At 65.0% G+C, this 110193-nt stretch carries 83 protein-coding genes, 2 other RNA genes and 3 pseudogenes; 46 read left to right on the top strand and 42 right to left on the bottom strand.

Annotated elements, in window-relative coordinates; all coding sequences use genetic code 11:
* The 4 genes from J7360_RS04380 to J7360_RS21290 all read right to left on the bottom strand — a co-directional run.
* Window positions 1-200, bottom strand: a 200-nt coding sequence (locus J7360_RS04380; protein ID WP_059001059.1) for a transposase, incomplete at its 3' end; no start/stop codon positions are given.
* Between the two features lie 70 nt (window positions 201-270).
* Window positions 271-678 carry a hypothetical protein gene (locus J7360_RS21295; RefSeq protein WP_228909203.1) on the bottom strand — a complete coding sequence of 136 codons (408 nt, stop codon included), beginning with the start codon at window positions 676-678 and terminating at the stop codon, window positions 271-273.
* 337 nt (window positions 679-1015) lie between these two features.
* The gene (locus tag J7360_RS04370) at window positions 1016-1432 is read right to left on the bottom strand and encodes a SymE family type I addiction module toxin (protein WP_057664384.1); all 417 of its coding nucleotides are present in this window, start codon (window positions 1430-1432) and stop codon (window positions 1016-1018) included.
* Entirely contained in the window at window positions 1429-1698 is a 270-nt protein-coding gene (locus tag J7360_RS21290; protein ID WP_081028048.1) for a hypothetical protein, read from the bottom strand. The genes J7360_RS04370 and J7360_RS21290 overlap by 4 nt, the downstream gene beginning before the upstream one ends.
* A gap of 299 nt (window positions 1699-1997) precedes the next feature.
* Here J7360_RS21290 and J7360_RS04360 point away from each other — a divergent pair, with 299 nt between their 5' ends.
* The 4 genes from J7360_RS04360 (at window position 1998) to J7360_RS04345 (ending at window position 7299) form a co-directional block, all read left to right on the top strand.
* Window positions 1998-2444, top strand: coding sequence for a hemagglutinin repeat-containing protein (locus J7360_RS04360; RefSeq protein ID WP_244667757.1), 447 nt, complete (start codon window positions 1998-2000; stop codon window positions 2442-2444).
* 159 nt (window positions 2445-2603) lie between these two features.
* A complete protein-coding gene (locus J7360_RS04355; protein WP_057660070.1) occupies window positions 2604-3104 on the top strand; it encodes a TspO/MBR family protein in 501 nt (166 codons plus the stop codon).
* Between the two features lie 671 nt (window positions 3105-3775).
* Complete coding sequence (gene thrA / locus J7360_RS04350; protein ID WP_057660068.1) at window positions 3776-6283, top strand: bifunctional aspartate kinase/homoserine dehydrogenase I; 2508 nt, start codon at window positions 3776-3778, stop codon at window positions 6281-6283.
* Window positions 6284-6324: 41 nt separating this feature from the next.
* Window positions 6325-7299 carry a homoserine kinase gene (locus tag J7360_RS04345; RefSeq protein WP_057660078.1) on the top strand — a complete coding sequence of 325 codons (975 nt, stop codon included), beginning with the start codon at window positions 6325-6327 and terminating at the stop codon, window positions 7297-7299.
* Window positions 7300-7373: 74 nt separating this feature from the next.
* Here J7360_RS04345 and J7360_RS04340 read toward each other — a convergent pair whose 3' ends face one another.
* The gene (locus J7360_RS04340; RefSeq protein ID WP_042675108.1) at window positions 7374-7688 is read right to left on the bottom strand and encodes an EthD family reductase; all 315 of its coding nucleotides are present in this window, start codon (window positions 7686-7688) and stop codon (window positions 7374-7376) included.
* A 155-nt stretch (window positions 7689-7843) separates the two neighbouring features.
* Here J7360_RS04340 and thrC point away from each other — a divergent pair, with 155 nt between their 5' ends.
* Complete coding sequence (thrC, locus tag J7360_RS04335) at window positions 7844-9154, top strand: threonine synthase (RefSeq protein ID WP_176214997.1); 1311 nt, start codon at window positions 7844-7846, stop codon at window positions 9152-9154.
* A 100-nt stretch (window positions 9155-9254) separates the two neighbouring features.
* A complete protein-coding gene (locus J7360_RS04330) occupies window positions 9255-9998 on the top strand; it encodes a murein L,D-transpeptidase catalytic domain family protein (protein ID WP_057660066.1) in 744 nt (247 codons plus the stop codon).
* 85 nt (window positions 9999-10083) lie between these two features.
* Here J7360_RS04330 and J7360_RS04325 read toward each other — a convergent pair whose 3' ends face one another.
* Window positions 10084-10749, bottom strand: a complete 666-nt coding sequence (locus tag J7360_RS04325) for a helix-turn-helix domain-containing protein (protein WP_209033327.1) — start codon at window positions 10747-10749, stop codon at window positions 10084-10086.
* A 203-nt stretch (window positions 10750-10952) separates the two neighbouring features.
* Between J7360_RS04325 and hisS the strand changes: the two genes are divergently transcribed.
* The 11 genes from hisS to J7360_RS04270 all read left to right on the top strand — a co-directional run bounded on the left by hisS (window position 10953) and on the right by J7360_RS04270 (window position 22145).
* Window positions 10953-12365 carry a histidine--tRNA ligase gene (gene hisS, locus J7360_RS04320; protein WP_057660064.1) on the top strand — a complete coding sequence of 471 codons (1413 nt, stop codon included), beginning with the start codon at window positions 10953-10955 and terminating at the stop codon, window positions 12363-12365.
* A gap of 624 nt (window positions 12366-12989) precedes the next feature.
* Window positions 12990-13313, top strand: coding sequence for a YerC/YecD family TrpR-related protein (locus tag J7360_RS04315; RefSeq protein WP_007963919.1), 324 nt, complete (start codon window positions 12990-12992; stop codon window positions 13311-13313).
* Window positions 13314-13322: 9 nt separating this feature from the next.
* Complete coding sequence (hisG, locus tag J7360_RS04310) at window positions 13323-14237, top strand: ATP phosphoribosyltransferase (RefSeq protein ID WP_057660062.1); 915 nt, start codon at window positions 13323-13325, stop codon at window positions 14235-14237.
* The gene (hisD, locus tag J7360_RS04305; protein WP_209033325.1) at window positions 14234-15529 is read left to right on the top strand and encodes a histidinol dehydrogenase; all 1296 of its coding nucleotides are present in this window, start codon (window positions 14234-14236) and stop codon (window positions 15527-15529) included. The genes hisG and hisD overlap by 4 nt, the downstream gene beginning before the upstream one ends.
* Window positions 15526-16617 carry a histidinol-phosphate transaminase gene (gene hisC, locus J7360_RS04300; protein ID WP_057660058.1) on the top strand — a complete coding sequence of 364 codons (1092 nt, stop codon included), beginning with the start codon at window positions 15526-15528 and terminating at the stop codon, window positions 16615-16617. Before hisD ends, hisC begins: the two co-directional genes overlap by 4 nt.
* Window positions 16614-17741, top strand: a complete 1128-nt coding sequence (gene hisB, locus J7360_RS04295) for a bifunctional histidinol-phosphatase/imidazoleglycerol-phosphate dehydratase HisB (RefSeq protein ID WP_007963926.1) — start codon at window positions 16614-16616, stop codon at window positions 17739-17741. The genes hisC and hisB overlap by 4 nt, the downstream gene beginning before the upstream one ends.
* Window positions 17738-18340, top strand: coding sequence for an imidazole glycerol phosphate synthase subunit HisH (hisH, locus tag J7360_RS04290; RefSeq protein WP_209033323.1), 603 nt, complete (start codon window positions 17738-17740; stop codon window positions 18338-18340). Before hisB ends, hisH begins: the two co-directional genes overlap by 4 nt.
* Window positions 18337-19071, top strand: coding sequence for a 1-(5-phosphoribosyl)-5-[(5-phosphoribosylamino)methylideneamino]imidazole-4-carboxamide isomerase (gene hisA, locus J7360_RS04285; protein WP_057660056.1), 735 nt, complete (start codon window positions 18337-18339; stop codon window positions 19069-19071). Before hisH ends, hisA begins: the two co-directional genes overlap by 4 nt.
* On the top strand, window positions 19065-19841 hold the full coding sequence (gene hisF, locus J7360_RS04280) for an imidazole glycerol phosphate synthase subunit HisF (protein WP_022559052.1): 777 nt from the start codon (window positions 19065-19067) through the stop codon (window positions 19839-19841). The genes hisA and hisF overlap by 7 nt, the downstream gene beginning before the upstream one ends.
* A complete protein-coding gene (gene hisIE / locus J7360_RS04275; RefSeq protein WP_007963934.1) occupies window positions 19831-20451 on the top strand; it encodes a bifunctional phosphoribosyl-AMP cyclohydrolase/phosphoribosyl-ATP diphosphatase HisIE in 621 nt (206 codons plus the stop codon). The genes hisF and hisIE overlap by 11 nt, the downstream gene beginning before the upstream one ends.
* 107 nt (window positions 20452-20558) lie before the next feature.
* Entirely contained in the window at window positions 20559-22145 is a 1587-nt protein-coding gene (locus J7360_RS04270) for a calcineurin-like phosphoesterase family protein (RefSeq protein WP_057660052.1), read from the top strand.
* Between the two features lie 437 nt (window positions 22146-22582).
* Here J7360_RS04270 and J7360_RS04265 read toward each other — a convergent pair whose 3' ends face one another.
* The 6 genes from J7360_RS04265 to J7360_RS04240 form a co-directional block, all read right to left on the bottom strand.
* Complete coding sequence (locus J7360_RS04265) at window positions 22583-23668, bottom strand: C13 family peptidase (RefSeq protein ID WP_057660050.1); 1086 nt, start codon at window positions 23666-23668, stop codon at window positions 22583-22585.
* 183 nt (window positions 23669-23851) lie between these two features.
* Window positions 23852-24550, bottom strand: coding sequence for an acireductone synthase (mtnC, locus tag J7360_RS04260; protein ID WP_007962134.1), 699 nt, complete (start codon window positions 24548-24550; stop codon window positions 23852-23854).
* 2 nt (window positions 24551-24552) lie between these two features.
* A complete protein-coding gene (locus J7360_RS04255) occupies window positions 24553-25119 on the bottom strand; it encodes an acireductone dioxygenase (protein WP_005915388.1) in 567 nt (188 codons plus the stop codon).
* A 35-nt stretch (window positions 25120-25154) separates the two neighbouring features.
* On the bottom strand, window positions 25155-25808 hold the full coding sequence (locus tag J7360_RS04250) for a methylthioribulose 1-phosphate dehydratase (RefSeq protein WP_007962123.1): 654 nt from the start codon (window positions 25806-25808) through the stop codon (window positions 25155-25157).
* An 89-nt stretch (window positions 25809-25897) separates the two neighbouring features.
* Window positions 25898-27328, bottom strand: coding sequence for an amino acid permease (locus J7360_RS04245; protein WP_007962121.1), 1431 nt, complete (start codon window positions 27326-27328; stop codon window positions 25898-25900).
* Window positions 27329-27404: 76 nt separating this feature from the next.
* Window positions 27405-28877, bottom strand: coding sequence for an amino acid permease (locus tag J7360_RS04240; protein WP_057660048.1), 1473 nt, complete (start codon window positions 28875-28877; stop codon window positions 27405-27407).
* Between the two features lie 141 nt (window positions 28878-29018).
* On the opposite strand from J7360_RS04240, the gene J7360_RS04235 reads away from it, so the two are divergent.
* Entirely contained in the window at window positions 29019-29684 is a 666-nt protein-coding gene (locus tag J7360_RS04235) for an NUDIX hydrolase (RefSeq protein ID WP_244667756.1), read from the top strand.
* Window positions 29685-30256: 572 nt separating this feature from the next.
* Here the strand turns inward: J7360_RS04235 and serA are convergent.
* Window positions 30257-31498 (bottom strand): phosphoglycerate dehydrogenase, encoded by a 1242-nt coding sequence (gene serA, locus J7360_RS04230; protein ID WP_057660046.1) that lies wholly within the window; start codon window positions 31496-31498, stop codon window positions 30257-30259.
* A 208-nt stretch (window positions 31499-31706) separates the two neighbouring features.
* Between serA and J7360_RS04225 the strand changes: the two genes are divergently transcribed.
* From J7360_RS04225 to J7360_RS04215, 3 genes are read left to right on the top strand one after another with little or no spacing between them, the layout of a single operon-like run.
* A complete protein-coding gene (locus J7360_RS04225) occupies window positions 31707-33125 on the top strand; it encodes an FAD-binding oxidoreductase (protein WP_022559059.1) in 1419 nt (472 codons plus the stop codon).
* Between the two features lie 34 nt (window positions 33126-33159).
* On the top strand, window positions 33160-33459 hold the full coding sequence (locus tag J7360_RS04220) for a DUF2388 domain-containing protein (protein WP_022559060.1): 300 nt from the start codon (window positions 33160-33162) through the stop codon (window positions 33457-33459).
* The gene (locus J7360_RS04215; protein WP_057660045.1) at window positions 33456-35312 is read left to right on the top strand and encodes a DUF4105 domain-containing protein; all 1857 of its coding nucleotides are present in this window, start codon (window positions 33456-33458) and stop codon (window positions 35310-35312) included. Before J7360_RS04220 ends, J7360_RS04215 begins: the two co-directional genes overlap by 4 nt.
* Before the next feature lie 228 nt (window positions 35313-35540).
* Here J7360_RS04215 and J7360_RS04210 read toward each other — a convergent pair whose 3' ends face one another.
* The 6 genes from J7360_RS04210 to J7360_RS04185 all read right to left on the bottom strand — a co-directional run bounded on the left by J7360_RS04210 (window position 35541) and on the right by J7360_RS04185 (window position 39707).
* Window positions 35541-35927 carry a hypothetical protein gene (locus tag J7360_RS04210; RefSeq protein WP_007962937.1) on the bottom strand — a complete coding sequence of 129 codons (387 nt, stop codon included), beginning with the start codon at window positions 35925-35927 and terminating at the stop codon, window positions 35541-35543.
* Window positions 35927-36493, bottom strand: a complete 567-nt coding sequence (gene yeiP, locus J7360_RS04205) for an elongation factor P-like protein YeiP (RefSeq protein ID WP_007962938.1) — start codon at window positions 36491-36493, stop codon at window positions 35927-35929. Before yeiP ends, J7360_RS04210 begins: the two co-directional genes overlap by 1 nt.
* Window positions 36494-36613: 120 nt before the next feature.
* A complete protein-coding gene (locus J7360_RS04200; protein WP_022559064.1) occupies window positions 36614-37384 on the bottom strand; it encodes an SDR family NAD(P)-dependent oxidoreductase in 771 nt (256 codons plus the stop codon).
* Window positions 37385-37520: 136 nt separating this feature from the next.
* Entirely contained in the window at window positions 37521-38417 is an 897-nt protein-coding gene (locus J7360_RS04195; protein ID WP_007962941.1) for a hydroxymethylglutaryl-CoA lyase, read from the bottom strand.
* 106 nt (window positions 38418-38523) lie between these two features.
* Window positions 38524-38913, bottom strand: coding sequence for a VOC family protein (locus J7360_RS04190; RefSeq protein ID WP_057660042.1), 390 nt, complete (start codon window positions 38911-38913; stop codon window positions 38524-38526).
* Window positions 38910-39707, bottom strand: coding sequence for an enoyl-CoA hydratase-related protein (locus tag J7360_RS04185; RefSeq protein WP_022559066.1), 798 nt, complete (start codon window positions 39705-39707; stop codon window positions 38910-38912). Before J7360_RS04185 ends, J7360_RS04190 begins: the two co-directional genes overlap by 4 nt.
* 114 nt (window positions 39708-39821) lie before the next feature.
* Between J7360_RS04185 and J7360_RS04180 the strand changes: the two genes are divergently transcribed.
* From J7360_RS04180 to recJ, 13 genes are all read left to right on the top strand, one after another.
* Window positions 39822-40070: a FeoA family protein gene (locus J7360_RS04180; protein ID WP_003486267.1), complete on the top strand. Its 249-nt coding sequence runs from the start codon at window positions 39822-39824 to the stop codon at window positions 40068-40070.
* Window positions 40067-41926, top strand: coding sequence for a ferrous iron transporter B (locus J7360_RS04175; protein ID WP_057660038.1), 1860 nt, complete (start codon window positions 40067-40069; stop codon window positions 41924-41926). Before J7360_RS04180 ends, J7360_RS04175 begins: the two co-directional genes overlap by 4 nt.
* 1 nt (window position 41927) lies before the next feature.
* Complete coding sequence (locus J7360_RS04170; protein WP_022559069.1) at window positions 41928-42182, top strand: DUF6587 family protein; 255 nt, start codon at window positions 41928-41930, stop codon at window positions 42180-42182.
* A 60-nt stretch (window positions 42183-42242) separates the two neighbouring features.
* On the top strand, window positions 42243-42743 hold the full coding sequence (locus J7360_RS04165) for a hypothetical protein (RefSeq protein WP_022559070.1): 501 nt from the start codon (window positions 42243-42245) through the stop codon (window positions 42741-42743).
* A gap of 227 nt (window positions 42744-42970) precedes the next feature.
* On the top strand, window positions 42971-44173 hold the full coding sequence (locus J7360_RS04160) for a PLP-dependent aminotransferase family protein (RefSeq protein WP_057660036.1): 1203 nt from the start codon (window positions 42971-42973) through the stop codon (window positions 44171-44173).
* On the top strand, window positions 44170-44889 hold the full coding sequence (locus J7360_RS04155) for an MOSC domain-containing protein (RefSeq protein ID WP_057660035.1): 720 nt from the start codon (window positions 44170-44172) through the stop codon (window positions 44887-44889). Before J7360_RS04160 ends, J7360_RS04155 begins: the two co-directional genes overlap by 4 nt.
* 408 nt (window positions 44890-45297) lie before the next feature.
* Window positions 45298-46014 (top strand): 4-hydroxy-tetrahydrodipicolinate reductase, encoded by a 717-nt coding sequence (gene dapB / locus J7360_RS04150; RefSeq protein ID WP_007962949.1) that lies wholly within the window; start codon window positions 45298-45300, stop codon window positions 46012-46014.
* 239 nt (window positions 46015-46253) lie between these two features.
* Complete coding sequence (gene carA / locus J7360_RS04145; RefSeq protein ID WP_042674829.1) at window positions 46254-47429, top strand: glutamine-hydrolyzing carbamoyl-phosphate synthase small subunit; 1176 nt, start codon at window positions 46254-46256, stop codon at window positions 47427-47429.
* On the top strand, window positions 47429-47872 hold the full coding sequence (locus tag J7360_RS04140; protein ID WP_007962953.1) for a hypothetical protein: 444 nt from the start codon (window positions 47429-47431) through the stop codon (window positions 47870-47872). The genes carA and J7360_RS04140 overlap by 1 nt, the downstream gene beginning before the upstream one ends.
* Window positions 47873-47880: 8 nt before the next feature.
* Complete coding sequence (gene carB, locus J7360_RS04135; protein WP_007973506.1) at window positions 47881-51123, top strand: carbamoyl-phosphate synthase large subunit; 3243 nt, start codon at window positions 47881-47883, stop codon at window positions 51121-51123.
* Between the two features lie 8 nt (window positions 51124-51131).
* Window positions 51132-51596: a transcription elongation factor GreA gene (gene greA, locus J7360_RS04130; protein WP_003486289.1), complete on the top strand. Its 465-nt coding sequence runs from the start codon at window positions 51132-51134 to the stop codon at window positions 51594-51596.
* Window positions 51597-51612: 16 nt separating this feature from the next.
* Complete coding sequence (locus J7360_RS04125) at window positions 51613-52533, top strand: hypothetical protein (RefSeq protein WP_007973508.1); 921 nt, start codon at window positions 51613-51615, stop codon at window positions 52531-52533.
* On the top strand, window positions 52530-54269 hold the full coding sequence (recJ, locus tag J7360_RS04120) for a single-stranded-DNA-specific exonuclease RecJ (RefSeq protein WP_057660030.1): 1740 nt from the start codon (window positions 52530-52532) through the stop codon (window positions 54267-54269). Before J7360_RS04125 ends, recJ begins: the two co-directional genes overlap by 4 nt.
* 326 nt (window positions 54270-54595) lie before the next feature.
* Here the strand turns inward: recJ and J7360_RS04115 are convergent, their stop codons facing one another.
* A complete protein-coding gene (locus J7360_RS04115) occupies window positions 54596-55810 on the bottom strand; it encodes an acyltransferase family protein (protein ID WP_057660029.1) in 1215 nt (404 codons plus the stop codon).
* Between the two features lie 158 nt (window positions 55811-55968).
* Between J7360_RS04115 and J7360_RS04110 the strand changes: the two genes are divergently transcribed.
* From J7360_RS04110 to J7360_RS04085, 6 genes are all read left to right on the top strand, one after another.
* Complete coding sequence (locus J7360_RS04110) at window positions 55969-56916, top strand: LytTR family DNA-binding domain-containing protein (RefSeq protein ID WP_057660026.1); 948 nt, start codon at window positions 55969-55971, stop codon at window positions 56914-56916.
* A gap of 248 nt (window positions 56917-57164) precedes the next feature.
* Window positions 57165-58290, top strand: a protein-coding gene (prfB, locus tag J7360_RS04105) for a peptide chain release factor 2 (RefSeq protein WP_099050317.1) whose coding sequence is annotated in 2 segments (ribosomal slippage) — window positions 57165-57239 and window positions 57241-58290 — 1125 coding nt in all. Because the reading frame shifts where the segments join, the coding sequence is not laid out codon by codon here.
* Between the two features lie 218 nt (window positions 58291-58508).
* Complete coding sequence (gene lysS, locus J7360_RS04100; RefSeq protein WP_057660024.1) at window positions 58509-60026, top strand: lysine--tRNA ligase; 1518 nt, start codon at window positions 58509-58511, stop codon at window positions 60024-60026.
* A gap of 141 nt (window positions 60027-60167) precedes the next feature.
* Window positions 60168-61304, top strand: coding sequence for a two-component system response regulator (locus tag J7360_RS04095; protein WP_209033321.1), 1137 nt, complete (start codon window positions 60168-60170; stop codon window positions 61302-61304).
* 1 nt (window position 61305) lies between these two features.
* The gene (locus J7360_RS04090) at window positions 61306-61935 is read left to right on the top strand and encodes an RpfH protein (RefSeq protein ID WP_209033319.1); all 630 of its coding nucleotides are present in this window, start codon (window positions 61306-61308) and stop codon (window positions 61933-61935) included.
* 7 nt (window positions 61936-61942) lie between these two features.
* Window positions 61943-64123 (top strand): ATP-binding protein, encoded by a 2181-nt coding sequence (locus J7360_RS04085; RefSeq protein ID WP_209033317.1) that lies wholly within the window; start codon window positions 61943-61945, stop codon window positions 64121-64123.
* A gap of 12 nt (window positions 64124-64135) precedes the next feature.
* Here the strand turns inward: J7360_RS04085 and J7360_RS04080 are convergent, their stop codons facing one another.
* Together J7360_RS04080 and J7360_RS04075 are read right to left on the bottom strand one after the other, a co-directional pair.
* The gene (locus J7360_RS04080) at window positions 64136-65005 is read right to left on the bottom strand and encodes a crotonase/enoyl-CoA hydratase family protein (RefSeq protein ID WP_003486308.1); all 870 of its coding nucleotides are present in this window, start codon (window positions 65003-65005) and stop codon (window positions 64136-64138) included.
* 175 nt (window positions 65006-65180) lie between these two features.
* Window positions 65181-66863 carry a long-chain fatty acid--CoA ligase gene (locus J7360_RS04075; protein ID WP_088409456.1) on the bottom strand — a complete coding sequence of 561 codons (1683 nt, stop codon included), beginning with the start codon at window positions 66861-66863 and terminating at the stop codon, window positions 65181-65183.
* Window positions 66864-66960: 97 nt separating this feature from the next.
* On the opposite strand from J7360_RS04075, the gene J7360_RS04070 reads away from it, so the two are divergent.
* Window positions 66961-67410: a hypothetical protein gene (locus tag J7360_RS04070; RefSeq protein ID WP_057660018.1), complete on the top strand. Its 450-nt coding sequence runs from the start codon at window positions 66961-66963 to the stop codon at window positions 67408-67410.
* A gap of 383 nt (window positions 67411-67793) precedes the next feature.
* Here J7360_RS04070 and acnA read toward each other — a convergent pair whose 3' ends face one another.
* Window positions 67794-70562, bottom strand: a complete 2769-nt coding sequence (acnA, locus tag J7360_RS04065; RefSeq protein WP_099804081.1) for an aconitate hydratase AcnA — start codon at window positions 70560-70562, stop codon at window positions 67794-67796.
* 147 nt (window positions 70563-70709) lie between these two features.
* Here acnA and J7360_RS04060 point away from each other — a divergent pair, with 147 nt between their 5' ends.
* The 4 genes from J7360_RS04060 (at window position 70710) to J7360_RS04045 (ending at window position 75048) form a co-directional block, all read left to right on the top strand.
* Window positions 70710-70958 carry an AbrB/MazE/SpoVT family DNA-binding domain-containing protein gene (locus J7360_RS04060; RefSeq protein WP_003486316.1) on the top strand — a complete coding sequence of 83 codons (249 nt, stop codon included), beginning with the start codon at window positions 70710-70712 and terminating at the stop codon, window positions 70956-70958.
* Window positions 70955-71365 carry a type II toxin-antitoxin system VapC family toxin gene (locus tag J7360_RS04055; protein ID WP_003486318.1) on the top strand — a complete coding sequence of 137 codons (411 nt, stop codon included), beginning with the start codon at window positions 70955-70957 and terminating at the stop codon, window positions 71363-71365. The genes J7360_RS04060 and J7360_RS04055 overlap by 4 nt, the downstream gene beginning before the upstream one ends.
* A gap of 51 nt (window positions 71366-71416) precedes the next feature.
* Window positions 71417-74008: a bifunctional aconitate hydratase 2/2-methylisocitrate dehydratase gene (locus J7360_RS04050; RefSeq protein WP_007963592.1), complete on the top strand. Its 2592-nt coding sequence runs from the start codon at window positions 71417-71419 to the stop codon at window positions 74006-74008.
* 194 nt (window positions 74009-74202) lie between these two features.
* Window positions 74203-75048 carry an alpha/beta fold hydrolase gene (locus J7360_RS04045; protein ID WP_057660014.1) on the top strand — a complete coding sequence of 282 codons (846 nt, stop codon included), beginning with the start codon at window positions 74203-74205 and terminating at the stop codon, window positions 75046-75048.
* A gap of 386 nt (window positions 75049-75434) precedes the next feature.
* Here J7360_RS04045 and J7360_RS04040 read toward each other — a convergent pair whose 3' ends face one another.
* The 10 genes from J7360_RS04040 to J7360_RS03995 form a co-directional block, all read right to left on the bottom strand.
* Complete coding sequence (locus J7360_RS04040; RefSeq protein ID WP_057660012.1) at window positions 75435-77720, bottom strand: EAL domain-containing protein; 2286 nt, start codon at window positions 77718-77720, stop codon at window positions 75435-75437.
* Window positions 77721-77798: 78 nt separating this feature from the next.
* Window positions 77799-78875: a chemotaxis response regulator protein-glutamate methylesterase gene (locus J7360_RS04035; RefSeq protein WP_003486327.1), complete on the bottom strand. Its 1077-nt coding sequence runs from the start codon at window positions 78873-78875 to the stop codon at window positions 77799-77801.
* Window positions 78872-79468, bottom strand: coding sequence for a chemoreceptor glutamine deamidase CheD (cheD, locus tag J7360_RS04030; protein WP_003486330.1), 597 nt, complete (start codon window positions 79466-79468; stop codon window positions 78872-78874). Before cheD ends, J7360_RS04035 begins: the two co-directional genes overlap by 4 nt.
* Before the next feature lie 2 nt (window positions 79469-79470).
* A complete protein-coding gene (locus tag J7360_RS04025) occupies window positions 79471-80331 on the bottom strand; it encodes a CheR family methyltransferase (RefSeq protein ID WP_005914920.1) in 861 nt (286 codons plus the stop codon).
* A 246-nt stretch (window positions 80332-80577) separates the two neighbouring features.
* Window positions 80578-82959, bottom strand: a complete 2382-nt coding sequence (locus J7360_RS04020) for a methyl-accepting chemotaxis protein (RefSeq protein ID WP_209033315.1) — start codon at window positions 82957-82959, stop codon at window positions 80578-80580.
* 83 nt (window positions 82960-83042) lie between these two features.
* Window positions 83043-83426: a hypothetical protein gene (locus J7360_RS04015; protein ID WP_209033313.1), complete on the bottom strand. Its 384-nt coding sequence runs from the start codon at window positions 83424-83426 to the stop codon at window positions 83043-83045.
* Between the two features lie 248 nt (window positions 83427-83674).
* Window positions 83675-83751: non-coding RNA, sX9 sRNA (locus tag J7360_RS04010), on the bottom strand.
* A 132-nt stretch (window positions 83752-83883) separates the two neighbouring features.
* Window positions 83884-84366, bottom strand: a complete 483-nt coding sequence (locus tag J7360_RS04005) for a chemotaxis protein CheW (RefSeq protein WP_003486339.1) — start codon at window positions 84364-84366, stop codon at window positions 83884-83886.
* A 135-nt stretch (window positions 84367-84501) separates the two neighbouring features.
* A complete protein-coding gene (locus J7360_RS04000; protein WP_007963584.1) occupies window positions 84502-85287 on the bottom strand; it encodes a flagellar brake protein in 786 nt (261 codons plus the stop codon).
* A gap of 713 nt (window positions 85288-86000) precedes the next feature.
* Window positions 86001-88670: a Cache 3/Cache 2 fusion domain-containing protein gene (locus tag J7360_RS03995; RefSeq protein WP_209033311.1), complete on the bottom strand. Its 2670-nt coding sequence runs from the start codon at window positions 88668-88670 to the stop codon at window positions 86001-86003.
* A gap of 645 nt (window positions 88671-89315) precedes the next feature.
* Here J7360_RS03995 and J7360_RS03990 point away from each other — a divergent pair.
* A non-coding RNA gene (locus J7360_RS03990) (sX9 sRNA) lies at window positions 89316-89390 on the top strand.
* A 74-nt stretch (window positions 89391-89464) separates the two neighbouring features.
* Here J7360_RS03990 and J7360_RS03985 read toward each other — a convergent pair.
* The 9 genes and pseudogenes from J7360_RS03985 to J7360_RS03945 all read right to left on the bottom strand — a co-directional run.
* On the bottom strand, window positions 89465-91726 hold the full coding sequence (locus J7360_RS03985) for a methyl-accepting chemotaxis protein (protein WP_057660005.1): 2262 nt from the start codon (window positions 91724-91726) through the stop codon (window positions 89465-89467).
* A gap of 207 nt (window positions 91727-91933) precedes the next feature.
* The gene (locus tag J7360_RS03980) at window positions 91934-94195 is read right to left on the bottom strand and encodes a methyl-accepting chemotaxis protein (RefSeq protein WP_057660003.1); all 2262 of its coding nucleotides are present in this window, start codon (window positions 94193-94195) and stop codon (window positions 91934-91936) included.
* A gap of 583 nt (window positions 94196-94778) precedes the next feature.
* Window positions 94779-97243: pseudogene (locus tag J7360_RS03975) on the bottom strand (methyl-accepting chemotaxis protein).
* 85 nt (window positions 97244-97328) lie between these two features.
* Window positions 97329-99590 (bottom strand): methyl-accepting chemotaxis protein, encoded by a 2262-nt coding sequence (locus J7360_RS03970; RefSeq protein WP_057660002.1) that lies wholly within the window; start codon window positions 99588-99590, stop codon window positions 97329-97331.
* Between the two features lie 193 nt (window positions 99591-99783).
* A pseudogene (locus tag J7360_RS03965) lies at window positions 99784-100051 on the bottom strand (hypothetical protein).
* A gap of 180 nt (window positions 100052-100231) precedes the next feature.
* Window positions 100232-102343: a methyl-accepting chemotaxis protein gene (locus J7360_RS03960; RefSeq protein WP_209033331.1), complete on the bottom strand. Its 2112-nt coding sequence runs from the start codon at window positions 102341-102343 to the stop codon at window positions 100232-100234.
* 587 nt (window positions 102344-102930) lie between these two features.
* Entirely contained in the window at window positions 102931-105189 is a 2259-nt protein-coding gene (locus J7360_RS03955; RefSeq protein ID WP_209033309.1) for a methyl-accepting chemotaxis protein, read from the bottom strand.
* Between the two features lie 498 nt (window positions 105190-105687).
* The gene (locus J7360_RS03950; protein WP_057659997.1) at window positions 105688-107946 is read right to left on the bottom strand and encodes a methyl-accepting chemotaxis protein; all 2259 of its coding nucleotides are present in this window, start codon (window positions 107944-107946) and stop codon (window positions 105688-105690) included.
* 220 nt (window positions 107947-108166) lie between these two features.
* A pseudogene (locus J7360_RS03945) lies at window positions 108167-110173 on the bottom strand (methyl-accepting chemotaxis protein); the annotation flags it as partial.
* Between the last annotated feature and the right edge of the window lie 20 nt (window positions 110174-110193).

Genomic DNA, 110193 nt, shown 5'->3' with positions numbered 1-110193 from the left:
TTGAGCCGGCGGTTCTCCTCCTCCAGCTCCTTCATGCGCGCGACCATGGACACGTCCATGCCGCCGAACTTGCTGCGCCACTTGTAGAACGTCGCCGAGCTGATGCCGTGCTCGCGGCACAGCTCCGGCACGGGCGCACCGGCCTGGGCCTGCTTGAGCACGGCGATGATCTGGCTGTCGGTAAAGCGGGACTTCTTCATGGAACCTCCTCGAGAAAGGGGACGAGAAAATTCCACTTCTGGCGTCTGCTAATGGGCGGGGGGATTACCCCTACTTCTTGCTGATTGTGACGTAGCTTAAGCTGGACTGATCTTCGCTCAGCCCAAAGATGACAGTTGCCGTTTCCGTCTGCATCGACCAATAGGCGCGGGAGCCGCTAGCATCTGGGCGCGGTGGATAGAGAGACGCATCTGGCGAAGGCATACCCTCGAACTTCGGGCCAGGCGACGAAAAGTCGAGTACAAGCGTCGCATGCGCGGGCGCATCCCGAGTGCTGCGAAGCTCAATGCGCTTTAACGCGGTACCGGCGAGCGCACCACCTTCACCCCGCCGCACCACCATCGCGTCTTGCTGCTCGCCGGGGCCGAACTGCGTTTGAAGCTGAGCGTTAAGTGCTGCGACATCCTGGAAGTCAGTGGCGATCAACCGATCGACGTCTTGCTTGAGGCGTTCCGTCACGTCTTTGCTCCTGGTTTCAACGGAGGGCTTTGCAGCCGCTACGGCTGACTGATCGCGTGGAGTGCTGGGGGCACATCCCGCATGAAAGGTGCAGAGTGCCAGCAACGCAATTGACAACAACGCTGCCCGAGGGAGCGCGATGCGTCCCTGGTTAACTTGCCGTCCATGGGATTTCCCAGGGTGAAGGGCCATCTCTGATCCTGCGCTAAGAGCGTCGCTGAAAAGTAACACGTACATGCCCACTGATCAGGCGGCGGCAGCAATCACCTCACGAGGCCCTGCCTGTGCAACATCGGCTAGCGGCGAACAGAATTCACCTGAATACGGCGGGTAGCGCTCACCGACGCGCCCTAAGTTGCTTTGCAGGCACCTCCACCGGCGGCAACACCTCCATCAGCAGCTGCCCCGCGCTGGCGGTGATGCGCAGCTTGGTGCCAATGGCAAAGCCCAGTTGTTCCAGCCATAGGCCGCTGAGGCGGACGTGTGGCACGTGCTGGTCGCCACCATGGTCGTAGGCGCCGGGGTAATGGGTGTAGCTGACGGTGCATTGGCGCGGGCGACGGGCGCGTCGGGGTGCCGGTAGCGTGCCGGGGCCTTGCGGGTTCGCGTCCGGGTCGGGCGGCAGCATGGGTGGCAGCTTGGTGCGGTCGGGCTCAACGTAGTTCCACTGCACTCGCTTGGTCGCCGCAGGGCCTGCACGCTTGCTACTGGACTGTGCGGTGGCAGATGCCGTGGGTGGGCGACGGCGTGTCATGACGCGTCCGCATGATGATGGGTGATGCGTGAGGCGGCGCAGCACTGCAAGATCACGTCAGCGCACGCGGACAGGCAGCGCAAGGTGTGCGGCAACACAGCGAGCTGGCGACTCAGCGAATGCGCGGGATCGTGGATCGCTCGCTCAACAGCCGCGCGTGCGACGAGCCGGTGCAGCACCTCACGCACATCCCACCGCAGGCGGTGAGCGGAAGCTGGCATCAGATCAATCGACGCAAATGCCGGCGCAGATGGTCCGGTAGACATGGCAACGCCCTCCTGGAACAACCCAAGAACCGCCGCCAACGGCGACGGGATGTCGGGAGGTTCGAAACCGCTAAGAGCCGGCGGGCGTATTTCCCTTGCGGGTGTTGTATTAGCCGCCCTCCCGACGCAGGCATCGCATCGGCTTGTACCTGCAGGATGCAGGCACAAAAAACCCACCGGTTTGACGGAGGTGGGTACCGCTATGAGAGGAGTTTCTACGCTCCTTGGAGCAAGAGATTGCTACCGCACAGGAGCCATGTCAATGGCTTCGTAACGTCGAGCTCAACGCCACCAACACCATGAGCAACCAGGGCGTCATTGCCGGCGCCGATGTCAGCGTCACGGCCAGCAACCTGCTCAACCAAGGCCGCATCAGCGGCTCTGGCGGCGTGTCGCTGGAAGCGCGTAACGACCTGCTCAATCAAGGCCAGATCCAGGGCCGCGATGTCGCATTGGTGGCCGGCAACAACCTGGTCAGCGAAGCATCCAAGGCCATCAACGGCGTCGGGATCCTGTCAGGCATTACGGCCAGCAACACGCTGCAACTGATGGCCGGCAACGACATGACATTGACCGGCACCCGCGTGCAGGCAGGCGGCAGCGCGGCGTTGATCGCCGGCAACAACCTCAGCCTGACGCCCAGCGCCTTACGCGACGACAACGGCCTGCTGCGTGGCGGCGACGCGGTGTCGGTGACCACTGGCAAGGATCTGGTGATGTTTCGACGTCCCCCCAAGTTTAAATAGCACATCGGTTTGGAGTGTAATTCCCTATCCCGAGAGATTGGACCTGACGGCACGAATCCCTACGGCCTCAGCTGACGGCGGACTCGCTTATTTGCGTAGTCACGGCTTGCACAGGCGCTCTGCGAAGATGACGAACGGTGATGAGAGGTCACAGCAGTCATGATCCGAGGACGTTCAAAAAAGCCGCAATGGTTGGGTCTTCTCGGCTGGCTGATGCTTTGCTATTCCATCGCCGGTTTAGGCGCAATGGCATCAATCCAGGCGGCCAGCTTTTATGCGCAGCTGCAACGGCCGGGGTGGGCGCCGCCGGGGTGGTTGTTCGGGCCGGTGTGGACGGTGTTGTACGGAATGATGGCGGTGTCGGTATGGTTGGTGTGGCGCCGTGGGGGATGGGCTGGTGCGCGCGTGGCGCTGACACTGTTCGTCGCGCAGCTGACGCTCAACGGGCTGTGGAGTTGGTTGTTCTTTGCGTGGCATCAGGGGGCGTGGGCGTTCGCGGACATCGTGGCGCTGTGGCTCGTGCTGGTGGCCACCATCGGGGCGTTTGCGAAGAGGCAGGCTTTGGCGGAGTGGCTGTTGGTGCCGTATCTGGCATGGGTGAGCTTTGCGGCGGCGCTCAATTTCTCGGTATGGCAACTCAATCCTCAAGTGCTCGGCTGATCCCGTGTTGTCACGCAGGGAGTTGGCTGGATCTGCTTTGTCTCGTGGCTCGCAACTCAGGACGACGATCACCTGTGCGGGGCGACGACAACCCGCAGTGGGAAGCGGCATGTCGGCAGCAGCAAGGGGACAGGGCGTTCAAAGGTTATGACGGCCTCTGAGCCGCATCGCACGTCCGCGCTCACCAGACAGGTGCACGCGCGTAGATGGCGCTAACGATGCAAGTTAAGTCTTTCCCGTCGTGCCACGGCGGTGAGAGGTCTTCCAAAGCTGCGCACAGCGGTCCGCCTAGGTCCCCAGAAAAGTTTCCATGGCAATCAATTGCTTGCACGCGCGGCGCTTAAATCCCTGAGCGGCAAGGTTTTCTGTTCCCTGCGCCCGGCGTATGCGCCTGCCCATTCACGCAATGCTTGACAGGCCTCGGCCCGGTGATGTCTTTTGCATGCATGGGTAATGCCTCCGCCATCGCTTCGCTTCTCTGCCAGCCGCTGCTGCGGGCCGGTGCGGGCGTGGCCGGCATTACCACCATCATTACTACCGCCACCATTCGCCCGGTGCGGTCCGTCGTCTTCGCGTAACTTCCGAAAACAACGGCCCCGCACCCGGATCAGGATGCGGGGGCTTCCCTCTCTCATCCGATGCGGACGGGGCCTCCCCAATGAGGTCTGTCGATGTCATCGCCCGCTGTTTCGTTCGAACCCGCTGCTGTTCTTGCGTCCTCTGCGCGCACCGTCGTGCACAAATTCGGCGGCACCTCGGTGGCCGATGCCGAGCGTTATCGGCATGTGGCCCAGCTGCTGCTTGCACGCGACGAGACGGTGCAGGTCACCGTGGTCTCGGCGATGAAGGGCGTCACCGATGCCTTGATCGAACTGGCCGAACTGGCGGCGAAGAATCGCCCCGAATGGCGCGAGCGGTGGCACGAAACACGCGCACGCCATCGCGGTGCGGCGGTGGCGTTGCTCGGCGAGCATTCCGGGCCAACCGTGGAGTGGCTGGACGAGCGCTTCGAGCATCTGTCGCAGATCCTCGGCGCGCTGGCGGTCATCGGGGAATTGCCGCGTGAAGTGCTCGACCGCGTGCAGGGTTTGGGCGAGGTGTATTCGGCGCAGTTGCTGGGCGATCACTTTCGCGCGATCGGCGAAGACTGCGCGGTGCTGGACGCGCGCGATGTGCTGGTGGTCAATCGCGGCGAACTCGGTGTGGACGTGGACTGGGAGGCCAGTGCGCAACGTCTTGCAACCTGGCGGCAAGCGCATCCGCAAACGCGCGTGGTAGTGACCGGATTCGTGGCGCGCGATCGCGCCGACCGCATCACCACACTGGGCCGCAACGGCAGCGATTACTCCGGTGCGATCTTCGCCGCATTGTTCGACGCTGATGAGTTGCATATCTGGACCGATGTGGATGGCGTGCTGTCGGCCGATCCGCGCGTGGTGCCCGAAGCGGTGCAACTGGAAACCCTGAGCTACGACGAGGCCTGCGAGCTGGCGTATTTCGGTGCGAAGGTGGTGCATCCGCAAACGATGTCGCCTGCAATCGAACGTGGTTTGCCGATCATCATCCGCAATACCTTCCAGCCCGAACACCCGGGCACGCGCATCACCGCCAGCAGCGCGGTGAGCGGGCCGATCAAGGGGCTGACGCTGAGCCCGGATCTGGCGGTACTGAATCTGGAAGGCACCGGTCTGATCGGTGTGCCGGGAACGGCCGAGCGCGTGTTCGCCGCTCTGCGCACCGCGCAGGTGTCGGTGGTGATGATCTCGCAGGGTTCGTCAGAACATTCGATCTGTTGCGTGGTCAAACAGCACGAGTCCGAGCGTGCACGCAATGCCTTGCTGCAGGCGTTCGCGCATGAACTCACGGTCGGGCAGGTGCAGCGCGTGCAGCTGACCACCGGCATCAGCGTGCTCGCAGCGGTGGGCGATGGCATGGCCGGCCAGCCAGGCGTGGCGGCGCGCTTGTTCGAATCATTGGGGCGAGCGCAGGTCAATATCCTGGCGATTGCGCAGGGCTCGTCGGAGCGCAACATCTCGGTAGCGATCGATGCGGCGCATGCCACCAAGGCGTTGCGCGCGGCGCATGCGGGTTTTTGGTTATCGCCGCAGACGTTCTCGGTGGGCGTGATCGGGCCGGGCAATGTCGGCGCGGCGTTGCTGGATCAGCTACGCGTCGCGCAACCGCAGTTGCTGGGCAAGGCCAATCTGGATCTGCGTCTGCGTGCGGTGGTGTCGCGTGGTCGCATGTTGCTGGACGAGCGCGGGTTGGTCGGCGACTGGCGCGATGCGTTTGCATTGGCCACCACCGCGACCGATCTGGAACGCTTCACCGCGCATCTGCTGTCGGCACATTTGCCGCATACGGTGATCATCGATTGCAGCGGTAGCGCCGAAGTCGCAGACCGTTATGCGGGCTGGCTGGCCGCCGGCATCCATGTGGTGACGCCGAACAAGCAGGCTGGTTCCGGGCCGCTGGCGCGCTATGAGGCGATTTGCGCAGCGGCCGACGCCAGTGGTGCGCGCTTCCGTTATGAAGCCACCGTGGGCGCCGGTTTGCCGGTGATCACCACGCTACGCGACCTGGTCGATACCGGCGATGCAGTCACATCCATCGAAGGCATCTTCTCCGGCACGTTGGCATGGTTGTTCAACAAGTACGACGGCAGCGTGCCGTTCGCCGAACTGGTGACGCAGGCGCGTGGCATGGGATACACCGAGCCGGATCCGCGCGACGATCTGTCCGGCGTGGATGTGGCGCGCAAGTTGGTGATTTTGGCGCGCGAAGCGGGGCGTTCCATCAGCCTGGAAGATGTGCAGGTTGAAAGCCTGGTGCCGGAAGCGCTGCGTCAGGCCAGCGTGGACGATTTTATGGCGCGCTTGCCGGAAGTGGATGCCGCCTTTGCGCAGCGTCTGGCCGACGCGCGCGTGCGCGGCAACGTGCTTCGCTATGTGGCGCAGCTGCCGCCGGACCGCGCGCCCAGCGTGGGCCTGGTCGAACTGCCGGCCGATCATGCATTCGCCAACTTGCGTCTGACCGATAACGTGGTGCAGTTCACCACGCGTCGCTACTGCGAGAACCCGCTGGTAGTACAGGGGCCGGGCGCGGGGCCGGAAGTGACCGCGGCAGGCGTGTTCGCCGATCTGCTGCGCGTGGCGGCAGGCGAGGGCGCGCGGCTGTGACGCAGACTGTTGTCAGCCAGGCCGGCGTGAGCCAGGCAGCGGTGGTGCAGGCGCAGGCGCAGGGCAGCGATCGCGCTTCCCCGGGCAAACATGGCCTGCACGAAGCGCGCGCCTTCGCACCGGCATCGGTTGCCAATGTTGCGGTGGGATTCGACCTGCTCGGCTATCCGATCGATGGCGTTGGCGACACTGTGACCGTGCGCCGGATCGAAGCGCCAGTGGTGCGCATCGCTGCGATTCGCGGCACGACGGTGGCGCTGCCACTGGATGCCGAGCGCAACACTGCAGGCGCTGCACTCATTTCGCTGCGGGCAGCCTTGCAGCTGCCGTATGGATTCGAAATCGAGATCGACAAAGGTATTGCGCTGAGCTCGGGCATGGGCGGGTCTGCCGCGTCATGCGTGGCAGCGTTGGTCGCGGCAAACGCGCTGCTGGCCTCGCCGCTGGATCACCACCAGCTCTACCAATACGCGCTCGATGGCGAAGCGGTGGCCAGCGGCAGCCGCCACGGCGACAACCTGGGGCCGCTGTTTGCCGGTGGCTTGGTGCTGTGCACGCTGGAGCGCCTGGTGCCGATCAACGTGCCGGCGGCGTGGCATAGCCTGCTGGTGCATCCGGATGCAGTGCTGGAAACGCGACGCGCGCGCGAAGCCTTGGCAGGAAACTATCAATTGCGCGAATTCGTCGCGCAGAGCACCAATCTGGCCTTGGTGTTGGCCGGTTGCCATGCCGGCGATGCAGACCTGGTACGCGCGGGCTTGCGTGATGTGCTGATCGAACCGCGTCGCGCCCCATTGATCGCCGGCTTCGCCGACGCCAAACAGGCAGCGCTGGACCACAACGCCCTCGGCGCCAGCATTTCCGGCGCCGGGCCGAGCGTGTTTGCCTGGTTCGAATCGCGCGCCGCGGCCGAAGCTGCGGCACCGGCAGTGCAGGCCGGGTTTGCGGCTGTAGGGTTCGATAGCCAGGCCTGGGTTTCGCCGATCGCAAGTCCTGCGGCGCGGTTGCTCGGATGAATCGGGACGCACGCAATGCCAACGCGCCGCAGGCAGCCGGTAGCAGGTCTGGCCTGCAGATTGGCACACGTCATTTAGTCGACGACGACTTCGCTGATCTGCATGACCGGGGTCAGGTCGGTGTAGTTGGCGATGTCGGCGAGGATTTCCTGTGCATGCGGCCCGAAGCCGGCGTTGAAGGTCTCCACCGACCCGCAAAAGATGTGGCACATGCCGATGAACGCCGGCGGGCTGCCGGCCTCCCCCCCGCTGATGCCCTTGTCCACGGTGTATTTCAAACAGGCCGCGCCCATGCGCGCGCTCACCAGCGGCATGTGCTGGTCGCGGTAGTAGGCGTGATCGAAGCGGGCGCCGTCGCGGTACGGGTACATCACACTGACCTTGATCATCTGCCGACTCCACGGAAGGGTGCGCGCAGCATAGCCCCGCGCCATCGACCGTACGCAACCCTTCGGCCGAACGCCGGTGCAACGCGACGCCCGGCTACCTCACACGCGGCACCCCTTGTCATGGGTGCCGCCCAGCCTTCGCTTTATCTGGAGTCATGCTGATGTTTATCTCCACCCGTGGCGGTGCCCCCGCTGCAAGCCTGAGCCAGGCCATTGCCGCCGGGCTGGCGCCCGATGGCGGCCTCTACGTGCCGCAGACCCTGCCACCTGCCCGTACGCTGGTTGCGGGCGCCGGCCTGGCCGACACCGCCACTGCGCTGTTGCAGCCATTTTTCGAGGGCGACGCACTGGCGGCCGAACTGCCTGCCATCTGTGCCGAAGCCTTCGATTTCCCGGCGCCGTTGGTGGCGCTGGGTACGCCGGGCGATTACGCGCTGGAGCTGTTTCATGGCCCCACGGCCGCGTTCAAGGATTTCGGTGCGCGCTTCCTGGCTGCCTGCCTGACCCGCTTGCGCCGTGCTGAAGACCGCCCGCTCACCATCCTGGTCGCCACCTCCGGCGACACCGGCGCCGCCGTGGCCGCCGCGTTCCATCGCCAGCCCGGCCTGCGCGTGGTGGTGCTGTATCCGGACGGCCGCGTGTCGCCGCGGCAGGCGCATCAGCTGGGGTGTTTCGGCGACAACATCCAGGCCCTGCGCGTGGCCGGCTCGTTCGACGACTGCCAGGCAATGGTCAAGCAGGCCTTGAACGATGCCGCGTTGCAGACGCAGGTGCCGCTGAGTTCGGCCAACAGCATCAGTCTGGGCCGGCTGCTGCCGCAGATGAGTTACTACGCGCATGCCGCGCTGGAGCACCATGCAGCGTCGGGTAGCGTGCTCAATCTGGTGGTGCCCACCGGTAACCTGGGCAACGCCCTGGCGGCGATCATCGCGCGCGCGCTCGGGGTGCCGTTGGGCCGCATCGCGCTGGCGTCCAACGCCAATCATGTGTTGCCGGACTATTTCGCGGGCGATGCCTACGTACCGCAGCCCAGCGTGGCCACGCTGGCCAATGCGATGGACGTGGGGGCGCCGAGCAATTTCGAACGGCTGCGCTGGCTCTACAACGGCGACGACGCCGCCTTGCGTGAGGAATTCCGGGCCTTGTCCGTGGACGATGCGGCGATTCGCCACACCGTGCAGCAGCGCTTCGCGCGCTACGGCGAGGTGCATTGCCCGCATACCGCCACCGCGGTGCATGTGCTCGAACAACTGCGTGCAGAAGGCGCGGAGGGCGGCACTGGCGACTGGGCGGTAGCGGCCACCGCGCATCCGGCCAAGTTCGAGGGTGTGGTGGAGCCGCTGATTGGCCGTGCCGTAGAGGTTCCGCCGGCACTGGCTGCACTGCTGCAGCGCCCAGCGCAGGCCGAAGCACTGGCGGCGGACTACGCCGCCCTTCGGCAGCGCTTGCTTGCCGATGCCACCTGACCCAACGCGTTCAGCCACCGGGGTTGGAAAGTGGCCCATATGCGGCTATTTCTAGGGGGTGCGGCCCCGCTGTGGCGCCGCGTCCGCTGTGGGTTGTTGCATGTCTGATCGAATGATCGCCGTTGCCGCCGTCTTGTGCGGGTGGGCAGCGGCCGGTGCGGCCAATGCGGCCGATGCATTGTCTGCGTCACCGGTGCCGCCGCTGGGCGCCCCGCGTGTGGGTCTGGTCGAGGCGCTGGCGCGCCAGGCGCCGTCGCTGGACCGCCAGGTGCTGGCCCTGGCCACCGAGGCACTGCAATGCGCGCGACAGCGCCAGCAGGTGGGTGCCGAACGGGTGCTCAGCGTCATCGACTACAGCCGCCCCTCGACCGAGCGCCGGCTCTGGGTATTCGATCTGGACAAGCAACGCCTGTTGTTTCGCGAATGGGTCGCGCACGGGCGCAATACCGGCGAGAACCAGGCGGCGAAGTTCTCCAATAACGACGGCAGCTTCCAGTCCAGCCTGGGCGCATTCACCGCGCAGGAGTCGTACACCGGGCACAACGGTTACTCGTTGCGGCTCAAGGGTCTGGAGCCCGGTTTCAACGACCACGCGCGCGACCGTGCCATCGTGATCCACGGCGCACCCTATGTCAGCGAAGCCATCATCCGCACCCAGGGCCGGCTCGGCCGCAGCCTGGGCTGCCCGGCGGTGCGGCCAGCGGTGGCCAAGCAGTTGATCGATACCTTGCGCGACGGTGCGTTCGTGTTCGCCTACTACCCGGATCGCGCCTGGCTGCGCCAATCGCGGCTGTTGAGCGGTGGCTGTAGCGGTGCGGCAGCGCGTGCAGTGGCCGGGCGCTGAGCGATTGCGCGTCACCGACCCGACCGACTGCTTCGACAAGCACGCACCGACGCATCAATGAAATCCATCAATCAGCCGCCAATCCTCACACCGTATCGCCGGCCAGACGGCGCAGTGCAGCGTAATCCAGGATCTGCACCAGATGCAGTTGCGGCAGCGCGATCAACTGCTGCTGCCGCAGTTTGGTGAAGGTGCGGCTCACCGTTTCCACGGTCAGCCCCAAGTGGTCGGCGATGTCGCTGCGGCTCATCGGCAGCGCCACCGTGTCGCCGCTGGCGCCGGGTTGGGTGGAGCGGGCGGCCAGCCGTAGCAGGAAATGCGCCAGCCGTTCGCTGGGGTGCAGGCGCGCCAGCAACAGGCCGGTGTCCTGCGCGGCGGCCAGCTCCATGCTGGCGCGTTGCAGCAGCTTGCGTTCCAGCTGTGGGTAGCGCTCGCGTAGCTGGCGCATTTGCGCCATCGGCGTGCGGCACACCCGGCTGTCGACGATGGCTTCGATATCGTGGCGGTGCTGCGCGGTTTCGGTGAGCCCGACGTAGTCGCCGGGCAGCACTAAGCCGGTGATCTGGCGGCGTCCGTCGGCCAGCGTGCGCACCATGCGCAACGCGCCGGAGGTCACGGTATAGACGTTGTGCCGGGTCTCGCCCGCACGCACCAGGGGGCTGCCGGGCGCGTAGGCCGCCGCGTGGGTGACCTGGTCCAGCGCGTCCATTTCCTGCGCCGAGAGCGCCGCACAAATGGCCCGGCCGCGCACGGTGCAAAGGGCGCAATCTGAGTTGGGCGTGCCGCTGGCGGATGCCGCGCTGGGCGCCGGGCAGGTCGCGCTGGGGTCGGAGAGCTGCCGGTACATGGGCCACGCACTGCTGGGACGCATTGAATGATACGCCATGCGGTCAGCGCGGCCGCCCAGCCGGTAGAATTGTGCGTTCGCCACATTGTCCTGCAGGAGTTTCGCTCGTGATCAAGCCCCGTACGCCGCCCGGCATCATGGAATTGCTGCCGCGCGAGCAGATCGCGTTCCAGCGCATGCTGGACGTCATCCGCCGCAACTACGAGCGGTTCGGGTTCCTGCCGGTCGAAACGCCGGTGTTCGAGCTTTCCGATGTGCTGCTGACCAAATCCGGCGGCGAGACCGAGCGCCAGGTGTATTTCGTGCAGTCCACCGGCGCGCTGGCCAATGCCGCCGCTGCGGCCGATGAGGGCGCCGAGAACGGCGGCTTGCCGGAGCTTGCGCTGCGCTTCGACCTGACCGTGCCGCTGGCACGCTACGTCGCCGAGCACGAGCATGACTTGAGCTTCCCGTTCCGGCGCTACCAGATGCAGCGCGTGTATCGCGGCGAGCGTGCGCAGCGTGGGCGTTTCCGCGAGTTCTACCAGTGCGACATCGACGTCATCGGCAAGGATGCGTTGAGCATCCGCTACGACGCCGAAGTGCTGGCAGTCATCCATGCGGTGTTTGCCGAGCTGGGCATCGGCGACTTCAAGGTGCAGTTGAACAATCGCAAGCTGCTGCGCGGCTTCTTCGAAAGCCTGGGCGTGGCCGAAGGCGAGTTGCAGCTGGCGGTGCTGCGCGAGGTCGACAAGATCGACAAGCGTGGCGCCGATTACGTGCGCAACACGCTGGTGGGCGAGGGCTTTGGCATTCCTGCCGAGCAGGTGGCCAGGATTCTCGCCTTCGTGGCGGTGCGCTCTGAAGGGCATGCCGATGCGCTGGCGCAATTGCAGGCGCTGGAAGGCTCGGTCGGGGCCAGCGCGACGCTGGGCGAGGGCATCGCCGAGTTGCGTGAAGTGCTGGAGCTGGTCAAGGCGCTGGGCGTGCCGGAGAGCGCGTACTGCCTGAATTTCTCCATCGCGCGCGGGCTGGATTACTACACCGGCACCGTCTACGAAACCACGCTGACCGACCACCCGCAGATCGGCTCGATCTGTTCGGGCGGCCGTTACGAGAGCCTGGCCAGCCACTACACCAAGTCCAAATTGCCCGGTGTGGGCATTTCGATCGGCCTGACCCGCCTGTTCTGGCAGCTGCGCGAGGCCGGCCTGATCCAGGGCATCGCCGAACGCAGCGTGCAGGCGATGGTGGCGCTCATGGACGAGACCCGCCTGGACGACGCGCTGGATATCGCGCGCCGGCTGCGCATCGGTGGCATCAACACCGAGGTGCAGATGGAGCCAAAGAAGGTCGGCAAGCAGTTCCAGTATGCCGCTCGTGCCGGCATCCGCTTCGTGGTGCTGGCCGGCGACGACGAACTGGCACGCGGCGTGGTGGCGGTGAAGGACCTGGTCCGCGAGCAGCAATTCGATGTCGCCCGCGACGAGCTGGCCAGCACTTTGCTGGTTGAGCTGGAACAGGCCAAGGCGATGCCGTGAGGCGGAGCTGGTCGTTTCTGATTGCCTGATTTGAAGGGCGCTACAGTTGCTTGCCGTGCGAGTCCGGCGGGCATGCTTTGTGTCATCTATGTAAGAGCGGCGGCGCATCGGATGTGTGCCGAAATGGTGAACATCGTGCCTCTGCGCCACGTTGCCGCTTGCGACAAACCGGAGCGGGCCTGCCTGGGCTGATCGCTCCCGGCTCTCTGGCGGCGACGGAAGAACCCAATGTGCGCAGACCAGCCCTTGGTCCTTCTCCCGTCAACGGGAGAAGGTGGCGCGTAGCGCCGGAGGAGGGGCTTCGGAGCTTCCCGGCAGCGCAGTTGAGAAGTGTGGCGCAGCGTTCGGCTAAGGCTTCGTTGCTGGCTTTGCGATGGAAGGGCGCGCAATCCGCACGTGAAGCGGTGTGTGTTGCTGTACGAGATCTCGCCCCCATCCGCCCTTCGGGCACCTTCCCCCGCAGGCGGAGGAAGGGAACCGCCTGCTTTTCTTCGTCCGCCTGCGGAGAAGATGGCGCGAAGCGCCGGATGAGGGCCAGCCGAACGAGCGCTCTCCACACCATCCGAACAGGTGACAAGTCCCGTCGTTTGCGTTAATGTACTAACACGCTATTACATTAACGCAATGAAACAACGATCTGCCCCCGAAACTACCGACGTCGCCGCCTCGCTGACGATGCTGGCCGACGCACTGGCATGCCTGCGCGAGCCTGGGGCCGTCGAAGCGTTTCTGCGTGACCTATGCACGCCCGCCGAGCTGGAAGCCATGGCCGACCGCTGGCGGGTGGTGCCGCTGCTGGTCAAGGGCGTGCCGTATCGCGAAATCCACGAGCTGACCCAGGTCAGCGTGACCACCATCGGGCGCGTTGCACGCACCCTGGACCACGGCGCCGGCGGCTATGCCGCGGCCCTGCGCGAGCAGTCGTCGCGCCCTGACGACTCCCACTGAGAGAACAAGATGAGTGCTTCCACGGCAGCGCCGGCACGTGACCGGTTGCGTATCGCCATCCAGAAGAGCGGCCGTCTGGCCGAGCCGGCGCGCAGCCTGTTGGCCGCCTGCGGGCTGAGCTGGCGGCAGAGCCGCGACAAGCTGTTCTGCTACGGCGAGTCGTTGCCGGTGGACCTGCTGCTGGTACGCGACGACGATATCCCCGGCCTGATCGCCGATGGCGTCTGCGACTTGGGCATCGTCGGCCAGAACGAGCTGGAAGAGCAGGCCGCCGAGCGCCGCCGCAATGGCTTGCCGGCCGCCTACCACGCGGTACGTGGGGTGGGCTTCGGCCAGTGCCGCCTGATGCTCGCCGTGCCGGAAGAATGGGATTGGCACGGCGTGGCGCAACTGGCGGGCAAGCGTATCGCCACCAGCTACCCGGCGATTTTGGCCGATTGGCTGGAGCGGCAGGGCATCGACGCGGCGGTGGTGGAGTTGTCCGGTTCGGTGGAAATCGCCCCGCGCCTGGGCACCGCCGATCTGATCTGCGATCTGGTCTCCAGCGGCGCCACCCTGGCCGCCAACCAGCTCAAGCCGGTCGAACTGGTGATGGAAAGCGAAGCGGTGCTGGCCGGCGCGGTGCGCGAACCTGCCGATGCGCGTGCCGGCCTTCTGGCAATGCTGCTGCGGCGCATGGACGGCGTACTCAAGCTGCGCGACAGCAAGCTGCTGATGTTCCGTGCCGAGCACGGCAACGTGGATGCGCTGCGCCGCCTGCTGCCCGATGCTGATCCGCTGGTGCAGTTGCCCGACGACGGCAACGGCGCGCTGCGCTTGCAGACTATGTGCCACGGCGCGGTGACCTGGCAGCGCCTGGAAGAACTCGAACGCGCAGGTGCGCAAGGCTTGATGGTGTTGACGGTGGAGCGCTCGCTGGCATGAAGATTCTCGATTGGTCCCAACTCGACGGTGCTGCACGCACCGACGCATTGACCCGCCCGGTGCAGACCGTGGCCGCACGAACGCGCGATGCGGTCGCCGCCTTGATTGCCGACGTACGCACGCGCGGCGATGCGGCGTTGCGCGAGATCACCGCGCGTTTCGATGGCGTGTCGCTGGACAGCTTCGCAGTGAGCGAAGCCGAATTCGTCACCGCCGAAGCGGCCGTCCCACCGGAGCTGCGCCAGGCCATGCAGGATGCGGTCGCACGCATCGACACCTTCCACCGCGCCGGGATGAGCCAGGGCTATGCGGTGGAAACCGCGCCCGGGGTAGTGTGCGAAAAGATCGTGCGGCCGATCGGCCGTGTGGGCCTGTATGTGCCGGCAGGCAGTGCGCCGCTGCCATCGACGGCCTTGATGCTGGGCGTGCCGGCGCGTCTGGCCGGATGCCGCGAGGTGGTGTTGTGCACGCCGCCGCGCAAGGACGGCAGCGTGGACCCGGCGGTGCTGGTGGCCGCGCAACTCACCGGCGTGCGCCGCGTGTTCAAGCTCGGCGGTGCGCAGGCGATCGCGGCGATGGCGTATGGCACCGAATCGCTGCCCAGCTGCGACAAGCTGTTCGGCCCGGGCAACAGCTATGTTACCGAAGCCAAGCAGCAGGTGGCCCAGTCCGGTGCGGCGGCGATCGACATGCCGGCCGGCCCCTCGGAAGTCTTGGTCATCGCCGATGCGGGTGCGCAGCCGGCGTTCGTGGCTGCCGATCTGTTGTCGCAGGCCGAACACGGCCCCGATTCGCAGGTGCTGTTGCTCTCCGACAGTGCCGCGTTGATCGATGCGGTGCAAGCGCAGCTGGAAGTTCAGCTGGCGCAACTGTCGCGCGCGGACATTGCGCGCCAGGCGCTGGCGCAATCGCGGCTGATCAAGGTGCAGACGCTGGTTGAGGCGTTTGCGATCAGTAATCGCTATGCGCCGGAGCATCTGATTCTTGCGCTGCGCGAACCGCGCGCGTGGTTGGAGCACGTCGAAGCGGCCGGTTCGGTGTTTCTCGGCGATTACACGCCCGAAGCGCTGGGCGACTACTGCAGCGGCACCAATCATGTATTGCCGACCAGCGGTGCGGCGCGCGCCTACAGCGGCGTGAGCGTGGCCAGCTTCCAGAACATGGTCAGCGTGCAGGCGGCCAGCAAGGCCGGCATCGACGGCATCGGCGAATGCGCGTTGCTCCTCGCGCGGGCCGAGGGGCTGGATGCCCATGCCAATGCGGTGGCGCTACGCATGGGAGCGGCAGCATGAGCACGTCGTCGATTCTGGATCTGGTGCGCGAAGACCTGCGTGCATTCGCGGGCTATTCGTCGGCGCGCACCAGTGCGTTGCAGGGCGATGTGTGGCTCAACGCCAACGAGTCTGCCTGGGCCAATCCCGCCGATCCCGCTGCCAGCACGCGGCGCTATCCCGACCCGCAACCCAAGGGCCTGCGCAGCGCGCTTGCGGCGCTGTACGGTTGCGCCCCGGAGCAGCTGTTGATCGGTCGCGGTAGCGACGAGGCGATCGATTTGCTGGTCCGTGGCCTGTGCGTGCCAGAGCGCGACGCGGTGCTGGTCACGCCGCCGGTGTTCGGCATGTACGCCGTGTGCGCACGGCTGCAGAACGCGCCGCTGGTGGACGTGCCGCTGGTCGACGGGCCCGACGGTTTCCATGCGGATATCCCGGCGATCGTGGCAGCGGCATTGTCTTCGAACGCCAAGTTGGTGTTCCTGTGTTCGCCGTCCAATCCTGCTGGTTCGGCCATTGCGCTGGACGAAATCGAACAAGCGCTGCAGGCTTTGCAAGGCAAGGCGCTGGTGGTGGTGGATGAGGCCTACGGCGAATTTTCCGATGTGCCTTCGGCGGTCGGCCTGCTCGGGCGTTACGACAATCTCGCCGTGTTGCGCACGCTTTCCAAAGCGCATGCATTGGCGGCGGCGCGTATCGGCACGCTGATCGCCAATGCCGAGCTGATCGCCTTGCTGCGCCGCTGCCAGGCGCCGTATCCGGTGCCCACACCATGTGCAGCCATGGCCGAGCAGGCCTTGTCTGCGCCAGCGCTGGAGGTTACACGCCGCCGCATCGCCGAGGTGCGTAGCGAACGCGAACGTGTGCACAAGGCGTTGGTGCAGCTGCCTGGGGTGCGTCAGGTCTATCCCTCGCAAGGCAACTTCCTGCTGGTGCGTTTCGACGACGCCGAAGGCGCATTCCAGGCGCTGCTGGAGGCCGGGGTGGTGGTGCGCGATCAACGCGCAGTGCCGCGCCTGGCCGACGCGTTGCGGATCACGCTGGGCACGCACGAACAGAACCAGCGCGTGCTGAGCGCGCTGCAACGCACGCAGGAGGCCGCCGCATGACCCCGATTCTTTTTGTCGACCGCGACGGCACGCTGATCACCGAGCCGGCCGATTACCAGATCGACGCCTACGAGAAATTGCGCTTTGTCGATCATGTGATTCCGGCGATGCTCAAGCTACGTGATGCAGGCTATCAGTTCGTCATCGTCAGCAACCAGGATGGGCTGGGCAGCGAGAGCTACCCACGCGCGTCCTTCGACGGCCCGAACAATCTGATGCTGCAGATCTTCGCCAGCCAGGGCATCGTATTTCGCGAAGTACTGATCGATTGCAGCTGGCCTGCCGACAATGCGCCCACGCGCAAGCCAGGTGTCGGCCTGATGGTGCCGTATCTGCAGGACCGCAGCATCGACTGGGCACGCTCGGCAATGGTGGGCGACCGCATCACCGACATCCAGTTCGCGCAAAACCTGAATATCCGCGGGTTTCAGCTGCGCACCGATGAGTTCGGCGGCGAGTGGGACTGGCCAGGCATCGCCCACGAGCTGGCCGATGCGCCGCGCCGCGCGGTGGTCCAGCGCAACACCAAGGAGACCAAGATCCGCGTGGAACTGGATCTGGACCGTGTGGCCGAGCCGAAAACCGCCACCGGTCTGCCGTTCTTCGACCACATGCTGGAACAGATCGGCAAGCACGGCGGTTTTGCGCTGGAGATCCGCGCCGAAGGCGATCTGCATATCGATGAGCATCACACCATCGAAGACACCGGCCTTGCACTGGGCCAGGCGCTGCGTGAAGCGCTGGGCGACAAGCGCGGCATCGGCCGTTACGGCTTCGATCCGGAAAGCAGCCCATGGCAAGTTGCCGGCGACACCGCGCAACATGGCTTCACGTTGCCGATGGACGAAACCATCGCCAGTGCGGCGCTGGATTTCAGCGGCCGCCCGTATTTCGTCTTCGACGGCGAGTTCAAGCGCGAGCGCGTCGGCGACATGCCCACCGAACTGGTGCCGCATTTCTTCCGCTCGATCTGCGATGCGTCCGGCTTGAATCTGCATCTGACCGTGCGCGGTGAGAACGATCACCACAAGGTGGAAGCCTGCTTCAAGGCCTTGGCGCGTGCATTGCGCCAGGCGATTCGCCGTGAGGGCACTGCGTTGCCGACCACCAAGGGCGCGCTATGACCGACGTTGCGCTGATCGACGCCGGTGGCGCCAACCTGGGCTCGGTGCGCTATGCGTTGGAGCGCTTGGGCGTCGACGCACGCGTGGTGCGCGATGCGGCTGGCCTGCAGGGCGCGCAGCGGGTGATCCTGCCTGGCGTCGGGGCGGCGCCAGAGGCGATGTCGCGTCTGCGCGCGCAGGGCTTGGTCGAGCCATTGCGGGAATTGCAGGTGCCGTTGATCGGCATCTGCTTAGGGATGCAGTTGCTGTTCGAACATTCCGAAGAAGGCGATGTCGAGTGCCTGGGCCTGCTGCCGGGCATCGTGCGGCAAATGACGCCGGCACTTGGCATTCGCGTGCCGCATATGGGCTGGAATCAGCTGGTGCCGATGCGCGACTCCGCGTTGCTGGCCGGTCTGCCCGAGCGTGCCAGTGCGTACTTCGTGCACGGCTATGCGGCGCCGGTGACCGCCGACACCGTTGCCGCCTGCGATCACGGCGGATTGTTCACTGCCGTCGTGCAGAACGGGCTGCGCTGTGGCGCGCAATTCCACCCTGAGCGTTCGGCCGATACCGGTGCACGCATCCTGCGCAATTTTCTTGAGATGAGCTTCCCATGAGTTTCACCGTTTACCCGGCGCTGGATATCCGCAACGGTCGTGTGGTGCGCCTGCTGCAAGGCGATTACGCGCGCGAAACGCAGTACGGCGACGACGTGCTGCCGCGTGCGCAGGCATTCGCCGCTGCCGGTGCGCAGTGGATGCATCTTGTCGATCTGGATGCGGCCAAAGCAGGCGGCTACACCTTGGCCAGCACACTCGGAGAGATTGCGCGAGCCACCGGCTTGCGCGTGCAGACCGGCGGCGGTGTGCGCTCGCGCGAGGATGTGGCGCGCATCCTCGACGCAGGCGCCGCACGCGTGGTAATCGGCTCGTTGGCGGTGCGCGATAGCGCGATGGTGATTGGCTGGCTGCAGGAATTCGGTGCCGATCGCCTGACGATTGCACTGGACACGCGCCAGGATGCCAATGGCGTCTGGCAGTTGCCGGTGCACGGCTGGACCGAGGCTGCAGACGCCACGCTGGATCAATTGGCCGTGCGCTACGCGCAAGCCGGGCTGCAGCATCTGCTGTGTACCGACATCGCCCGCGACGGCATGCTGTCGGGCCCCAACATGGCGCTGTACGCGCATCTGCGCGCGCTGACGCCGCAGTTGCAGGTGCAGGTCTCCGGAGGGGCGCGCAATCTGGCCGATGTCGCCGCTGCCAAGGCCGCAGGCTGCGCCGGCATCGTGCTGGGCAAGGCCTTGCTCGAAGGGCATCTGAATCTCGACGAGGCACTGGCATGCTGAGCCGTCGCATCATTCCGTGCCTGGACGTGCGCGATGGCCGCGTGGTCAAGGGCGTCAAGTTCCGCGACCACATCGACATGGGCGACATCGTCGAACTGGCATTGCGCTACCGTGCGCAGGGCGCCGACGAACTGGTGTTCTACGACATCGGTGCCAGCCCGGAAGGACGCTCGGTCGACTACACCTGGGTCGAGCGGGTGGCGCGGCTGATCGATATTCCGTTCTGCGTGGCCGGTGGTATCGGCGATGTGGAAACAGCGCGCGCGGTGCTACACGCCGGTGCCGACAAGATATCGATCAATTCGCCTGCACTGGGCCGCCCGCAATTGATCTCCGAGCTGGCCGACGCGTTTGGCGTGCAATGTGTCGTGGTCGGCATCGATTCGATTCGTGAGGAAGATGGTCAGTGGCGCGTGCGCCGCTACACCGGCGACCCGAGCAAGACCCAGGCGCTGCCGATGCGTACGCTGGATTGGGTGGCCGAAGCGCAGCGGTTGGGCGCAGGCGAAATCGTGCTCAATTGCATGGACAACGACGGCGTGCGCCGCGGTTACGATATCGCCCAACTGCGCCAGGTGCGTGCGTTGTGCCGGGTGCCGCTGATCGCTTCCGGCGGTGCAGGCGAGATGCAGCACTTTGCCGACGTCTTCGACCAGGCCGATGTGGATGGCGCACTGGCGGCCAGCGTGTTTCACAGCGGCGCTATTCCGATTCCGGAACTCAAGCAATTCTTGCGCGCGCAACAGATCGAGGTACGCGATGGGCAGTAACGACGTGGCGACGGGCGACGCGCTCGCGACGCTGGATTGGAGCAAGGGCGAGGGCCTGTTGCCGGTGATCGTGCAGGACGCCGACAACCTGCGCGTGCTGATGCTGGGCTACATGAATGCCCAAGCGTTGGCCGTGACCCAGCAGCGCGGTGAAGTCACCTTCTTCAGCCGCAGCAAGCAGCGCTTGTGGACCAAGGGCGAGAGTTCGGGGAACGTGTTGCGCGTGGTGTCGATCCAGACCGACTGCGATGCCGACACGTTGCTGGTGCAGGCGCGCCCGCATGGCCCGACCTGTCACCTGGGCCGCACCAGTTGCTTCCCGTCTGCGCCCGGGCAGTTCCTGGGCAGCCTGGATGCGCTGGTGGCCGAGCGCGAGCGCGAACGCCCGCATGCCAGCTACACCACCAAACTGTTCGAGCAAGGCATCCGTCGCATCGCGCAGAAGGTGGGCGAGGAGGGCGTTGAAACCGCGCTGGCCGGTGTGGTGCAGGACGATGACGCGTTGCTCGGCGAATCGGCCGATCTGCTGTATCACCTGATCGTGCTGCTGCGCGCACGTGGGCTGGGCCTTGGCGACGCGGTGGCGTTGCTGGAGTCGCGACATCAATAACGTGGTCGCTCCTACGGATAAGCGGGCATGTGTGCCGCCTGCGTACACGCACTGCGCGCCTTGCGATGGCATGTACAATTTCCGCTGATCTTCGCGCGGGAAAACGCATGCATCGTCGCTTCGCTTTGTTGGCACTGGGCTTGCTCGCGGCAAGCGCATACGCGCGCGGCACCACGGTCGATGGCATCGTCTACGAAGAACGCGACGGGCGCGCCGGCCGCAGCGCGGATGAGCCGGGCGTAGCCGATGTGGCGGTTTCCAATGGCGAGCAAATCGTACGTACCGACGCACAGGGGCGCTACCGCCTGCCGGTACGCGACGGGCAGACGGTATTCGTGATCAAGCCGGGCGACCGCCGCTTTTTACCCGCCGCCGACGGTCTGCCCGCATTCTGGCGCCACTACGCACCGCGTGGTTCTGCCAAGCATCGGTACAGCGGTGTCGCCGCGACCGGCCGCAACACACGCAACTGGGATTTCGCGCTGACGCCACGCGCAAACACCGCGGCCGATGGCTTCCAGATGCTGGTGTTCGCCGACAGCCAGACCGCCAGCCTTGCCGACGTTGGCTACTACCAGCGCGACATCGTGGAACCGATCATCGGCAAGACCACCGCCAGGCTGGGCACCACGCTGGGAGATATCGTCAGCGACGATCTAAGCTTGTATCCGGCGTTGAACAAGGTCACCACGCAGCTGAGCGTGCCGTGGTTCCACGTGCCGGGCAACCACGATCTCAACCTGGACGCGCACGACGATGCGCAGTCGCTCGACAGTTGGCATGCGGTCTACGGTCCGGACACCTATGCGGTGGAAGAGGCCAATGCCAGCTTCGTGTTCCTGGACGATGTGGTCTACACGCCGGGCGGCAAGCAGGCCTACATCGGTGGCCTGCGCGAAGATCAATTCGCGTTCCTGCAGAATTATCTGTCGCAGCTGCCACGTGACAGGCTATTGGTGCTGGGCATGCATATCCACCTGTTCGATGCAGTGCCGGGGCAGGAAACCTTCCGGCATGCCGATCGCCGCCGCCTGTTCGCATTGTTGAAAGAGTTTCCGCATGTATTGGTGCTCAGCGGCCATAGCCACACCCAGCGCCAGGTGGATCACGGTGCGGACGAAGGCTGGCAAGGTGCGCGCCCGCTGCACGAGTACAACGTCGGCGCTGCCTGCGGTGCGTTCTGGTCGGGCGCCAAGGATGCCGACGGCATTCCCGATGCGACGATGAGCGATGGAACTCCCAATGGCTATGCGGTGCTGCAAGTTGCCCCTAGCGGCAACTACACGCTGGCTTATCACGCCGCGCGCGCGGCCGACGATGCGCAATTGCTGCTGCACGCGCCCAAGGTACTGCGCAAGGGCGCGTATGCGGCATGGGGCATCTACGCCAATGTCTTCATGGGCCAGGACGACACCGTGGTCGAGATGCGCATCGATAACGGCGCATGGCAGCCGATGAAGCGCGTAGAGCGTGGCGATCCGCGTGTGCTGGCAGAGAATGTGCGCGACGATGCGGCAGACGCGTTGCGCGGTTACGACCGCTCGCCGGAGGCCACGCCATCTACGCATCTCTGGCGCGGCGCATTGCCGACCACGCTGGCGGTGGGCGAACACACCGTCCAGGTGCGCGCGACCCTGCCCACTGGGCAATACAGCGCGAGCACGGTGTACCGCCTGCAAGCCGCTGAGCCGTAAGGCGGCTAACAGTGACCGTCGCCTCATGTCCTTCTCCCACTGGGAGAGGATGCCCCCGAAGGGTGGATGAAGGAGCGCGCAGCGCCTGACAGCACCCAATCCTGGGACACCTCGCGCCAGGAATCCAGGTCGCATCAAACGATTGCCTGTTACCTTGCTCTTGATGCAGCGATAGGGCGCTGTGTCTGCGTGATATCCAGCATGGACAAGAACGCGGCTGCGACATCGCGACGTCGAAGCATGCGTCAGCTGCGACGCAGCCTCATCGCCACAAACACAAACGCCTCCACAAGGGAGGCGTGTTGGGATCCGGGCTGGCAGGCATTGGCGCGCTGGCGAAGATCGGTGCTGGCTGGCGGTTGCTGGCTGGCTGGGCGAGTGTAGCGATGCCCGGTCAGCGCTGCCGAAATGAGAATTAGTCTCAGCGCTCGCCGTGGTTATCGATTGGATGCTGCAGGTGCAGTTGGCGGCGTGGTTGTCGGGTTCGCGGGTGCCGGGGCCTTCGAACGCGGCACGGCGTCCACGGGCGCATCGTCCGTTGATCCGGTTGACTCGACGTCCTGGTCCGACTCGGCATCCATGTCCACTGCCGGATACGGATACGCGACCGCCGGCCCGAGATGCACGCCGGCACGCCAACGCGCCAGCACCGGCGCGATGCGCTTGCCCAGCGACTGCTGCGGCAACGAGGGCAGCTCGCCTTCCTGCTTTTCGCGTGCGGTGATGGCGGCTTTGGCGATGTCGAATGCGGCCAATGGGTCGTCGCTCTGGTTCATTGCATCGATCAACCAAGCCTGCCCAAAATAGGTGGCGTTGGAGGTATTGCCGCAGCCGAACGAGGGCCGGTCGGCGCGCGCAGCGGTGAGGATCAGCGTTTGCGGCGAACGCAGTGCGGGAATGAAACCTCCCGAATAACAGGCCGACAGCACGATGACGCGATTGTCGATGCCGGCATCGTCCAGCGCCTTGCGCAGATCCTGCGGGCTGATGAAATCCTCTTCCTTGTCGTCCACCTGCACGTACAGGCTGTGATCTTCGGTGCCGTGGGTGGTGACGAACAGCAGCAGCGCGTCTTCCTTGCGATCCATGCGCTTGCCGATTGCGGCAAGCGTGTCGTACAGATTGTCGTAGGTCGCCAACGGGGCGTAGGGATGTTCGCCCAGGTTGTCCGGATTGTTGACCAGCGTGACCACGCGCCCGCGCGCATCGAAGCGTTGCTCGAACAGCTGCTTGAGGTAGAGCGTCTCGTTGCGGAAGACATCGTCGCTGGCATCGCCGGCAAAACCGACCACGTACAGATCGGTGACGCCTGGCTGCTGCGGTTGCAACGCTTTCAGCGCTTGCGCCAAGGCGGCCTGATCGACCGGATCGACCGGATCGACCTCATCGCGGTTCTCGGCAGGCTGAGCCTGCAACGCCGCACCAGCGTCCGGATGGCAGCCGGCCATCAACGCCACCACGACGATCAGCGCGGAAAGTCGACGCCATGCTGCATGTGGTGCGAAAGGGGAATGCAGCGACATGGCGCGCCGAGGTCCAGAGAAGACAGGGGGGAGCGGCGGAGCACGGTGCCCGCAGTGCAGACCATCACCCCGCCAGAGAGATGCATGCGGCGCGTCGCAGCTGGAACATCTCAGCGGCTTGCGCAGCGCCAACGCCCGATTGCGCTCAAACGGCAATGAGCGCAACCGGCTTGCAGATCGTGCTTACAGCACCAGCTGGCTGAAACTCTCCACGCGCTGGTGGCTGCCGACCTCGTCGGCCGAACGCGGCGTGGGGTAGTCGTCCAGGCGATCCAGCAGCGCGGTGCGCATGCCGGCACGTTTGGCGGCGTCGAGCTCTTCAATCACATCCGACAGGAACAGGATCTCCGGCCCCGGCACGCCAATGCGCTCGGCGATGCGGCGGTAGCTGGCGCTTTCGCGCTTGGGGCCGACTTCGGTATCGAACCAGTCGGTGATCAGTCCGCTCAGGTCGCCCGCGTCGCTGTGCGCGAAGAACAGTTTTTGCGCCGGCACCGAGCCGGACGAATACACATACAGCGGAATGCCCGCTGCGTGCCAGGCTTTGAGCTGGATCGCGGCATCGGCGTAGATATGCGCAGTGAAGTCGGCCGTCTTGTAGCCCTCGCCCCAGATCAGGCCCTGCAAGGCCTTGAGCGCGGTGTGCTTGCGGTCCTCATCGATCCAGGTCTGCAGCGTGGTGATCAGCACCTCGTCCGGCACGTCCTCTCCGATTTCATCGGCCACCTGGTTGAGCCAGTGGCGCACCTGCGGATGATTGCCGTGCTCGCGCACGTAGGCCGGCATGGCACGGCGCGCGTACGGAAACAAGACGTCCTTGACGAACGAAATGCTGCTGGTCGTACCTTCGATATCGGTGAGGATCGCTTGCGGTCGTGTCATCGTCAGCTGGCCTTGTGAGGTTTCTCGGGGGCGTAGCGGGGGAATTGTTTGGCGATTTCGGTGCCGGTGAAGTGCCCGACCCAGCCGTCCGGCTCGGTGAAGAAGCGGATCGCCACGAAATGCGGTTCCGGTCCCATGTCGAACCAGTGCAGGGTGCCGTCGGGCACGGCAATCAGGTCGTCCTTGACGCATTCGATCTCATAAACCTTGGCATCGACGTGCAGCGTGAACAGGCCCGAGCCGGCGACGAAGAACCGCACTTCATCTTCCTTGTGGAAGTGTTCGTCCAGGAACTTGGCGCGCATTTCTTCGCGCTTGGGGTTGTCCGGCGCGATGCTGACCACGTCCACGGTCTTGAAGCCGCGCTCGGCGCTGATGCGGTCGATATCGGCGCGGTAGGCGTCCATCACCTGCTCGGGCGTTGCGCCCGGTTCGACCGGCGCGCTGGCATGCCAGCGTTCGAAGGTCACGCCGATCTTGACCAGCTCGGCGGCGATCGCATCGCCGTCGCGGCTATCGAACTCGGGTGTGGCGGGATTGGTGTCGGCAAAGATACGCAGTCGGCTCATGGCGGTCTGGCTCACGAATGGGGGACGGGCATTACTCAGCGCGTGCCGCGCAGTTTCAGCAGTTCGAGTTCGCAATGCAGCAGGAATTCGAACGCTTCCAGATGACGACGTGCCTCGGCCATGTTGCGGCCCCAGGCATACAGGCCGTGTCCTTCGATGAGATACCCCCACATGCTCTGTTTGTCCAGCAAGGCATCGACCTGCGTGGCCAGCACCTGCATGTCCTGGGTATTGGCGAACACCGGTACTTCCATCGCGGTTTCGTGGGTGGTGTTGCCATCGAAGGCCTTGAGCAGTTCGTAGCCTTCCAGCCGAATCACACCGCTACCTGCATACAGGCGGGAGGCAATCGTCTGCACCGGCGAGTGCGTATGCAGCACGCAACCGATCTCCGGAAACCGGCGATACAGCTGGGTGTGCAGCAGGGTTTCGGCAGACGGGCGCAACGGGCGGCCGACGGCCAGGCCATCGAAGTCCACCACCATGATGTCTTCTTCGACCAGGCGACCCTTGTCGCGGCCGGAGACGGTGATGGCCGCGTGCTGTTCGTCCAGGCGGTGGGAGAAATTGCTGCTGGTCGCGGGTGTCCAGCCGGCATGGGCCAGCTCGCGGATATTGGCGATCAGCAGATGCGCCAGCTCGTGCAGACGCGCGGCGCTATAGGGCAGGGGGGCAGTGGTCGCATTCATGGACCTATTCTACTGCGCCCCCGGTGCATGGGCAGGTGCAGCGCAGCAGGCGTCGTCTTGCCGCGCCCGACGCCGGCTCATGCGGGGGCTCAGCGGCCGTCGCGCAGACGGCTGTGGCGATACCCGTAGCCGAAGTAGATCACCAGCCCGACCAGCGTCCACAGGCCCATCAGCATCCAGTTGTGCAGCGTCATTGCCGACAGCAGCGCAAGGCAGCTCAACACGCCGGCGGTGCAGATCAGCCAGGCGGCCGGCATGCGGAACGGGCGCGGCAGTTCCGGATGGGTGCGACGCAGGATCAGCACGCCGGCGCACACCGCGGCGAAGGCGATCAGCGTGCCCATCGACGTCAGTTCGCCCAGCACATCCAGCGGGAACACCGCTGCCAGCAGCGCGATGCCGACACCGGTAATGACGGTATTGACATGCGGGGTGCGGTACTTGGGATGGATGCGGGTGAAGATCGAGGGCAGCAGGCCATCGCGCGCAATGATCATGAAGATGCGCGGCTGCCCGATGATCATCACCAGCACCACCGACGACAGCCCGATCAACGCGCCCACTTCCACGACCACACGCAACCAGGCCAGCTGCGGATGCGCCGCCACCGCGGTCACCACCGGCTCGTCGGTGCCGAGCAAGGTGTATGGCACCAGGCCGGTCATGACCGCCGCCATGGCGATGTAGAGCACGGTGCAGACCACCAGCGACAGGATCATGCCGATCGGCAGGTCGCGTTGCGGGCGATGCGATTCCTGTGCTGCCACCGACACCGCTTCGAAGCCGATATAGGCGAAGAACACCATCGCTGCGCCGCGCAGCACGCCTTCCATGCCGTATTTGCCCGGACCTTCGTTGGCCGGAATGAACGGGTGCCAGTTGGAGGTGTCCACGTATTTCCAGCCCACCGCGATCACCAGCAGGATCAGGCCGGTCTTGAGGATCACCATGGCCATGTTCATGGCCGACGACTTGCGGATGCCGACATAGCACAGCCAGGTCAGCAGCAGCACGATGCCGGCCGCCGGCAGGTTGGCGATCGCCCCGGTGGGTTGCAGTTTGCCGTCCAGCGGCGCGCTGACGAATGCGGCCGGCAGGTGGATGTCGAAATGCTCGAGCAGGCTCAAGAAGTAGCCCGTCCAGCTGACCGCCACTGCCGAGGCGGACACGCCGTATTCCAGCACCAGCATCCAGCCGATGAACCACGCGGCCAGCTCACCGAAGGTGGCGTAGGTGTAGGTATAGGCGCTGCCGGAGACCGGCACCATCGCGGCGAATTCGGCGTAGGCCATCGCACAGAACGCACAGCACACCGCTGCGAGCACGAACGAGAGCATGATCGCCGGGCCGGCATGGTCGGCCGCCGCCTGGCCGGTGATGACGAAGATACCTCCGCCGATCACCGCCCCAATCCCCAGGGCCGTCAGCCCCCAGGGGCCAAGCGCGCGTTGCAGGCCCAGCCCATCGGCCGCCTCATGGCTGGCATGCGGGTGTTTGGTGGCCCAAAGTTGTTTGAACATGAAGCGGTTCCGGCTTGGCGCTACGCGCGATCATTGAACAAGAAGACCGGCGTCGCGCGCCGGTCTTAAGAGAAGGTTAGGCCCGTTTCGCGAGGCGACTGTGGTGGATGCCGTAGCCGAAGTAGATCGCCAGGCCAATCACGGTCCAGCCCACGAACACCTTCCAGTGTTCCTGAAAGGCCTGGAAGAACAGGAACAGGCAGGCCAACGCGCCCAGTGGGCAGATCACCATCGCCAGCGGCACCCGGAACGGGCGCGCCAGGTCGGGCTTGGTGAAGCGCAGCACCAGCACGCCAGCGCAGACCGTGGCGAAGGCGAGCAGGGTACCCATCGAGACGAGTTCGCCCAGCACGTTCAACGGGATCACCCCGGCCAGCAGCGCGGCGACCACGCCCACGAAGAGCGTGCCGACGTAAGGCGTGCGGAATGTCGGATGCACCTTGCCGAACAGCTTGGGCATCAGCCCATCCTTGGCCATGGTGTAGAAGATGCGCGGCTGCGCCATCAGCATCACCAGCACCACCGACGACAGGCCGGCGATGGCACCGATTTCCACCGCGGTCTTGAGCCAGGTCAATTGCGGATGGGCTTCCAGCGCGGTGGCCACCGGCTTGGCGGTGCCGAGCTGGGTGTAGGGCAGCAGGCCGGTCAGCACTGCGCAGACGATGATGTAGATGATGGTGCAGATGGCCAGCGACACCAGGATGCCGATTGGCATGTTCTTCTGCGGATCCTTGGTCTCGCCGGCGGAGGTGGAAACCGCGTCGAAGCCGATGTAGGAGAAGAACACGATGGACGCGGCGCGAAACACCCCGTCCCAGCCGAACTGGCCAGGGCCGGTATTTTCCGGGATGAAGGGGTGCCAGTTCGCCGGGTCGATATAGGCAATGCCGAAGCCCACGAACAGGCAGATCACCACGACCTTGATCGCCACCACGATCGCGTTGGCGAACGCCGACTGGGTGACGCCGACGTAGCACAGGATGCTCACTGCGGCGACGATCAGCACGGCCGGCAGGTTGACCAGGTTGCCGGAGCTGACAAAGCCGTGGCCGTCCCAGGCCAGCGGCGCACCCGCGAGTTCTGCGGGGAACGGCAACCCCAGGGTGCCGGTGATGAAGCTGATCAGGTAGGCAGACCAGCCGACCGCAACGCTGGAGCCGGCGAACAGGTATTCCAGCACCAGACACCAGCCGATGAACCAGGCGATGCCTTCGCCGAGCGTGGCGTATGAATACGAATAGGCGCTGCCGGAGACCGGCATCATCGCGGCGAACTCGGCGTAGCACAGGCCGGCGAAGGCGCAGGCGATACCGGCGAACACGAACGACAGCATCACCGCCGGGCCGGCGTGATTGGCCGCGGCCTGGCCGGTCAGCACGAAGATGCCGGCGCCGATCACCGCGCCGATACCGAGCATGATCAGGTGCTTGGCTGTGAGGGTCCGTTGCAACGTGGCTTCGCCTTGCAGGCTACCTTCGACCGGTTCGCCCGCATCGACGTGGCCGGCGGGCTCGATCGGTTTGACCCTCAACAGAGACTTCAGCATTCGGTACATCCCTAAGTGGCAAAGCGCAGGCGCAGGCGCCCGGACGAATTGGTGCGCCGCATCCCGGTGGGACAGGCAAGCGGCCTACCTTGCCAAAGCTACACGCTCACGACAAGCGCGTACGCAGCATGAATGGCGATAATGGCCGCCTGGCCCGCACCGGGCGCCCGAGAACGAGCGATGGTGGATACAACCCTGCAGCAGCAATTGGCGGCGTACCGCCTGCGTTGGCCGGAGGAAGCCGCGCTGGCCGAGCAGTTCGCGCAACTGCTGGACGATGCCACCGATCCGTTCGTGCGCGAGCGTGTCGAAGGTCATTTCACCGGCTCGGCGTGGGTGGTGAGCGCCGACGGCACACGCACCTTGCTGACCCATCACCGCAAGCTGCAGCGCTGGCTGCAGCTGGGCGGGCACGCCGATGGCGACCGCGATCTGGCCCAGGTGGCGTTACGCGAAGCGGAGGAGGAATCCGGGCTCGTCGGCTTGCGGCTGGCCGACGGAGAGCTGTTCGATCTGGACCGTCACTGGATTCCGGCGCGCGGCGACGTGGCGGGGCACTGGCACTTTGATGCGCGATACGTGGTGGTGGCCGGTGCGGACGAGGCATTCGAGGTCAGCGAAGAATCGCTGGCACTGGCATGGCGCCCGATTGCCGAGCTGCTTGCGGAGCCCGAGCTCGATCCATCGCTGCGTCGAATGGCGGAGAAGTGGCTGGAGAGCCGGGATTCGGGATTCGGGATTGGTAGAGGCGGTGGTCCGGCGCCGATCTACCTAGCCGGCCCCATGTTTTTACCTCCTACAGCGTGATTGGACCGGTGAACCCGCCAGTTGCCGCGTAGCGCTATTGCGAATCCCGATTCCCCAATCCCGGTAACTGAAGAGCCGGGATTCGGGATTCAGGATTGGTAGAGGCGGTGGTCCGGCGCCGATCTACCTAGCCGGCCCCCATGTTTTTACCTCCTACAGCGTGATTGGACCGGTGAACCCGCCAGTTGCCGCGTAGCGCTGTTGCGAATCCCGAATCACGATTCCGGTAACTGAAGAGCCGGGATTAGCGATTCGGGATTTGGGATTGGTAGAAGCGGTGACCCGGCGGCTATCCACGTGGCCGGTTCCCATGTTCCCTGCCCGCAGCGTGATTGGACCGGTGAACCCGCCAGTTCCGCGCAGCGCTGTTGCGAATCCCGATTCCCCAATCCCGGTCACTGAAGAGCCGGGATTAGCGATTTGGGATTCGGGATTGGTAGAGGCGGTGGTCCGGCGCCGATCGACCTAGCCGACTCCCATGTTTTACCTTCTGCAGCGTGATTGGACCGATGAACCCACAGGTTGCCGCGCAGCGCTGTTGCGAATCCCGAATCCCGAATCCCCAATCCCGCTCAATAAAGGACCCGGGTCCGCAAGGTGCCGGTGATCTGCCCCAGCTCGTCCTTCAGTACGCCGGCAAGTTCCTCGCTGGCGCCGACATCGATGACCACATAGCCCACCTTGGGGTCGGTGCGCAGGAACTGGCCATCGATATTGACGTTGTGGCGCGAAAACAGTTCGTTGATCTGCGACAGCACGCCCGGTACGTTGCGATGGATGTGCAGCAAACGCAGGCTTTCGGCATGCTCGGGCAGGGTGACTTCCGGGAAGTTCACCGCCGACAAGGTGCTGCCGTTGTCGCTATAGCGCACCAGTTTGGCGGCGACCTCAATGCCGATGTTGTCCTGCGCTTCCAGCGTGCTGCCGCCCACGTGCGGGGTCAGGATCACGTTGTCGTGCGCAGTGAGCGGCGATTCGAACGCATCGCCATTGCCCTTGGGCTCGATCGGGAAGACATCCACCGCCGCGCCGCCGATCTGGCCGGAGGTGAGCGCCGCATCCAGCGCGTCGATGTCGATGACGGTGCCACGCGAGGCGTTGATGAGATGCGCGCCGGGTTTCATGCGGGCGATCTCCGGTGCGCCGATCATGTCCTTGGTCGACGGCGTTTCCGGCACGTGCAAGGTCACCACGTCCGCGCGTGCCAGCAGGTCGTCCAGATCGATCGCCGCGCGGGCATTGCCCAACGACAGCTTGGTTTCGATATCGTGGAAGATCACCTGCATGCCAAGCGATTCGGCCAGCACGCCGACCTGGGTGCCGATATGCCCGTAGCCGACGATGCCCAGCACCTTGCCGCGCGTTTCGTGGCTGCCGGTGGCCGATTTGGACCAGCCACCGCGATGGCATTGCGCGTTCTTCTGCGGAATGCCGCGCAGGAGCAGGATCGCCTCGGCGATGACCAGTTCGGCCACGCTGCGGGTGTTGGAGTAGGGCGCGTTGAACACCGGGATGCCGGCCAGCTCGGCCGCGTCCAGGTCGACCTGGTTGGTGCCGATGCAGAAGCAGCCGACTGCGATCAGGCGCTTGGCGTGCGCCAGCACGTCGGCGCTCAGCTGCGTGCGCGAGCGGATACCGACGATATGCGCGTCGGCGATGCGGGCGATCAACTCGTCTTCCGGCAGCGATTTGGCGTGCAGTTCGATCTGCGAGTAGCCGGCGGCACGGAACACGTCTACGGCGGTCGGGCTGATGCCTTCGAGCAACAGCACGCGGATGTCCTGCTTGGGAAACGAGGTTTTCTTCGGCGACATGGGGGAACGCACTGCAGCAATCGGGTCGGCAACTATGCCAGATGGGGTGCGCGATTGGGCGGTCGCAACGCAGTGTTTGCACCGGCGAAGCCCTTGCGGTGCAACGGTTTCAGCTGAATCCAACGCGGCGTCGGCCGGGAGTGCGCCGGCTGGACGGGGCAGGCCGGCGCTGGCACGCTGTGCGGTTCCTACCGCAGCGCCGCGTGCCATGACCGATCCCCGCATCCTTTCGTTGCAACAGGCCGTGCCTGCGTTGCGTTTGAAGACCGAGCCGGCCGACCTGGAGCACTACGGGCGCGACTGGACGCGCCGCTGGACGCCGAACCCGCTCGCCATCGCCTTGCCCGGCTCGGTGGAGGAAGTGCAGGCGGTCATGCGTTGGGCAAACGCGCAAGCCGTGGCGGTGGTGCCCTCGGGCGGGCGCACGGGCTTGTCCGGCGGCGCAGTGGCGGCCAACGGCGAATTGGTGTTGAGCCTGGAGCGGTTGAACAAACCGCTGGATTTCAATGCAGTGGATCGCACGCTCACCGTGCAGGCCGGCATGCCGCTGGAAGCGGTGCACAACGCCGCGCGCGAGCATGGGCTGGTGTACCCGGTGGATTTCGCGGCACGCGGCTCGTGTTCGATCGGCGGCAATATCGCCACCAATGCCGGCGGCATCCGGGTGATCCGCTACGGCAATACGCGCGAATGGGTGGCCGGGTTGAAGGTGGTCACAGGTGGCGGCGAGTTGCTGGAACTCAACAATGCGCTGGTGAAGAATTCCAGCGGCTACGACTTCCGGCATCTGATGATCGGCTCTGAAGGCACGCTCGGCATCGTCGTCGAAGCCACGTTGCGGCTGACCGACCCGCCGCCGCCCAGCAACGTGATGCTGCTGGCATTGCCGTCCTTCGACGTATTGATGCAGGTGTTCGCCGCGTTTCGCGCGCAGCTGCGTTTGGAGGCGTTCGAATTTTTTACCGATCGCGCGCTGGAGCATGTGCTTGCGCATGGCGCGCAGGCGCCGTTCGCCGAGGTCCACCCGTATTACGTGGTCACCGAATTCGCGGCAGGCGACGAGGCGCAGGAGGCGGCTGCGATGGCGGCCTTCGAGACCTGCATGGAGCAGGGCTGGGTCAGCGATGGCGTGATCAGCCAGAGCGATGCGCAGGCCGCGCAACTGTGGCGCCTGCGCGAAGGCATCACCGAAGCGCTGGCGCGCTATACGCCGTACAAGAACGACGTGTCGGTGCGCATCTCGGCGATGCCCGCATTCCTGGCCGAAACCCAGGCCTTGCTCAGCCAGGCGTATCCGCACTTCGATGTGGTGTGGTTCGGGCATATCGGCGATGGCAACCTGCACATCAACGTGCTCAAACCCGATGGCACCAGCCAGGGCGATTTCGTTGCGGCCTGCGATCAGGTCACCAAGTTGCTGGCGCAGGCCCTGCAGCGTTTCGACGGCAGCATTTCCGCCGAACACGGCATCGGCCTGGTCAAGAAGGCCTATCTATGGAGCACGCGCTCTGCCGAGGAAATCGCCTTGATGCGCGGCATCAAACATGTGCTCGATCCTCATCTTTTGCTGAATCCCGGCAAGCTGTTCGCGACGCATGACGCACCTGCCGACACGCCCGCCGGTTAGTCTTCCAGCACCTTCACACGGAATCGATCAGCCCATGATGCGCTCCCTCGTGTTCTGCGCTTTGACGCTGCTGCCGCTGGCAGCGTTCGCATCCAGCCTGGCCGGCACTTCGGCAGGTGCCTCGTCGGCTGGCTCGTCCAATTCTTCCGGCAGCAGTTCCGGCGACGACAAGGTGGTGGCCGACGCCCGCGAAGATGCGGCCGGCTTTGTTGCCAGCGATGGCGTCATCCGCGGCGCGCGTCTGGAAGCGGCGTTGGTGCAGTTGCGTAGCCGTAGCGACGCGGCGCGGCTGGCCAGCGACCTGGAACTGGCGCAGTCCGTTCTGGCCCAGTGAGTCTGCGCCGGCGGTGCGGTTGGCTGCTGCTGGCTGCCTTGATCGCACCGCAGGCGCAGGCCGAACTGTTGTTGGAGGTTGTTCCCTCGGATTTGCCTGCGGCGCAAATCGACGCAAGTAATGCGCTGGTGCAGCAGGTCGCACAGCGATTGCCGCAAGGCTGGACCCAGCGGATGACCGCCCCGATCCAGCTGCAATGGCGCACCGATCTGCCGATGCAGGTACACGGCCGTGCAATCGGCAATCGCATCCTGCTCGATCGCGCGCTGCTGCAGGCGTGGAGCGCGCAATCCGACGATGCAAGTGCCGATCGCAGCGCGGCGGCCACGCGCGCGGCGATGGCTGCGCTCATACACGAACTGGCGCATGTGCTCGATCGCGGCGCACACAGCGCGTTGTCGCGCGATCCGCGCCTGCGTGATCTTGCCGGCTGGCAGGTACGGCCGTGGCGGGTAGGGCGCGGCGCAAATCGGTTCAGTGACCGCAGCCCGGACGCGTACGAACGTCGCAGCCCGGCCGAGTTCGTTGCGGTCAATCTCGAGCATTACGTGCTGGACGCCGACTACGCCTGCCGGCGCCCTGCGCTGGCGGCCTGGTTTGCGCAGCGCCTCGGTACGCCGCGGGGCGCTACGCCCTGCGAGACTGCGTTGCCGTACCTGCAGGCCGACAACGATGCCGGTGCGATGTCGTTGCTGTCGCTGGATCCGGCACGCGTGTACGCGGTGGACTATCTGCTTGCCGAGGGCAACGAGCAGCCGATGAGCCGCTGGGGCCATAGCATGTTGCGCCTGGTGATCTGTGCACCCGGGCGCGCACCAGGCCCGGCATGCCGGCTGGATCTGCAGTACCACCGTGTGCTGTCGTTCCGCGCGTTCGTGGGCGATGTGCAGATTTCCAGCTGGCGTGGGCTCACCGGCTCGTATCCGTCGCGGCTGTTCGTGCTGCCGTTGAATCAGGTGGTCGACGAATACACCAAGGTGGAATTGCGTGCCCTGTCGTCGGTGCCGCTGACACTGGCGCCCGATGAGATCGCGGCCCTGCTGAAGCGCGCCGCGCAGGTGCACTGGAGTTACGACGGGCACTATTACTTCATCGGCAACAACTGCGCGGTGGAGACCTATAAGTTGCTGCATGACGGGGTGCCGCGTCTGGCTGCAGCGAACTTGTCCTCGATCACGCCGCGCGGGGTACGGCAGCGACTGCAGCGTGCCGGCATCGCCGATCTGCGGGTGCTGGACGACCCTGCACAAGCCATCCGTCAGGGCTATTACTTCGAATCGGCGGCGGCGCATTACCAAACCATGTTCGATGTCGTCCGGCGCGGCATCGCGGTGCCGCAAACAACTGTCGCGCAGTGGCTGGATGCCACGCCCGAGGTGCGCGCGCAATGGTTCGGACGCGGTGGCCTGCGCGAGACTGCAGCGGCATTGTTGCTGGAACAGGCGGCCCTGCGTCGTCAGGAATTACTGGCGCGCGATGCGCTCAAGCGCCTGTTGCAACCGGGCATGGCCGCGCGCGACGCAGTGCAGGGACAGCTGCAAGCGCTGTTCGCGCGCCAGGCGCAACTCAGTCATCCGGCGGTGCTGCTGGGCAGCGCGGGGTATGGCTTGCCGCAAGCGGACGAGCAGCAACAGCTGAGCGCGCGCGTGGCGCAGGAAAGCGCGGTGTTGGTCGGCGGCTGGAAACAGCTGCAGTTGGCTGGACGGCAGCAATTGCCGGCCAACATGCGCAATGGGTTGGAGCAGGGCGAAGCGAATGTGGAACGTTTGCGTGCGCGCCTGCGCGTGCTTGCGCGCGGTGATGCCGCCGCCGCGGATGTGTTCACCCCCGCGCACGCGCAATCGCGACCCTGACCAGAACGGGTGAGTTGCTTGGCGCTCTCCCGTCGGGAGAGGGGTTGGGATGAGGGGGCAGCCAGCATTCTCCCGAATTGCCTCGCCCTCATTGAGGGGGCAGCGCGCCGTCTTCTCTCGGCGAAATAAGGAAGGGCGGCAGTCCGCAGCTGTGAGTTCTGACTACGCTGCCACTAGCAGGAGTAACCCACCGCATCAGCACACAGCTGTCATGTCAGCCGATGTATCTCAGCCGGCTGGTTGCAGATCCGCTTGCTTTGCATACTGACGCAGCCATTGGCTGACATGCGCGTCGTTGCGGTACCGCTGCATCAACGTGGCCAGGCGTGCCGGTGCCGGCGTGCAGAACTGTGCCACGGCCACTTCGATTTCATGCCGGCGGTCGGCGTCATACGGCTCTTCGCCGGCGAAGTGCTCGCAGGTGTCGTAGTCCTCGACCAGTTTGCGCACATCCTCCGGCATGCCGCACAGGCCTGCCGGATGCTGCAGCCATTCGTCTTCCACCTTGGGATCGGTGCAGGCCACCGGCGCAGGCGTTGCGGCCTGCGTCGGTGCTTGTTGCACGCTGCAGGCCGCCAGCACACCCACGGCCACGACAACGGCAAGGCGACGCATCAGTCGGCGCGACCGGCAAATTCGCCCGTGGTGGTGTTGACCAGCACGCGTTCGCCATTGGTGATGTACTCGGGCACCATGATTTCCATGCCGGTGTTGAGCTTGGCCGGCTTGGGCCGCTTGGTGGCGGTGCCGCCCTTCAATTCCGGCGGCGTCTCCACCACTTCCAGCGTCACCGTCTGCGGCAGTTGGACGGCCACCGGCTGGTCGTCGATCACTTGCACATAGATGCCGGTCAGACCGTCGGTGATGTAGCCGGCGTCGGTGCCGATCACGTCCGCATCCAGCGTGTACGGGGTGAAGTCTTCGTCGTCCATGAACACGAACGCCTCGCCGTCCTTGTACGAGAACGTGGACTGCCGGCGCAGCAGCTCGACTTCCGGCAGGTTGTCGTCGGCATCGAAGCTGGCGTCGGTTTTCACTCCGCCCGGCACGCTGTACATGATGAAACGAAAGCGCACATTGCCGCCGCGGCCCTGCGGCGAGCTGCGTTCGATGTCGCGGACCTGGTAAATGCCGCCGTTGTATTCGACGACGTTGCCTTTCTTGATGTCGTTGGCTTTCATGGCTTCAGTCAGAGATTAGGGATTGGGGATTTGGGATTGGCAAAAACAGGATTGCAGGAGGCGGGGAGGGTACGGCGTTCTCGCTGCGACCAATCCCCAATCCCGAATCCCCAATCCCGGCTATTTGGGCGCCAACCGCACGCCGCCGTCCAGGCGGATCACTTCGCCGTTGAGGTAGCGGTTGCGCAGGATGAAGGCGACGGTGTCGGCGTATTCGTCGGGCTGGCCGAGGCGCGAGGGGAACGGGATGGAGGCGGCCAGCGATTGCTGCACGGCCTCGGGCATGCCGTCGACCATCGGGGTCCAGAACACGCCCGGCGCGATCGTCATCACGCGAATGCCGAAGCGGGCCAGTTCGCGCGCCATCGGCAAGGTCATGCCGACCACGCCGCCTTTGCTTGCCGCATATGCTGCCTGGCCAATCTGGCCCTCGAATGCGGCGACCGAGGCGGTATTGACGATCACGCCGCGCTCGCCGTCATCGCCGCTGGTGTTGTGTTGCATGACATCGGCCGCGGCCTTGGCCACATTGAAGCTGCCGACCAGATTCACCAGCACGGCGTTGCGGAAGGTGGCCAGCGGCATGGGCGCTTCCTTGCCCAATACGCGGCCGGCGCCGAGGATGCCGGCGCAATTGACCACCAGATTCAATCCGCCCAGCGCCTGCGTAGCCTGCGCCACATTGGCCGCGACCTGGGCCTCATCGGTGACATCGGTGGCGAGATAATGCGCGTTGCCGGCACCGAGCAGCGCCAGCGCCGCCTCGGCCTTGTCGGCGTTGACATCGAACAGCGCGACCTTGCCACCGTCGGCCACCAGGCGCTGTGCGACAGCCAGGCCGAGACCGGAGACGCCGCCGGTCACGATGGCAAGGACAGAAGATGGCTGCATGCGTTGGTTCCCTGAGTCGCGTTGATGGCCGGTGGTAGCGGCAAACGAACGATCGGCGGAGCGGTCGGCAATTCTAGCCCAAGCTCCTGCGTGATCGCGGTGGTAGGTGATGCACGATTGCGCGGGCAGGGAGATCTCAGCCGGCGGCAGCCAACGCCTTGCCGACCTTGCTGCCGGTGTCGCGACCGAGCAGCTGCGCCAGCCAGCGGCCGGTACGGGCCAGGGCGGGCAGGTCGATGCCGGTGGGCATGCCCAGCCCCTGCAACAGGTACACCACGTCTTCGCTGGCCACGTTGCCGCTGGCGCCCCTGGCATACGGGCAGCCGCCCGCACCGGACACGGCCGCATCGATCACGCGTACGCCTTGCTCCAGGCAGGCCGCGATATTGGCCAGCGCCTGCCCATAGGTGTCGTGGAAATGCACCGCCAATGCCGGCATCGGCACGGCCTGCGCCACCGCGGCCAACATCCGACGCGCCTTGACCGGCGTGCCCACGCCAATGGTGTCGCCCAGCGAGATTTCATAGCAGCCGAGCGCGTGCAGACGTTGTGCCACATCCACCACGTCGGTCACCGGCACCTCGCCCTGGTACGGGCAGCCCAGCACGGTGGAGACGTAGCCGCGCACGCGTACGCCATCGAGCGCGGCCTGCTGCAGGATCGGCCGAAACCGTTCGATCGATTCGTCGATGCCTGCGTTGGTATTGGTGCGATTGAACGCCTCCGATGCTGCGGTGAATACCGCCACTTCCTGCGCCCCGGCGGCGCGTGCGCGTTCGTAGCCCTGCAGGTTGGGCACCAGCACCGGATATGCGATGCCCGGCGCCCGCGCGATGCCGGCAAACACCTCGGCGGCGTCGGCCAGCTGCGGTACCCAGCGTGGGCTGACGAAGCTGGTTGCTTCGATCGTGCGCAGCCCGGTGGCCGAGAGTTGATCGATCAACGCGATCTTGTCGGCAGTGGCGATCGGCTGCGCTTCGTTTTGCAGGCCATCGCGTGGGCCAACTTCGACGATGCGGACGAAGTCGCTCATGCGCTCACGTCGCGGCGCGCATGACGGCGTACAGGCGTCGCCACAACCGCAGGCGTGGTGGCGGCCGAATGCGCGAATAGGGAAACCAGGGACATCGGAAAGATACTCATGCGGGGAGGTGGCAGACCGCTTCGCAATTGTGGCCATCAGGGTCGAGCACGAAGGCGCTGTAATAGTGTGGGTGGTAATGCGGGCGCAGGCCGGGTGCGCGGTGATCGCGGCCGCCGGCGGCCAGCGCAGCACGATGAAACGCATCGACGCTGTCGCGGTCGGTCGCCGTCAGCGCGACATGGATGGTGCCCGGCGTCTGCGCGTGGGAGCCCAGCCAGAGAAACGGGCGCTCGGTGCCGAAGCCGGCATGCGCGCGGCCGCCGGTCTGCGCGGCCGTCAGTTCCACCAGCAGCGCGATGCCCAGGGGCGCGAGCGCGGCCTGGTAGAACGCGGTGCTGGTTTGCAGATCGCTGCAGGCCAGGCCGATATGATCGATCGCGCTCACGCCATGCTCTCCGGCACCCACGCGGCGCTGCGCTTGTCGAGGAACGCCCCCAGGCCTTCCTGGCCTTCGGGCGACACGCGCAGACGGGCAATCAACGCCGCATTGGCGGCATCGATGGCATCGCGGTCGGCAGGTGGCAGCACCGAGCGCACCAGCGCCTTGGCGCTGCTGGTGGCCAGCGGCGCCGCTGCCAGCAGCAGACGGACCTGCCGCTCCACGGCGATATCCAGCTGATCGGCGGCCACCAGTTGGTGCAGCAGACCCAGCAACTGCGCGGTGCCGGCATCGAAGATCTCGGCGGTTGCGAACCAGCGCCGCGCCTGGCGCGCACCGATCGCTGCAACCACATAAGGCGAAATGACCGCCGGCAGCAGGCCGAGCTTGCTCTCGGTCAGGCCAAAGCGCGCCTCGGTACAACCGATGGCGATATCGCAACACGCCACCAGGCCGACACCGCCGCCGAAGGCGGCCCCGTTGACGCGCGCGATGGTGGGCTTGGGCAGTTCATCGAGGGTGCGCATCAGCTGCGCCAGTGCCAATGCATCGGCGGCGTTCTCCGCTTCGTTGGCGCTGGCCATGCCGCGCATCCAGTGCAGGTCCGCGCCGGCCGAAAAGGCCGCGCCATCACCGGTCAGCACGACGATACGGATCTGCGACGCCCGGCCAGCCTCGCGCAATGCATCGGTCAGCGCGGCGATCAGCGTCGCATCGAAGGCGTTGTGGACTGCGGGGCGATGCAACCGCAAGGTGCGGACCGCTCCGTGGTCTTCGACGATCAAGCCGGTGTCCTGCATTGCGTCCGTCCATGAATGGGATGCGAACCATGATAGCGGGCCGGGTCGCCGGAGCCATGACGCGGTGCGTCGATGCTAGAATTGAGAACCATTCCTAACAATCAGGCCGTCTTTGTGACGCTGTCCGACATGCCTTTGCATCGCGCCGCCATCGTGGATTCCGTGGAGGATCGTCTCCCCAACGACACGATCGCCCGGCGCTTGCGGGAGTTGGGGTTTGTCGCAGGCGAGGAAGTCACGGTGCTGGCCACCGGGCCGGTCGGTCGCGAGCCATTGTTGGTGCAGGTGGGCTACACGCGGTTTGCCCTGCGGCGCAGCGAGGCTGCGCGCGTGCAGGTGCGCCATGCGGGAGGATCGGCATGAGCGCGGCCAGCGTTCCTCTGCGTCTGGCGCTGGTTGGCAACCCCAACAGCGGCAAGACCGCACTGTTCAACCAGCTCACCGGCAGCCGGCAGAAAGTGGCCAACTACACCGGCGTCACCGTCGAGCGTAAGGAAGGGCACTTCCGCGCACCGTCCGGGCGCGACTTTGCGGTGCTGGATCTGCCCGGCGCCTACAGCCTGCAACCGGCGAGCCTGGACGAGGCGATCACCCGCGACCTGTGCCGTGGCTTTTATCCGGGCGAGCCGGCGCCGGACGTGCTGGTCTATGTGATGGACGCGACCAATCTGCGCCTGCATCTGCGCTTTGCGTTGGAGTTGCGCGAGCTCGGCCGCCCGATGATCGTGGCGCTGAACATGATGGATGCCGCACAGCGGCGCGGCATTGTCATCGACCTGCCGGCGCTGGAGCAGGCGCTCGGCGTGCCGGTGGTCGAAACGGTGGCGGTGCGGCGCGGTGGTGCCAAGGTGCTGGTCGAGCGGCTCGATGCGCAGGCGGCGCGCCTGGCGGCGCCCGCCGCCAATCCGCCGGCCGACGGTAATTATCACGCGCTGGTGCGGCAGATCCTTGGCGCAGCGGTGACCATGCCCACCCGCACCTCGCGTGTGGATGATGCGTTGGACCGCTGGCTGCTGCATCCGATCTGGGGCCTGGTCACGCTGGCGGTGGTGATGTTCCTGATCTTCCAGGCGGTCTATGCCTGGGCTGCGCCGGTCATGGACCTGATCGACGGCGGCACCGCTGCCTTGGGCGATTGGGTCGGCGCGACCCTGCCGGAAGGTCCACTCAACAGCTTGCTCAAGGATGGCGTCATCGCCGGACTGGGCGGGGTGATCGTGTTCCTGCCGCAGATCCTGATCCTGTTCGCCTTCATCCTGGCATTGGAAGAATCCGGCTATCTGCCACGTGCGGCGTTTCTGCTCGATCGCATGATGTCGGTGGCCGGTTTGTCGGGGCGCTCGTTCATTCCGCTGTTGTCGAGTTTTGCGTGTGCGGTGCCGGGCATCATGTCCACGCGCAGCATCCAGGACCCGCGCGACCGGCTCGCCACCATCATGGTCGCGCCGTTGATGACCTGTTCGGCGCGGCTGCCGGTGTATGCGTTGTTGATCGGCGCCTTCATTCCGCAGAGGACCGTGTGGGGCATCTTCAACCAGCAGGGGCTGGTGCTGTTCGGTCTGTACGCTGCGGCCATCGTCAGTGCGCTGCTGGTCTCGTGGACGATGAAGAAATGGCGGCGCGACAAGAGCGAGCACCCGTTGATGCTGGAGCTGCCGTCCTATCGCGTCCCGCAGGTGCGCGATCTGGCGCTGGGGCTGTGGGAGCGCGCATGGATCTTCCTCAAGCGCGTGGGCGGCATCATCCTGGCGCTGACCATCCTGCTATGGTTCCTGCTGTCGTTTCCCGAGGCGCCGGCCAATGCCACCTTGCCGGCAATCGACTACAGCTTCGCCGGTCGTATCGGTCACGCAATGGCAGTGTTCTTCGCACCGCTGGGCTTCAACTGGCAGATCTGCATCGCGTTGATTCCCGGCCTGGCTGCGCGCGAAGTGGCGGTGGCCTCGCTGGCCACGGTGTACGCGTTGTCCGCTGCCGACGACGACGCAGCAGCCCAGGCGCTGTCGCCGTTGATCAGCGACGGTTGGTCGCTGGCCACCGCGTTGTCGCTGCTGGTCTGGTACATCTACGCACCGATGTGCATCTCCACCCTGGCCACGATCAAGCGCGAAACCAACTCGTGGAAGCAGATGACCATCAGTGCGGTGTACCTGTTCGCGCTGGCCTACCTGGCGTCGCTGGTGACTTACCAACTGGCCGTGCTGCTGGGAGCCGGCTGAGATGACGCTTTCGCTCACGCTGCAGTACCTGGTGATCGCCATCGCAGTGCTGGTGAGCCTGTGGGTGGTGATGAAGAAACAGTTTCCCGGTGTGCTGCGTCGCCTGCGTGGCGCGCTTGCGCTTGGGCTGCTGCGCAACGGGCGGCCGGCATGGATGCAGGCACTGGGGCGTCGCGTGGCACCGCCTGCCGCCCAAACCGTCTCGGCCTGCGGCGGTTGCGACAGCTGCGGCCCGACACCGCCCCGCAGCCACTGACCCGCGTCGTCTGGTCTACACTTGCGCGGCCGCAGGACGCGGCCAGACAAGGGGGCGGTGATGCGTTTGCTGGTGTTGTTGGCGGTGCTGGCCGCCGTTGCGGGCCTTTATAACTATGGCGGCAACGCACTCGACGAGAAGCAGGTGCGCGATTTCTATGCCGCGCACGACAAGGCGATGTTGAGCCAGGACGGCGAGGCGCTCTGCGCGATGGCCGCGCCGGAATTCGAAATGGTGATGCTGTACCGCATGGATTCGCATCAGCAGCGGCAGACCGCCAACCGCGAAAAATATTGCAAGTCCAACGGCGAATGGGCGCAGGTGCTGCGGCAGATGAGCCACGTGGCCGATCCGGAAGAGCTGATCGACTACAAGCAGTCGATCACCAAGATCGACATCGCCGCAGACGAACACTCGGCGATGGTCGAAACCCGCGCCACGCTCGGTCTGCCGGGCGTGCGCATGACCTTTCGCACACGCGACAAGGTGATCCGCAAGCGCTGGAAGACACTCATCGCCCACAGCGAAGGCACTGCCTGGGTCGGCCCGGCCTATCAATAAGCGCAGTTGACCAAACGACTGCGCTTGTTGCCCGCTGGCGCGGTCGTCGCTGGGTGCGGCTTGTGTCATGCGGCCAGGGCAGCTGCAGTGCATCCTCCATGGTTGCCTGGCGATGGCCGGCGACGTGCTGGTGGCCTTTGGACTGCGTGCCGGGCGAGGCACGCGGCCAGCGATCCGTCGCTGCACTGCACAGCGCCGCAGCCACTGGCGTTCGCTATGCTTGCGCCATGACAACTTCCTTCCAGATCTCCCGACGTGCGCAGGCGCTGACCAGTTCGGCGATTCGCGAAATCCTCAAGGTGACCGAACGGCCGGAGGTCATTTCCTTCGCCGGCGGCCTGCCGTCGCCGGCCACCTTTCCGGTGGAGCGCATGCGCGCAGCCAGCGACCAGGTGCTGCGCGACGCCCCGCAGGCGGCACTGCAATACGGCCCAACCGAAGGTTATGCGCCGCTGCGCGAATGGGTGGCCGCGCGGCTGAGTCGCGACGGCGCCAGCATCCGGCCTAGCAAGGTGCTGATCACCACCGGCTCGCAACAAGGCCTGGACCTGCTCGGCAAGGTCTTTATCGACGAAGGCAGCAAGGTGTTGGTGGAAACGCCGAGCTACCTGGGCGCATTGCAGGCGTTTTCGTTGTTCCAGCCGGCATTCGTCGGCATGCCTTCGGACGAGGACGGCGTGGTGGTGGATGCGCTGGATCCGTCGTTGCTGGCCGATGCGCGCTTTCTCTACTGCCTGCCGAATTTTCAGAATCCCACCGGCCGGCGCTTGCCGTTGGCGCGTCGCCAGGCCTTGGTGGCACGCGCGGCCGAGGCAGGCGTGCCGATCGTGGAAGACGACCCGTATGGCGAGCTGTACTACAGCGGGCAACCGTTGCCGAGTCTGTTGTCGATGAACCCGGAAGGCGTCATCTACATGGGCTCCTTTTCCAAGGTGCTCGCGCCCGGCCTGCGGCTGGGCTATGTGGTGGCGCCCGAAGCGGTGCTGGGAAAACTGATCCAGGCCAAGCAGGCGGCCGATCTGCACACCCCATCGTTCACGCAGCGCGTGGTGTACCAGACGCTGCAGGACGATTTTCTCCAGACCCATATTCCGCAGATCCGTGCGCTGTACGCGCGTCAATGCAGCCTGATGCTGGAGGCGCTGGACCGGCACTTCCCGCCGCAGGTGCAGTGGAATCGCCCGGAGGGCGGCATGTTCTTGTGGGTGACCTTGCCACCGGGTCTAGACGGGACCGCGTTGCTGGCGCGGGCCATCGCGCGCAATGTCGCGTTCGTTCCCGGCGCGCCGTTCTTCGCCACCTTGCCGCAGACCAATACGCTGCGCCTGTCGTTCGTCACCGTGCCCGGCGAGAAGATCGATGCCGGCATCCAGGTGCTGGGCGAGCTGTTGCGCGAGGCGCTGGCCGAGTTGCCGGGGCTGGGCGGGTGACGGTGGCGACGGCGGAGCAGGGTGCGCCGATCGCGATCAGGATCGATCACGTTGCCATCGGCAGCGCGCGCGACTTCACTCGCCCTGGCAGCCGCAGCGCGATCGACAAGCGCGCGCTGCAGGGAGCGGTGCAGGTGGGCCTCGAAGGCCTGGAGGGCGACGAGCAAGGCGACCGGCGCGTGCATGGCGGGCCGGACAAGGCCATCCATCATTACCCGCGCGATCACTACGCTGCCTGGCGCGATGAACTTGGTCCGCACGTGTTGCTTGAGGCTGCAGGTGCCTTTGGCGAAAACCTCAGCAGTGTGGGCGTGACCGAAGCCGATGTCTGTCTCGGCGATCGCTTCACCTTGGGCACGGCGGTGGTGGAGGTGTCGCAGTTGCGACAACCGTGCTGGAAGCTGTCGGACCGTTTTGGTGTGCGCGAACTGGCGCGGCGGGTGCAGGAAACCGGCCGTACCGGCTGGTATTACCGCGTGCTGCAGCCGGGCAGCGTCGCGGCCGGCGACCTGCTGACCCTGCAGGCGCGGCCGCATCCGGAGTGGCCGCTGTCGCGTCTTCAGCAGGTGCTGTACGCACGCCAGGTCGATGTTGCAGCTGTCACCGCGGTATTGCAGCTGCCGCTCGTGCCGTCCTGGCGCACGCTTTTCGAACGCCGCCTGCAGCGCAGCGAAGTGGAAAGCTGGAGCAAGCGGCTGGATGGGATCGGCGACTGAGGAGGGATAACGAAACTACTGCGCAGCGTCAGGCGGATGTGGTCGCTGCGTACGTCGGCCAGTACGGCATGTGTATGCGCTTGCGCCGCGCAGTCCGCGCCTGCGTGACGATTGCGCGCTACGTTGCGATAGCCACGCGTAGAGCGGCCGACATCATCGCCTCATAGGGTTGGCTGCGTGCCGGCTTGCGGAATCGGCAGAGTCCAGTCGCATCTGTGGCTCTCCACTCGGCAGTACATATCCAGGAGCCGTTCGCCACGCCTCGTCGCGCGCCTCGACAGTACCGGTCGCATCACCGCGCAACGCCGCATCGCGCGCAATGGGGCACCGCGGTGACGAATCGCTAATCCCAGATCCCCAATCCCGGCTATCGTGTACCACCCCACATCGCCAAGCCAGCCTGCCGCCATGACAACCTCTGCTGTGAAAGTTCTGATCCACGGCGCCTCCGGGCGGATGGGCAAGGCGTTGCTGCGCTTGGCTGCCGAAGACCAGACCGTGCAGGTGGTCGGCGCCGTGGTGGGCCGCTCGCCGTCCCAGCGCGTGGTCGATGGGGTGCCGTTTTTCGCTGCCAGCGAACTCGGCGGCGCGCCTGCGTTCGATGTGGCCATCGACTTCAGTTTGCCGCAGGGCTTCGCACCGATCCTGGCGTTGTGCGCGCAGCGCGGCAAGCCGCTGGTGTCCGGCACCACCGGGCTCGACGAAGCGCAACGTGCGGCCTTGCGCGATGCCGCCCAGCAGATTGCGCTGGTCTGGGCGTCCAACTTCAGTTTGGGCGTTGCGGTGCTGACAGAGCTGGTGGAACGCGCGGCCGGCACCTTGCCGGGGTGGGACTGCGACATCCTCGAAGCGCATCACGTGCACAAGCAGGACGCACCCTCCGGCACCGCATTGACGCTGGGCGAAGCGGCGACCGGCAGCGGCGCGCAGCCGCGCTATGTCAGCCTGCGTGCCGGCGACATCGTTGGCGAACACACCGTGCAGTTCACCGGGCTGGGCGAGCGGGTCGAGCTGGTGCACCGCGCAACCAACCGCGACATCTTCGCGCGCGGTGCCTTGCATGCTGCCAAGCGGCTGATCGGCAAGCCGGCAGGCAGCTACCGCGTACGCGACCTGGTGCTGTAAGCGCGCCGCAGCCATGCATGAATGGTAGCCGCACCTCGCGGCCTATTCATGCCTCAGCGTTGATGCCGTGACGGCATCCGATGCTCTTCAGACTGGCATGGCGGGGCAGTTGCCTTTACAATTCTCGCTTGCCCGAACCAGCGTCGGACCGGTCCCCAGCACCGCGTCCGCGCTTTGCTGCAACCGGAATTTGGCCGGGAGCGCATCGGAGTCCCAGGCAGCCAGAGCGAGACCCCCACGTGACCCAACCCGCAATCCTTGTCCTCGAAGACGGCACCGTGTTCGAGGGCGAATCCGTAGGCGCCAACGGGCTTTCTGTCGGTGAAGTGGTGTTCAACACTGCCATGACCGGCTACCAGGAAGTCCTGACCGATCCCTCCTACGCCCGCCAGATGGTCACGCTGACCTATCCGCATATCGGCAACACGGGCTTCACCGACCAGGACGACGAGGCCCGCAAGATCTGGGCGGCCGGCCTGATCGTGCGCGATGTGCCGCGCCGCCCCAGCAACTGGCGCAGCCAGGTGGCCTTGCCGGAATGGCTGCAGGCCCGCGGTGTGGTCGCCATCTCCGGCATCGACACCCGCAAGCTGACCCGCCTGCTGCGGCAGAAGGGCGCCCAGAACGGTGCGCTGATGGCCGGCGACATCGACGTCGAGAAAGCGCTGGAAGCCGCACGCAAGTTCCCCGGCCTGAAAGGCATGGATCTGGCCAAGGTGGTCTCGACCGAGAGCACGTACACCTGGAAGGAAGGCTCGCTGGATCTGAACTCAGACAGCTTTTTGGGTCTGGGTGCGTTGAATATTGGAAAGTCCGCGCATGGAAGTGCGGGCTCTGGCGAGGGACTCGCATTCAAGGTTGTGGCCTACGACTACGGCGTGAAGCTCAACATCCTACGCATGCTGGCCGAGCGCGGCTGCGACGTCACGGTGGTGCCGGCGCGCACGCCGGTGGCCGAGGTGTTGGCGCTGCAACCCGATGGCGTGTTCCTGTCCAACGGCCCGGGCGACCCGGAGCCGTGCGACTACGCGATCGATGCGATCAAGGAACTGATCGCGCAGAAGGTGCCGACCTTCGGCATCTGCCTGGGCCATCAGTTGCTGGCGCTGGCCGCTGGTGCCAAGACGCTCAAGATGACCACTGGCCATCACGGCGCCAACCACCCGGTACAGGACCTGGACGGCGGCCGGGTGATGATCACCTCGCAGAACCACGGTTTTGCAGTGGATGAAAGCACCTTGCCGGCCAATGTGCGGGTGACCCATCGGTCGCTGTTCGACGGCACCAACCAGGGCATCGCGCTGACCGACGCCCCGGCGTTCTCGTTCCAGGGCCATCCGGAAGCCTCGCCCGGCCCGCGCGATGTGGGGCCGTTGTTCGATCGGTTCGTGGATCTGATGGCGGCACGCGCCTGATGAAAACAGGGCTGGCCTCGCTGCCGCGCACACGCCATTGGCGGGTGTTTGCGTTGGCGATGCTCGCGCTGTCGACGTATCCGGCGTTCGTGTTGATTGCGGTGTATTCGCAGTGGTTGGGTTCCGGCCTCCCCGGCGGGCGCAACGGCCCGGCCGATGCCTACCGACACAGCCTTGCGAGCGCCATCGTCGCCTACACCTTGTCTCCGCGTTGCGTGGATTGGGTGACTGCCGTGATGGAACGCGGTGGCGTTGGCACGCCGAGCCGCGCGATGGATGCGCATAACAACGGGATTGGCGCGCGCATCGGCGCCGCCGCTCCCAGCTGGGCCGCGATGCAGCGAGAGGTTCGCGCCGCGGTCGACCATGGCGCGATCGATGCCCGATCGCCCGACCAAATTACCTGGCTCGCCGCTACGGCGTGGCAGGACCGACTTTACTGAGGACCCCCATGCCAAAGCGCACCGACCTTAAAACCATCCTCATCATCGGCGCCGGCCCGATCGTCATCGGCCAGGCCTGCGAGTTCGACTACTCCGGTGCGCAGGCGTGCAAGGCGCTGCGCGACGAGGGTTACCGCGTGGTGCTGGTCAACAGCAATCCGGCCACCATCATGACCGACCCGAACATGGCCGACGCCGTGTACATCGAGCCGATCAACTGGCAGACGGTCGAAAAAATCATTGCCAAGGAAAAGCCCGATGCCCTGCTGCCGACCATGGGCGGGCAGACTGCGCTGAACTGCGCGCTGGACCTGGCCGACCACGGGGTGCTGGAGAAGTACAACGTCGAGCTGATCGGCGCCAAGCGCGAAGCGATCCGCATGGCCGAAGACCGCGAGCTGTTCCGCGTGGCGATGGGCGAGATCGGCCTGGATTGCCCGACGGCGGCGGTTGCCCACACGCTGGAAGAAGCGCTGGAGATCCAGACCCGCGTCGGTTACCCGACCATCATCCGCCCCAGCTTCACCCTGGGCGGTAGTGGCGGCGGCATCGCCTACAACCGCGAAGAGCTGATCGAGATCGTTGGCCGCGGCCTGGAACTGTCGCCGACCACCGAAGTGCTGGTGGAAGAGTCGGTGCTGGGTTGGAAAGAATTCGAGATGGAGGTGGTGCGCGACACCGCGGACAACTGCATCATCGTGTGCGCCATCGAAAACCTCGACCCGATGGGCGTGCACACCGGCGACTCGATCACCGTGGCACCGGCGCAGACGCTCACCGACAAGGAATACCAGCGCCTGCGCGATGCCTCGATCGCGGTGTTGCGCAAGATCGGTGTGGATACCGGCGGCTCGAATGTGCAGTTCGGCATCAGCCCGACCACCGGCCGCGTGGTCGTCATCGAAATGAACCCGCGCGTGTCGCGTTCCTCGGCGCTGGCCTCCAAGGCCACCGGCTTCCCGATCGCCAAGGTCGCCGCCAAGCTGGCGGTGGGCTACACGCTGGACGAATTGAAGAACGAGATCACCGGTGGCCTGACCCCGGCCTCGTTCGAGCCGTCGATCGACTATGTGGTCACCAAGATCCCGCGCTTTGCGTTCGAAAAATTCCCGCAGGCCGATGCGCGCCTGACCACGCAGATGAAGTCGGTCGGCGAGGTGATGGCGATGGGCCGCACCTTCCAGGAATCGCTGCAGAAAGCGCTGCGTGGCCTGGAAACCGGCAAGATCGGCCTGGACCCGACCGGTCTGGACCTGAGCAGCGAAGACGACATCGCCACGCTCAAGCGCGAGCTGAAGGCACCGGGCCCGGAGCGCTTGTTCTACGTCGCCGATGCCTTCCGTGCCGGCATGACGGTGGCCGATGTGTATGCGCTGTCGTTCATCGACCCCTGGTTCCTGGACCAGATCGAAGAAATCATCAGCCACGAACAGCAGTTGGCCGACGACGGCATGGCGGCGCTGGATGCACCGCGCCTGCGCATGCTCAAGCGTGCCGGTTTCTCCGATGCGCGCATGGCGCAGCTGATCGGCAGCAACGAAGAATCGGTACGCACGCTGCGCCGCGCGCTGAAGGTACGCCCGGTCTACAAGCGCGTGGATTCGTGCGCTGCCGAATTCGGCACCAGCACGGCCTACCTGTATTCGACCTACGAGGACGAATGCGAGGCGCTGCCGACCGATCGCGACAAGATCATGATCCTGGGCGGTGGCCCCAACCGCATCGGCCAGGGCATCGAGTTCGATTACTGCTGCGTGCACGCGGCACTGGCGCTGCGCGACGATGGTTTCGAAACCATCATGGTCAACTGCAATCCGGAAACCGTCTCCACCGATTACGACACTTCCGATCGCCTGTACTTCGAGCCGCTGACGCTGGAAGACGTGCTGGAAATCGTCGAGCTGGAAAAGCCCAAGGGCGTGATCGTGCAGTACGGCGGCCAGACCCCGTTGAAGCTGGCGCGTGCGCTGGAAGCCAATGGCGTGCCGGTGATCGGCACTTCACCGGACTCGATCGATCTGGCCGAGGACCGTGAGCGTTTCCAGCAACTGGTCGACAAGCTCGGCCTGAAGCAGCCGCCGAACCGCATCGCCCGCAATGCCGAAGAAGCCTTGGTGCTGGCGCGCGAAATCGGCTACCCGCTGGTGGTGCGCCCGAGCTACGTGCTGGGCGGCCGTGCGATGGAAATCGTCTATGGCGAATCCGACCTGGCGCGCTACGTGCGCGATGCGGTCAAGGTCTCCAATGATTCGCCGGTGCTGCTGGACCGCTTCCTCGACAACGCGGTGGAAGTGGACGTGGACATCATTGCCGACAAGGACGGTAACGTGCTGATCGGCGGGGTGATGGAACACATCGAAGAAGCCGGCGTGCATTCGGGCGATTCGTCCTGCTCGCTGCCGCCGTATTCGCTCTCGCCGCAGACCCAGGCCGAGCTGCGCCGCCAGGTGGTGATGCTGGCCGAAGGCTTGAACGTGGTCGGCCTGATGAACACCCAGTTCGCGGTGCAGGTCAACGAGGCGGGCGACGACATCGTGTACCTGCTGGAAGTGAACCCGCGTGCCTCGCGCACGGTGCCGTTCGTGTCCAAGGCGATCGGCATGCCGCTGGCCAAGATCGCCGCACGTTGCATGGCCGGCAAGACGCTGGCCGAGCAGGGCGCCACCAAGGAAATCGTGCCGGACTACTACTCGGTGAAGGAAGCGATCTTCCCGTTCGCCAAGTTCCAGGGCGTGGACCCGATCCTCGGGCCGGAGATGCGCTCCACCGGTGAGGTGATGGGCGTGGGCCGCAGCTTCAGCGCCGCGTTCGCGCGCGCGCAGGAAGCCGGTGGCATCAAGGCGCCGCCGCTGGGCAAGGCCTTCGTCTCGGTGCGCGACCCGGACAAGCAGCGCGTGCTGCCGGTGGCGCAGGCGCTGGTGGAGCGTGGCTTCACGCTGGTGGCCACGCGCGGTACCGGTGCCTGGCTGCAGCAGAACGGGCTGAGCTGCGAAATCGTCAACAAGGTGGCCGAAGGCCGCCCGCACATCGTCGATTCGATCAAGAACGGCGAGATCGTCTACATCGTCAACACCACTGAAGGTCGCGCTGCCATTTCGGATTCGTTCTCGATCCGTCGCGAAGCGCTGCAGCATCGCGTGACCTATTCGACCACTGTCGCCGGCGCCAAGGCGCTGGTGCAATCGCTGGAATTCCGCGGCACCGGCCCCGTGTGGTCGCTGCAGGAACTGCACAAGGAGCTGGAAGCATGAGAGCACCCATGACATCGAAGGGCGCGCAGCGCCTGCGCGAAGAGCTGGAACACCTGAAGTCGGTCAAGCGCCCGGAGGTGATCAATGCGATCGCCGAGGCGCGTGCGCACGGCGATCTGAAGGAAAACGCCGAATACCATGCGGCGCGCGAGCAACAGAGCTTTATCGAAGGCCGCATCAAGCAGCTGGAAAGCGAGCTGTCGCATGCCGAAATCATCGACATCACCAAGTTGTCGGCCGGCACCAAGATCGTGTTCGGCGCCACGGTGACGCTGGCCGATACCGAGACCGACGAAGAGAAGCGCTACCAGATCGTTGGCGATCTGGAAGCGGACATCAAGATGGGCCTGATTGCGATCTCCTCGCCGTTGGCACGTGCGCTGATCGGCAAGCTGGAAGGCGATTCGGTCACCATCGATGCGCCGGCCGGCCAGCGCGAGTACGAAGTCGTCAGCGTCGCCTACCTGGACTGACCGGCATCACCGCGCGATGACCACCGCCACGCTGCTGCTGCCGGAAAAACGCCGCCTGCCCGGAACCCTGGGCGATACGGCAGTGGCGCGTGCGCTTGCGCGCGCCGACGGGCACACCGCCGACGCCGGCGAAGTGGCGCAATTGCAGCGCCATTTCAGTCTGACTCCGGCGCACTGGCCGGTGGCCGCGTTGACGCGCCAGCTGGATGCCGGCGATGCCGCCGGCGCCACCTGGGTGCGCGCGGATCCGGCCTATGTGGTCCCGGACATGCAGGGTGCGCGGTTGATGGGCTATGGCGAGGCGCTCGGCCCCACCGCCGACGATCTGGCGGTGCTCTTGCCCATCCTCAAGCCGATGTTCGGCGATGCCGGTTTTCTGCTGGACGCGCCCACGCCATCGCGTTGGTATCTGCGCCTGTCGCCGGATGCGAAATTGCCGGACTTCGCGGCGCCCGATGTCGCCATTGGCGACGACTTGTTCGAGCACCTGCCGGCCGGCGACAGCGGGCGCCGTTGGCGGGCCTTGCTGACCGAAGCGCAGGTGCTGCTGCATCAGCATCCGTGGAACGAAGGCCGCGTCGCCAGCGGCAAGCCGGCCATCAATTCGCTGTGGTTCTGGGGTGGCGGCGTCCTGCCGCATTCGGTGAGTTCGCCGCATCGCCAGGTGCGCAGCCGCGAATCGATGCTGCGCGCGCTGGCGCTGGCGGCAGGTGCCGACGCGCAGGGCGAACAACGCGTCGATGCGCTGGTGGATCTGCGTCATCTGCGTTCGCTGCAGCAGTTCAGCGACGATGCGGTGGCGCCGCTGTTGGCGGCGATGGCGCGCGGCGAACTGGATCGGTTGGTATTGGACTTTCAGGACGGCGAAAGCGTGTCGCTCACGCACGCGCAGCGCTGGCGTTTCTGGCGCAAGCCGCGGGTGCAGCTGGCGCAATGACCTCGAGTCCGCGGATCGTGCGGCGCCCCTCCGGGCAGGCCGGCAGTTGGCCCGATACCATGTTGCCGCTGCTGCGCCGCATCTATGCAGCGCGTGGTGTCACCGATGCGCAAGGCGCGCAGCCGCGGTTGGGTCAGCTGTTGTCGCCGGAATTGCTGCGCAACAGCGGCGTGGCCGCCGAGCTACTGGCCGATGCGATCGCGCAGCAACGGCGCATTCTGGTGGTGGGCGATTTCGACTGCGATGGCGCCACCGCCTGTGCCGTCGGTGTGCGCGGCCTGCGCATGCTCGGTGCGCTGGATGTGCATCACGCCGTGCCCAATCGCATGGTGCATGGCTATGGCTTGTCGCCTGCGTTGGTCGACGAACTGGCGGCGTTGCAGCCGGATGTGCTGGTCACCGTCGATCACGGCATCGCCTGTCACGCTGGCGTCGCCGCAGCCAAGGCGCGCGGCTGGACGGTGCTGGTCACCGACCACCATCTGCCAGGCGAGGTGCTGCCGCCGGCCGATGCGATTGTCGACCCGAACCTGGCCGAAGACACCTTCCCCAGCAAGACCCTGGCCGGGGTCGGGGTGATCTTTTACGTGTTGCTCGCATTGCGAAAGGTGTTGCGCGCACGCGGCGCCTTCGCCCAGCGCGCCGAGCCCGACCTGTCGGTGCTGCTGGATCTGGTCGCAGTCGGCACCGTTGCCGATCTGGTACCGCTGGACACCAATAACCGTGCGCTGGTGTCGGCCGGATTGCGTCGCCTGCGCGAGGGCAAGGGCTGCATCGGGTTGCGTGCCTTGATCGATGCCAGCGGCCGCGATGTGGCGCGGCTGAGCGCCAGCGATATCGGGTTTGCGCTCGGGCCACGCCTCAATGCCGCCGGGCGGCTGGAGGACATGGCGCTGGGTATCGAACTGTTGCTCAGCGAAGACTGGGGTCAGGCCCGCGAGATTGCCGGCACGCTGGAAGAGATCAACGCCGAGCGCCGCGCGGTGCAGCAGTTGATGACCGACGATGCCGAGCACGCCGTCACCAAGGTGGTGCTCGATGGCGATGGTGCATTGCCGATCGCCGCATGCCTGTTCGACGCCGAATGGCACCCGGGCGTGATCGGTCTGGTGGCCTCCAAACTCAAGGACCGCCTGCACCGTCCCGTGATCGCGCTGGCACCGGCCGAGCCGGGCAGCAGCCAGTTGCGGGGTTCGGCGCGTTCGATTCCCGGCCTGCATATCCGCGATGTGCTGGCGGCGGTGGACGCGCGGCATCCCGGATTGATCCAGAAGTTCGGCGGCCATGCGATGGCAGCCGGGTTGAGTATCGACCATGCGGCATTGGCCACGTTCGAGCAGGCCTTCCAGGCGCAGGTGACGGCGATGGTGGATGCCTCGCTGCTGCATGCCCAATTGCATAGCGACGGCGAACTGGCCGCGCACGAACTCGATCACCTGCACGCCGAAGCGCTGCGCGTGGCCGGTCCATGGGGGCAGGGCTTTCCCGAGCCGCTGTTCGATGGTCAGTTCGAGGTGCTGCAGCACCGCGTGCTCAAGGAACGCCACCTCAAGTTGACCCTGCGGTGCCCCGGACGCGCGGAACCGCTCAATGCCATCCACTTCAACGGTTGGCGTGGCAGCGATCCCGCGCGCTTGGTGCGGCTGGCGTATCGGTTGGTCGCCGACGACTATCGCGGCGGCACGGCAGTGCAGTTGATCGTGGAGCATTGCGAGCCGGCTACAGTCACTGGCTGATCTGCGGTCTTGGCGCCCCGAGGTTTGCGACAGTCGCACTTGGCATCATCTCGATGGACATCAGTTGGTGGGCTGCTGAAAGCGCTCGCTCGGCCCAAGTTGAGGGCAGATCAGCCATCGGCCCACTCGCCTCGAGCGCGCCTGATGCCGGCCACGGGATCGGCGAAGCGGCAATCGGGCGAGCAGTACGGCGGCGCGCGCAGGGCGGGGCACATGGTGGTTCCGAACGCATGCCGACGCGCAGCTTGGACTGCGCCAGATGGCGCGTCCAAGGATGGTCCGCCCAATGAATCGCACGTTGCAGGCAGCGTGCGTCCGCAAGATTGTTACGACGCAACTGCCGTAACACCGACCTGGCGGTTCACCGCCTGCGTGCGTCCACGCAAGCCGAACAACGGCCGCAACCAGCGCACCCGCCGAATCACGTACTCATGCAGCGCCAGGCAGCTGATCACAGTGGCCGCGATCACCAGCGCCGGTTCCAGCCAGGCGTTCAACTGCAACGGCATCAACCAGTACAGCGCCACGATGATCAGGCTCTGATGCAGGATGTACCAGGGAAACACCGCTTCGGTGCAATAAGGCAGCCAGCGGAACGGCCGGTTCAAACGCTGCTTGGCCCAGCCCAGCAGGGTCAGCAGCGCCAGCCAGGTATAGGCCGCGCGTGCGGTGTGTTCCAGGTTTTCCCATGGCAGCGCGGCCAGTGCCGGCGGCAGCTGCGCGGGCTGCACGTGCATGCCCAGAAAACGAATGCCCAACTCGGTGGCGATGGCCAGCACCGCAGCGACCAGGGTGAGCCAGCGCAGTTGTACGGCCAACTGCCAGAAGCGCTCGCTGCGTGCCAACAGATAGCCCAAGAGAAAGAGCGGGAACGATTCGGCATGCACGAACCAGTCGCCGACCAACGCATGGGTCGGCGGATGCCGCGGTATCACCCACATCACGCAGAACGCCTCCCACAGGATCGGCAACATCAGCAGGGCCGGCACCACCATTGCGGCGGGCAGCGGCGGTAGGGCTGGCAGCCGCGCCAGCCTGGCCAGCGACACCAGCGCCATCAGGGCCACGGTGTAGGGCAGCAGGTAGGCCAGGTACCACAGGTGATTCCAGGTGATGCCGTGTTCCCAACCATCGAAACTGCCGGCCGGCCACGGGCGCACCTGCCAGTAGCGCAGCAGGAAGCTGCCGAACCCGGTGGCGACCTTGCCGTTGCTCACGCCCTGGCAGTAGGCCTGCACCGCCACCACCACGAACATGCCGAACAGCAAGGGCGGCAGCAACCGCCCGCAGCGACGCAACGCGAAGCGCCACGGCGCGGCTTGCGGCTGCGACAACCCGATCGCGATGCCGGAGATCATGAACAGCAACGGCATTCGCCACCGGTTGAGCACGATCATCGGCCACTGCAGCCACTCGGCCATGTGCACGCTCATGAGGTGGAACCCCCAGTCGGCCACATAGGCCATGCCCACGTGGTAGAGGATCAGCAGGGCGAAGGCGAAAACGCGCAAGGCATCGATATCGTGGCGGCGCTCGGTCATGGTCGGTGGCTGGTGAAGGAATGGAGGCATCCTGCCCGCGACCCCGCTCCAGCAGTGGTGTCAGGGGTGGAAAGCCCGGCCCACAGTGACCAGTTGCGCCCACCCAGGGACGAACAGGGCGGCAGGGAGGGCGGTTTCGCCTTGTAGCGCAGGCCTCTATGATCGGCAGCTGCCAACTGCGGACGTGTGCAATGCAATCGATCGGGACGCGCCCGCCAATCATCCACGACAATGCCGGCCGCGCTGCGACACGCTGGGCGGTGGTGATCTGGTCGCTGGTGTTCTATGTGAGCGCGCTGGGCAACGTCTGGACCGCCTGGCTTGCCGCGCGCCGCGATGGCCAGCCCATCGTGGTGTGGCAGGTGCTGAGCTGGGAGCTGAGCAGCGCCACCGCCGCGCTGCTGCTGTTGCCGGCGGTGGTGTGGCTCTGCGCACGCTGGCCGTTGCATGCCGATGTCTGGGTGCGACGCCTGCCGGCGTATGTGATGGCTGCACTGGGCTGGTGGCTGCTGCATGTCGCCGGCATGGTGATGCTGCGCATGCTGGTCTATGCCCTGGCCGGCGCACACTACGACTTCGGCGGCTGGCTGCAGTGGGTCTACGAGCTGTCCAAGGACCTGCGTACCTTTGCGCTGCTGGTGGCGGTGCAGCACGCACTGGCCTGGTACGCACGGCGCCGTCAGGGCGAGGCGCACCTGCTCGCCGCACCTGACGAAGGCCCGCCAGTGGAGCCGCTGGATCGCCCGGAGCGTTTTCTGGTGCGCAAGCTGGGGCGCGATTTCCTGGTCGCTACCGCCGATATCGAGTGGATCCAGGCCTCGGGCAACTACGTCAACCTGCATGTGCGCGGCCACGATTACCCGTTGCGCAGCACCATGGCGGCGATCGAGGCGAAGCTGGACCCAGCCGTGTTCGTGCGCATCCACCGCAGCTATCTGGTCAATCTGGGGCAGGTGCAGGCGATCGAGCCGTCCGACTCCGGCGACGCGCGCGTGCATCTGCGCGATGCCAGCGTGCTGCCGTGCAGTCGCAGCCACCTGGCCGGCTTGCGTTCCCATGCCGGGCAGGGCGCCGCTGCGCCGAGACCTGACGCACTGGTGGCATAACCCCCACTGCTGGATGCCTGGGGTGACCAGCCCCGGTCCCAAATTCGTCCCTGGCCCATGCGCCGCCAGGTCGCAGCTGCTGCGATACCGACACGCGATGGCGGCCGCCGGCCGAGCCTGCGGTCGCGCGCGGCAGCCAGGAGCCTGGAGTGTCGCAGGTGTCCCAGCACGCGCGGCCGCAGTTTCATCGCGTTCCGCCGCCGCCGCCCGCTTGCTAAACTAGCCCGCTTGTTTGCCGGAAGTCCGTCATGATCGAAACCAATCCGATCCGCCAGCGCATCACCGATCTCAACGATCGCGTGCTCTCGCTCAGGGGGTATCTTTGACTACGACGCCAAGAAAGAGCGTCTAGAGGAAGTCAGCCGGGAGCTCGAGAGTCCGGACGTGTGGAACGACGCCGAACGCGCGCAGGCCCTGGGCCGCGAGCGTTCGATGCTGGAAAAGACCGTGATCGGCATTGCCGATGTGCTGTCGGGCCTGGCCGATGCGGGCGACCTGCTGGAGCTGGCCGAGAGCGAACAGGACGAAGACACTGCGGTGGCGGTGATCGCCGATCTGGACAACTACCAGGCGCATGTCGAAAAGCTGGAGTTCCAGCGCATGTTCTCCGGCCAGATGGACAGCGCCAACGCGTTCGTCGACATCCAGGCTGGCGCCGGCGGCACCGAGGCGCAGGACTGGGCCGAAATCCTGCTGCGCATGTATCTGCGCTGGGCCGAGTCGCGCGGCTGGAAAACCGAGTTGATGGAAGTCTCCGGTGGCGAAGTGGCGGGCATCAAGTCGGCCACCGTGCGCATCGAGGGCGAATACGCCTACGGCTGGCTGAAGACCGAGATCGGCGTGCATCGGCTGGTGCGCAAATCGCCGTTCGACTCGGACAACCGCCGGCATACCAGCTTCACCTCGGTGTTCGTGTCGCCGGAAGTGGACGACAACATCGAGATCGACATCAATCCGGCCGACCTGCGGACCGACGTGTATCGCTCGTCCGGTGCCGGTGGTCAGCACGTCAACAAGACCGAATCGGCGGTGCGTATCACGCACATCCCGACCAATACCGTGGTCGCCTGCCAGACCGGCCGCAGCCAGCACCAGAACCGCGACAACGCGATGAAAATGCTGGCCGCCAAGTTGTACGAGCTGGAAGTGCAGAAGCGCAACGCCGAGAAGGATGCCTTGGAAGCGACCAAGTCCGACATCGGCTGGGGCAGCCAGATCCGCAATTACGTGCTCGACCAGAGCCGCATCAAGGATCTGCGCACCGGCATCGAGCGCAGCGATACACAGAAGGTGCTGGACGGCGACCTGGACGAATTCGTCGAGGCCAGCCTGAAGGCCGGTCTGGCAGCGGGCTCCAAACGCCTGGATGCCTGACCGCCGCGCCAGGTCGCTGTCACGACGGCATCGGCATCCTGGCGCAGCGCCGCAGCGCCGCAGCGTCTGTGACGCGGCGGTGGTCGTGCACTGCGGCTTTCGGGTAACCCGGTAACCGCCTGCCTTCGTCACATCCTCGTTGTAATAAGCGTGCCGGCGCCGCCGGTTCCTCGTTCCCACCGGGCACCCGCCCGACCCACAGCAGACCGATCCCCGCCATGACCGAGCAGACCCCCGCGCCGCAGATCCCCGCCGACGAGAACAGCCTCATCGCCGAGCGCCGCGCGAAACTGGGCGCGTTGCGCGGGCAGGGCATCGCCTACCCGAACGACTTCGTGCGCGAACACTTCGCCGGCGACCTGCAGGCAGAATTCGCCGACGCCGACACCTGGACCCCGGAAGCGCTGGAAGCCAGCGGGCGCACGGTCAGGATGGCCGGCCGCCTGATGGCCAAGCGGGTGATGGGCAAGGCCAGCTTTGCGCAGATCCAGGACGAATCCGGGCGTGTGCAGCTGTTCCTGCAGGGCAATGTGCTCGGCGATGCCTATACCGCGTTCAAGGGCTGGGATGTGGGCGACATCGTGGCGGTGGAGGGGGGGCTCACCCGCACCAAGACCGGCGAGCTGTCGGTCAAGGCCAGCGCGCTGCGCCTGCTGACCAAGTCGCTGCGCCCGTTGCCGGACAAGTGGCACGGCCTGTCGGATGTTGAGCAGCGTTATCGCCAGCGTTATGTCGACCTGATCGTGACACCGGAAGCGCGCGAGGTCTTCATCAAGCGCTCCAAGATCATCCGCGCCATGCGCGCCTGGCTGGACGCTCGCCGCTTCCTGGAAGTGGAAACGCCGATGATGCATTACATTCCCGGCGGCGCCACGGCCAAGCCATTCACCACCCACCACAATGCGCTGGACCTGGACCTGTACCTGCGCGTCGCCCCAGAGCTGTATCTCAAGCGTCTGGTGGTCGGTGGCCTGGAGCGCGTCTACGAGATCAACCGCAATTTCCGCAACGAAGGCGTGTCGACCCGGCACAACCCCGAGTTCACCATGCTCGAGCTCTACGAGGCTTATGCCACGTATCACCAGATCATGGACCTGACCGAGCAGGTGATCCGCGACACCGCGCAGTCGGTGTTGGGCACCACGCAGGTAAGCTGGGACGGTGCCGACATCGATTTGGCGCCGGCTTTCCGGCGCTGGCGCATGGATGAGGCCGTTCGTCACCACAATCCGGAGATCAGCGCGGCCGACTGCACCGACCGCGAGGCGCTGCTGCGTCATTGCGAGCGGCTCAAGATCCGCGTGAAGCCGTCTTACGGCTGGGGCAAGCTGCTGCTGGAGATTTTCGAGGCGACCGTGGAGCACACCCTGGTGCAGCCGACCTTCATCACCGACCACCCGGTCGAAGTGTCGCCGCTGGCGCGTTCCAGCGACACCGAGCCGGGTTACACCGACCGCTTCGAGCTGTTCATCAACGGTAAGGAGCTGGCCAACGGCTTCTCCGAGCTCAACGACCCCGAAGACCAGGCCGCGCGTTTCCAGGCGCAGGTGCATGCCAAGGACGGCGGCGACGACGAAGCGATGCATTTCGATGCCGATTACATCCGTGCCTTGGAGTACGGCATGGCGCCGACCGGCGGCTTGGGCATCGGTATCGATCGTCTGGTGATGCTGCTGACCGGCAGCACCTCGATCCGCGATGTCCTGCTGTTCCCGTATATGCGTCCGGAAGCCTGATTTTTTTGTGCCGGCGGTGTGCCGACGGCACAGATACTGCATATGCTAGGGCGGAGCCCCGAACAGCGTATCGTTTGGGGATAGTCGGCGCAGGGGCCGGCGTCATCGCTTTTCCGTTCTCGAGATAGAGGAGCAACGGCTATGCAGGATGTTTTAGGGGGTCCGGGCGGCGCATTGTCGACGGATACATGGGGAAGCTGGGCGGAAAAGGCGGATCTGGGATTGAACATCGTCATTGTCGATGACCAGATGTCCGCTCGGACGATGCTGCGCCATGTCATCGAGGACATCGCGCCGGAGCTGAAGGTTTACGACTTCGGCGATCCGCTCGACGCCTTGGCCTGGTGCGAAGCCGGGCGCGTGGACCTGTTGCTGCTGGACTACCGCATGCCCGGCATGGACGGTCTGGAATTCGCGCGTCGGCTGCGCCGGCTGCCCAGCCACCGCGATATTCCGATCATCCTGATCACCATCGTGGGCGACGAACAGATTCGTCAGGCGGCGCTGGAAGCCGGCGTGATCGACTTCCTGGTCAAGCCGATCCGTCCGCGCGAGTTGCGGGCGCGCTGCTCCAACCTGCTGCAGCTGCGCCAGCAGAGCGAAAGCGTCAAGCAACGCACGTTGTCGCTGGAGCAGCGCCTGCTGGCCAGCATGAACGAGGTCGAAGAGCGCGAGCGCGAAACCCTGTCGCGGCTTGCGCGCGCGATCGAGTATCGCGATTCGGGCACCAGCGCGTTCCTGGAGCGCATGTCGCACGTGGCCGGCCTGATCGCCGAGCAACTGGGGCTGTCGGAAGAGGAGGTGCGCATCATCGAGATGGCCGCACCGCTGCACGACATGGGCAAGATCGCCATTCCCGATTCGGTGCTGCTCAAGCCCGGCAAGCTTACCGATGACGAAATGAGCGTGATGCGGCGCCATCCGCGCATCGGCTACGAGCTGCTCAGCGGCAGCCAGAACCGTTTCATCCAGGTCGGCGCGTTGATTGCGCTGCGTCACCACGAACGTTATGACGGCACCGGTTATCCGGATGGCCTGGTCGGTGAGGCGATTCCGCTGGAAGCGCGCATCGTGGCGGTGGCCGACGTGTTCGATGCGCTGCTGTCGCCGCGCCCGTACAAGGAGGCCTGGACCATGGACGCCGCGCTGGCCTATCTGTATGCCCAACGTGGCCGCTTGTTCGACCCGCGCTGCGTGGATGCTTTGTTGCGCGGCCGCGCGCAGTTGGAGCAGATCTGTGGCGAGTTCTCCACCGCATCGGCGCGACCCGGGGTGTGAGGTGAGGGCGGCGCTTGCCCAGCTGCGTCGGCGACTCGCACGGCGCCCCGACAGCGAGCACGGTCAGGCGTTGGTGCGCATCGTGATGCTCTGGCTGATCCTGGCCTACACGCTGGTCTGCGCCCCGCATTGGCAACTGAGCGATGGCCATCTGCAGCGATTGCTGTGCCTGGTCGCGATCGGGCACGGTGGGGCATTGCTGCTGTTTGCGTGGATCATTGCGAAGCCGCGGCCCTCGCACCTGCGCCGGACGCTCGGCATGCTGGCGGACTATGGCCTGCTCAGTCTGGCGATGACCTGGTTCGCCGCTCCGATGGCCTGCCTGTACGTGGTGGTGATGTGGGTCACGATCGGCAATGGCTTGCGCTTTGGCAGGCAGGCACTGCACACGGCGGTGGCCATGGCCATGCTCAGTTTCGGGGCGACGCTTACCAATAGCCCGTATTGGCAACAGCGGATCGAGCTCGGGATCGCCCTGTTGGCGGCGCTGGTGGTCATTCCTCTGTCGTTGTTGCGGCTGATGCAGGACAGTGCCGATGCCGCTGCGCGTATCGCCGCGTATGCCCATGGCGCCGATGCTGCAGGACCGCACGGCCCACTTTCATCCCCATCGAAGCGACCGCAGGTCTGAGGCGTCTATGAAGTCTCCATTGCCATGGTTGAAGCGGCGTCTTTCGGGGCGGGCGGATTCGGAACACGCGCAGAACCTGATCCGCATCATCATCACCACGTTGTTCATTTCCTACCTGGGGTGGCGCTACCACCACACCCATGGCGATACGCTGATGGCCACCTGGTTGATCCTGGTCGGCGAGCTGGTGGTGTCGCTGGGGCTGATGGTGGCGATCCTGCTGCGGCCGCACGTGTCGCACACGCGTCGCCTGATCGGCATGGTGCTCGACTACACCTGCACCGGCGCAATCATGGCAATCCAGGGCGAACCGGCGTCGCCGCTGTATGCGGTCTGCATGTGGGTGACCATCGGCAATGGCTTGCGCTACGGCAGTCCCTATCTGCGTGCCGCCACGGCGATGGCCAGCCTGAGTTTTCTCAGCGCCATCCTGATTTCGCCTTACTGGAAGGCCAATCCCTATCTGAGCTGGGGCTTGTTGCTGGGTTTGATCGCCGTGCCGCTGTACTTCGATTCGTTGTTGCGTGCGATGACGCGCGCAGTACGCGAGGCGCGGCATGCCAACCAGGCCAAGAGCCGCTTCCTGGCCAATATGAGTCACGAATTCCGCGCCCCGTTGAATGGGTTGTCGGGCATGACAGAAGTGCTGGCCACCACGCGTCTGGATGCAGAGCAGAAGGAATGCCTGAATACCATCCAGGCTTCGGCGCGCAGCCTGCTGTCGCTGGTGGAAGAAGTGCTCGATATTTCGGCGATCGAGGCGGGCAAGATCCGTATCGATCGCCGCGATTTCTCACTGCGCGAGATGATCGGCTCGGTCAACATGATTCTGCAGCCGCAGGCCAAAACGCGCGGACTGGATTACGGCACCGAGGTCGCCACCGATGTGCCGGACCTGCTCAAGGGCGACACCGGACATCTGCGCCAGGTGTTGCTCAACCTGCTGGGCAATGCGGTCAAGTTCACCGAGCACGGGCATGTGCTGCTGCGGGTCGCGCGGCTCTCCGGCAATGGTGCCGACACGGTGCGGCTGCGTTTCGATGTCGAGGACAGCGGTATCGGCGTGCCGATGGACATGCGTCCCCGTCTGTTCGAGGCGTTCGAGCAGGCGGACGTGGGTTTGTCGCGCCGCTATGAAGGCACTGGCCTGGGCACCACGATCGCCAAGGGCCTGGTCGAGGCCATGGGCGGCGCGATTGGCTTTGCGCCCAATCCATCCGGCGGCAGCGTGTTCTGGTTCGAGTTGCCGCTGGAGATCGGCGTGTTGGACGCGGCAACGCCGGCTCGCTCGCCGGTCGGGGCGCTGCTGGAGACTCCCGACGAGCTGGAAGCCTCCAACGTCATCGCCTTTTCCAACCCGTTCCTGCGTCACCGCGCGCGCGTGCGCAGCATGCGCATGCTGGTGGCCGACGACCATGAAGCCAATCGCATGGTGTTGCAGCGATTGCTGGAGAAGGCAGGGCATAAGGTGACGTGCGTCAACGGCGCCGAGCAGGTGCTGGACGTGATGGCCGACGAAGATTTCGATGCGGTGATCGTGGATCTGCACATGCCGGGCATGAGCGGCCTGGACATGCTCAAGCAGTTGCGCGTGATGCAGGCCAGCGGCATACGCTACACCCCGGTGGTGGTGCTCAGTGCCGACGTGACGCCAGAAGCGATCCGCGCTTGCGAACAAGCTGGCGCACGCGCGTTCCTGGCCAAGCCCGTCGTGGCCGCCAAGCTGCTCGATACGCTGGCCGAACTTGCCGTGAGCACCCGTGCGCTGGCAACGCCGGCGCCGGTGGTGCAGGCATCGACCAGTTTCGAGGGCGTGCTCGATGCCAGCGTGCTGGACGAACTCGCTGCGTTGGGCATGGGCGAAGAATTCGAACGGCAGTTCGTCCGGCAATGTCTGGATGATGCGCACAACTGCGTGGGCGCGATCGAGCGCGATGGCACGCGCTCGGATTGGGAACAACTGCGCGAAAGCGCCCACGCGTTGCGCGGCGTTGCCAGCAATCTGGGGCTGGCCCAGCTGGCCGGCAGCGGCGGTGAGCTGATGCGCATGGCCGATTGGCAGCTGCAGGCCGAGTGGCGACAGCGGCTGTCGGCGTTGCGCGAACAGCTGCAAACCGGAAAGGATGCACTCGCCGCGCGCGTACAAGGCGCCAACGACGACGAGCGCTCCCCCCGGAGTAGCGAATAGCCCGCCGACGCATCAGCCGGCGTCGAGCCCTGAGCGGCGCGATTGCGCGCGGACCAGACGGTCCATGGTGCGTAATGACTTTTCGCCCAACTGCATTGCCGTATCGACCCAGATTTCGGTGATGCGCATCATTTCCTCCAGCGGTACCGCCGTGGTCATTTCGCGAACCTGCTGCATCGCCGCCCAGGCATGCGGTGTGCGCTTGCTTTCGCGGATCACTTGTTCGACGGCCGCCACGCCCTGACCGCGCGGCACGACGCGATCGACCAGGCCCATGCCGAGCAACTCCTCGGCGGAGTACAGATTGCCTTCGAGCATGATTTTTTGCGCCAGTTGCGCACTGACGCGCTGGCACATGAAAGAGTAGGCGCCCATCCCCGGGAACAGGTCGAACAGCACCTCGGGCAATCCCATCATTACGCCTTCCTCGGCGACGATGGTGTGGCAACTCAATGCCGCTTCGAAACCGCCGCCGAGCGCGTTGCCCTGCACCAGGGCGATGCTGTGCGCGCGCGCACCGAGGCCGACATGGAATGCGTGCACACCGCGTACACAGCGTTGGGCGTAATCAAGCAGTCGAGCACGGTCGCCTTCGCGAATGAGTTGGCAGAACAAGGCCAGATCGCCGCCCAGGTTGAACACGTCGCTGTCGGATGCCAGCACCACGTGCGGGGCCAGCACGCCGGCGTTGTTCAGTCGTTGACCAAGGTTGCTCTGGTAGCCGGTGATGTCGTCGACCAGGCGCGTCGAAAAGCAGGCACGCCCCGGGTTGACGGCGAGGTCGGCATGCATATGGATCCAGTACACGTCACGCTGCGGTTCTTCAACGATGCGTAGGGTCGAGCCGATGTTGGTGCGAATGAAGGGTTGAACTGCAGACATGGTGGTTCTCCGTGATGACCGTCCGGCCGGCCGCCTTTCGGACGGAGATGAGGTTGAACGCGTGAGCGTGCGCCGACATCGGATTCTATGCGTGCAAAAGCGAACGCCCGCAAGGCCTTGCGGCGTTGCGGGCGTCAAAGAAGGCTGAACGCCTTCGGCTGCGGCATAAGCGGTATTACGCCTTCGGCGCGTCTCGTAGCTCGCGGCGCAGGATCTTGCCGACATTGGTCTTGGGCAATTCCTTGCGGAATTCGATCACGCGCGGCTGCTTGTAGCCGGTGAGGTTGGCACGGCAGTGCGCCTTCACAGCGTCGGCCGTCAGGGCAGGGTCCTTCTTCACGATGACCGCCTTGACGATCTCACCGGACTTGTCATCCGGCACGCCGACGGCTGCCACTTCCAGCACGCCGGGCATTTCGGCGATCACGTCCTCGATCTCGTTGGGGTACACGTTGAAGCCGGACACCAGAATCATGTCCTTCTTGCGATCGACGATGTAGACGAAGCCCTGTGCGTCCATGCGCGCGATGTCGCCGGTATGCAGCCAGCCTTCGGCGTCCATGACCTTGGCGGTTTCCTCGGGTTTCTTCCAGTAGCCCTTCATGACCTGCGGGCCCCTGATGCACAGCTCGCCAATCTCGCCCAGTGGCAGTTCCGCGCCGGCGTCGTCCTTGATGCAGGCATCGGTGGACGGAATCGGCAGGCCGATCGAACCGTTGTAGTCCTTCAGGTCCATCGGGTTGATGCATGCGGCCGGCGAGGTTTCGGTCAGGCCGTAGGCTTCGACCAAGGTCAGGCCGGTGACCTTCTTCCAGCGCTCGGCGACCGAGCGCTGGACGGCCATGCCGCCGCCAAGGGTCATCTTGAGCGAGGAGAAATCCACCTGATCAAATCCGGGCGTATTGAGCAGCCCGTTGAACAGCGTGTTGACGCCGGTGAAGGCGGTGAAGCGGGTCTTTTTCAGCTCCTTGACGAAGCCCGGCATGTCGCGCGGGTTGCTGATCAGGTGATTGCAGCCGCCGATCTTCATGAAGACCAGGCCGTTCGCGGTCAATGCGAAGATGTGGTACAGCGGCAGCGCGGTGATCACCACTTCGTTGCCTTCTTCCAGCTTGCCGGTGCCTGCCAGCCACTGGTGCGCCTGCTGCATGTTGGCGACCAGATTGCGGTGGGTCAGCATGGCGCCCTTGGCCACGCCGGTGGTGCCGCCGGTGTACTGCAGGAAGGCGATGTCGTCGGGTTCGATCTGCAGCGTCGGCACGTGGTGCTTGCGGCCCAGCGCCAGCGCCTCGCGGAAGCGAATCGCGCCGTTGATGCGGTAATCGGGCACCAGCTTCTTGACGTACTTGACCACGAAGTTGAGCAGCGCCGCCTTCGGGAAGCCCAGCATGTCGCCCAGGCCGGTGGTGATGACTTGCTTGACCGGCGTGTCGGCGATGACCTGCTGCACGGTGGTGCCGAAGTTGTCGATGACCACCAGCACGCTGGCGCCGGAGTCGATCAACTGATGCTTGAGTTCGCGCGGGGTGTACAGCGGATTGACGTTGACCACGGTCAGGCCGGCACGCAGCACGCCGAAGGTCGCAATGGGGTATTGCAGGCAGTTGGGCATCATCAGGGCGACGCGGTCGCCTTTCTTCAACTGCAACTCGCCAAGCAGGTAAGCGGCGAATTGCTCGACCAGCTGATCCGCCTCGCGGTAGGTGATGGTCTTGCCGAAGCTGTGGTACGCAGGCCGGTCGGCGAAGCGTTTCACGGAGGTGGCAAACACCTCGGCCACCGTGCGGAACTGCTCAAGATCGATTTCGGCGGCAACGCCGGCCGGATAACTTTGCAACCAAGGACGTGCCTGATTCATCTGCCCCCCTCCAGGGTGTTCTCGACGCGCCGCAGTGTGTTCCACGGCGTTACAACAGCTGGCAGCATACCGTCATGCATGGAAAAGGCGAAGCGTGATGCAGAGCAGCATTCAAGGGCAGAGGCGCGCGGTGTGGGTAGGGTTTTGCATGCTGGTCTTGCTCGGCTGCACACGTGCCGCGCCGGAACAACGTCTGCGCGCCACGCTGGAGCAGATGCATCAGGCGATCGAAGCACGCGAGATCGGCGATGCGATGGCGCCGGTGGCGGAGGATTTTGTTGGCGAAAACGGGCTGGACGCCGCCGGGTTACGGCGCTTGATGCGCGTGCAGATGCTGGGCAACCAACAGATCGGCGTGACCATGGGACCGGTCGACGTGGCGCTCGCCGGTGATACCGCCACGGTGCGCTTCGCGGCGTTGTTGACGGGCGGCAGTGGGCGCTGGGTGCCCGATCAGGCGCAGACCTATCAAGTCACCACCGGTTGGCGATTGCAGGGCAGCGACTGGCAGCTGTATCACGCGCAATGGGTGCCGGCAGCGCATTGAACGCGCCGATGCAGTGGGGCGCGGCTGGTCGTGTGGTACGGCCGACTCCTGGTGCCGGTGCATGGATGGGGCGCGTGGGGCATCCGGTCCAAGGGCGGGTCGCCCGGTAATGCCAGTGCGTGGCGCTGAGCTTGGAGGTGGCCGATCCGGCTGGCCTCCGTTAGATGGATAGTTCAACGGTGTCGCCGCCTTCTTCTCGGCCAAACAGTTCGGCGGTGAGATCGATGTCCGTGGTGCGCCGATGGCATAGGGCAACACCAACGGCGGTAGGCCATGCGCACGTGCTGACCGCGGCGTGATCGCCGTTTTCACAAGGCCTGGAACGCCACTCCCGCCGAGCGGCGGGAGTGCGTTGCATCGTTGGAGCGCGATGCGCGTTGTGGTCAGGCGGCCTTGCGTGCCGCCAGCTGACGCAGCACATACTGCAGCAGGCCGCCGTGCTTGAAGTACTCCACTTCCTTCGGCGTCAGCAGCAGCACCTTGACCTGGAACTGCTTGACGCTGCCATCGGGCTTTTTCGCATCGACGGTGGCACGGCGGCTGGCGCCGTCCTGCAGACCGGTGATGTCCAGCACTTCCGAACCATCCAGGCCGAGCGTCTGTGCGTTTTCGTTTTCCAGGAACTGCAGCGGCAGCACACCCATGCCCACCAGATTGGAGCGGTGGATGCGCTCGAAGCTTTCGGCGATCACGGCCCTGACCCCGAGCAGGTTGGTGCCCTTGGCCGCCCAGTCGCGTGAGGAGCCGGTGCCGTATTCCTTACCCGCCAACACCACCAGCGGCACGCCATCGGCCTTGTACTTCATTGCAGCGTCGTAGATGGCCAGCTTTTCCGGCTGACCGCCGTTGGCTGGGTAATACAGCGTATTGCCGCCTTCTTCGCCGCCGAACATCAGGTTCTTGATGCGGATGTTGGCGAAGGTGCCGCGCACCATCACGTCATCGTTGCCGCGGCGGCTGCCGTAGCTGTTGAAGTCGGCCGGCTGCACGCCGCGTTCCTGCAGGAAGCGGCCCGCCGGCGAATCTTTCTTGATGTTGCCGGCCGGGGAGATGTGATCGGTGGTGATCGAGTCGCCGAACAGGCCCATGATGCGCGCGCCGTGTACGTCGTCCACGTTGCCCACCTGCATGGTCATGCCGTCGAAGTAGGGCGGGTTCTTGATGTAGGTCGAGGCTGCGTCCCACTCGTACAGCGCGCCATCGGGCGAGGCGATGGTGTTCCAGCGCGTGTCGCCCTTGAACACATCCGCGTAGTTCTGCTTGAACATCTCCGGGCCGACGGTGGCGGCGATGGTGTCGCCGATTTCCTTGTTGCTGGGCCAGATGTCGCGCAGATAGACCGGCTGCCCGTCGCTGCCGGTGCCCAGCGGCTCGGTGGTGAGATCGATGTCGGTAGTGCCGGCGATGGCGTAGGCCACCACCAGCGGCGGCGAGGCCAGGTAATTCATCTTGACCTCGGGGTGCACGCGGCCTTCGAAGTTGCGGTTGCCCGACAGCACCGATGTCACCACCAGATCGTCCTTGGCAATGGCCGCAGACACGTCTTCCGGCAGCGGCCCGGAGTTGCCGATGCAGGTGGTGCAGCCGTAGCCGACCACGTAGAAACCAAGCTTCTCCAGGTCGGCGAGCACGCCGGCCTTTTCAAGATAGTCTGTGACCACGCGCGAACCCGGCCCGAGCGAGGTCTTGACCCACGGCTGCGCCTTCAATCCCCTGGCTGCGGCGTTGCGCGCGAGCAGGCCGGCGCCCAGCATCACCGCCGGATTGGAAGTGTTGGTGCAGGAGGTGATCGCGGCGATGACCACCGAGCCATCGCGCAGCTGCCAACCGGCACCGCTGGCGCTGGCGCTTTCTGCCTGCGATGCCTTCGCACCGACGGCGGTGCCGCCGCCACCTTCGTTCTTGAGGCGATCTTCCTGCTTGAGATCGGCCAGCTTCTTGCTGCGCGCTTCGGCAAACGGCTTGAGGCTTTCGCGGTAGTTGGACTGCATGTCTTCCAGCAGCACGCGATCCTGCGGGCGCTTGGGGCCGGCCAGCGACGGCTTGACCTGGCCCATGTCCAGTTCCAGCGTGGCGCTGTACCGGGCGGGCGGGGTATTGGCGTCGTGCCAAAGGCCCTGCGCCTTGGCATAGGCTTCGACCAGGGCAATCTGTTCCTCGCTGCGGCCGGACAGGCGCAAATAGGTCAGCGATTCTTCGTCGACCGGGAAGATGCCACAGGTGGCGCCGTATTCGGGCGCCATGTTGCCGATGGTGGCGCGGTCGGCCAAGGGCAGGTGCTGCAGGCCGTCGCCATAGAACTCGACGAACTTGCCCACCACACCGGCCTTGCGCAGCATCTGGGTGACCGTCAGCACCAGGTCGGTGGCAGTGGCGCCCTCGGGCAACTTGCCGGTGAGCTTGAAACCCACGACCTGCGGGATCAGCATCGACGACGGCTGCCCCAGCATGGCCGCTTCCGCCTCGATGCCGCCCACGCCCCAGCCCAGCACGCCGATGCCGTTGATCATGGTGGTATGGCTGTCGGTGCCGAACACGGTGTCGGGGTAGGCGACCAGGGTGCCATCCTTGTCGGCGCTCATCACCACGCGCGCCAGGTTTTCCAGGTTCACCTGGTGAACGATGCCGGTATTGGGCGGCACGACCTTGAAATTCTCGAATGCCTTCTGGCCCCAGCGCAGGAAGCCGTAGCGTTCCTGGTTGCGCTGGAATTCGATCTTGCCGTTGAGGTCGAGCGCGTCCGGCTTGCCGAATACATCCACCTGTACCGAGTGGTCGATGACCAGTTCGGAGGGAATCTGCGGGTTGATCTGGTCGGCATTGCCGCCGAGCTTGACCACCGCATCGCGCATCGCAGCCAGGTCGACCACGCAGGGCACGCCGGTGAAATCCTGCAGCACCACGCGCGCCGGCATGAAGGCGATTTCGGTATCGGGCTCGGCGGTGGGGTCCCACTTGGCAACCGCTTCGATATGGTCCTTGCCGACGGTCACGCCGCCGTCTTCATGGCGTAGCAGGTTTTCCAGCAGGATCTTCATCGAATAGGGCAGATGGCCGATATCGAAGCGTTCGCCCAGCTTCGGCAGGCTGTAGTACGCGTAGCGCTTGCCGTGGACCTCAAGTGAGGTGCGAGTGGAAAAGGAATCGCTCATGCATCACTCCTATGGCATCGAAGGCTTTAGGTAGGGGCTCATTCTGAGCGATTCAGTGTGTACGTACGGTGTGTCCAGACAGATCTGCGAACTTGAGTAGGACGGCATAAGTACGTATCATGCATGCATACTTTCTGGAGCATGCTCATGGAAGCCACCGTTGCCGAACGCGGGCAGATCACGCTGCCAAAGGCCGTGCGCGATGCCCTGGGCCTGACCAAGGGCACCACATTGAAGATCGAGCTCGACGGCGGGCGCATCATCCTGCGCAAGGACGTCAGCGAGGCGCTGCGCAAGGTGCGCGGCAAGTTCAAGCTGGTCGACGGCCTGACCAGCACCGATGCGGCGATGCGCGTGATCCGTGGCCGCGCCCCCGGAGATCCGTTCGACCCATGATCGCCCTGGATTCCTCGGTCCTGCTGGACATCCTGATCGGCGACCCGGTCTATGGCGAAGTGTCGGAGATCTGCATCGGCGACGCCCTGGCGCGCGACGAAGTGGTGGTCTGCGACGCGGTGGTGGCCGAGGTGCTGGCCATGCTCGACACCCAGGTCGACCTGATGGAAACCCTGGCCTCGATCGGCGTGCGCTACGAGGCCACCCAGGAAGCGGCGGCAGTGCGCGCCGGCCATATGAACAAGCGCTTTCGCGCGCGCGGCGGCAAGCGCGAGCGGGTGGTGGCCGACTTTCTGATCGGCGCCCACGCGATGCTCCAGTGCGACGGGTTGATCACCCGCGACGAGGGCTTTTTCCGCGATTACTTCAAGGGTTTGAAGATCGTCGTTCCCAAACCCGCACCCTGATCCACGTTTTGCGCTTTACCACCTTCACCGCTGCTTTTTTGGAGAACCCGCATGTTGGAAGCCTATCGCCACCACGTTGCAGAGCGCGCCGCGCTCGGTATCCCGCCGCTGCCGCTGACCGCGCAGCAGACCGCCGAGGTTATCGAGCTGCTCAAGGCGCCGCCTGCCGGTGAAGAGCAGTTCCTGGTCGAACTGCTCAGCCAGCGCGTGCCCGCCGGCGTCGACGACGCTGCCAAGGTCAAGGCCTCGTACCTGGCCGCGGTGGCCTTCGGCACCGAGACCACCGCGCTGATCAGCCCCACGCGCGCTACCGAACTGCTCGGCACCATGCTCGGTGGCTATAACATCCAGCCGCTGATCGACCTGCTGGACAACGCCGAGCTGGGCGCCACCGCCGCCGAAGCGCTCAAGCACACCTTGCTGGTGTTCGATGCGTTTCACGACGTGCAGGAAAAGGCGCAAGCCGGTAATGCGCATGCCAAGGCCGTGCTGCAGAGCTGGGCGCAGGCCGAGTGGTTCACCAGCAAGCCGGAAGTGCCGCAGAGCCTGACCGTCACCGTGTTCAAGGTGCCGGGCGAGACCAATACCGACGACCTGTCGCCGGCGCCGGATGCGACCACCCGTCCGGACATCCCGCTGCACGCGCTGGCGATGCTGAAGAACAAGCGCGACGGCGCCGCGTTCGAGCCGGAGGAAGACGGCAAGCGCGGCCCGATCCAGGCCATTGCCGACCTCAAGGACAAGGGCCATCTGGTCGCCTACGTGGGCGATGTGGTCGGTACCGGTTCTTCGCGCAAGTCGGCGACCAATTCGGTGCTGTGGTGGACGGGCGAAGACATTCCGTACATCCCCAACAAGCGCTTCGGCGGCGTGTGCCTGGGCAGCAAGATCGCCCCGATCTTCTACAACACCATGGAAGATGCCGGCGCATTGCCGATCGAGCTGGACGTGTCGCAGATGGAGCACGGCGATGTGGTCGAGCTGCGTCCGTACGACGGCAAGGCGCTGAAGGACGGGCAGGTGATCGCCGAGTTCGCGATGAAGTCGGACGTGCTGTTCGACGAAGTGCGCGCCGGCGGCCGCATCCCGTTGATCGTCGGTCGCGGCCTCACCGCCAAGGCGCGCGAGTTCCTGGGCCTGCCGGCCTCGGACCTGTTCCGCCTGCCGATGGACCCGCCGGACACCGGCAAGGGCTTCTCGCTGGCGCAGAAGATGGTCGGCCGCGCCTGCGGCTTGCCGGAAGGCCAGGGCATGCGCCCGGGCACCTATTGCGAGCCGAAGATGACCTCGGTGGGCTCGCAGGACACCACCGGCCCGATGACCCGCGACGAGCTGAAGGACCTGGCCTGCCTGGGCTTCTCCGCCGACCTGGTGATGCAGTCGTTCTGCCACACCGCCGCGTACCCGAAGCCGGTGGACGTCAAGACCCACCACACACTGCCGGAGTTCATCTCCACCCGCGGCGGCGTGTCGCTGCGTCCGGGCGATGGCGTGATCCACAGCTGGCTCAACCGCATGCTGCTGCCCGACACCGTCGGCACCGGCGGCGACTCGCACACCCGCTTCCCGATCGGCATCTCGTTCCCGGCCGGCTCCGGCCTGGTGGCGTTCGCAGCGGCCACCGGCGTGATGCCGCTGGACATGCCCGAGAGCGTGCTGGTGCGCTTCAAGGGGCAGATGCAGCCGGGCGTGACCCTGCGTGACCTGGTCAACGCGATCCCGCTGTACGCGATCAAGCAGGGCTTGCTGACCGTGGCCAAGCAGGGCAAGAAGAACATCTTCTCCGGCCGCATCCTGGAAATCGAAGGGCTGCCGAATCTGAAGGTGGAGCAGGCGTTCGAGCTGTCCGATGCGTCGGCCGAGCGTTCGGCGGCCGGTTGCACCGTGCACCTGGACAAGGCGCCGATCATCGAATACCTGACCAGCAACATCACCCTGCTGCGCTGGATGATTGCCGAAGGCTATGCCGATGCGCGCACCCTGGGCCGCCGCATCAAGAAGATGGAAGAGTGGCTGGCCGACCCGCAACTGCTGCAGCCCGATGCCGACGCCGAGTACGCTGCAGTGATCGAGATCGACCTGGCCGACATCGTTGAACCGATCGTGGCGTGCCCGAACGATCCGGACGACGTCAAGACGCTGTCCGACGTGGCCGGCGCTGCGATCGACGAGGTGTTCATCGGTTCGTGCATGACCAACATCGGGCACTTCCGCGCCGCGGCCAAGCTGCTGGAAGGCAAGCGCGATATTCCGACCCGCCTGTGGGTGGCGCCGCCGACCAAGATGGATGCCTCCGAGCTGACCAAGGAAGGCCATTACGGCACCTTCGGCGCGGCCGGCGCGCGCATGGAAATGCCGGGCTGCTCGCTGTGCATGGGTAACCAGGCACAGGCGCGCGAGGGCGCCACGGTGTTCTCGACCTCCACGCGTAACTTCCCCAACCGCCTGGGCCGCAACACCAATGTGTACCTGGGCTCGGCGGAACTGGCGGCAATCTGTTCGCGCCTGGGCCGCATTCCGACCAAGGACGAGTACATGGCCGATGTAGGCGTGATCAAGACCAGTGGCGAGCAGATCTATCGCTACATGAACTTCGATCAGATCCAGGAGTATCAGCACGTGGCAGAGACCGTCGCCGCCTGAGTCATCCAGCAGGTTGGTTGTCCCGAAATGCCCGGCACTGCCGGGCATTTCGCTTTCCAGGCAATGGCTTCGTGTTGTGCTCACGATGCCCGGCGTTAAAACAAATACCAGCTGACTGGATTGTGGCATTGCAACAAAAATCTGAAGTGCGCAGGTCTAGAGTCCGGCCGCTCTACCACTGCCCGTTGATGCCCATGCCCACTTGCACAATCTCCGGTCAAACCCTGCATTACACGCAACACGGCCGGGGTTTCCCGGTCTTGCTTGGCCACAGCTATCTCTGGGACGCTGCGATGTGGGAGCCGCAGATCCAGGCGCTCTCGCAGCACTACCAGGTCATCGTTCCAGAGCTGTGGGGGCATGGGCAGTCAGGTCCGTTGCCGCACGGCACGCAGCAGATCGGCGACCTTGCCCGGCACATGCTGGCCCTGCTGGACGCACTGAAGTTGCCGCAGTGCGCGGTGGTCGGCCTGTCGGTGGGCGGCATGTGGGCCGCCGAGCTTGCCCTGATGGCGCCGGAGCGCGTGCGCAGCCTGGTGTTGATGGACACCTTCCTGGGCGCCGAGCCAGCCGCCACGCGTGCGCGCTATTTCGACCTGCTCGATGCGATCGAGACGGCCGGGCAGGTGACGCCTGCGTTGATCGAGGCGATCGTTCCGATCTTCTTCCGCCCCGGCATCGATCTGAGATCGGCACTGCCGGCCGCCTTTGCGCAGCGTCTGGCTGCCATGTCGGCCGAACAGTTGCGCGCATCCATCGTGCCACTGGGCCGGCTGATCTTCGGCCGAGCCAATCGACTGGATGCCCTGTCTGGACTGGATCCGGCCAACACCTTCCTGCTCGGTGGCGCCGAGGACATCCCGCGCCCGACCGAAGAGGTGTGGATGATGGCCGAGGCAATCTGCTGCGATTACGAGCTGATCCCGGACGCAGGACATATCGCCTCGCTGGAGAACCCGGGCTTTGTCAACGCGCAGTTGCTGGGATGGCTGAAGCGGACGGTGGGTGAGACCGAGGTGGAGCTGATGCGCGTGGGATAAGGGCAATGGCCTCGCCTGACGTGGGATGAGGCGCGTGGTTCCTTCTCAACTCCTCACGTTTTTACGCACAGGATGGGGGCTTGAAGCGCGCTCTCGTCGGAGATGGCTGAAGCGCTGCAGTTGTCAGGATGATGTTTCCCTTGTCCTGTCGGGCATTGTCCTTCTTTATGGAGAGAAGGTGCCCGCAGGGCGGATGAGGGTACGGCGTCGGCGCGATGCGTGGGTGGCCGCACCCTCACCCCAACCCCTCTCCCGCGGGGAGAGGGGCTCCAAGCGCTGTCGTGGGGGGAGGGCTTGCAGCGCTTCTCTCCCGCGGGAGGGAGGCTCATGACTTGCCACGCCATGGCCCGCCTTTCCTGGCTGGATGGGAGTTCGAAGCTGTGCGATTACGGTTGCGCGCCCAGCCAGGCTTCCAGTGCCGGGGCAGGTAGAGGGCGCGAGAACAGATAGCCTTGCAGCACCTCACAGCCCAGGTCGGCGAGGAACAGGCGCTGCGCTTCGTTTTCCACACCTTCGGCGACCACGTGCTTGCGCAGGTGCTCGCCGATGCGCAGTACCGAGGTGGTGAGCGCGCGCGCGTCTTCGCTGTGTTCGATATCGCGCACGAAGCTCATGTCCAATTTGAGTTCGTCGATCGGCAGGCGATGCAAATGGCTCAGGCTGGAATAGCCGTTGCCGAAATCGTCCAGCGACAGCGAGATGCCGGCTTCGCGAATGGCATGCAGGTTTTCCAATACGCCCGGTTGCCCGGACAGCATCACGCTTTCGGTCAGTTCCAGGGTCAGGTCGGAGGGCTGCACGCCCATCTCGGCGATGAGCCGGAGCAGATCCGGCAGCATGCGCGGACTTTCGAAACCACTTGCCGACAGGTTCACCGACACGCGTGCGACCGGCACGCCACGCTGGCGCCAGTCGGCGACCTGCTGGCAGGCGCTGCGCAGGACCCACGCATTGATCTGCGGCATCATGCCTTGTTCTTCGGCCACGGGCAGGAAGCGCGCCGGCGACACTGCACCCAACTGCGGGTGATTCCAGCGCAGCAGCGCTTCCACGCCATAGAGCGTGTGCGGCGCGGCGCTGTGCATCTGCGGTTGGTAATGCAATTGCAGTTGATTGCGGTCGATGGCCTGACGCAGTTCCGCTTCCAGCGCAACGCGTTCTTGCGCCATGCGGTTCATGTCGGAACTGAAGAAACGGAAGCGCCCACCGCCTTCCTTCTTGGCGCGATTCATCGCCAAATCTGCGTGGCGCAGCAGGATATTGATGTCCTGCCCATCTTCGGGAAACATCGCCACGCCGATACTGGCCGACGGATGCACGGTCATATGGCCGACCGGCAGGGGGCTGGCGATGCTGACCAACAGACGCTCGGCGGCGGCACTGGCCTGCTCTGCGCTGCATTGCGGCAGCGCAAGCGCGAATTCGTCGCCGGAGAGTCGCGCCAGCATCGCCGTGGCGGTGACCTGGTCGTTGACGCGCAAGGCGATATCGCGCAGCAGGCCATCGCCTGCGGCGTGTCCCTGGCTATCGTTGATGAGCTTGAAGCGATCGATGTTGATGAACATCAACGCGGCCGGTTCGCCTGCGTATTCGGCCTGCGTCAGCGCCTGCTCGGCGCGCGCGCTGAACATGATGCGGTTGGGCAGGCCGGTGAGCGTGTCGTAGAACGCCAGTTGATGCACGCGCTGGCGGATCTGCTCGCGTTCCAGCGCCAGGGTGCACAGCTGCTGGCACAAATCGGTGAGCCGCATATGCCAGGCATCGGCACGTTGCGGCTTGCGGTAATACAGCGCGAAGGTGCCGAGCACGCGCGCGCTGTTGGAGCGGATCGGCGTGCTCCAGCAGGCGCGCAGGCCCCAAGGCAACAGCGTGTCGCGATACGCCTCGAACAATGGGTCGGTGGCGACGTCTTCCACCATCACCGCGCGACCGCGCCAGGCCGCGGTGCCGCAGGCGCCTGTGCCCGGGCCGATCTTCAGGCCGTTGACCGCATCGGCGTATTCGGGCGGCAGGCTGGGCGCAGCCAGCGAATGCAGGCGACCTTGATTGTCCGCACTCATCACCGTGGCCAGCACGTCCGGTGCGATGCGTTCGACCTCGGTGCAGATCAGCGTCATCACCTCGATCAGCGGGCGTTCCTGCACCAAGGCTTCCAGCACGCGGTGCTGCAATACCTCGTGCATCTTGGTGTCGGTGATGTCGGTCAATACCGCCACGTAATGCGAGGGAGCGTGGTTGGCGTCGTAGATCGGGTTGAAGTTGAGCGAGATCCACAGCGGTGTGCCATCCTTGCGATAGACCAGCAAGTCGGCGCGGGTGTGCTGCAAGGCATCGGCGCGATCGCGCACGCGGGCGACCTCGCTTTGGTCGCTTTGCGCGCGGGTCAAGACATCGGAGGGACGCAGACCGACCAGCTCGGCTTCGGTGTAGCCGAACATGCGCTGGAAGCCGTCGTTGGCGTATAGCAGACGCGATTGCAGATCGCAGATGAGGATGGCGCTGCTGCTGCCATCGAGGGCTTCTGCGAGCAGGCGCGCACGGCGCTGCTCGGGCTGCTCGCCGGGCTTGGCCATGCCGGCGGTAATCGGGCCGGGCCTGACCAGGCCAGCGCTTGGGGCGTTGGCATTGATCGGCTCAGCCGTCAGCGGCATGCGGTCCACCGCTGCATCCACGCCAGCGCCCGCCGCGCTTCCCGGTGCTGGAGGAAGCGTTTGGTTGGTCGGGTGCGAGGGATGCGCGGCCATGCCGGATCAGCGCGCCTGCGCCGACAATGCGAGCAAGCGTTCGGCCACGCGGTCCAGCGGCACCACTTCCTGTGCGGCGCCAAGCTTGTACGCTGCACCGGGCATGCCCCAGACCACGCTGCTGGCTTCGTCCTGCACCAGCGTCGGCGCGCCGGCCTGCAGCATTTCCAGCAGGCCGCGTGCGCCGTCGTCGCCCATGCCGGTGAGGATGGCGCCCACCGCATTCGGGCCGGCATTGGCGGCAACGGAACGAAACAGCACGTCCACTGCCGGTTTGTGGCGATTGACCGGCGGGCCATCGTCGATACGGCAGCGCCACCGTGCACCGTCGCGAATGATGCGCAGATGCTGGCCGCCCGGCGGCAGATACGCATGACCTGGCAGGATCGCCTCGCCATCGGTGGCTTCACGTACCGACATGGCCGAATGGCGGTTGAGGCGCTCGGCGAACGCGGTGCTGAAGCTGGCAGGCAGATGCTGGGTCATCACCACCGCGGGCGCATCGGCGGGCATGTGTTCAAGCACCACGCGCAGCGCTTCGGTACCACCGGCGGAAGCGCCGATGGCGATCAAGCGATCGGTCGTGCGAAAGCGCAGCGCACTGCCGGCCACCGGTGCCGATTGCATATCCAGCGTGACTTTGGGTGCGCTCGGGCGATTGAGTGCGCTGACCTTGGCCTTGGCGGCCATTTTGACCTTGCTGACGATCTCTTCGGCGTAGCCTTCCAGCCCCCGTGCGACGTCGATCTTGGGCTTGGACACGAAGTCCACGGCGCCCAGCGACAAGGCCTGCAAGGTAGTGTCGGCGCCGCGCTCGGTCAGCGATGAAATCATCACCACCGGGGTAGGGCGCAGGCGCATCAGGTTTTCCAGAAACACCAGGCCGTCCATGCGCGGCATTTCCACATCCAGCGTGATGACGTCCGGATTGAGGCGCTTGATCTTTTCGCGCGCCAGCAGCGGATCGGCGGCCGAGCCGACCACTTCGATGCCGGCATCGCGCGACAGGATTTCGGTGAGCATCTGACGCACGACCGCCGAATCGTCGACGATCAATACACGCACAGGAGTTTCCAGCGTCATTCGAACAACTCCACTCCACCGGTAACCGGTGCTTTGGACAGACGGGCGCGCACGGCCGATTCGGTGGCGGCGACTTCGGCTTCGTGTGCGTGCGGCAAACGCTGCACGACGACGCGGCCAGTCGTCGCGAAGAACCACACCTTGCGCGGATGGATGCCACACAGATCTTCAGCGATGATGGGAATATGTTCGGCCTGCAGGTACTGGCGCACGAACTCGGCGTTGCGGGTGCCGACCGGGTTGCTGGTGAAGCCCTTCAACACGTTGGCGCCACCGAAGACCTTGGCTTCGATGCGTTTGCGGTGCGCGCCGCGCTTGAGCATGTCGTTGATCAGCAGCTCCATGGCATAACTGCCGTAGCGCGTGGGTGCGCCATCGCCGACCTGGCCTTCCGGCAACAGAAAGTGGTTCATGCCGCCGATCTTGAGCACCGGGTCGCGCAGGCAGGCTGCAACGCACGATCCCAAGGTGGTCGTCAACGCGGTGTCGTCGTCCACCACCAGGTACTGGGTGGGCAGCAGTTTGGCGGCAATGGTCTGGAACCGCGAATCGCGGTAGCGCATGACGTCGTCGACTTGCACGGCAGTACTCATGCTCACGCTCCTGCGCGCGGTGCGCGCCGATACAGCGTGCGCCCGCACGGCTGGATCAGGTCGGCCGCGTGCAGGTAGTTCTCCGAGTGCCCGGTGTAGAGCAGGCCGTCGTCGCCCATGTGGCTGACCAGGCGCGACAGGATGCCGCGCTGAGTGGGCTTGTCGAAGTAGATCATCACGTTGCGGCAGAACAGTGCCGCATACGGACCGCCGACGTCGTAACGCGGCGCCAGCAGATTCAACTGGCGGTATTCGATGAGCTGGCGCAGCGCCGGAATGACCCGGCATTTGCCTTCATTGGGGCCGCTGCCGCGCTGGAAGTACTTGCGCTTGATCGCTGCATCGAGCGAGGCAACGCGATCGATGGCATAGACACCGCGCGATGCGGTTTCCAGCACCTGGGTGTCGACGTCGGTGGCGACGATGCTCACTGGCGGGGTCAGCGTGCCGAAGGCTTCGCAGGCGGTAATGGCGATGGAGTAGGGCTCCTCGCCGGTGGAGGCGGCGCACGACCATATCTTCAATGGCGCCTGCGAGGCGCGCTTTTGCAGTTCTTCGCGCAGCTTGTCGAAATGGTGCGGCTCGCGGAAGAACGAGGTCAGGTTGGTGGTCAGCGCATTGGTGAATGCCTGCCATTCTTCCTCGTCGTTGCCGGCTTCGAGCTGGTCGAGGTAATCGCGGAACGAGCGCAGGCCGAGCACGCGCAGACGCCGCGACAGGCGGCCATACACCATGTCGCGCTTGGCCGGCGCCAATGCAATGCCCACACGCTGGTAGATCAGGTCGCAGACGCGCTTGAAGTCGCGGTCGCCGAAATCAAATTCGCGTGTGTCTGAAGCGGAAGTCGTAGTCGTCATATCCATACGCGTCGTGAGCTATAACTGGATATCGGCCACGGAGCCGCGCAACTGAAGCGCTAATGCGTGGATTGGACGCGGTTGTGTTCGCTACCTGGTCCGATGGGGACGGCGGCTGGTGATGGAATGCCAGAGAGCAAAGACGCCCCAATGGTGTGCTGCCGTATCGGACCCGCGAGGATCAGTGTCGGTGCCTTGCCTAAATGCACAACGCCCCGGCAATGCCGGGGCGTTGTGGGTGACAGCGGTGAATCAGAACTCTTGCCAGTTACCGTCGGCCAGCGCGGCCTGGGATGTGGCTGGCCGCGACGCGCTTGCGGCTGCGCGCGCTACCGGCCTGGCGGCGCTTTTCACTGCAACCGGGCGCGAGGCGATCGGGCGTACGCGTGCGCTCTGCGGCGCCTGCGCAGCCGAGTCGTCCAGCTTGAACACCGACACCGCTTCGGCCAGATGACCTGCCTGCTCTTCCATCGAGCGGGCGGCGGCAGTGGCTTCTTCCACCAGCGCAGCGTTCTGCTGGGTGGTTTCGTCCATCTGGGTGATGGTCTGATTGACCTGCTCGATCCCGGACGACTGCTCCTGCGAAGCGGCAGAGATCTCGCCCATGATGTCGGTCACGCGTTGCACGCTGGCCACGATGTCGGCCATGGTGGCGCCGGCCTTGCGCACCAGTGCCGAGCCTTCGGCCACCTTGTGTACGGAGTCGTCGATCAGGCCCTTGATCTCCTTCGCCGCGCCGGCCGAACGCTGTGCCAGCGTGCGCACTTCCGAGGCGACCACCGCAAAACCGCGGCCCTGTTCACCGGCGCGTGCCGCTTCCACAGCCGCGTTCAAGGCCAGGATATTGGTCTGGAACGCGATGCCATCAATGACGCTGATGATGTCGGCGATCTTCTTGGACGAGGCTTCGATGCCGGACATGGTGGTGACCACTTGCGACACCACTTCACCGCCTTGCGAGGCCACGCCGGTGGCGCCGATGGCAAGCTGGTTGGCCTGACGGGCGCTTTCGGCATTCTGCTTGACGGTGGAGGTGAGCTCCTCCATCGAGGCGGCGGTTTCTTCCAGATTGGCGGCCTGCTGCTCGGTACGGTGCGACAGGTCGCTGTTGCCGGAGGCGATTTCGCCGGCGGCCGAATTGATCGCAGTGGACGACATCTTGATGCGCCCGACGATGTCGGCCAGCTGCTCGGCGGTGGCATTTGCATCGTCGCGCATCTGCGCGAACACGCCGCTGAACTCGCCATGCATGCGCACGGTCAGGTCGCCACGCGACAGCGCCGACAGCAGGGTCGAGATCTGTTCCAGGCTGCCGGCATTGGCGTCCAGCAACCCGTTGAGCTGCTGCGCCAACTGCAGGAAGAAGCCCTGCTTGCCGTCGGTTTCCACACGCCCGCTCATGTCGCCGCTGGCGGCCGCACGCACGATGCGGGCCACTTCTTCTTCCACCTGCACTTCGATGGTGCGGTCGCGCCATTCGCAGACTTCGCCGCTGGTCTCGCCCTGTTCGTTCTGGATCGAGGTGACGGTCTGCGCCAGCACCACTTCGCCGAAACGCTCTTCGAAGCTGGTGACGCCATCGCGTTCCAGCGCGGCAATGGCCTTGCGCACGGTCGCATCCGACAAACCCAGGTAGCTGATGTGCTGACCGATGACCTTGCTTGCGTCGAACTCGGGCGATGCCAGGCGGATGCTGCTTTCGTACTGCGCCACGATCTTCTTGAAGGCGTCGTTGGCGTAGATCATCACGCGTTCGGGATCGGTGATGAAGGTGCCGGTCGAGGACTTGTCCAGCGCAGTGCGGATGCGCAGGTTTTCATCGGCAATTTCCTGGTCGCGTTCGATGCGTTCCTTCAGGTCGCGCTGCATGCGCTGCATGGAACGCATCAACTCGCCCACTTCGTCCTGGCCCTGCACGTTGATCTGGCCGTCCAGCTTGCCGCCGGCAATTTCGGTGGCCGTGGTGACAGCGCCGCGCATGCTCTTGACGATGGAGCGGGCGAACAGGAAAGCCAGGCCCAGGCCGCCGGCGATGCCGATCAACAGCACCACCAGGGTCAGCGTGACGGAGGTGGCGTGGACCTTTTCGGCCTTGGTCTTGGCAGCCTGCGCGAGCAGGTTGTCTTCAGCAATCAAGGCCGCCAGCGAATCCTTGGCCTTGTTGTGCAGGGTACGGGTTTCGCCGACGAAGGTGTCGATGGCGTCGTCGGGCAGATTCAGCTCCATCATTTCGTCGACGCTGGCATAGGAGGCCGACGCCTTCTTCCAGTCCGCCACGAACACGTCGAACAGCTTCTTCTGTTGCGGGCTTTCGATCAGGCGCGGGTAGCCCTTGATGGTGGCTTCGATCTCGCCATTGAGCCTCTTGGCGCGGACCTTGGCTTCCTGCTTGACCGAATCGCTGGCACGCACCAGGTTCTGGTAGGCCGCATTCCGGTATTCGCCGAGCATGCCGCGCAGATCGCCTGCCTCGCGCACGCTGGACATGGTGTTGCCGGCCAGGTCGCGGGTGACGTTATTGAGCGAGGCCAGACCCGAATAGGCGATGACGCCCTGGACGAGCATGATCAGCAGCACGATGCCGAACGCCAGCATCAGCTTGGGCATCAGTTTCAGATTGTTGATCCATTGCATTGACACGATTCCCCGTAGAAGTCAGTCCGCATAGCCGCAACAGCACATCGCCACGCGCAAGGGCGTGGCGATGTGCGAGGCGATTACTTGATGGTGGCAAGCTTCAGGCTGGCCGGGGAGCTGACTTCGATTTCGGCGCGCGAACTGTCGCGCTGGATCTTGCCGAGGACGCAGACGTCCTTGCCTTCGAGCGTTTCCGGGGCGAAGCTGAACTTGCCGCGGTTGGCACCGTCGATGCGTGCGGAGAAGGTGTGGCGCGGGAACATGCCGCCCATGTACAGGAAGGTAGGTTCGCCTTCCGAGCTCTGCGCGTACTTGGCCTCTTCGACCTTGCCGCACACCATGCCGTCCTTGCCGACGAAGCGCGTCGCCATTTCCGGCGGAATCATTTCCTGCGACTGAGCCGACAGCGTGGGAGCAACGATGACAAGAGCAGCGACGGGGAGGAGCGAGAGCAGGAACTTCATAGGGATTCTCCAGAAATCAAAAGTCGAACGGTGACCCGTTGTGTGGACGCGGGCTTCATTCAGCTATCGGCTAACCGCCGTTCAACTTGAATCCAGAAAACGTGATTTTTATCTCAGTTCTATCGCGTGGTGCGTCGCGTGTCGGGAGCTTCCTGACACGCGATCGTCGTAGATGCGGTCGCGCCAACGCGTTGCGGCCGCCGGAGCGGTGCAGCGGGTGCAGGATGGCGCCATGTACGCTGAGAAGCGGCTACCGAAACGGAGCGAATCAGCCAGCAGGTGGGCGCGGGCGGGGCGCAGAAGCCGGAGTGCACGTGTGCTACCTCAGGATTCTGAGCACCAGCGGCGCCTTCTGGCGGCGTGGCAATCGTTTGGTAGCCGCTCGTCGTACATGGCGGCTCCTGCATTCCTCTACACCTCTCCGGCGACCGCAGGCGAGGCGACACAGCCGTTTGAATCAGGCGGCTTCTTCGACCAGTTGCTGACCCAGCTCGGTGCTGTCCAGCAGGGTTTCGATATCCAGCAGGATCAACATGCGATCGTCCTGGGTGCCGATACCGGAGATGAAACGGGTGTCGACCGATGCACCGAATTCGGGGGTAGGCCGGATCTGGTCGTCGTTGAGCGGAATCACGTCGGACACGCTGTCCACGACGATGCCGACCACGCGGTCCTCGACGTTGAGCACGATCATCACGGTGAAAGCGTCGTAGCGCGCTTCTTTCAGGCGCAGCTTCAGGCGCAGGTCGATCACCGGCACGATGGTGCCGCGCAGGTTGATCACACCCTTGATGTAATCCGGCGCGTCGGGCAGACGGGTGACCGAATCGTAGCCGCGGATTTCCTGCACTTTCAGGATATCCACGCCGTAGTGTTCTTCGCCCAAAGCGAAGCTGAGGAATTCACCACCGGTGCCGGTGGCAGTGCTTTTATCGTTCATGGAAACTCCGGGCGTTGCGGCTAAGTGTCAGGTTGAGGCAGGACTGCGGCAGCAGGGACGGATGCGGGATGCCCTAGCAACATCGGCGGGGTAGGCGGCAACTTTAGGTGCCGGCCCCGCGTGGTACGCGAGGGTTCAGAACACGCCGCTCTTGCGCGCATTGCGCTGGCGGTCGACACGGAAAATGTAGCGCTGGATGGTTTCGTCGGCGCCGCGCGGTAGGTCGCTGAACTGCATGCCGATCCGGAAGCCTTCGCTGCCGTTGGGCAGGGTCTGCTTGTGCTGGCTGCACACCGTCAGCGGCAGCGTGATGGGGGCGGTGTCGGGCAATTGCAGGATGCAGTTGCGGTAGGTGCGTTGCGGTTCAAGCAACGGCATGCCGTCGGTGAGAGACACCGCCAGACCGCCGCTGCTGATGTCGATCACGCGCAGCTGCAGGTTGAACTCGTTTCCCTGCGCGGCTTCCTGGCGGATAGTGCAGACTGGCGAATCGGTGATCGGCGTTTCCAGTCGATACGATTCGCGCCGCTGCATGTGGTACATCGCGGCTGGCAGGTCGACGCGGAAGGCGACGTGGATGTCGCGCTCGATCCGCTCGGCCTTTTCCAGGCGGAAGCGGATGTTCACCCGTTCCAGCTGGGCGTAGCACAACAGGTATTTGGCGCCTTCGATGGCGCGGTTGGAGGCATCGTTATGGCTGCCGTCCAGGATCACGCAGTCGTCGTCTTCGTCCACTTCCAGCACGGCGGTGGGCACGGCCATGTCGCGGCCGGCCACATGCATGGTCACGATGGCGCGTTGGTCGAGCAGCTGGCGCAGCAATCCACGGATCTGCCGCTTGTTGCGCAGCAGGTAGCGCTCGTCACCTTCGGCGAGGTGATCAGCGTCGTGGTCCAGCTCTGAGGTATCGCCTTGGGACATGGGCACAAGCACAGTGGAAGCGGGAAGGCGCCTGGCGGGTTGTCCCGGCGTCGCCTTGATATCGGCGGCAACGCCAAATCTTTAAGGCGGCTGACGAAACGTGTATGCAGTGCTCCCGCGACGGCGTGCGGGCAAGGACCCGTCGCGTTGGTCGGTGTGCAGCGTCTCAGGCAACCAGCGGACCATGGGGGGCGGTCCGCCTTTTCCAGTAAGACCACCCGCCAACTGTCTGGTGCGGTGTCCTCGCCGATTGCCAGACCGTTGGCGGCATGGATGCCGCCATCGAGCCCGCAGGGACGGGTTCACGGCGTGTCCCGCGAGCGGCGAAGGCATCGCACCCGCGATGTCTTCGCGCTTGCTGCAGGGCCCTTGCCCGCCCACCATCGCAGGACACGCTGCAAGTACGTCCCTGTCAGCTCCGTGGCGGCATCCATGCCGCCAAGGGTCCCGCGACGGTGGGCGGGCAAGGGCCGGTCGCGTTGGTCGGTGTGCAGAGTTTTGAAACCAGCCAGCAACCGCCGACGAGGCGTCCCTCGCTCGTCAACAAACCACTGGCCAATTGTCTGGCGCGGTGCCTTGCCAATTGCGGGACCGTTGGCGGCATGGATGCCGCCATCGAGCCACCATGGACGGGTTCGCGGCGTGTCCCGCGAGCGGTGAGGGCACCGCGCACTCGACGCTGCGACGTTGCTGCAGGTCGTCGTGTTGCCGTCTCAGCTATAGGCGTGGCGTGCATTGGCCAGCAGGGTACTGAGGCGGTCCTGCGGCTCCAGGCGGAACACTGCGACCGCATCGACCAGCTGTGCGGCCTGGTCTTCCATCGAGCGTGCGGCGGCGGTGGCTTCTTCCACCAGCGCGGCGTTCTGCTGGGTGGTTTCGTCCATCTGGGTGACGGTCTGGTTGACCTGGGTGATGCCTGCGGCCTGTTCGCGCGAAGCGCTGGTGATTTCGCCCATGATGTCGGTGACGCGCTGCACCGAGGTCACCACCTGCTGCATGGTGCTGCCTGCTTCGGAAGCCAGTGCCGCGCCGTTGCCGATGCGGGTCACCGAGTCTTCGATCAGGTGCTTGATCTCCTTGGCCGCGCCGGCCGAGCGCTGTGCCAACGTGCGAACCTCCGAGGCCACGACGGCAAAACCACGGCCCTGTTCGCCGGCACGCGCCGCTTCCACCGCCGCGTTCAAGGCCAGGATATTGGTCTGGAAGGCGATGCCGTCGATGACGCTGATGATCTCGGCAATCTTTTTCGACGAGGCGTCGATATCGGCCATGGTGGTCACCACGCGGTTCACGACGTCGCCGCCCTTTGCCGCCACACCGGCAGCATCCAGCACCAGGCGATTGGCTTGGTCGGCGTTGTCGGCGTTCTGCTTGACGGTGGCGGTGAGTTCTTCCATGGAGGCTGCGGTTTCTTCCAACGCGGCCGCTTGCTGTTCGGTGCGACGCGACAGGTCGCCGTTGCCGGTGGCGATCTCGGTGGCGGCCGAATTGATCGTCAGCGAAGCGTCCTTGATGCGGCGCACGATACCGGCCAACTGGTCGGCGGTGGCATTGGCGTCGTCGCGGATCGTGGCGAATACGCCCTGCAGCGCGCCGTCCATGCGTGCGGTCAAATCGCCTTGCGACAGTGACGAGAGCAGGGCGGAGACGCGCGACAGGCCGTCGGCGTTGTTGTCCAGCAGCGTGTTGAGCTGTTGAGCCAGCAGCAACAGGAAGCCATGCTTGCCGCGCACGTCGATCCGTTCGCTGAGGTCGCCGGCGGCGGCGGCCTCCACCACGTGCGCGACTTCCTGTTCCACCTGCACTTCCTGGGTACGGTCGCTCCATTCGACCACATAGCCCATGCGCTCGCCGGTCGCAGCCACGACCGGGCTGACCACTTCCTGCACGATGCGGCCGCCGATTTCGATCTGTGCGGTGTGCGTGCTCTTGAGTTGATCCAGCAGGCGTGATTGCTCGGGATTGCGATGGAACTGGTCGATGCGGGTCGTGCTCAATGCCGTGGCATCGAAGTTGGGCAGATCGTCTCGCAGGACGTCCTGCATTTCCGACAGCATGCGCTGCAGCGGGCGATTGACGTAGATGATGCGGCGCTCGGCATCGGCGATCATCACATTGGTGCTGACGTCGTCCAAGGCGGTGCGCACGCGCAGTGCTTCGCTGGCGATCAGGTGGTCGCGTTCCAGGCGCGCGCGCAGGTCGTCGCGCATGGTGCGCGCGTTGAGCAGCAGGCGGCCGAGTTCGTCATGCCGGTCGATTTCGATCGGGTTGTCCAGGCGGCCGGCCGCCACGTCGCCGAGCACGCGTTCCACTGCCAGCAGCGGGCCGGTGACCATCTTGCGCGCGGCGATGAATACCACCGCGATGCACAGTGCCAGCACCACCAGCGAGAACAGCAGCATGCTGCCCATCAGTGCGTCCAGCGGACCGTCGATGGCACTGCGCGGCTGCGCGCCGATCACCGCCCACTGCCACGGCGCATAGCGCTGTGCGGTGACTTCGAACGCCTGGCTGGTGCCCTTGGCATCGCGCAGCTGCAGGTTGGCGCTGGGCTGCTTGCCGTCCAGCACTGCCTGCAACAGGGCCTGTTGTTCGGCCGGCACCAGTGCCGCCAGTGTGGCCGGGGTGCCCGGCGGGGCCGCGATGACCTGGCCCTGATGATCGCCCGGCGCCATGTCGACGATGACGAAATAGCCGTCCTGGCCCAGTTTGGTAGTGCTGACCTGGGCCTTGAGCGCGGCCAGGCCCTGGGTGTAGTTACGCCCGACGAACAGCGCACCAATGACCTCGCCGGCGGCATCGCGCAGCGGCTGGTAATGGGTCATGTACTGCTCGCCGAACAGCTGCGCCTGGCCGGTGAAGCTCTTGCCTTGCGACAGGGCGGCGTAGGCCTTGCCCTTGCGATCGAGCAGGGTGCCGATGACGCGTTCGTCCTGCTTGTTACGCAGCGAGGTGGTGATGCGCACGAAGTCGTCGCCGGTACGGGCGAAGATCGTGGCAACGCCGCCGGTCGCCTTGGCAAAGCGGTCCACGGCGTCGACATTGAGATTCAGTGCCTGCTTGCCGGCACGCAGCGACGGGGTGTTCTGTTGGCCGATGGTCACCGTGCTGGCGCTATCGAGTTCGCGCGCGCCGGCGGGGAGCATGTCGTCGAACACGCTGCCCAGACGCTGGGTGCCTTCGCTGAGGGTGACGTCGTACATCGCCACCGACTGCTGCATCAGCCGGGTGCTGGAACGCAGTTCGGCCTTGACCTGCGATTCGATATCGCCCGCGGACTGGCGATAGATGGTCAGGGCCAACAGCCCTAGCGAGGTGGCAATGACCAGCGTAAGCAATGCGGAGAGCCGCGTACCGACCGAGAGGCGGTTGAAGGAATGCATGAGGAATCGGCCTTGCCCGGGGGAGGGCGTTACGAATGCGTGAACTTGGTAGCGGCCGTTTATGCTGAAAATTGACTGTTACCGTTGAAATCAGCACAAAATTGGGCGTTCCATTCAGCATTCGATGGCTGAAAGCGGTTTCACACCGCACGTCTTGTTACTGGCAATTGTAAATTTCGAGTGAAATTAGGGTGCTCTTGAGTGTCTCGACGGGCCGCGTATGGCTGGCGAAAAGCACGCCTTGCTGCTGCCATCGGAGCACCATCTTGGGCAACCAGTGCGATGGCTGCATAGCCGTCGAGCGGTTGCGCCCTGGGCTTGGAATTGTCTCTCATGCCTCGGTTCCTACGCATCGCTCTGCCTGAAAATTGCGCATGCGGTTTATCGGTTGCCGCACAGGGAGGGCAGCACAAAAAAGGGCCGCTTCCCCTCGCAAGGGAAGCGGCCCACAAGATCTGCGGAGCGCGGATCAAAGGCTCTCAAAATGTGTGTGTGTGGCTGGACAACGGTGTTACGTGAAACGTGCATCGGCAGCCGCGACCGGGTGACGATGAGGACGGCGGCCGATTGCACCACAGGGACTAAGAGCAGCTAACAAACTACTGTGCAGCTGCCAGGCGGGCGCGGCCGGTGCTCGGAAACGGCATGTACCGCGCGTCACGCCGGCTCCTCCGCGCCGTCCGCACCCACCTGACGACTGCTCGCTACTTTTTGTTAGCCGCTCTAAAAACGATCCCGGTGTCTGTGCCGGTCGCCCACCGCTGCCGGCGACCGGTGCGCTCTGGCGCTGCGGCTTAAAACTCCTGCCAATTGACATCGCCAACGGTCGATGCGGTTGCACCGACCGCCACGCGCGGCGGTGTCGCCGCGGCCACGGCGACACGTGCAGCCGGGCGCGTTGCCGGCCGCTGGTGGCCCACTGCGCCGGCGATGGCCGATAACCTGCGCGCCACCGGCGCGTTCGCATCGACCTTGAAGACCGCCACCGCTTCGGTGAGTTGCTGTGCCTGTTCTTCCATCGCGCGCGCAGCGGCAGTGGCTTCTTCCACCAGGGCAGCGTTCTGTTGGGTGGCTTCATCCATCTGCGTGACGGTGAGGTTGACCTGTTCGATGCCGGCCGATTGTTCCTGCGACGCGGCGGAAATTTCGCCCATGATGTCGGTGACGCGCTGCACCGATGAGACGATTTCGGCCATGGTGCGGCCGGCCTGGTCCACCAGCAGCGAGCCGTCGGTGACGCGCTGCACCGAGTCGCCGATCAGATCCTTGATCTCCTTGGCGGCGGCCGCCGAACGCTGCGCCAGCGTGCGTACCTCACTGGCCACCACGGCAAAGCCGCGGCCCTGCTCGCCGGCACGCGCCGCTTCCACTGCGGCATTCAAGGCCAAGATGTTGGTCTGGAACGCGATGCCGTCGATGACGGTGATGATGTCGGCGATCTTCTTGGACGAGGCCTGGATGCCAGCCATGGTGTCGACGACCTTGCCGACGACCTCGCCACCTTGCGACGCGACGCTGGCCGCACCGATCGCCAGTTGATTGGCCTGGCGTGCACCTTCGGCATTCTGCTTCACGGTCGAGGTGAGCTCTTCCATCGAGGCCGCGGTTTCTTCCAGGTTGGCGGCCTGCTGTTCGGTACGCTGCGACAGGTCGTTGTTGCCGGCGGCAATTTCGCTGGCAGCCGCATTGATCGAGACGGCCGAGGTCTGGATGTGCCCGACGATACCGGCCAGTTGCGTGACCGTGGCATTGGCATCGTCGCGCATCTGCGCGAACACGCCCTGGAATTGTCCATCCATACGCGCAGTGAGATCGCCCGCAGCAATGGCCTGCAACATGCCCGACAACGCCTGCAGGCTGCCATCGGCAGTGGCCATCAGCTGGTTGAGGCTCTCGACCATAATGCGGAAGTCGTACTGGAACTGCGCTGCGTCGCCGCGTGCACTGAAGTCGCCGGCCGCAGCGGCCTGCGCCAGCTGCTTGATCTGCCGATTCATCGCGGCCAGGTTGTGTTTGACCTGCGCCATGGTCTGAGTGAGTTTGGCCTGTTCGCCGGGCAGGGCGTCCATGTCGTCGCTGAGGTCGCCGATCGCATAGCGGCCCATGATCTGCGCCAGGCGCGCGGTGACCTGGATGTGGCTGTCGACCAGTGCATTGGTGTCGCCGGCCATGCGGCCGTAGTCGCCCGGAAACGTGCCGGCATCCATGCGAAAGCTCACCTGGCCGGCATCGTGGCGCTTGGCCATGTCCAGCTGGGCGGTGATCAGGTTGCGCACCCGCGACTGCATCGTGTCCATGGCCTGCAACAGACGGCCGGTTTCGTCGCCGGCATCGCTATGCACGGCGTTATCGAGCTTGCCCTCGGCAATCGCTTCGGCGGCGCGGGTGGCGCGGCTGAGTGGCCGGGTGAGGCTGCGGGTGATCAGCAAGCCCAGCGTGCCGCTCAGCATTACCACCAGCAGCGAACCGCCGACCAGCAACTTGCGCGAATCGTCCATCGACTGCAGCGCCACTTCGGCTGCTTCGGAGGCGAGCTTGTCCTGAAGGGCAATGTTCTCGCCGATCTTGTCCTGCCATTTCTGCATCGCAGGTGCGGCCTGGGTGAGCATCAGCGGCAATGCTTCATCGCTGTGGCCAGACATCACCAGGTCGACGACCTTGTTGTTCAAGTCGCGCACGGGCTGCCCGAGGCGGTCGATCTCGGTACGGATGCCGATGCCCTGCGGCGAAGACGGAATGGCATACAGCGCATCGTGCGCCTTCGCGTAGTCGGCGCGTGCCTGCTTGATGGATGCGATGAATTTCAGATTGTCTTCGTTGCTGGTCGGCAACACGACGTTGCGTAGCTCCGCGGCGATGACGTAGTTGGCATTCATCATGTCGTTGGAGAGGCGGATCTTGGTCATGTTCTGGTGCACCAGGGCATCCACCAGCGCACGTGCAGAGGTCAGCCCGCGATAGCCGATGAAGGCGATGAACCCGGACAGTAGGATCAGCACGGTAAAGGCGGCAGCCAGGCGTGGCCCGACATTGAAGCGCAGCAAAAGAGAGGTCATGAAAATCGCTCGGCTTTAAAAGGTGGAATGCGGTTGCGCTGGCAGGCTGGGAAGATCCATTGCGCCCACTTTGCGTGTCGGCAAAGCAGCGTTATCGGCGCTGCCTGCAATCGATCGCGTGAGCCCTGACGCTTGATACAGCTGGTCTCGGCAATCGGCACGGCAGTCGTTCGCAACCGACTGCCGTGCGTGAGGCTGCCCTTGCGATCAGAACTCCTGCCAATCGCCCAGCTCTGCGGCCGATGTGGCGTTGCCCGCAGGACTGCGACGTGGCGACGCGGCCGCCGGGGTGACGCGTGCTGCCGGGCGTGGTGCGAAGCGGGCATTGGCCGGGGCGCTGGCAATGGCCGACAACCGACGCGCCAACGGTGCATGCGCAGCCACCTTGAAGACCGCCACCGCTTCGGTCAGCTGCTGCGCCTGTTCTTCCATCGCGCGTGCGGCGGCGGTGGCTTCTTCCACCAATGCGGCGTTCTGCTGGGTGGTTTCGTCCATCTGGGTCACGGTCTGGTTGACCTGCTCGATGCCCGCATACTGCTCCTGCGAGGCCGAGGAGATCTCGCCCATGATGTTGGTGACGCGCTGCACGCTGGCGACGATCTCGGCCATGGTGGTGCCGGCCTGATCGACCAGGGTGGCCCCTTGCGTGACCTTTTCCACCGAGTCGTCGATCAGGTGCTTGATCTCCTTGGCAGCACCGGCCGAACGCTGCGCCAGCGTGCGCACCTCGGAGGCGACCACCGCAAAACCGCGGCCCTGTTCGCCGGCACGCGCTGCTTCCACTGCCGCGTTCAAGGCCAGGATATTGGTCTGGAACGCGATGCCGTCGATGACGCTGATGATCTCGGCGATCTTCCTGGACGAGCCCTGGATGTCGGACATGGTGGTGACCACCTTCGCCACCACATCGCCGCCTTGCGAGGCGACCGCAGCGGCGCCGATGGCGAGCTGGTTGGCCTGGCTGGCATGTTCGGCATTCTGCTTGACGGTGGAGGTCAGCTCTTCCATCGAGGCCGCGGTTTCTTCCAGGTTGGCGGCCTGCTGCTCGGTGCGCTGCGACAGATCCTGGTTACCGGAGGCGATTTCGCCCGAGGCCAGACCGATCGCATCGGCTGCGATCTGGATGCGGCCGACGATGCTGGCCAGTTGTTCGGCAGTGGCATTGGCGTCGTCACGCATCTGCGCGAACACGCCCTGGTATTGCCCGCTCATGCGCGCAGTGAGGTCGCCGGCAGCGATCGACTGCAACAAGCCCGAGAGCGATTGCAGGTTGCCGTCTGCGGTGGCCATCAAGGTGTTGAGGCTTTCCACCATGATGCGGAAATCGAACTGGAACTGCTCGGCATTGCCGCGCGCGGTGAAGTCGCCATTGGCCGCAGCCTGCGCCAGCTGCTTGATCTCGGTGTTCATGGTCGACAGGTTGTGCTTGACCTGGTTCATCGCCGCGGTAATGGCCGCCTTCTCGCCGGGCAACTGCTGCATATCTTCGGAAAGGTCGCCGATGGCATAACGCTCGATCAGGTGGATGGTCTGCATCTTCACCTTGATGTGCGCGGCCACCAGCTCGTTGGTGTCATTGGCCATGCGCCCGAAATCGCCGGGGAATGCGCCGGCATCCATGCGGAAGCTGATCTGGCCTTCTTCATGGCGCTTGGCCATGCCCAGCTGTGCGGAAATCAGGTTGCGCAGCTGGCCCTGCATGCCGTCCATGGCGTGCAACAGGCGGCCGGTTTCGTCGTTGGAGTGCGTGCTGACGTCGTTGTCCAACTTGCCTTGGGCAATGGCTTCGGCGGCGCGGGTGGCGCGCGTCAGCGGAACCACCAGGCTGCGGGTGATCAGCCATGCGAGCACGCTGCTGATGAGCACCACCGCCAGGCCGCCACCGATCAACATGGCACGGCCGCGGGCCATCGCCGTGGTAGCCAGCGCATTGGCTTCCTGGGCGCGCTGGCGCTGCAGCGCCGAATATTCCAGCAGTTTGTCCTGCCATGCCTGCGTGGCCGGTGCGGCACGCTGCAACAGCAAGGGCAGGGCTTGGTCCGACTTGCCGGCAAGACCCAGGTCGATCACCCGTTGGTTGAGCGCGCGGGCCGCCTTGTTGTTCGCGTCGATGCTTTCACGCAGCGCCTGGGCCGCAGGCGTTGCCGAGAAGGTGTAGAGCTTGTCGCGTGCTTCCTTGTAGATGCTGCGCTGCTCTTCGATGATCGCGGCGAAGCGGCGATTTTCCGCATCGCTGGTCGGCAGCACGATATTGCGCAACTGCACGGCAATTACCGACACCGCGTTGTTCATTTCCTGCAGCCGCTGGACGATCACCATGTTGCGGTTGGTGAGCGTATCCAGGGTCTGGCGGGCCTGCGCCAGTGTGTACAGGCCAGCGACGACCAGCGCGCAGGACAGCAGGATCAGCGTGCCGAAGGCAAAGCCCAGGCGCTTGCCGACGTTGTAGCGTTGAAGAAGAGCAGTCATGTTGGGATCTCGAGAGCGATGGGCAGGAAAGGGGCAGTGCGCTAGGCGGCGAGGCGTACGGAGTGCGCGGATGGCGCCGAAGCGGGCGCGCGTCGAGCCGATCCATCGAGCGTTGCGACATCCAAGGTCGCAACGCCAGCGATTGCAGGGCAGGTACGCGTGCTTGAGGTTGGTAACGGCGCGCTGGCAGTGCTGCTGAACTCGCTAGGCCCCACGCGTATGGTTCGGCGTCACCGAGGTGAGCCTGGTGTGCACAACCGCCTGGAAAGGCCTGTCAGCAGGGGCATCCCGATGGCTCGGGAAGATCGCGTCTTCACTTCCTGCTCACGGTCCTGACAGCCGCTCAGGCACTTGGATACAGGACGGATGGCTTGGCGTGTAGTTGCATGTGCGCCATCGCGCAGGGCCGATCGATGCCGGCGCATTCGCAGGAGAGCTGCTGGTGGCACTGGGCCAAACGCGTGCGCGTTGGTGATGTGCAAACGCTACGCCGTTGCCTGACAGATGCAGGCAGCGGGGACTGATCAGGTGGGACGCGGGCGTGCGCGCAGCGTCCCAGGCAGACCTGCCGCCAGGCGTTGCCTCAGGCGGCGTGGCCCAGGCGGCTGCGCGCAGGCTCGGCCTGCAACTGGAACACCGAAACGGCATCGCGCAATTGCTGCGCCTGCTCTTCCATCGAACGGGCGGCGGCGGTGGCTTCTTCCACCAGCGCGGCGTTCTGCTGGGTGGCCTGATCCATCTGCGCGACGGTCTGGCCAACCTGTTCGATGCCTTGCGACTGCTGCTGCGAGGCCTCGCTGATCTCATGCATGATGGTGGTGACGTTCTGCACCGAATCGACGATGTCCTGCATGGTGCGACCGGCCTGGCCCACCAACTGGCTGCCGTGTTCGACCCGGCTGACCGAATCCTCGATCAGTTGCTTGATCTCCTTTGCCGCACCGGCCGAGCGTTGCGCCAGCGTGCGCACTTCACTGGCCACCACGGCAAAACCACGCCCTTGTTCGCCGGCACGTGCCGCTTCCACCGCCGCGTTCAAGGCGAGGATATTGGTCTGGAAGGCGATGCCGTCGATGACGCTGATGATGTCGGCGATCTTCTTGGACGCAGCCTGGATGCCGGCCATGGTGCCCACGACCTCACCCACCACCGCACCGCCTTGCGAGGCGACCGTGGCCGCACCAACCACCAACTGGTTTGCGCGGCGCGCATGCTCGGCGTTGTTGCGCACGGTGGAGGTGAGTTCTTCCATCGAGGCAGCGGTTTCTTCCAGATTGGCCGCTTGCTGTTCGGTGCGTTGCGACAAATCCTGATTGCCGGTGGCAATTTCGCCGGCGGCGTCGTTGATGGCATTGGTGGACTGCTGGATGCGCCCGACGATATTGGCCAGCTGGGTCACGGTGGTATTGGCATCGTCGCGCATGCGCGCGAACACGCCGTGGAAGTCGCCGTGCATGCGGGCGGTGAGGTCGCCTGCCGCGATCGCCTGCAATACCGTCGAGAGCGCCTGCAGATTCGCATCGGAGGTGGCCATCAATTGATTGAGGCTGTCCACCATCGCGCGGAAATCGTACTGGAAGCGCTGTGCATCGCCGCGCACGCTGAAATCGCCATTGGCTGCGGCCTGCGCGAGCAGCCTGATCTCGCTGTTCATCGCCGACAGGTTGGCCTTGACCGTATCCATGGTGTCGGTGAGCACGGCTTTTTCGCCGGGCAGACGGTCCATGTCCTGGCTCAGGTCGCCGATCGCGTAGCGCGACATGATCTGCGCAAGTTGCATCTTGACCGCGATGTGCGAGCCCACCAGCGCATTGGTGGCGCGCACCATGGTGGCGTAGGCACCGGGAAAACTGTCTGCCTGCATGCGGTAGCTGATCTGGCCGGCATCGTGGCGCTGCGCCATTTCGCTTTGCGCGCTGAGGACGCGCTGCAGCTGCCCTTGCATCTGGCGCATGGTGTCGAGCAATTGACCGGTTTCGTCGCGGCCGGCGGCACCGACCTGATCGTCCAGCTGGCCCTGCGCGATATTGGCGGCCACCGTCGCGGCGCGGCGCACATTGTGGGTCAGGCGCGACAAGGTGTACCAGCCCAGCGCGGCGATCAGCAGCGCCAGGACCGACAGGCCGGCGATCGCTTGCCACATCGCGTTGCGTGCGTCGACCAGGTGGCGCTCGGATTGCCGCTGCAGCGCCTGCAGGGAGACGTTGCTGAGTTCCCGCATGCTCTGGCCAAGCGCATCGAGTGCGGCATTCCATTGGGCGTCCGCCTTGGCATCGCTGCCGTCCAAGGCGGTACCCAGTGCGGCCAGTGCGGCGCGTGACTGTGTGGCTTCGACCTTGGCGGCATCGGCCAGCGCAGCGTCGGGCTGTTCCAACAGGCCCATCGCCTTGTCCAGCTCATGGCGGAAACGCACATGGTTTCGGGCAAGCTGATCGAGCTGCTCGCGCAGCTGTCGCCCGCCTGCGAGGGATCGCTGGCGGCGTCCAGACGGGTCAGCGATTCGGTGGTCTCGGGGCTGTAGATCAGCGTGGACACCACCAGGTGATAGCTTTCGATGTATGGGGTGTAGACCAGCTGGCTGTCGTCGCGCAATGCATCGAGCGCGGCAAAGGCCTGTTCGCTCACGGCGGCGTAGCCCTGCGCCGCGGCACCTGCAACGTGGCGCTGCTGCAGGGCCAGCAATTGCTTCTGGCTGCGTTCGAAGCCGGGAAGATTGGCCGTGGTGGCGAGCAGTTGGGTGAGATCGCGCTCGGCGCGCTGCGCGGCGTCTTTGGCGGCGCTGCCGCTATCGACGTGGGCTGCGTGCAGGTCGGTGATCAGGCCCAGCATTTGGCCAAGCGGCGCATAGCTGCGCAATTCGTTGCTGCTGATGGCGACGCTTTCGTTGAGCTTGCCGCGATAGAGCAGCACCGGAATGACCAGCCCCACCAACGCAAGCACGCCGATGATGCCGAGTTTCCTGGCGATGGCCAGGTCATCCCAACGGCTGGTCCAGCGGCGTGGCGAAGCTGGAACGGTCTGCGACGACAGCGTGGGTGAGGTGGTCATTGATGCGTCTCATGGATGTAAGCAGGCTATCGGCTAACGACGTGTACGCCTTTAGCGGGTCGGCAGCGCTGCCGACCAGTCCGGTTCAGTCAGGGCTGGCGACCTGTTCAGAACTCTTGCAGCTACTGTCGTTGCCGGGCGCAGCGACCACGGCGCGCAGCTTGGCGGCAGGAGCGCGGCCGGCTGCCACCGCCTTGGCCGCAAGCGCCGGCGTTGCTGCCGGGCGTGGTGATGCTGCACGCGATGCGTCGTTGCTGTCGGTCTTGAAGACCGCCACTGCCTCGGTCAATCCGAGCGCCTGTTCTTCCAGTGCACGGGCGGCGGCGGTGGCTTCTTCCACCAGCGCGGCGTTCTGCTGGGTGGTTTCGTCCATCTGGGTGACGGTCTGGTTGACCTGCTCGATGCCGGCCGACTGCTCCTGCGAGGCCGCGGAGATCTCGCCCATGATGTCGGTGACGCGCTGCACGCTGGACACGATCTCGGCCATGGTGGTGCCGGCGCTGTGCACCAGCAGCGAGCCTTCGGCCACCCGTTGCACCGAATCGTCGATCAGGCTCTTGATCTCCTTGGCCGCTGCGGTGGAGCGCTGCGCAAGCGTACGCACTTCGCTGGCCACCACGGCAAAGCCGCGGCCTTGTTCGCCGGCGCGCGCCGCTTCCACCGCGGCGTTGAGTGCCAGGATGTTGGTCTGGAACGAGATGCCATCGATGACGCTGATGATGTCGGCGATTTTCTTGGACGAAGACTCGATCCCGCTCATGGTCTCGACCACCTTGCTGGCAATCTCGCCGCCTTGCGAAGCGACGCGGGCGGCGCCGATGGCGAGCTGGTTGGCCTGGCGTGCGCTTTCGGCGTTCTGCTTGACGGTGGAGGTGAGCTCTTCCATCGAGGCCGCGGTCTCTTCCAGGTTGGCGGCCTGTTGTTCGGTGCGCTGCGACAGATCCTGGTTGCCGGCGGCGATTTCGCCGGTGGCCGCGCCGATGTTGCCGGCCGCGCCCTGGATCCGCAGCACGATGCGCGTGAGCTGTTCGGTGGTGGCGTTGGCGTCGTCGCGCATCTTGGCGAACACACCGTGGAAGTTGCCGTGCATGCGGGCGGTGAGATCGCCGGCGGCGATGGACTGCAACAGCGCCGACAAGGTGCCCAGGCTGGTGTCGCTGACCTCCATCATCGCGTTCAGGTCCTGCACCATGCGCAGGAAATCGTGCTCGAACCGCTGCGCATCGCCGCGTGCGCTGAAGTCGCCGGCAGCCGCCGCGCTGGCCAGGCGCTTGATCTCGGTATTGATCGCCAGCAGGCTGGCTTTGGCCGCATCCATCGATTCGTGCAGCACCGCGCGGCTGCCCGGCAGGCGCCGTGCATCGCGGCGCAGATCGCCGCGGGCGTATTCGTTGAGCACTTCGATGGCATCGACGATGGCGTCCAGGTGCTCGAACATCATGGTGTTGATGCCCTTGCTCAAGTCGCCGTACACGCCGGGGAAGTCCTGCGGCATGCGGTGGCCGATGTCCTTGTCGGCGTGCAGCTCGATCATCCGCGTGGTTTCGCTGGAGAAACGTTGCAACTGCGTCTGCATCTTGGCCATGGCGCTGAGCAGCCGGCCGGGCTCGTCGGTGGCGGTGGTGTGCACATCGCTGTCCAGGCGGCCCTCGGCGATGGCCTCGGCGGCACGGGTGGCGCGGTTCAAGGGCTGGGTCAGGCTGCGGGTGATCAGCCAGGCCAGCAGGCCGCTGATCACGATGACCGCAATGCCGCCGGCGATCAGCAACGCCCGGCCATAGTCCATGGCGGTATTGGCATCGTCATAAGCGGCGGCGCCACGGCTGCGCTGGCGCGCAGCGTACGCATCGAGTGCGGCCTGCCATTGTTGGTTCGCCGGTACCGCCTGCTGCATCAACACCTTGAGTGCCTCATCGGGCTTGTAGTTCAAGCCCAGGTCCATGACCTGCTGATTGGCGATACGCGCTTTTTCGCGCGCAATATCAATCTGTCGACGCATCTCCGCGCCGGCAGCGTTGGACGGCGGGCGGGCGTAGAGCTTTTCGCGGTTCTGGTTGTAGTTCTGCCGCTGTTCCTCGATCACCTTGGCAAAACCGAGGTTTTCTTCCTGCGTGGTCGGCAGCACGATGTTGCGCAGATTGATCGCAATAGCTGCACTGGCGCTGCGCATCTCGCCGACATATTCGAGGATCGCCATATTGTGTTTGACGATCGACTCCATACGCCCGCGCGCTTGCGCCAGGGTCATCAGGCCAGCGGCCACCAGGCCGCAGGAGAGCAGGATCAGAAAGCCAAATGCGGCCGAAAGGCGGGTGCCGACGTTATAGCGTTGGAGAAAGCCGATCATGAAACATACCTGCTGGGAAGGAGGAGAAGGAGGCGGTTCGAGGCAACGGCGGCGGCCTCACGATCACGGTCGGCATCCGCTGCAAGCTAGGACGGCTGCATGACGCCCGGCGCTGGCACTGGTAGCCCGCGTCGGCTCCGTCCCGATTGCAGGGCAGGTAGCGGCGACCCGGTCGTATACTTGAGCTCGCTATTTAGCGTTTGTTATAGCTGGCATCATTCACGGAAGCGGGCAGCGACGTTTGCCGATGCAAGGCCATGCCGGGTGAGGTGCCGCGGCGATGAACGCGCGTGCGCAGGGAAGGGCGCCCGACGTGCATGCCGGTCGTGGCGCCAGTGCCGGCACGCGGCTGGCGTTCCGGTTGGTCTCGGAAAGCGACTGATCAGAAAGTGCGCGCGCTAGCCGACGCCTGCCGGCGGCATCGGCTGCAGGCGAGTGTCGCCTTGGCGGTTCGACGTGATCCAGGCGCAGCAGTCTGGCCCATCGCCAGCGGGGCCCGTCAATGCAATGAGGGCCCGATCTAGCACATGCGGTTGCATGTGCGCGATCGGGCCCTGCGTGTTCCAACGACGGATGTGTGGAGCGGTTGCCTGGCGCAGATGGCGTCGGTGAGCATTCTCACCGACGCCAGTGCGTGTTGGTCAGAACTCCTGCCAGCTGGTCTCGACGGTCGTCGATGCAGCGACCGCGCGTGGCTTGGCAGCTGCGGTGCCGGCGATCAAGGTCAGCTTGGCGCGCACGGCGGGCGCGGCCTTGGCGACCGATGCCGTGCGGACAGTGCTGGCGGTGCCTTGTTCGGTCTTGAAGACCGCCACGGCCTCGGTCAATCCGACCGCCTGTTCTTCCAGCGAGCGCGCGGCGGCGGTGGCTTCTTCCACCAGCGCGGCGTTCTGTTGGGTGGTTTCGTCCATCTGGGTGACGGTCTGGTTGACCTGTTCGATGCCGGCCGACTGTTCCTGCGAGGCCGCGGAGATCTCGCCCATGATGTCGGTGACGCGCTGCACGCTGGTCACCAGCTCGCTCATGGTCCTGCCTGCGGTATTGACCAGCACCGAACCGGCGGCCACACGTTCGACCGAGTCGGCGATCAGGTCCTTGATCTCCTTGGCGGCGCCGGAAGAGCGCTGGGCCAGCGTGCGCACTTCAGAAGCCACCACGGCGAAGCCGCGGCCTTGCTCGCCGGCACGCGCCGCTTCCACCGCGGCGTTCAAGGCCAGGATATTGGTCTGAAAGGCGATGCCGTCGATGACGGAGATGATGTCGGCGATCTTCTTCGACGAGGCTTCGATGCCGGCCATGGTCTCGACCACTTGGCCTGCGATCTCGCCGCCCTGCGTGGCCACGCTGGCCGCGCCGATGGCGAGCTGGCTGGCCTGGCGTGCGCTTTCGGCGTTCTGCTTGACGGTGGAGGTGAGCTCTTCCATCGAGGCGGCAGTTTCTTCCAGGCTGGCGGCCTGCTGTTCGGTGCGCTGCGACAGATCGCTGTTGCCGGCAGCGATTTCGCTGGCCGCGCCCTTGATCGAGATGGCCGACGCCTTGATGCCGGTGACGATCTCGGCCAGCTGCACGGCGGTGGCATTGGCATCGTCGCGCATCTGCGCAAACACGCCGTGGAACTCGCCACTCATGCGCGCGGTGAGGTCGCCGGCGGCGATCGCCTGCAACAAGCCCGAGAGCGACTGCAGGTTGCCGTCGGCGGTGGCCATCAAGGTGTTGAGGCTTTCCACCATCACGCGGAAGTCGTGCTGGAAGTTTTCGGCATCGCCGCGGGCGCTGAAGTCGCCATTGGCGGCGCATTGGGAAAGATGCTTGATGGCGTGATTGACCGAAGACAAGTCGCCCTTGACCTTGGCCATGGTGTCGCTGAGCACGGCCTTGTCGCCGGGCAGGGCTTCCATGTCTTCGCGCAGGTCGCCGACCGCGTATTGGCCCATGATCTGCGCCAGCCGCATCATCACTGCCACATGCGAGGCAGCCAGGTCGTTGTTGCCGCGCACGATGGTGGCGTAGTCGCCAGGAAACGCTGCTTCGTCCAGGCGGAAGTTCAGCTCGCCCTGATCGTGCCGGCGTTTCATTTCCTGCTGGCCGTGCAAGACCTTCTGCAACTGCTGCTGCATCTTGCTCATGCTGGAGAGCAGGCGACCGGTTTCATCGGTGCCGCTGCTGTCCACGCTGACCGACAGATTGCCAGCGGCGATGGAATCGGCCACGTGCGAGGCGGTGCCCAGGCGATTGACCAGGCGACGACGGATCAACCCGCCGCTGACCAGCGCCGCCAGCACGGCGATGCCGCTGCCGATGATCATCGACCAACGGCTGCTGGCCTTTGCGGCCTTCAATGTCGCGCTGCGCTTGACCAGCAATTGGTTTTCCTGCGCTTCGAAGTCGACCAGCTGCTGACGGATCTGGCCCATCGCCGCCCGTTCATGGCCGGCCTTGAACTGCGTCAGCAAGGCGGACAGATCGGTATCGCTACTCTTGCCACGCAGCGCGATCAGGTTGTCCTCAAAGCCCATGAACTGCTCATACGCCGCATGCAGGCGCTGCAGGCGTTCCTGCTGCACCGGGTTGTCGGCGGTCAACGTCTTGGCGTTGGCGAATTCCTGTTCGAACTGCACCTTGCCGTTGTTGTACGGCGTGAGATGCTGGTCCTGCCCGGATAGCAAGAAGCCGCGCGCGCCAGTTTCGATGTTGACCGTGGCAATGGACATGGCGCGGCCGGTGCCGATGACCTGATAGGTGTGGTCATTCATGGCCACCGCGTCCGACAGCTGGGACTGCCCACGTAGCCCCACCGTTGCGACGATCAAGAGCACAAGAACAACTGTGCCGAAGCCCAGTGCCAGTTGTGTCGAAAGACTTAGCTGTTTCATCGAATGTGCCTTGAGCTGGTAACAATCTGAGTTGTGTGAGCCATCCGTTCGGCCCCCCGTCATCGGCCGTTGGTGGCGCGGTGTAGTGAGGCGTTTTTCGCGCTCGCATGCGTGCCTCATTGCTGAGATAGCTAGCGGCGCAACCACTCTCAACTGAAGGGTTTCGTCACACATCCATCACGCAAGTTGGATGGCATTTATGTTCGAAAAAACCGGGCTCTACCGATGCAGGCTGCTGGTGCTCGCGACTTGGGGCTGCTCAAGCGCGCCCAGGGCCGCGCGGGGCGCCAATGCAGGCTTTGCCATGGCAATGACAGCGTTCGCGCGCGTGCGCAAGACGTCGCTGCCACGCTGCAGGGTCGGGCGTGATGCCCGCCGATGCGCCTCGTGCCAGAAGCGCCGCCCATAAAAAAAGACACCGCGCTCGCTAGCGAACGCGGTGTCCAGGTGCAGTCTTTGGGCCGACATTAGAACTCGGCCCAATTGGATGCCTCGGATGCGACCGACGCAACGGTGGGGCGTGCTGTCGGGCGTGCGAGGTGCGGCTTGATCGTCGGCTTGTTGACCGCAGCCGGACGCTTGGCGGCAATCTGGCGCACCGCCGGCGTGGTGCGGGTCACCGCTTCGGCGTCGGCCGATAGCCGGAACAGCGCCACCGCTTCGGTCAGTTGCTGGGCCTGTTCTTCCATTGCGCGTGCCGCGGCGGTGGCTTCTTCCACCAGGGCGGCGTTCTGCTGGGTGGTTTCGTCCATGCTGGTCACGGTCTGGTTGACCTGCTCGATCCCGGCCGACTGCTCCTGCGAGGCGGCAGAAATCTCGCTCATGATGTCGGTGACGCGCTGCACGCTGGCCACGATCTCGCCCATGGTGGTGCCGGCGCTGTGCACCAGTACCGAGCCTTCGGCCACCCGCTGCACCGAGTCGTCGATCAGGTCCTTGATCTCCTTGGCCGCGCCCGAAGAGCGCTGTGCCAGCGTGCGCACTTCCGAGGCGACCACCGCAAAGCCGCGGCCCTGTTCACCGGCGCGTGCCGCTTCCACAGCCGCGTTCAAGGCCAGGATGTTGGTCTGGAAGGCGATACCGTCGATGACGGAGATGATGTCGGCGATCTTCTTGGACGAGGCTTCGATGCCGCTCATGGTGCCGACCACCTTGCTGACGATCTCGCCGCCCTGCGAGGCCACGCTGGCCGCGCCGATGGCGAGCTGGTTGGCCTGGCGCGCGCTTTCTGCGTTCTGCTTGACGGTGGAGGTGAGCTCTTCCATCGAGGCAGCGGTTTCTTCCAGGTTGGCGGCCTGCTGTTCGGTGCGCTGCGACAGGTCCTGATTGCCGGCGGCGATTTCGCTTGCCGCACCCCTGATCGACGTGGCAGAGGCCTTGATGCCGCTGACGATCTCGGCCAGCTGGGTGGCGGTGGCATTGGCATCGTCGCGCATCTGCGCAAACACGCCGTGGAACTCGCCACTCATGCGTGCGGTGAGGTCGCCGGCAGCGATCGACTGCAACAAGCCAGAGAGCGATTGCAGATTGCCGTCGGCGGTGGCCATCAAGGTGTTGAGGCTTTCCACCATCACGCGGAAGTCGTACTGGAAACGCTCGGCATCGCCGCGGGCACTGAAGTCGCCATTGGCCGCCGATGTCGCCAGGTGCTTGATTTCGGTATTCATCGCCGACAGGTTGAATTTGACCTGCGCCATGGTGTCGGTGAGCACGGCCTTTTCGCCGGGCAGCTTGTCCATATCCTCGCTGAGATCGCCAATGGCGTAGCGGCCCATGATCTGCGCAAGCTTCAATTTCACCGCGATATGCGATGCGACCAGATTGTTGGTATCGGTGGCCATGCGGCCGTAGTCGCCTGGGAACGCATCGGCATCGATGCGGTAGCTGATCTGGCCTTCATCATGGCGCCGGGCCATGTCGGTCTGGGCGCTGAGCAGATTGCGCAACTGTTGTTGCATCTTGCTCATCGCCTTGAGCAGGCGCCCGGCCTCGTCGTTGAACTGGGTGTCGACGTCGTTATCCAGCTGGCCGCCGGCGATGGATTCGGCAGCGCGGGTCGCACGGCTCAACGGCTGGGTCAGGCTGCGGGTGATCAGCAGGCCCAGGGCGCCGCTCAGCAGCACGACCAGCAGCGAGCCGCCGATCAGCAACTTGCGCGACTCGTCCATGGACTGCAGCGCAGCAGCAGAGGCGTCGCCGGCCAGCTTGTTCTGCAACGCGATGTTTTCTGCGATCTTGTCCTGCCACTGCTGCATCGCCGGTGCAGCCTTGGTCAGCAGCAAGGGCAGGGCGTCGTCGCTGTGGCCAGTCATCACCAGCTCGATGACCTTGTCGTTCAAGCCCTTGACGATTTCTCGGCGGCGATCGATTTCTGCACGAATTTCCCTGCCTTCTTCCGAGGGCGGGGTCGCGTACAGGGCCTCGCGTGCCTTGACGTAGTCTGCACGGGCATTCTTGATGTTTTCGATAAACTTGAGATTGTCCTCGTTGGAGGTCGGCAACACGACATTGCGAATCTGCGTGGCAATGACGGAGTTGGCATTCATCATGGTGTTGGACAGGCGGATTTTCACCATGTTCTGATTAACCAGGTGATCCACCAGCGCACGCGACGCGCTCAGGCCACGATAGCCGATAAACGCAATCAGCCCCGACAGCACGATCAGAACGGCGAAGGCGGCGGCCAGTCGTGGGCCGACGTTATAACGTTGGAGAAGCTTAGTCATGGCTGGTTCCTTGAAAGCGTTGAGCAGCGGGAAGAGCGATACGCTGACGGCAGCGATACTCGCCTGACCTGTCGCTATGTGCTGTAACGGCGCCCACGTATATTCTCTGAATACCTCGATATCGAAAAAAATATAACTCAATTTAGGCTTGTGAAATAATCCGATGGTTTATTGAATCGAGGTCATCAAGATATTCAATGGATAATGCGGGCTCTACTGATCATTCGTTTTATACATTTATAAAATGTATCCGGATAACCCATTTTGTCGTGCCGATGGGTTTATTTGATCTGGCGACGCAATAAAAAAGCCGCGCTCCAGAGAGCGCGGCTTGCATGGCGGCGACTATTTCAACCGTGGGGATGTTCAACGCAACGGCCGGCATGCTGCGAACAGCTGCCATCCATGGGGGGGGCGGTGGACCCACAGTGCAGGTGGGTCACATGCCAGACCCCGGCGGTCGCGCCCACCTGGCGGCGAGCGCAGCCGTCTCGCCGCTTAGAACTCGGACCAGTCGGATTCGTTGGACGGTGCCACTGCCGCCGCGGCACGGCCCGCCGGGCGCGCAGCATGCGGCTTGCTGGCCGGCATGCTGGCAGCAGCCGGGCGCTTGGCAGCGATGTGGCGCACCACCGGCGTGGCACGGGTTACCGCTTCCAGCTCGGCCGAGAGGCGGAACTGCGCCACCGCTTCGGTGAGCTGCTGCGCCTGCTCTTCCATCGAGCGTGCAGCGGCGGTGGCTTCTTCCACCAACGCGGCGTTCTGCTGGGTGGCCTCGTCCATGTGGGTGACGGTCTGGTTGACCTGCTCGATGCCGGCCGACTGCTCCTGCGAGGCGGCAGAAATCTCGCTCATGATGTCGGTGACGCGCTGCACCGAGGAAACGATCTCGGCCATGGTGCTGCCGGCCTGATTCACCAGTGCCGAGCCTTCGGCCACCTTGCTGACCGAGTCGTCGATCAGCCCCTTGATCTCCTTCGCTGCACCTGCCGAACGCTGCGCCAGCGTGCGCACTTCCGAGGCCACCACGGCAAAGCCACGGCCCTGCTCGCCGGCGCGTGCCGCTTCCACCGCGGCATTCAAGGCCAGGATGTTGGTCTGGAACGCGATGCCGTCGATGACGCTGATGATTTCGGCGATCTTCTTGGACGAGGTTTCGATGCCGGACATGGTGGTGACCACCTGGCCGACCACGTTGCCGCCGTGCGATGCCACGCCTGCCGCGCCGATGGCGAGCTGGTTGGCCTGACGCGCGTGCTCGGCGTTCTGCTTGACCGTGGAGGTGAGCTCTTCCATCGAAGCGGCCGTTTCTTCCAGGTTGGCTGCCTGCTGCTCGGTGCGTTGCGACAGGTCGTTGTTGCCGGCGGCAATCTCGCCGGCGGCCGTGTTGATGGCCAGGGTGGAGTGCTTGATGCGGCCCACGATGTCGGTCAGGCGCTGGGTGGTCGCATTGGCGTCGTCGCGCAGACGTGCGAATACCCCGTGGAATTGCCCGTCCATGCGCGCGGTCAGGTCGCCATCGGCCACGGCGCCGAGCAGCTGCGACAGCTTGCCCAGGTTGCGGTCGCTGACTTCCATCATCGAGTTCAGATCCGACACCATCACGGCGAAGTCGTACTTGAAGCGCTGTGCATCGCCACGCGCACTGAAGTCACCGGAGGCGGCGGCCTGCGCCAGGTGCTTGATCTCGGTGTTGATCGACAACAGGCTGGCCTTGGCTGCATCCATTGCTTCATGCAGCACCGCGCGGCTGGCCGGCAGGCGACGCGCATCTTCGCTCAGGTCGCCCTGGGCATATTGATTGAGGATGCGCAATGCATCGATGATGGCATCGAGATGCTCGAAGATCATCGTGTTGATGCCGGTGGCGAGGTTGCCGTAGACGCCGGGGAAATCTTCCGGCATGCGGTGGGTGATGTCTTCGGCAGCATGCAGGTGCGACATGCGCGCGGTTTCGTCGGAGAAACGGCGCAGCATCTGGGTCATGCCACCGGTGGCCTCGAGCATCTGGCCGATCTCGTCCTTGCTGGTCTTGCCGACCTGCACGCCCAGATCGCCGCGCGAAACCGCCTGGATGGCGCCCAGTGCCTTGGCGATCGGGCTGGTGATGCTGCGCGCGATCAACCAGCCGAAGCTCACCGACAAGGCGGCCATCAGCAAGGTGCCGATCAGCAGCACTGCGCTGGTCAGCTTGAACGAGCTGGCGCTGGCAGCAACCATGTCGCCCAGCGCCTTGGACTGCTGTGCATACAGCTTGTCCACCGAGGCGAACAGTTCCTTGCGGATCTCGCCCGATTGCTTGCGCGAAAACTCCATCGCAGCGGCGCGGTCGGGCTCTGCATAGAGCGTGCGCAGTTGCTGGTTGGCCGCGAAATAGCGTGCGCTGGCATCGGTCAGCTTGGCGTACTCGGCCTTCAACGGCGAGGCCGCACCGATCTTGGCGTCAAGCTGCTTCTGGGTATCGGCGTACTTGGCCTGGATTTCATCCATGCGTTTGAAGAAATACGCGTAGCGCTCCGGGTCTTCCAGATTGAGGAACTGGCCCACTTCGTAGACGCGGAATTCGCCGGCAAAACCGCGCAACTCGGACAGGCGGCTCAACACCGGCACCACGTCCTGGTTGATCAAGGTGGTTTCGCTCTGCATCTGCTTCATGCGCGAAAAACCCAAACCGCCCAGTAATGCGGTGAGTACGGCACTCAGACAGAAGGCAAACATCAGTTTGCGGCGGATCGGCCAGTCGTTGAACTTATTCATCAGTTGCTCCGGAGCATTGCCTAACGGCGTTATCCAGCACGCTAACGGCTGAAACGCCACATTCTTTAATTGTGAAGTATTAACGGGTACGCAAACGCCTGCCGGTTCCGGCCAACGCTGCAATACAGCGGTCGCGGCGATGGGGCCGGGTCGCAGGGCCGCTAGACAGCGCGATGCGTCACTGCGCCACATCCAGGCCGCAGGTGCACACCGGTCTTGCTCAGAAGTCCTGCCACTGGCGGTCGTTTCCGGCGGTGGCTGCGGGCGCGTTCACTACCGGCTTGCGTGCGCTCGGCACCCGGGTGCTGCTCGTGTTTGACCGGGAAACTGCGGCGACGGTGGGCTTCGTGGCCGCAGGCGTTACAGCCTGCGACGGCGCATCGGCCAGGGTAAAGCGCGACACTGCGTGCGCCAGCTGGCTGGCCTGGTCTTCCATGGTGCGCGCAGCGGCAGTGGCTTCCTCCACCAACGCGGCGTTCTGCTGGGTCGCTTCATCCATCTGGGTGATGGTGAGGTTGACCTGCTCGATGCCCGACGACTGTTCCTGCGACGCGGCAGCGATCTCGCCCATGATGTCGGTGACGCGCTGCACGCTGGCGACGATGTCGGCCATGGTGGTGCCGGCCTGATGCACCAGCTGCGAGCCCTCGGTGACCTTGCTCACCGAATCGTCGATCAAATGTTTGATCTCTTTTGCGGCACCGGCCGACCGCTGCGCCAGCGTGCGCACCTCGGAGGCGACAACGGCAAAACCCCGGCCCTGTTCGCCGGCACGCGCCGCTTCCACGGCGGCGTTGAGCGCCAGGATGTTGGTCTGGAACGCGATGCCGTCGATGACGCTGATGATCTCGGCGATCTTTTTCGATGAGACTTCGATGCCGGACATGGTGGTGACCACCTGCGCCACCACCGCGCCGCCCTGCGAAGCCACGCCAGCCGCTCCGATCGCCAGCTGGTTGGCCTGACGTGCGCTCTCGGCATTCTGTTTGACAGTGGAGGTGAGTTCCTCCATCGAGGCGGCAGTCTCTTCCAGATTGGCCGCTTGTTGTTCGGTGCGCTGCGACAGGTCGTTGTTGCCGGCGGCAATCTCGCTGGAGGCGGTATGAATGCTGCCGGCGGCCTGCTGGATACGCCCGATCACCAGCGCCAGTTGCTCGGCGGTGGTATTGGCGTCGTCGCGCATCGTGGCGAAGACGCCATGGAATTGTCCCTGCATGCGCGCACTCAAGTCGCCGTCGGCCAGCGCGCTGAGCAGGCGCGACACTTCGGCGATGCTGACTGCGTTGGCATCGAGCAAGGCGTTGAGCTGTTGCGCCAGTTGCAGGAAAAAGCCTTGTTTTCCTGCACTGTCGATGCGCTTGGAAAGATCGCCGTCAGCGGCGCTACGCACCACGTCGGCAACGTCGATTTCCACGCGCGCCTCGGCCGTGCGGTCGCGCCACTCGCAGACAAAGCCCAGATGCGCGCCGGCGTCGTCGCGAATTGCCGAAACGTTCTGTGCGATGCAGGTGGTGCGGTACTGCACCTCGCGTTGGGCAGCGCCCTGGCGGTCCAGACGCTGATAGATCTCTGCGTCCTGTGCGTTGCCCACTTCCAGCAGCGAGACCGGCTGGCCGACCAGGTTGGCCGTGCGATGGAACGCAGGTGCACAGGCCTGGATATCGTCCGCGTAGGTGTGCAGCAGGTTTTGCAGCGCACTATTGGTGTAGATGATGGTGAGATCCGGGTCGGCGATATACATGCCGGTGGAAGCGTTATCCAGTGCGGTACGGATGCGCAGGTTCTCGGCCGCGATGCTGCGCTCGCGCTCCAGGCGCTCGCGCAGGTCGCGCTGCATGCGCGCCAAGGCGGCCATCAGGCTGCGCGAGTGCTTTGCGGCGACCGGGATCGGTTGATCCAGGCGGCCTTCGGCGATGTGCTGCGCGGCCGCCATCGCCAGCTGCGGCTCGCCGCCAAGCAGGCCGAACACCGAGCGCAGAATCCAGCCGGCCGCCAGCGCCAGGCACACTAATGCCAGCACCACGGCGCTACCCTGCTGCCACATCACCCGATGGCTGTATTGCTCGGCCTGGCGGCGGCTGGCCTCGTTCAAGGCCAGGATGCGCTCGCTGATGGCGCCCATGCGGGTTTCAAGCTGGCCGAACTTGTCGTTGAAATCCGCGTAAGCCGCTGTGCTGTCCGCATGCGTCTCGGCAGCTTTCACCACCTGGTCGGCGGCTGCGATATAGGGAAGGTCTGATCAACTCA

Source organism: Xanthomonas sp. D-99, from assembly GCF_017746145.1.
GTDB classification, from domain to species: domain Bacteria; phylum Pseudomonadota; class Gammaproteobacteria; order Xanthomonadales; family Xanthomonadaceae; genus Xanthomonas; species Xanthomonas cissicola.
The sequence above is the reverse complement of the archived record's forward strand: the minus strand, read 5'-3'. Positions and strand labels throughout refer to the sequence as shown.

Coding starts and splice junctions, on each gene's coding strand:
- J7360_RS04370 (WP_057664384.1), bottom strand. CDS start 1,432: ATGACACGCCGTCGCCCACCCACGGCATCTGCCACCGCACAGTCCAGT.
- J7360_RS21290 (WP_081028048.1), bottom strand. CDS start 1,698: ATGTCTACCGGACCATCTGCGCCGGCATTTGCGTCGATTGATCTGATG.
- J7360_RS04360 (WP_244667757.1), top strand. CDS start 1,998: ATGAGCAACCAGGGCGTCATTGCCGGCGCCGATGTCAGCGTCACGGCC.
- J7360_RS04355 (WP_057660070.1), top strand. CDS start 2,604: ATGATCCGAGGACGTTCAAAAAAGCCGCAATGGTTGGGTCTTCTCGGC.
- thrA (WP_057660068.1), top strand. CDS start 3,776: ATGTCATCGCCCGCTGTTTCGTTCGAACCCGCTGCTGTTCTTGCGTCC.
- J7360_RS04340 (WP_042675108.1), bottom strand. CDS start 7,688: ATGATCAAGGTCAGTGTGATGTACCCGTACCGCGACGGCGCCCGCTTC.
- thrC (WP_176214997.1), top strand. CDS start 7,844: ATGCTGATGTTTATCTCCACCCGTGGCGGTGCCCCCGCTGCAAGCCTG.
- J7360_RS04330 (WP_057660066.1), top strand. CDS start 9,255: ATGTCTGATCGAATGATCGCCGTTGCCGCCGTCTTGTGCGGGTGGGCA.
- J7360_RS04315 (WP_007963919.1), top strand. CDS start 12,990: ATGAAACAACGATCTGCCCCCGAAACTACCGACGTCGCCGCCTCGCTG.
- hisG (WP_057660062.1), top strand. CDS start 13,323: ATGAGTGCTTCCACGGCAGCGCCGGCACGTGACCGGTTGCGTATCGCC.
- hisD (WP_209033325.1), top strand. CDS start 14,234: ATGAAGATTCTCGATTGGTCCCAACTCGACGGTGCTGCACGCACCGAC.
- hisC (WP_057660058.1), top strand. CDS start 15,526: ATGAGCACGTCGTCGATTCTGGATCTGGTGCGCGAAGACCTGCGTGCA.
- hisB (WP_007963926.1), top strand. CDS start 16,614: ATGACCCCGATTCTTTTTGTCGACCGCGACGGCACGCTGATCACCGAG.
- hisH (WP_209033323.1), top strand. CDS start 17,738: ATGACCGACGTTGCGCTGATCGACGCCGGTGGCGCCAACCTGGGCTCG.
- hisA (WP_057660056.1), top strand. CDS start 18,337: ATGAGTTTCACCGTTTACCCGGCGCTGGATATCCGCAACGGTCGTGTG.
- hisF (WP_022559052.1), top strand. CDS start 19,065: ATGCTGAGCCGTCGCATCATTCCGTGCCTGGACGTGCGCGATGGCCGC.
- hisIE (WP_007963934.1), top strand. CDS start 19,831: ATGGGCAGTAACGACGTGGCGACGGGCGACGCGCTCGCGACGCTGGAT.
- J7360_RS04270 (WP_057660052.1), top strand. CDS start 20,559: ATGCATCGTCGCTTCGCTTTGTTGGCACTGGGCTTGCTCGCGGCAAGC.
- J7360_RS04265 (WP_057660050.1), bottom strand. CDS start 23,668: ATGTCGCTGCATTCCCCTTTCGCACCACATGCAGCATGGCGTCGACTT.
- mtnC (WP_007962134.1), bottom strand. CDS start 24,550: ATGACACGACCGCAAGCGATCCTCACCGATATCGAAGGTACGACCAGC.
- J7360_RS04255 (WP_005915388.1), bottom strand. CDS start 25,119: ATGAGCCGACTGCGTATCTTTGCCGACACCAATCCCGCCACACCCGAG.
- J7360_RS04250 (WP_007962123.1), bottom strand. CDS start 25,808: ATGAATGCGACCACTGCCCCCCTGCCCTATAGCGCCGCGCGTCTGCAC.
- J7360_RS04245 (WP_007962121.1), bottom strand. CDS start 27,328: ATGTTCAAACAACTTTGGGCCACCAAACACCCGCATGCCAGCCATGAG.
- J7360_RS04240 (WP_057660048.1), bottom strand. CDS start 28,877: ATGCTGAAGTCTCTGTTGAGGGTCAAACCGATCGAGCCCGCCGGCCAC.
- J7360_RS04235 (WP_244667756.1), top strand. CDS start 29,019: ATGGCCGCCTGGCCCGCACCGGGCGCCCGAGAACGAGCGATGGTGGAT.
- serA (WP_057660046.1), bottom strand. CDS start 31,498: ATGTCGCCGAAGAAAACCTCGTTTCCCAAGCAGGACATCCGCGTGCTG.
- J7360_RS04225 (WP_022559059.1), top strand. CDS start 31,707: ATGACCGATCCCCGCATCCTTTCGTTGCAACAGGCCGTGCCTGCGTTG.
- J7360_RS04220 (WP_022559060.1), top strand. CDS start 33,160: ATGATGCGCTCCCTCGTGTTCTGCGCTTTGACGCTGCTGCCGCTGGCA.
- J7360_RS04210 (WP_007962937.1), bottom strand. CDS start 35,927: ATGCGTCGCCTTGCCGTTGTCGTGGCCGTGGGTGTGCTGGCGGCCTGC.
- yeiP (WP_007962938.1), bottom strand. CDS start 36,493: ATGAAAGCCAACGACATCAAGAAAGGCAACGTCGTCGAATACAACGGC.
- J7360_RS04200 (WP_022559064.1), bottom strand. CDS start 37,384: ATGCAGCCATCTTCTGTCCTTGCCATCGTGACCGGCGGCGTCTCCGGT.
- J7360_RS04195 (WP_007962941.1), bottom strand. CDS start 38,417: ATGAGCGACTTCGTCCGCATCGTCGAAGTTGGCCCACGCGATGGCCTG.
- J7360_RS04185 (WP_022559066.1), bottom strand. CDS start 39,707: ATGCAGGACACCGGCTTGATCGTCGAAGACCACGGAGCGGTCCGCACC.
- J7360_RS04175 (WP_057660038.1), top strand. CDS start 40,067: ATGAGCGCGGCCAGCGTTCCTCTGCGTCTGGCGCTGGTTGGCAACCCC.
- J7360_RS04170 (WP_022559069.1), top strand. CDS start 41,928: ATGACGCTTTCGCTCACGCTGCAGTACCTGGTGATCGCCATCGCAGTG.
- J7360_RS04165 (WP_022559070.1), top strand. CDS start 42,243: ATGCGTTTGCTGGTGTTGTTGGCGGTGCTGGCCGCCGTTGCGGGCCTT.
- J7360_RS04160 (WP_057660036.1), top strand. CDS start 42,971: ATGACAACTTCCTTCCAGATCTCCCGACGTGCGCAGGCGCTGACCAGT.
- dapB (WP_007962949.1), top strand. CDS start 45,298: ATGACAACCTCTGCTGTGAAAGTTCTGATCCACGGCGCCTCCGGGCGG.
- J7360_RS04140 (WP_007962953.1), top strand. CDS start 47,429: ATGAAAACAGGGCTGGCCTCGCTGCCGCGCACACGCCATTGGCGGGTG.
- carB (WP_007973506.1), top strand. CDS start 47,881: ATGCCAAAGCGCACCGACCTTAAAACCATCCTCATCATCGGCGCCGGC.
- greA (WP_003486289.1), top strand. CDS start 51,132: ATGACATCGAAGGGCGCGCAGCGCCTGCGCGAAGAGCTGGAACACCTG.
- J7360_RS04125 (WP_007973508.1), top strand. CDS start 51,613: ATGACCACCGCCACGCTGCTGCTGCCGGAAAAACGCCGCCTGCCCGGA.
- recJ (WP_057660030.1), top strand. CDS start 52,530: ATGACCTCGAGTCCGCGGATCGTGCGGCGCCCCTCCGGGCAGGCCGGC.
- J7360_RS04115 (WP_057660029.1), bottom strand. CDS start 55,810: ATGACCGAGCGCCGCCACGATATCGATGCCTTGCGCGTTTTCGCCTTC.
- J7360_RS04110 (WP_057660026.1), top strand. CDS start 55,969: ATGATCGGCAGCTGCCAACTGCGGACGTGTGCAATGCAATCGATCGGG.
- lysS (WP_057660024.1), top strand. CDS start 58,509: ATGACCGAGCAGACCCCCGCGCCGCAGATCCCCGCCGACGAGAACAGC.
- J7360_RS04095 (WP_209033321.1), top strand. CDS start 60,168: ATGCAGGATGTTTTAGGGGGTCCGGGCGGCGCATTGTCGACGGATACA.
- J7360_RS04085 (WP_209033317.1), top strand. CDS start 61,943: ATGAAGTCTCCATTGCCATGGTTGAAGCGGCGTCTTTCGGGGCGGGCG.
- J7360_RS04080 (WP_003486308.1), bottom strand. CDS start 65,005: ATGTCTGCAGTTCAACCCTTCATTCGCACCAACATCGGCTCGACCCTA.
- J7360_RS04075 (WP_088409456.1), bottom strand. CDS start 66,863: ATGAATCAGGCACGTCCTTGGTTGCAAAGTTATCCGGCCGGCGTTGCC.
- J7360_RS04070 (WP_057660018.1), top strand. CDS start 66,961: ATGCAGAGCAGCATTCAAGGGCAGAGGCGCGCGGTGTGGGTAGGGTTT.
- acnA (WP_099804081.1), bottom strand. CDS start 70,562: ATGAGCGATTCCTTTTCCACTCGCACCTCACTTGAGGTCCACGGCAAG.
- J7360_RS04060 (WP_003486316.1), top strand. CDS start 70,710: ATGGAAGCCACCGTTGCCGAACGCGGGCAGATCACGCTGCCAAAGGCC.
- J7360_RS04055 (WP_003486318.1), top strand. CDS start 70,955: ATGATCGCCCTGGATTCCTCGGTCCTGCTGGACATCCTGATCGGCGAC.
- J7360_RS04050 (WP_007963592.1), top strand. CDS start 71,417: ATGTTGGAAGCCTATCGCCACCACGTTGCAGAGCGCGCCGCGCTCGGT.
- J7360_RS04045 (WP_057660014.1), top strand. CDS start 74,203: ATGCCCACTTGCACAATCTCCGGTCAAACCCTGCATTACACGCAACAC.
- J7360_RS04035 (WP_003486327.1), bottom strand. CDS start 78,875: ATGACGCTGGAAACTCCTGTGCGTGTATTGATCGTCGACGATTCGGCG.
- cheD (WP_003486330.1), bottom strand. CDS start 79,468: ATGAGTACTGCCGTGCAAGTCGACGACGTCATGCGCTACCGCGATTCG.
- J7360_RS04025 (WP_005914920.1), bottom strand. CDS start 80,331: ATGGATATGACGACTACGACTTCCGCTTCAGACACACGCGAATTTGAT.
- J7360_RS04020 (WP_209033315.1), bottom strand. CDS start 82,959: ATGCAATGGATCAACAATCTGAAACTGATGCCCAAGCTGATGCTGGCG.
- J7360_RS04015 (WP_209033313.1), bottom strand. CDS start 83,426: ATGAAGTTCCTGCTCTCGCTCCTCCCCGTCGCTGCTCTTGTCATCGTT.
- J7360_RS04005 (WP_003486339.1), bottom strand. CDS start 84,366: ATGAACGATAAAAGCACTGCCACCGGCACCGGTGGTGAATTCCTCAGC.
- J7360_RS04000 (WP_007963584.1), bottom strand. CDS start 85,287: ATGTCCCAAGGCGATACCTCAGAGCTGGACCACGACGCTGATCACCTC.
- J7360_RS03995 (WP_209033311.1), bottom strand. CDS start 88,670: ATGCATTCCTTCAACCGCCTCTCGGTCGGTACGCGGCTCTCCGCATTG.
- J7360_RS03985 (WP_057660005.1), bottom strand. CDS start 91,726: ATGACCTCTCTTTTGCTGCGCTTCAATGTCGGGCCACGCCTGGCTGCC.
- J7360_RS03980 (WP_057660003.1), bottom strand. CDS start 94,195: ATGACTGCTCTTCTTCAACGCTACAACGTCGGCAAGCGCCTGGGCTTT.
- J7360_RS03970 (WP_057660002.1), bottom strand. CDS start 99,590: ATGATCGGCTTTCTCCAACGCTATAACGTCGGCACCCGCCTTTCGGCC.
- J7360_RS03960 (WP_209033331.1), bottom strand. CDS start 102,343: ATGAATGACCACACCTATCAGGTCATCGGCACCGGCCGCGCCATGTCC.
- J7360_RS03955 (WP_209033309.1), bottom strand. CDS start 105,189: ATGACTAAGCTTCTCCAACGTTATAACGTCGGCCCACGACTGGCCGCC.
- J7360_RS03950 (WP_057659997.1), bottom strand. CDS start 107,946: ATGAATAAGTTCAACGACTGGCCGATCCGCCGCAAACTGATGTTTGCC.